Raw genomic sequence first — 110,142 nt, 5'->3', positions numbered from 1 at the left:
CGCCAAAGAGCCGTACGGGTGCGAGGCGTCGGCGAAAGTGCTCCCTGACGGAGATTGGAAGCATGGTTTCCCGATTCTACGACCGGACTTTTTTCCGTGTCATCTCAATGACGATCGCCCTCATCGGCCTTGTCGCCTTTTCGGCATCGGCCGCGCGGGCGCAGGAATACACCGCGCAGGAGATCGTCGATTCCGGTCATAAATTCTTCGGCGCTACATCGGGCGGGCTCGCCACCGTCGTCGAGAAGATTTTCGCCACCTATGGCCTGCCGAACGGCTATCTGCTCGGCGAAGAGGGGTCCGGGGCGCTGATCGGTGGCCTGACCTATGGCGAAGGCACGCTCTACACCAAGAATGCCGGCGACCACAAAGTGTTCTGGCAAGGCCCGTCGCTCGGCTGGGATTTCGGCGGCGAGGGCTCGCGCGTCATGATGCTGGTCTACAATCTCGACGATGTGAGCAGCCTCTATAATCGTTTTGGCGGCGTCGCCGGCTCCGCCTATGTCGTCGCCGGCGTCGGCTTCAACGTGCTGAAGAACAACAATGTGCTGCTCGTGCCGATCCGTACCGGCGTCGGCGCTCGTCTCGGCGTCAATCTCGGCTACCTCAAGCTCACCCAGCGCGCGACCTGGAATCCGTTCTGACCTGCATGATGGCGCCACTGCGATTGGCCCTGTGATCCCACGGTCTGAGCTTTGCCGCGGCATACTCTTGCCGTGGCGCCGGATTTCCGTCATGCGAAGATGGCAAAGTCGACCTTTGGCGGTTGCCATGCACAACGGATAGTCATCTTGGTCCAGTCGATCCTGTTCTTTGTCCTCGGCTTTCTCTGCGCGGGCTTTCTGGCGCTGATGATTGCTCCGGCCGTGTGGCGGCGGGCGGTGGCGCTGACGCGCAAGCGCGTCGAGGGCTCGATGCCGTTGACGCTGGCCGAGATCCAGGCGGACAAGGATCGCATTCGCGCCGAGTTCGCCGTTTCGGTGCGCCGGCTTGAAATGACCGCCAAATCATTGCGCGAGAAGGCCGCCGAACAGCTGGTCGAGATCGGCCGCGACCGCGAAGCCCTGAAGGAATTGGCGGCCGAGCGACAGGACAAGAACCGGGTCGTCGCCGATCTTACAGCCAGCGGCGAGGAGCTTCGCAAGCGCGATGAGCAGCTGCAGCAGCTGTCGGAACGGCTTGCGGAGACCGAGCGCGCCCTCGAAAAGCGCGGGCTCGAACTGCGGAAACTGGAGCACATGTATGACGACGCCAGTTTTTCATCCAGCAGCCGGCAGATCGAACTGGTGGCGCGCGAGTCCGAGCTGCAGAAGTTGGCGAGCGACATTTCGCTGCTGCGTGGCCAGCGCAAGGAGGCGGACAGGCGCAGCCAGGAATTGGCAGCCGAAAGCAAGGTTTTGCGGGACGCGTTGAAGGCCGAGAAGAAAAGAACCGGCGACCTGGAAAAGAAGGTCGAACGCCTGCTCGCCTCGCTGGCCGATCGCGAGGACAGGCTGGAGCGCCGCGAGAAGGAACTGGTGCGCCTTCGCGAAAAGCCGAAAGGCGCTGAAAGGACGCCTGCGGTGGGTCTTGCCGGCGTGTCAGGCAGTCAGGTCAATGTGGCCGCCAACGGCGACATCGAACAGACAACCGCCAAGCTCGATGCCGACCGCGAGCGGCTGGAGGCCAGGCTGACGTCGCTGGCACGCGAGAACAGGCGGCTGAAGACAGATCTTGCTGCCGTCGAAACATCGAAATCGCGGACCGGAGACGATACCGGCAGCGCCAGCGCCGCATTGCGCGAAGAGATGAACGATCTGGCGGCGCAAGTCGTGGCCTTGACGGCAAAGCTCGACGGGCCGGATTCACCGATCGCCCGGGCGCTTGCAGCGCCTGAGGATCCGCGGCCGGGGAGCGGCGGACGCAGCCTTGCCGATCGGGTGCGGGCGCTGCAGAAGGCCGCTTCGACCGACTGAGATGCCGCCACTTGGCCGCAAAATGCCCGACTCTCAAATTCCGGAAAAATGATGAAGTGCGATGGCTGACGCGGCGGCGACGTTCAGGCTGTCGAAACCTTGCGCCATGCCGATCCGCAGCGTCTGCAGGCGGGCAAGCAGGCTTTCCGGCAGCCCTTCGCCCTCGGTGCCGAGATAGAGCGCCAGCCGGCCGTTTCTCTTGGCGTCGCGAATGTCGGTCTGCCCGCGCGGCGACAAGGCGAATTGGCTGAAGCCTTGCCGGTCGAGCATTGCGGTGCAGCCGGCGGCGTCGGCAAAGGAGGCGAAGGGAATTTTCAAGGCGGCGCCGACCGAGACGCGGATTGCCTTGCGGTACAGCGGATCGCAGCAGGTTGGATCGAGAAGCACGGCATCCGCGCCAAAGGCGGCGGCATTGCGGAAGATTGAGCCGATATTGTCATGATTGGCGATGCCGACCAGCACCACGATCAGCGCGCGGGCGGGCAGTGCGCCGAGCAAAGCTTCAGCGGAGACGGCCGCGCCCTTGCGGCCGATCGCCAATATGCCGCGATGCATGTGGAATCCGGCAATCCTGTCGATGACTTCGCCGGATGCGACATAGATCGGAAGCCCGGCAGGCGCCTTGCGCAGGACGTCATCGAGGCCGGCCAGCCGGTTCTCGAGCACCAGCACCGATTCTGCCTCGAAGCGACGGGCGGCAAGCAGCGTGTCGAGCACCACCTTGCCTTCGGCGACGAAACGGCCCTGCCGGCCGGCAAGATCGCGTTCCCGGATGTCGAGATAGGCGGCGACGCGAGGATCCTGCGGGTCGTCTATGCGGATCGGATTCATGGCTTCCTCGGCGGACCCTGGCGTCGGCCGCGAATCGGGATTCGGATTCGGAAGGCACGATGCCGGATCCGAAGCTCTGATATATCTCAGCGTCCAAATGGATGCACGCCGTTCTAACGGTCAAATCCAATCACTAGGCGCCGGGCGGAGACGCCCTGCCTGGCCTCCTGGCGGCACGGCGATATTTGATTTCCGCGGCACGGCTCTTTGGCCAAGCCGCTTCAATGCAGAATTTCGATGGGCGAAGGAACCACACAGGGCCATGCCGCGTCATAGAGGCGGGCTCCTGCTGCGGTCCTGGGAGGACATCGATGATCAGGCTCCTCCTCGTCTTTGCCGCCACGCTTGCCCTCGCATGCGGCGTGGCTCGCGCGGCCAAGCTTGATCCAGCCACCGTCAATCAGGCCCAATTCACTATCGGCGAACCGAAGGGTGTCGATCCGATGCTGCTGAAGGCGCAGATCCTTCTGGATCGCGCCCGCTTCTCGCCGGGCCTCATCGACGGTCGCCTTTCCCAGAACTTCGCCAAAGCCGTCGCCGCGTTTCAGGCGGCAAACGGACTTCCGCCCGATGGCAAGCTCAGTCCACAAACCTGGAGCAAACTCATCGCAACCTCCGCCAAGCCGGTGCTGGTGACCTATGAGGTGATGCGCAAGGATGTGCGCGGACCTTTCACCAGGCGTATTCCGGCTCGCTTGGAGAGGATGGCCCGCTTGCGGCGGCTCGGCTATCGCAATGCGGTGGAGAGGTTGGCTGAGCGCTTCCACGTCAGCGAACAATTGCTGCGAATGCTCAATCCGGGCACCAGCCTCAGGAAACCAGGCAGGACGTTGGTGGTGCCTGATGTCAGCAGGGGCGACCCTCCCGCCGGCGTTGCCGTCGTCGAGGTCGACAAGGGCGCCCGCCTGGTGCGTGTGCTCGACCGTGCCGGCAAATGGCTGGCGGTCTACCCCGCCTCGATTGGGAGCGAGGAGAAGCCGGCGCCAAGCGGCATGGCGGAGGTCAGGCGCGTGGTGCACAACCCTACCTATCACTACGATCCGGACTTCGCTTTCAAGGGGGTCAAGACCAAGCGGCCCTTCACCATCGCTGCCGGGCCGAACAACCCCGTGGGATCGGTCTGGATCGATCTCTCCATCGAAAGCTACGGCATCCACGGCACGCCCGAACCGGGCAAGATCGGCACCACCTTTTCGCATGGCTGCATCCGGTTGACCAATTGGGATGCCGAAGACCTTGCCTCCATGGTGCAGCCGGGCACGAAGGTCGAGTTCAAGGACGAGATTGCGCAGGCCGCCGACGAGCGCGTTCAGTAGCAAAGCGGACTTGGCAGCAAAGCGGACTTGGCAGCAAGGCGGATTTGGCGGGGCATTCTCCGCCCGGCCGCTCAGGTCCCGGCGCGACGCAGCCGGTGAGCCATCTGCGACAGTTCACCTTCGCCGAAAATGCCGTCCAGCATGTGCAGCAATTCGCGCACCGCCGCGGACTTGCAGGAATAATAAATCATTTGCCGGTCGCGGCGGGTCTCGACAAGGTCGGAAGCCCTGAGCTTGGCCAGATGCTGTGACAGGGCGGATTGGCTGAGCGATACCTTCTCGGCTATGGCGCCGACCGACATCTCGCCCTCGGCCAGATAGCTCATGATCAACAAACGTTTTTCGTTGCCCATCAGCGTCAGAAACGCAGCCGCGGTTCCGGCGTTGGCGACTAGCTTGTTCGAGACCATAGATCCCCCATGCCTTCTTGCTCATCCGCCGCTATGGGGGCAATAGCGTCGGATTCCATAGACTTTCCCTATAGATGCACGCCAGCGATTCAGCGTCACTCGCAAAGGTAGAACATTTCGCTCAAATCTCAAGGCTTGCTTTCCATGCAAGCCGATTAACCGTGCGGCTGTGATTATTTTGCCGATCGGGCAGCCTTGGCCATGTCGATCAGGACAGGCCTGAGGTCGCGCGCCGCTCTCAGCGGCTCGGGGAAGAAAACCCGACAGACATTGTCGCCCGATATCAGATCCATCCCGTCGGCGTCGAACCCGGTGACGATCCAGCCGTCGCTCTCGGCCCCGCCGAAATGACTTGCGTAGAGGGCAATCGCATCGAGATGGTCGGCGTTCATGTGGTCGAGCGCCGATTGCTCCCCGGCGGCAAGCTCTTCGACGATCGCTCCCGTCGCGACCAGATCGGTGCGGTCGAGCAGATAGGCCTTGCCGAAGCCGCCGTTCAGGCTGGCGCGCTCCGGTTCGAGCCGGAAGATCGAGAAGTCGCCGAGCCCGGCATAGAGTTTTGCCTTGGGATTGCGGTTGAGGTAGCGCCGCTCGGCGCGGGCGTGCTCGTTCGAGCCGCGTTCCAGCCGCACGGCGCGGCAGACGAGCGTCAATCGCGGATGCGCCAGCGGATCGCCCTTGCCGGGTTCGCCGACGAGCAACGAGCAGCGCGGGTCGGCAAGGATGGCGCCGGTATGGGCGGACAGCATCGATACCAGGATCAACGGCGTGCCGTCGATGTCTGTGGCGACGCCGACCCGGCTGGCCAGCGGCGAACCGGTTCCCGGTTCGAGCACTGCCAACGCGCCGAAACGGGCGCTGCGGATCAGCGTCTTTGCCAGCCTGATCGCCTCGGTATCGGTCGCGCGGATCACGTCTTTCCTGGGTTCGTCCAAGGCATCACCGTCGCATTTATTTCGGCGCCATGCGGATGGCGCCGTCGAGGCGAATGGTCTCGCCGTTGAGCATCTGGTTCTCGATGATGTGCAAGGCAAGTGCCGCGTATTCCGAAGGCTCGCCCAAACGGGAAGGGAAGGGCACAGCGGCGCCGAGCGAATCCTGCACCTCCTGCGGCATGCCGGCCATCATCGGCGTCCTGAAGATGCCGGGTGCGATGGTGCAGACGCGAATGCCGGAGCGGGCGAGATCGCGCGCCACCGGCAGCGTCATGCCGACGACGCCGGCCTTGGACGCGGAATAGGCAGCCTGGCCGATCTGGCCGTCATAGGCTGCGACCGATGCGGTGTTGATAATAACGCCGCGCTCGCCGCCCTGCAGCGGTTCGAGCCTGGCGGTCCGGTCGGCGACCAGGCGGATCATGTTAAAGGTGCCGATCAGATTGACCTCGATCACCTTGCGGTATTGATCGAGCGGATGCGGTCCGTCCTTGCCGATCGTCTTCATGCCGACAACGATGCCGGCGCAATTGACCAGGATGCGCGGTGCGCCGAGCGTCTCTGCCGCTTCCGCGACTGCGGCGGCACCGCTCTCGGCGTCGCTCACATCGCATCGGACGGCGATGCCGCCGATGTCAGCCGCCACCTTGGCCGCACGCTCGATGCCGAGATCGAGGACGGCAACCCTGGCGCCGCCGGCGGCAAGAGCGCGCGCCGTCGCCTCGCCAAGGCCGGAGCCGCCACCGGTGACGATCGCAATCTGGCCGTTCGGGTTCATCTCGACGTCCTCCTCCGTGCCCAGACTATGCCGCGAAGCCACCGTGCGACAGCACCGGCACGGTCATGCCATCGCGGCGATGTGCGCGGCAATCCTTGCCTGGTCGGCGTGGCAAACCTCGCCCGCCAGCCTCGCCACCGCGCCCGGCACGATCTCGTGCGCCAAAAGCCGGTCGGGGTCGACCGGACGCGGCATCGAGATCTGCCCACGCGGCAGCCTTTTGAAGCCGAGCGGGCCGTAATAGGGTTCGTCGCCGACCAGCATCACCGCCGGCGCGCCGGCCTTGGCGGCGGCTTCCAGCGCGATTGCCACCAGCCGGCGGCCGATGCCGAGATTTTTGAAGGCCGGCCGCACGGCGAGCGGCCCGAGCATCAGCGCGCGGCCGGCACCGGCGGCGATGCGCGTCATCCGTACCGAGGCGACGACGATTGCGCCGTCGACAGCCACGAAGGACAAAGCCCGCTCATGCGGGCCAGCTTGGCGGATCTTGTAGGCGGCAAGCACGAAACGGCCCGGCCCGAAGGCCTCGTTGTTGATGGCTTCGATTTCAGGATCATGCGCCGGAGTTTCCGGCAGGTATTTCACGTCGGCCAGGTATTTCAAGTCGGCAAGGCTCATGGTCTTTGCGTTCCGGTATACGAGGAAAGGTTTGCTGCAAGCGGCAGCGTTCGCCAGTCAGCGCTTCATCAAGCGCGGGCGCTCTTTCGTCGTCGGTCGAACCGGATCACGGCAAAGTCAAACATGCGGATTGTCCGCTAGCACCAATTTTCAGCCGCCGCAATCGGCCCGCGCACCCGACACGCACTCGACGACGCAGCCGTTGACGATCTGTTCAGCGTCGGGGATTTCCGCGGCGCCGCTTGGTGCCCTACATCGGGTAGGAACGCGAAAGGATATTGCATGGGATTGCTAGTCGAAGGCCAATGGCAGGACCGCTGGTACGATACCGGGGAGAGCGGCGGCAAGTTCGTGCGGGCGCAGTCGCAGTGGCGCGACTGGGTGACCCGCGACGGCGCGCCGGCCGAAGGGCGAAAACGCGGCTTCAAGGCCGAGCCCGGCCGCTATCACCTCTATGTCTCGCTCGCCTGCCCGTGGGCGCATCGGACGCTGATCTTTCGCGTGCTCAAAAAACTCGAGGACGTGATTTCCGTCTCGGTCGTCCATCATTTCATGGGCGCCGACGGCTGGACGTTCCTGGCCGAGGACGGCGCCACCGGCGACACGCTCTACGGCCTTGATTTCCTGCACCAGATCTACACCAGGGCCGATCCCGGCTATTCGGGCCGGGTCACCGTTCCCGTGCTGTGGGACAAACGCGAGCAGACCATCGTGTCCAACGAATCCGCCGAGATTGTCCGCATGCTCAATTCGGCGTTCGACGAATGGGGAGATGCCAGGCTCGATTTCTATCCGCAACCGCTGCGCGGCGAGATCGATGCGATCAATGCGCTGGTCTATCCCGCGGTCAACAACGGCGTCTACCGTGCCGGCTTCGCCACCACGCAGGCAGCCTACGAGGAGGCATTCGGCGAATTGTTCTCGGCGCTCGACATGCTGGAGGACCGTCTGTCAAGGCAGCGCTATCTCGTCGGCGGCCGCATTACCGAGGCCGACTGGCGGCTGTTCACGACACTGGTCCGCTTCGACCCGGTCTATGTCGGCCATTTCAAGTGCAATCTGCGCCGCATCGCCGACTATCCGAACCTGTCGAATTACCTGCGCGACCTCTACCAGGTGCCAGGCGTCGCCGGCACGGTGAATTTGCACCACATCAAGGCGCATTATTACAGCAGCCACGAGACGATCAACCCGACGCGCATCGTGCCGGTCGGGCCGGAGCTGGACTACGCCGCGCCGCACGACCGCGCGCGCTTCAGGAAGGCTGCGTGAGACCGGCGACCTAGCGGAAGGTTTCGGAGTCCATCTTTGCCCTTCTAACGAGTTCAGCTTTCAATATGGTATTTCCAAATCGATTGGAGTAGCCGAGCGACGTTGCAAGGAACGCAACGATGCCGCCGATCATGACGGCCAGGACCGACGTCTGGGGCGGGATTGCGCGTAACAATCCCGACGGCAGAAGCACAGCCATTCCCAAAATCATTTCTATCAGGGTTGAGAAGCCGACCATTTTCCAGAATTCAGTGCGAGTAAAAAGCTGAGCATGTCGCTTTATAAAAACGAAATATGTCATGAATGCCGCAACTAATTGTATTGCGAATTGGATGAATCTTCCAATTTTTGCTAACATATATGGATCTATCGCAAGAACTATTGTAGAAATTAAGGCTACCACAGAAAATGTTATCACATAAATTCCCGTGTACAGTGATACATAGAGCGCGATTCTAAATCTATCGTTTTGGCTGTGTGGCATTTTTTCTCCTCATCGCTCAGCATTTATCTCTCTGAGAACAATGGATGCTGCCGGTCTATACCGACGCAGCCAAAGCTGTTGAAGAGATGATCTACCAGTAAGGCGATGCCGAATTCCCCTCAAAAACTTCGGCAATCCGCCGCAGCGTCGCCGGTGTCGTGCCTTCTGGCAAGCGGTCGAGCGGGAAGAAGCCGGCTTCGGCGATCTCGCGGTCGGGCAGCTTGGGTGCTGGCTGGTCGAACTCCTCGACCAGATAGAGGCCGACATGGTCGCGCCGGCTGGCGCGGTGGTTGAAATGCAGGGATTTCAGCACCGGCGGTCCGGTCAGCGCGATGTTGCCTTCCTCGAACAGTTCGCGCGTCAGCGCTTCGATCATCGTCTCGCCCAACTCGACGCCACCGCCGGGCAGGTGCCAGCCCGGGACATAGGTGTGGCGGATGAGGAAGACGGAATTGGAGCGGCGGTCGTGGATCAAGCCGCGCACGCCGAGCGTCATCGGCCGGCGCAGTACGAAGTACAGGTGAAACAGCCTTGCCCTGAAGCCCGGCCAGCCGGTCTGGCGCAGGGCTTGCTCCGGATCCGGCGTCGTCATCGTCCGCGAAACCGTGAGTGGAAAGCCGCGCGCGCCTCGCCTATGAAGAAAAGATGTTCAGGCTCGCGCATATTTCCGATGTCCATCTGGGGCCGCTTCCCGATGTAACCTATCGCGATCTCGCCTCCAAGCGCGTGGTCGGTTACGTCAACTGGCAGCGCAACCGCCGCCGCTACATGCACGATGCCGTCATCGACACGATCGTCGCCGACATGAAGGCCAGCGGGCCGGACCATCTCGCCATCACCGGTGATCTGGTCAATCTGGCGCTCGACGGTGAGATCGAGATGACCAAGCACTGGCTGGAGACGCTGGGCTCGCCCAATGACGTGTCGGTCGTGCCGGGCAACCATGACGCCTATGTACCGGGCGCCTTCGACAAGACCTGCCGGTCGTGGGCGGCGTGGATGACCGGCGACGGCGTCAATACGCCGGTCGACCGCAACACCTTTCCCTATTTGCGCGTACGCGGCAATGTTGCGCTGGTCGGCGTCACGACGGCGCGCGCCACGGCTCCATTCATGGCCAACGGCTTCTTTCTGGAGGGCCAGGCGGAACGGCTGCGCGACATGCTCGACGCCACAGGCAAGCGCGGCCTGTTCCGGGTGATCATGATCCACCACCCGCCGGTGCGCGGCGCCGTTTCGCAGAACAAGCGGCTGTTCGGCATCTCCCGCTTCCACAAGGTTCTTCACCGGCACGGCGCCGAGCTTGTGCTGCACGGCCATTCGCATGTGCCGTCGCTCTTCTTCATCGGCGCCCGCAAGATCAAAATCCCGGTGGTCGGGGTCGCCGCTGCCGGGCAGGCGCCCGGCAGTCCGCATGCGCCGGCGCAATACAATCTGCTCGACATCGACGGTGAAAAGGACAATTGGCGGATCAGGCTGACGCGCCGCGGCCTGACCGGGCCGGCATTGCCGCCCAGCGACCTGCAGACAATGGAGCTTGGCGTGGGGGCCGAGGCGTCGATGGCTAGAGCAATTCCAGGAAAAGTGTGAAACGGTTTTCCGTCCGGAATTGCGTCAAAACAAAGAGATAGTGCGGTTCAGCGTTTCCGTGAAACGCTGAACCGCACTAGAAGCTGATTTTCATTGCAACGATGCGGTCCCAGAACAACACGAGCGAAATCGCCAGGCCGACCAGGGCGCCGGCGGCGATCAGGCCGAGGCCCGAGAAGAACGCCGACCAGCCGTTGCTGCGCCCAGGGACATGCAGCGGCGGCTCAGCCTCCGCCACCAGGGCGCGTTTAAGGCCGGCGACGGCTTGCTCGATGCCGCCTTCCATCATCCTCTGGCGTTCGACGACGCGCTCGGCGACATAGCGCGTCACCTGGTCGGCAACGACCTTCATCTCTGTCGACTCGGCGAGCAAGACGCGGCCGATGCGCGTGTCCTTGAGAAAGCGATAGGTGCGGCGGTCGCGTCCCATGGCGACATGGCTGATCGCGTCGATCCACAGCCGTGGCTGCAGGCCGGACGAGACGGCGAAGTCGAAACTGTCCATATCGGTGGGTACGTCGCCGAAGACCGGCGCGAGTTCGGCGGCAAGCAGATCGAGCCGCATGCGATGCGCTTCGCGCATCTCGACGACGACGTCGTCGCGGTCGGCGAAGGCGTTCTTGACGTCGCGAATGGCATCGGACAGTTTTCGCGACTGATCGATCTGGGTGATGTTCTCGCCTGCGTCCTTCATCGGCGTTGCCTCGCGGGGTTTGGTTAACACCGAATTAACACAGCGGCCGGCAAATTGCACTTGCGAGATCGATGAGCGGGCAAGGATTCGCTGGAGCAGCACCAGTGCCGCCGCCGTGCCTGCGCGAAGACCGATCAGCTCGCCGCAGCGGCGAATCCCGGACGAAGCCGCCTGCTGCGGCGTCGCATATTGCGACGGACGGCCTCGACGATCAGGCCGGGCGCTTCCTCGACCAGCATATGGCCGGCTTCCAGCACGTGGTGCAGATGAAAATGCTTCGGCACGCCGTCCGCCTGGCTGACGGGCAGCATCGCGTCGTCGGTTCCCCAAACCACCATGATTGGCATATTCAGCGTTTCCAGCCCCTCGTTCGGGATGACGCCTTGCCGATCATCCCTGGTCATGGCGGCTGCGAGCTCGACAAGTGTCCGCAACTGGCCGGGACGCTGGCGCATCTCGTTGACGAGTTCGACCCTATGCTGCGGCAGCCGGCTTTGCGGTCCCGACATGGCGGCAAGACAGGCGCGGATTTCATCCGTGCCGGCAGCGGCGGCGTAGCGACGCAGCAGCGGACCATTGATCTCAGGACCGAAACCGCCCGGCGCCAGCAGCGTCAGCGACGCCATTCTTTCGGGCTCGCTCAATGCCATCAGGGCGGCCACGGCGCCACCCATCGAATGACCGACGAGATGAGCCCGCTTTATCCCGCGAGCGGAAAGATCGGCAAGGACGGCACTGGCTGCAATCCTGGCCGGACCGCCGCCCGGAAAATCGAGCGACAGCCCATGTCCCGGCAGATCATAGGCCAGGGTCCGCGCGCCGGGCGCCAGAGACTCGGCCACATCGCGCCAGTCGTCGCGGCAGCCACCGAAACCATGCAGGAAGGCAATCGTTGTCGGGCCGGTGCCCCGTTCGGCAGCGTAAAGGGATGGGGTCATGCAAACTTTATGGCTTGGTGCCGGGATCAGTCAGGATGCCGGGGGCGGTCTTATGCGGATCAGTCTTGCGGGAGGTCAGACTTATGCGGAGATCAGTCTTATGCGGGATCAGACCTATGTGGGATCAGATTGGCCGGTTCAAATTGTGTCTGAATTGCGCTTTGGCCGTCCGGATGGCCAGTAAAATCTTCGCGATCACCTGACGTCGTGCACGCGCCGGGAGACGTCAGCTGGCGCCGCCAAGGCCGGCGGCGCGCAGGGCTTCCACCAGCCGGTTGGTCAGATCGGCGGGATATCTTCGTTCGACGAAAGTTGCGCGCGGATCGGCTGCGAATTTCGGGAATTTGGCGGTCAGTTCCTGCAGCAGCCTGCTCGCCAGCTTCTCGCGGCCGGCAGCCTTGGCGCCGATCAGCCGCGCCGCCAGATAATGCGATTTCATTTCCGTCGTTCGCAAGCCGTCGCTGGCGAGCGTGGCCTTGTTCATGTCGCCCATCATGAACTCTCCGGCGAACAGCCCGTAATCCCACCATGTCGGATGGGCGCTGGCGATGTCCACCGCGTGAGCGATGATCGGGGTGCCCTCGCTGTACCTGCCGGCGAAAACCAGCCCGTAGCCATAGGCGGCGGCCATTGCGAGATCGTAGGGATTGAGCTCATAGGCCTTGCGCATCCAGCGGATCGATTCCGCGGAATCGCCCATGCGCGAGTTGAGATAACCAAGGGCGCGGTGCGCGTAGGGGCTGGTCGGGCCCATCTGGATGGCGCGATGGGCAAACGTCATGGCTTTGTCGATCGTCGCGTCGGCGGGGTAGGGATAGTGGTCGGTGACCGCTTCGAGATGCAAGGAAGCGAGTTCCGAATAGACGAGCGACGACTTCGCCTTCCGGTTGGCAAGATCTTCGAGGCAGCGGTAAGCGGCTTCGTGCGTCTGGGCGTTCTGGTCGAGATAATATTTGCCGTTGAGCACCAGACACGCCGTCAGCCCGGTCTGGATGCCGCTCTGCTCGATGTAGTTGTAGATCGTGCCCGAGGCGGGAAGAGCCGAGCTCAAAATGCCGGAGATCTGGTCCTCGATGGCGGTGTTCGCGCTGTCGCCGGCGGTCAGGTTGCGTGAGAGCAGCACGCGGCCGGTCGCAACGCTTTGCAGCTCGAGCATGATGTCGCCGCTACGCGGCCCGGGCAGGACATCGAATACGAAGCTGGCGGCGTCGGTTACTGGATCGGGCGGGCTGTCGGCATCACGGCCGATGAAATTGATGGTATCGAAGCCGCTGAGGCCGGCGCGCAGCGATGCGGCGACACGGCGAGCCAGGTCGCTGTCGGCCTTGATGGCGATGTAGACCTGGGGGAGGTTTTCAACCGGAGGCGCTGCTATGCTGCCGGTCGCCACCGCGGTCTCGACCGCCGTGTCGCCGCCGGTCAGCAACACCACGCTGCCCTGGCGAAGGATCAGCACACCCAGCATGAGAATGACCAGCGCGATCGCCAGCCAGAAGAACTGCAAATGGCGTTGCAGCGAAGGAGCAGCAGGGGCGACGGCTGGAACGCTCAGCAATGCAGCCGGATGTGCCCGGTTGCGGGCGCCCTCCAGCGATCCGGGCGGGGCGGTCGTCGCCGCTTCCTCTGTTGCCAGCTCCGGCTTGCTTTCTGCCTTGGGCTCCACCTCCGCCGGCAAGCGAATGGCGTTGAGTTCGTAGGACGGAACATAGCCGCCGCGCGGAATGGCGATACGGACCGGTTCGGCAACGCCCTCATTGGCGAAATACTGCTGCAGAAGTTCGCGCAGCCTGCCGGCCTGTACCCGCACCACCGCATCGGTCGACGGGTCGAAATCGCCGTCCTTGCCGAACACGTCCATCGCTATGGAGAAGCCCTTGAGCCTGTCGGCTTCGCCTGCCTGCTCGCGCTCGACCAGGTAGCGGAGCAGCTTGCGCGCGCGCTCGGATCGTCCGAACGTTTCGCTGGCAAGCAATCGCTCCAACGTTTCGCGCACTGCGGGGGCGGCAGGCGTGGTATGCTGCAAGTGTCGATCCCTTCGAATTCGGCACAGGTTGAGGTACAATCATATCGCGCTGACGGCGCCTTACAAGCATGTGCTTATGGTGCGATAGCGTACCCACCGGATAAATTCCGGTGGGCCGATGGCGGGAGCCTGACCGTTTCGGCTAGCCGCGCTTTCGACCGACGATGCGGTTGGCGGCCGAAACCACGGCTTCTAGCGAGGCGGCGACGATGTTGGTGTTGATGCCGGCGCCGAACAGCTTGCCGCCCGGATGTTCCATCTCGACATAGGAAATGGCCGAGGCATTCGAGCCGCGCTGCATGGAATGCTCGGAATAATCCAGCACCGACATCGGCACCCCGACGTGGCGCGACAGCGCATCGACGAAGCCGTCGATCGGGCCGGTGCCGGTGCCTGATATGGTCACCTCCTTGCCTTTGTCGAGGATCACCGCTTCGACCACGCGCCGGCCCTTGACCTCGGTGTCGGGGTAGGTGTGGTGGTCGAGGAACTTCAGCCGCGCGCCGGGCTGGTCGACATAGGTGTCGAGAAAGCGCTCGTAGATGCGCTTGACCGGCACCTCCTTGCCTTCGGCGTCGGTGATCGCCTGGATAGCCTGGCTGAACTCGATCTGCAGGTTGCGCGGCAGGTTGAGGCCGTAATCCGCATGCAGCACATAGGCGATGCCGCCCTTACCGGACTGCGAGTTGATGCGGATGATGGCTTCGTAGCTGCGGCCGACATCGGCCGGGTCGATCGGCAGATAGGGCACCTCCCAATGCGGCGTGTTGGCCTTGCGCAGCGCCTTCATGCCCTTGTTGATGGCATCCTGGTGCGAGCCGGAAAAGGCGGTGTAGACGAGCTCGCCGACATAAGGGTGGCGCTCCGGGATCTTCAGCTGGTTGGAGTATTCGTAGACGTCCTTCATGCGGTTGATGTCGGAGCAGTCGAGCCCGGGATCGACACCTTGCGTGTACATGTTGAGCGCCAGCGTGACGATGTCGACATTGCCGGTGCGCTCGCCATTGCCGAACAGCGTGCCTTCGACGCGGTCGGCGCCTGCCATCAGGCCGAGTTCGGTGGTGGCGATGCCGGTGCCGCGGTCATTGTGCGGATGCAGCGAGATCAACAGGTTCTCGCGATCGTCGAGGTTGCGGCACATCCATTCGATGCGGTCGGCATAGATGTTGGGCGTCGACATCTCGACCGTAGAGGGCAGGTTGATGATCAGCTTGTTTTCCGCCGTCGGCTTGACGATCTCGGTGACCGCGTTGCAGATCTCCAGCGCCACTTCGAGCTCGGTGCCGGTAAAGCTCTCCGGCGAATATTCGAAACGGTAGCCGCCGCCGGCTTTCGCCGCCATGTCGGTGATCATCTTGGCCGCATCTGTGGCGATGCGCTTGATCCCGGCGACGTCCTTCTCGAAGACGACGCGGCGCTGCAATTCGCTGGTCGAGTTGTAGAAATGGACGATCGGGTTGGTGGCGCCCTTCAGCGCCTCGAAGGTGCGGGTGATCAGTTCCGGCCGGCACTGCACCAGCACCTGCAGCGAGACGTCGGCGGGCACGTTGCCCTGTTCGATGCACCAGCGGGCGAAATCGAAGTCGGTCTGCGAGGCCGACGGAAAGCCGATCTCGATCTCCTTGAAGCCCATGTCGAGCAGCAGGGCGAACATGCGCGCCTTGCGTTCCTGGCCCATCGGATCGATCAGCGCCTGGTTGCCGTCGCGCAGGTCGACCGAGCACCAGATCGGCGCCTTGTCGATCACTTTCGAAGGCCAGGTGCGATCGGCAAGGCCGACGGTCGGATAGGGTTGGTATTTGCGGGCAGCGTCCGGCATGCCCCTCGCGGGCCTGGCGGTTTCCTCTACATTCAGACGGATATCTTCTCGTGCGTTCATCGTCTTTTCTCCCGGCGGCTCGCGGATCCAGCTTCAGGCAGATTGGTGGCGAGCGGCGCCTTTACCAGAATTTCGTTCGCTTGATGTGACGTGCCAATTTGTGACTGGCCAAGGAGCGTGCGCGTGAGCGGCAATTCGACCGCCGGGCGCTCCTTCAGCGAACCCGGCGATCGCCGATAAGGCCGAGAAGCAGCAGGGTCGAGGCGAGCGCGCGGACGGTCTGGCCGGCAATGCCGGTCGGACGGGACGCAAAAGAGGTGGCGCGCGGGCTCATGGCGGATTTCATACAGGAGCGGGCAAAGCGAGGCAAGTGGGAGCATTGGAGGTGGGTGAAGCTGCCGATCCAGCCTCTCAAGACCTGGGTTCCTCGCCCCGCGAAGCGGGGGAGAGGTGGCCGCCCACGGGTCTTGCCTTCGGCAAGCCCGAGGACAGGCTCCGCGGCCGGAGAGGGGGCGTTCGTAGGGCGCAGTCCCCTCTCCGTCTCGGCTTCGCCGAGCCACCTCTCCCCACTTTCGTGGGGCGAGGAACCCAAGCTGCAATGAAGGCGCGGCGCCGACATGAAGCGATTTTTCCTGATTACAGCAACTTTGTTCTTGCTTTGTGCCGGCAGCTATGCTACTAATTTGGGTATGGTGCTGACTGGCGCCGAGGACCCGCCGTCGAGGCGGGTTTTTTATTTCACGGTTTTGGCGTCACCTTTCGCGGACCCAGCCGCTCACCTGATCCAGTTGCTCTTCCCCGAGCCCGGCAAATGCGCCAGAGTCGATTGTCGGCGGGGGTGCAATGGCTCGCCGCCGGGAGGGATCGTCCATGAACTTCGTGTTCTTCTCGCCGCATTTTCCAGCCAATGGCGCCGATTTCTGCGACCGGCTGAAGAAGGCCGGCGCCACCGTGCTCGGCATTGGCGACGCGCCGTTCGATGCGCTGGACGGCAAATTGAAGGCAGCCCTTTCGGAATATTACCGCATCGACGACATGGAGGAGTACGAGCCGGTGTTCCGGGCGATCGGCCATTTCATCCACAAATGGGGCCGCGTCGACCGGTTCGAATCGCTCAACGAGCATTGGCTGGAGCTGGAAGCCAATATCCGCACCGACTTCAACATCTTCGGCACCAAGCTCGACTTCGTGAAGAATTTGAAACGCAAGAGCCGCATGCGGGCGTTCTTCCGCAAGAGCGGCGTCGAAACCATCCCGCAACGCAAGTGCTCCGACCGCGCCGGCGCCATGACCTTCATCCGCCGTGTCGGCTATCCCGTGGTGGTGAAGCCGGATTCCGGCTCCGGCGCCTCGAACACTTTCAAAATCTCCAACGCCGGCGAACTCGACAGCTTCTTCAGGGACAAGCCGGAAGGCGTCAGCTTCGTCATGGAGCAATTCATCGAAGGGCTGGTGGTGACCTATGACGGGCTGGTCAACCGCGACGGCGAGGTGGTGCTGGCCGCCAGCCACCGCTACGACCAGAGCGTCATGGAGGTGGTCAACCGCGACCGCCATATGAGCTATGTCTGTTTTCCCGAGATCAGCCGGGCGGTCGAGGAGGCCGGCAGGAAAATCCTCAAGGCGTTCGACGTGCGCGAGCGCTTCTTCCACATCGAGCTGTTCGAAACCAGGGACGACCGGGTCATCGCGCTGGAGGTCAACATGCGGCCGCCTGGCGCCTGGATGACCGATGCCATCAATTACACCTTCGATATCGATGTCTATGCCGCCTGGGCCGACATGGTGGTCAAGGACGCCGCCGGCGGCCCTTACAGGGGCAAGTATTTCACCGCCTATGCCAGCCGCAAGCGGCACCTCAACTATATGCACAGCCATGCCGACGTGCTGGCCGCCCATGGCGGCATGATCGTCCATCATCACGCCATTGAGGAGGTTTTCAGCCGCGCCATGGGAAACTACGCCTATCAGCTGCGCTCCACCGACCCGAAGGCGCTGCGCCGGGCGGTCGACTACATCCATGCGGAAAAGGCGTGAGGCGATGGACGTTTCCTACCACAAGGGTTTTGGCCGCAACCTCGGCCGCGACATGGAATACAAGCGCTACGGCCATGCCGGCCGACCCGTGGTTGTGTTCCCGACTTCGCAAGGGCGGTTCTACCAGTTCGAGGATTCCGGCGCGGTCTCGGCTCTCGCCGAGTTCGTCGACACCGGTCGCATCCAGTTGTTCACGCTGGACGGCATCGATGCGGAATCCTTCTTCGACCGCCATGCCGAGCCGGCCCATCGCATCGCCCGGCATGAAGCGTATTTCCGCTATGTGCGCGAAGAGGCGCTGCCGGAACTCCTGTCTGTCGCGGCCGAGGCCAATGGCGGGCGTACGCTGAAGCCGCTGTTTTGCGGCTGCTCGATGGGCGGATATCATTCGTCGAATTTCGTCTTCCGCTTTCCGGAGCTGGCCAGCGGCGTCATCGCGCTGTCGGGGGTTTACTCGACCCACGATTTCTTCGGCAGCGCGCTCGACGGACAGATTTTCTTCAACTCGCCGCTCGACTACCTGCCCGGTATCGTCGATCCGGGGCTGCTCGTCAGGCTGAAGGCGCTGCGGCTGATCTTCTGCTGCGGGCAGGGTGCCTGGGAGGAACGGATGCTGGCCGATACGCAGGCGCTGGAACAGATCCTGCGTGACAAGTCGATTCCGGCCTGGGTCGACTATTGGGGCGGCGATGTCGCCCATGAATGGCCGTGGTGGCACAAGCAACTGGTCTATTTCTTCGCCCGCTGGCTGGACGACGATCTGATGCACCGGCTGGATTAGGCCGTAGACTCATAAGCGCAGCCACAGTCGCCTTGAGAAGATGTCGTTCAGCACGCGGCGGTCATCCACACGCGGCACGCCTGGCGGCTTGTTGGGCAGGAGCGGCTCGATCACGCGCCACTCGAAGTCGGGCAGGTCGTATCGGCTCATGCCGACGCTGAATCGGCTCGGACGCCACAAGAGAAGCCTCGAATGGCGATCCGCGCAAATTTGCGCTACGAGGCAGGTGCCAGCGTGACGGAATTGGTAAACGTATCACCACAGTGATCCTGAGCCTCTTGGCTCAGGTGCGGGTTCGATCCCTGCCGCTGGCGACGCCCCGCTTTACGAGTTCACGACCTAGAGCATGTCGATATTTAGGTGATGCGGCCTGCAAATGGACTTCCCTTCAGCCTGATTTCAAAACATGACTATACTTATCATCTTTTAGTGGAAACAGCGGGCCGGCTGTGGCATTCCGGCGTGGCGAGGACGCCGTATGGCGAGCTCGGGTTCAAATGGCACCGAAAGGCTGAGCGATGGAGCAATTGAGTGCGCAAACCCGGATCAGCGGTGCCGTCATCCGGTCGGTGATGGACAGGCTGCGCGCCGAGCACGGCGAATCCGAGATCGATACCGGCCTTGCCGATCATTGGGAATTTCGCACGCACTACGGCTCGTTGAAAGCGACGCTCGGTGACGACAACGTGCTGATCCGCGTCGCGGCCGAGGATGAAACCTGCCTGTCCTACATGAAGATGGCGGTCGCCGGCCATTTTTCGCAACATCTCGGCACGACCAGGGGCATCGCCTGGCAGGGCGACGGCAGTGATGCCGGCACGCCGGTGTTCTTCCGCGAGATCACGGTGCTGTCCTCGACGCGGATTTCTCCGCATATGCAGCGCGTCCGCTTCACCGGCAACGATCTCGGCCGCTTTGGCCGTGGCGGCCTGCATGTGCGGCTGCTGCTGCCGCCGCGCGGCAGGCTGCCGGTGTGGCCGTCGATGGGCGCCGACGGCCTGATGGTCTGGCCGTCGGGCGAGGACGCGCTTGTCGTTCGCGTCTACACGATCCGGGCGCTGGACGCCGCAAGTGGCTGGCTGGATGTCGATTTCGTCCTCCACCCCGGTATGGATACGCCGGCGGCCGCTTTCGCCGAAAAGGCGGTTGCCGGCGAGGTCATCGGCATGATCGGACCGGGTGGGGGCGGCGTGCCCGAGGCGCAAAACCTGCTGCTGCTCGGCGACGACACCGCGCTTCCGGCGATCGGCAGGATGCTGGAGCAGCTTTCGCCGTCAACCCGCGCCGAAGCGTTCATTGAGGTCGACGGCCCGGACGACCGGATCGCGCTGGCCGCGGGCGAGACCGTTGCCGTCACCTGGCTATATCGGCATGGGCGCGAGGCTGGCACAGCCAGCCTGTTGCCGGCGGTGCTGCGGCAGCGGAGCCGGACCTCGCTTGCCGACAATCTCTATGTCTGGGCCGGATGCGAGTTCGGCGATTTCCGCGAGATCCGCAGGATCGTCCGCAAGGAATGGTGTGTGCCGCGCGACCGGCATCTGGTCACCGCCTACTGGCGCCGCGGGACGCAAGCGGCGGACGGCGGCGAAGAATAGTGCACCGCCCCTCGGGGGCAGAGGATCGCATATGGATTCTTGCGAAGAAGACCCCCACCCCTAACCCCTCCCCACAAGGGGGAGGGGAACTTTTGCGGCAGCGCCACTCAGCGGCAAACTTCGACGATTCTAGCCGAAACAGCAGCGGCATCGTCCCCCACCCCCTTGTGGGGAGGGGTTAGGGGTGGGGGTACGCGGCCTGGCAAATGCCCCAAACTTCCATATGCGATTCCCCTGCTGCACAAGGGCGGGCGGGGTCACCGGCGGTCGGATACGAAGGCGATCGCCGGGGCGGCCAGAAGCGCGACGAGGCCGGCGCCTGCGAAGAACGCGCCATAGCCGAAATACTGCGCGGCGTAGCCGGCCGCGATCCCGCCGGCCATGCTCACCAGTGCGTCCATGCACTGGAACAGCGTGAAGTCGACGCCCGCCTGTCTTGGATCTGACCAGCGCATGAACTGCGCGTAAAGCGCGACGAAACCGAGAGCCATGAAGCCGGACGAACTGAGCACCGCGATGGCCATCAAAGCGGTGGTCGAGAAGCCACCAAGAAAATCGAAGACCGAAAAGAAGAACAGCGATCCGGCCTGCAGGAAAAGCGCCAGGACGAGCACGTTGCGCGGGCCGAACCATTTGACGAGAGCGCCGCCGGCGAGTGCGGCAGCCAGGCCGACGAACATGCTGCCGACGCCGTTGACAAGTCCGACCATCGAGAGGTCGAGCCCGGCGTCGATCAGGAATGGTCCGAGCATGGCGAGTGCCGCCTTCTGGGCCAGGACATAGATGGCCGACGCTGCCAGGCCGCGCCGAATTTCGTGACGCTTCAACGCGTCGAGGAGGCTGGGAACATGCTCGCGCGTCTCCTCGCGCGCGCGGTTGGCCACGCCAAGCAGGAAGGGCAGGCCGAGCGGCAGGAGCAGCAAAGCCATCGCCCAAACGGCGATGCGCCAGCCATAAGCGTCGACCAGAAACAGAAACAGGCCGGCGCCGATGGCCGAGCCGAGATAGGCGCCGCCGACCTGCGCGGCATTGCCCCAGCCGTGGTTTTCCTTAGCCAGGCTCTGCACGGCGAAACCATCGCAGGCAATGTCGACCGTCGAGGCGGCGAAGGCGACGATGGTCAGGCAGGCCAGAACCGGCCACCAGGCCTCCGGGCCGAGCGCGCCGACGGCCCACAGCCCGGCGATGGACACGAGCCCACCGGCGGCTACGATCGTGCCGGTGCGGTTCTTGCCGACCGGCGGCAGCCGATAGCGCTCGACGGCCGGCGCCCATAGAAACTTGAGCGCCCATGGCAGCGCGATCAGCGAGACCAGGCCGATCCGGTCGAGCGGCAGGCCCTGGTCGCGCATCACCGCCGGCAGGCCCGCCCAGGTGATGCCGCCGATCACGCTCTGCGCGACATAGAGCCCGCCGATCGCCAGGACGATCGCGACAGGCGTCGATGCCCGGCTGGAAACGGCGATCGACATCAGAAGCGGTAGCGCAGGCTAGCGAACAGCGAGCGGCCCTCGTCGCGGTAGCAATAGCCGGCCGAGCAGATGGATTTTTGAGTGTCGAACAGGTTCTTGGCGTTCACCTGCAGCTTCACGCCCTCGAGTTTGGGATTGCGGTAGCCGAAATCGTAGGAGAGCGAGGCGTCGACGAAGGCGCGCGCGTCGTTCTTGAAGGTGTTGGTGTCATCGCCATAGCTCGAGCCGGCGACGCGAACGCCGCTGCCCAGCCCGAGCCCCTGCAGCGTGCCGTCCTCGAACTGGTACTGCCCCCAGAGCGACAGGATGTGATTTGGCGTCGCCGACAGTTCCTTGCCTGCGGTTCCCGTGGCGCCGCGTTCGATTTTCACGCGCAGATAGGTGTAGGAGGCGAGTATGCTGAGACCGTTGTCGAGCGAAGCGCTGGCTTCCAGCTCGACGCCGCGCGAGTTCAGGTCGAGCTGGCGCTGCTTGTTAATACCGGTCGAGGCGTCGAAGACGACGCCATCCTTCTGGTCGATGTCGAACAGAGCGGCGCTGACGGCGGCGTTATAGTCGGCAAATTCGTATTTGACGCCGATTTCCTTCTGCGTCGCAATGGTCGGACGGGCGACGCGACCGACAGGGCTGCTGACATCGTCATAGACGAAGCCGATATTGGGCGAGAACGACGTCGAATAGTTGATATAGGGCGTGATGCCCCATTCGGTCTGGTAAGACAGGCCGAGCCGGCCGGACAAGGCACTGTCGTCCTGCTTGGACTTGGTGAAGTCGGCGGCGGTCGAGGTGGTGTCGGCCCAGTCGTAGCGACCGCTGGCGAACAGGGTGAAATCGTTCCACTCCATCTGGTCATGCAGGTAGGCGCCGAGCTGGTTCATCTCCTGCCCGCCATAGTAAGGAACCGGAGCAGCCTTGATGTCGTCGACGGAGACATAGGAGATACCGCTGCCGGCGTCATAATTGGACCAGGCGTAGTCGATGCCGGCTACCGCCGTGTGCCTGACTTGGCCGGTATCGAATTCGAACTGCGCCATGTTGTCGACGACGAAGTTCTTCATGGTCTCGGTGTAGTGGCCCCAGTAGCGTTTCAGATCCGGGCCGTCCGGGTAATGGCCGCTGTACTCGATGTCGCTGTCGACGGCGCTGTAGCGAAGGTTCTGCCGGACGGTCAGCACGTCGTTGAAACGGTGCTCGAACTCGTAACCGATACGGCCCTGGGTCTGGTCGAAGTCGTTCCAGGCGGGATCGCCCTCGTAGAGGTTCGTTAGAGCGCCACCTGAATTGTAGAAGGCAGCGGTGCCGCCGGTGACGGATTTCGAATATTCCCCGAGGATGGTCAGCTTGGTGTCCTCATCCGGCTTGAAGGTGACTGCCGGCGCCAGATAGATCTTGTCGTCGGGATAACCGGGCAGGTCGGTATCGCTGGTGCGGCCGAGGCTGGTGAAGCGATAGAGGATGCTGCCGTCTTCGTTCACCGGGCCGGAAGCGTCGAGTGCGGCCTGGAAGCGATTGTGTGCGCCGAGCAGCATTTCGACTTCGCGGAACTGTTCTTCCTTGGGGCGCTTGGTGACCAGATTGACGATGCCGCCCGGACCGCTGATGCCGTAAAGCGAGGAGGCCGGACCCTTCAGGATGGTGACGCCTTCGATGCCGTAGGGCTCGGTCTTGAACCAGGCCGAGGGGCCGTTGTACTGGCGCAGCCCGTCGCGGAACATACCGTTGTAAAAGGCCTGGAAGCCGCGCAGGAAGAAGGCATCATAGCGGGTGTCGAAGCCGAAGCTGTTCGGATTGGCGCTGGCGACATAGCCGAGCGATTCGTTCAGCGTGCGTGGCTTCTGGTCCTCGATCTGCTTTTGCGTCACAACCGAAACCGCTTGCGGAATCTTGACTATCGGCGTGTCGGTCTTGGTGCCGATGCGGTCCTTCTTGGCGACGTAGCCGTCTTGCACGAGGATCTCGTCGCTCTCGGCATCGACCTCGATCTTGTTGAGAACGGTGACGCCGCCCTGGTCCTGGGCGTGAGCCGGCGCGGACAGGCCGAGCAGGGTCATGCTGCCCGGCAATGATATCCCCAGGAGCCATGTCATCGTCCGTATCCGCATCAACTCGTCTCCACTCTTCCGTACAACATTGACGGAAGGGGGCTCTCAAATCTGAGTATTTGAGTCAAGTTATTTTTTGAGCTCGTGCGCGTGCTGGCCCGATACGGTCGGCGGCAGCAAAGTGCGACCGGTTTCAGGAAAACCGGCTGCGAATCAAGGAGAGGCAAGCTGCTATGGTTTGAGGCTTCTCGCCACCAGCCGCGCCACGCTTGGGCCGACCAGAAGCACGATCAGGAAGCGTGCCGATTGCAGCGCCATGACGAAGGAGATGTCGACATGCTGCGCGGCGGCGGCGATGATGGCGACGCTGTCCATGCCGCCGGGGCTGGTTGCCAGATAGGCGGTCAGCGGATCGATGCCGAGGAGGCGGCTGATCAGGAAGGCGAGGCCGCCGCAAAAGACGATCAGGGCAATGATCGAGCCGACGATCTGCGGCAGCGCGCGGGCCGCGTGGCGCAAAATGGCCCTGGTGAAATTCAGGCCGATGCTCCAGCCGATCATCGTATAGCTCAAGGCAAGCAGCCAGGGTGGCAACTGCATGGTCACGCCGAGCCCGAGATGGATCACGGTGCCGAAAATGAAGGTGCCCAGGAAAAACGGCGACGGCAGCCGGAAAAGCTTTCCGGCGAGGCCGCCGACCAGCGCCACGCCGAATGTTGCGGCCAAGCTCTGCGGATCGACCGGCGGGAACCAGACGATGGCCGGCACCTCGATGCCTGAGGTGTCGACCCAAAGCTTGGCCACCAGGGCTGCCGTCATCGAGACGCAGATGACGCGCAGATACAGCATGAAGGCGACGAGGCGCTGGTCGGCGCCGAAGGCACCGGCCATCAGCACCATGGCGGTGGCGGCGCCCGGCGACGAGCCCCAGACCGCGGTGGTGCCGGGCAGGATGCGCCAGCGGCTAATCAGCCAGCCGAGCAGGCTGGATGCCGCGACCGTCGCCATCACGACGCCAAGGAACAGCGGCCATTCCTTGTAGAAGACGGGAAAGATATCGGCCGAGATGGAACTGGCGACCAAGCAGCCGACGACCGCCTGGGCTGAGCCGAACAGAACCCGCGGCACGCGCACCGTGGCGCCGTTGGTGCCGGCAGCGATGGCCGCCAGCATCGGTCCGATCAAGAGCGCGGCGGGCAGGGCAGCGAGTTCCAGCGCGCCGGCAAACAGCACCGAGACCACCACCAGGACCGGCCACTGCCAGGCCCTGTGGATCCGCGCCAGGTGCTCGATGGCCGGCGGGTTCGGGGAAGAATCCATAGATGGGGCTCTTAGACCGGTGGCGAAAAAATGCGAACCCCTTTTTGCGCGGAAAAGGGCTTGGGTGGTAATGGCACCAACCATCCGTAGCGATCCTTCGCGCGCCCCTCTGTCCTGCCGGACATCTCCCCCTCGAGTGGGGAGATTGGCAGCTTCGTCGACAGCGCTCTTCTTTGAAGATTGGCGAAGGCCGAAGTGACATTCAATCTCCCCACTTGAGGGGGAGATGGCCGGCAGGCCAGAGGGGGGCGCTGTCCTGCCGGCCTCTCCCTCTATCCCGCCTTCACCGCCGGCAACCCGAACCCGCCAACAGGATGCGTCTCCACCTGGAACTCGAAGCCGGCGATGATCGGCCGTGCCTTGGCGATTGCCGCCTGGACTTCGGGCAGCTGCAGCGAAGCCTTGTGGCTTTCGGCGTCGGTCCACACTTCGGTCACCCAGATCGCGTCGGCATCGGCCGGGTCGGTGGCGATGATGTAGTTCAGGCAGCCGGGCATGGCGCCGGTGCTGGCGAGCAGGATATCCATCATTGCGTCACGCTGGCCGCGCATCGCCCGCATCTTGCCGATCAGTCCGTACATTCGCTTTGCTCCGTTGAGATGACGCAACCAGGAGTATGCAGTTCGTCGCCTACGGCATCAACTGGCCGCCATTGACCTCGATCACCTGGCCGATGATGTAGCCGCTCAACAGATCGGAGGAGAGGAACAGATAGGCGCCGACGCAGTCCTCGGCGGTGCCGGCGCGGCCCTGCGGGATGGTGGCGATCATGCCTTTCATCTGGTCGTCGGTCGAGTAGCGCTCGTGGAAAGGTGTCGCGATCGTGCCGGGCGCCACCGCGTTGACGCGGATGTTGAAACCGATCAGCTCCTTGGCCATGCCGCGCGTGACGTTGGAGACGAAGGCCTTGGCCGAGCCGTAAAGGCCGGCGCCGCCACCGGCGCCGTTGCGCGCGGCGATCGAGGAGGTGTTGACGATGAAGCCGCCCTGCCGCTTCAGCCATGGGATTGCTTTGCGCGAAGCTGTCAGCACGGAACGCGCGTTGAGGTCCATCACCGCGTCGTAATGCGCCTCGGTCTGCCCGGCATAGGGCACGCGGCCGAGCATGCCGCCGGCATTGTTGACGAGGCCGTCGAGCCGGCCGAAATGTTGCGCACTGTCCTCGACGACGCGCTCGACATCGGCGGGGATCGAGAAATCGCCCTGGGCGAGGAACACGTCGCCGCCGCCGTTGCGAATGGTCGCGGCCAGGTTTTCGGCAGCCGCGCGGCTCGAATTGTAATGCAGCGCGACGCGGCATTTCTGCGCGGCGTAGGCGAGTGCGAGCGCCGCGCCGATGCCCGTCGAGGCGCCGGTGACCAGGACCGCCTTTCCGGCAAGGTCGGGGATGACCAGAGAGGGGCTGACAAGGGTGGTGGTGGCTGGCACGTCTATTCCTCCGGGGACTCTGCCTGCTCTTCGTAGGCCCTCGCAGTCCTCGCGTTCAAGTCCGTAAAAGTTTAGAGCGGTTCACCGTTTCACGGAAACGGCGAACCGCTCCCTCTTTGTCTTGACGCAATTCCGGACGGAAAACCGTTTCACACTTTTCCTGGAATTGCCTTATGGCCTGAGATAGGCGTAGCCCTGGCGTTGCAATTCGGCGAGCTTGACGACGCCGCCCCTGTCGGCTGCATGGAAGCCGTCGAGCAGGTCGGCCAGGCCGATATCCATGCCGTGCATGGTGTTGGCGCAAGCGTGCGGGCTAAGCCCATCCTGGACAAGGCCGGCGAACCGCCCGGAAATGGCGGCCGATATGCCCTTCGACTTGAAGGCGGCAAGTGCTGGGCCGTGCACGACAAGCGCGATGTCGACCTTGCCGTCGGTGCCTTCGAAGTGGTTCTTGATGTTGCCGAGCACGAAATTGACCTTGTCGAGGTCGCTGAGATGATAGGCGACCTTTTGCCTTTCCTCTTCGGCAGCCGCCGGCTTGACTTCACTAGCTGCGGCCTTGATGGGGCGCAGCCCGAAAAGCCCGGCGGCCCCGGCAAGACCGACGCGGAAAATATCGCGGCGTCGCATGGCTTCATCTCCCATTTATCCGGCCGGCGCAAATTGCGTGGCCTCGGCCTCAATCCTAGCATAAATTGAAGCCACGTCTTGTCGGGGCAGGGGGAGCCAGCATGATATCAAGGACCGTGATGGGCGCCGGAGTTGGGGTTGCCTTGCTTGCCGCCGTCGCCGGTGCTGCTTTCGCCGACGACACGCTCAAACTCACCGAGCTCAGCCCCGACGGCAAGGACGCTTGCTTCGGCCGCGTCTATGACGCCGCGCATCTCAAGTCGCATCCGCAGCAGAAGGTGACGCGCATCTTCTTCTATTACGGCCGCGATCCGGTCAGCCGGCCAAACGAGGAGCCAAGCGCCGGCATCGATTCCTCCTACAATGGCTTCATGGCGACGACGGTGCGCGGCGCCGAGGCGCCTGAATGGCTCGGCGGCTGGTGCAGTCATGAGTCGGAGGACGGCAAGACCGGCCCGATCCGCTGCGGCATGGACTGCGATCGCACCATGGCTTCGCTGAAGGTCGACGACAAAGGCCGGCTGATCGTCTCGGACGTGCAGCCCGACCTCTATCTCGACGCCGGATCGGAAGACGAGCTCGGCAAGGCGGAGTACGAAAGGCAGGCGCTGGGCAAGGACGACAACGGCTTCAGGCTCGACCCGATGCCGGCCGCCACCTGCAAGGCGGAGTTCGCGCGCATCGACCCGATCGACCCGGCCCTTGGCCCGCCATTGCGCGAGCGGCTGAAGCCGGACCAGCCCTTCTGCTACGGACGCGACTACGACGCCGCGCATCTCGGCTCGCATCCAGACCAACTGACCCAGTCGATCAGGGTGTTCCGCGGACCGGTCGAGCTGGCGTCTTTCGCCAAGGAGGGCGATCCGGCCAATTGGCCAAGCGGCGCCGATATCGCCGTTTCGGTTACCACGCGGCAGAAATCGGCCAAGGTCACGCAGGTCTACAACTGCCAGGGCGAGGGCGACCAATGGCGCTGCGCGGCGAGCGCGAAGACGGGTGCTGCCTCCTGCGATATCGCGCAAAAGGAGGTCTTCCTTCGCCGCGGCGCCAACGGCACGATGATGCTGGCCAACCCGAACAGCGGCCTGCCGATCATCGATTTGTGCTCGGCGGAGGACGACACCAGCTCCGACGACAAGGTCTACCGGCTGGAGCCGATGCCGCAGGCTGCCTGCGGGCTTTAGCAGTTCAGAGACGCGATGCCGGCGAGACAGCACCCCCCTCTGTCCTGCCGGACATCTCCCCCTCAAGGGGGGAGATCGGCAGCTTCACCGACAGCGTTCTTCTTTGAAGATTGGCGAAAGCCAAAGCGACATCCAATCTCCACCCTTGAGGGGGAGATGTCCGGCAGGACAGAGGGGGGTGCTGTCCCGCCGATCTCAAGGTTTTGGATGGCGGCGTCCCGCCGCCACCTCACGCAAAGGGCACGGCCGTCGTGCCCTTGGGCAGTTTCGCCTCGTCGTCGGGCTCGACATGGATGATGACGCGGACGGAAGGGATCTCTGCCTGCAGCGCGTCCTCGATGCGGTCGCAGATGACGTGGCTGGCGCCGACCGACATGTCGGCGTCGACGACCAGGTGGAACTCGATGAAGGTGGCGCGGCCGGCGATGCGCGTCTTCAGGTCGTGGACCTCGAGCGCGCCCTTGCAATTGGCCGAGATGATGTCGCGTATGCGGATATGTTCCTGGGTGTCGACGGCGCGGTCCATCAGCCCGTTCATCGACGAGCCGATGACGTGCCAGCCCTGCCACAGAATGTTCAGCGCCACGATCACCGCAAGAGCTGGATCGAGAACCTGCCAGCCGGTCAGTACGGCGCCGACCAGGCCGATGAACACACCGACCGAGGTCGCCACGTCGGTCATGATGTGCCTGCCGTCGGCAACGAGAGCCGGCGATTTTTCGCTTCGGCCGGTGCGGATCAGCGTCAAGGCCCAGACGGCGTTGATGACCGTTGCGACGCCATTGACGGCAAGGCCGGTCCATGGCTGTTCCAGCGGCGCAGGATGCTGCCAGGACCACCAGACCTCATTGAGGATCAGCAAGGCGGCAAGCACGATCAGCACGCCTTCGAGGACGGCCGAGAAATACTCGGCCTTGTGGTGGCCGAACGGATGGTCCTGGTCGGCTGGCTTGTAGCTGACCTGGATCGCCCAATAGGCGGCGGCCGAGGCAATGACGTTGACGATCGATTCCAGCGCGTCCGAATAAAGCGCGACCGAACCGGTGACGTACCAGGCCACCAGCTTCAGGCCGAGCACGACGCAGGCGACGACGATCGACCAGAAGGCGAGGCTGGCGACCTTCTGCCTGGCGGCGGCTTTGATTTCTGCCGCGGTCACTGGGGAAAAGATCCCAACGCTGAGCCCTCGAATTAAGCGGCCTTTTCCTTGGCCTTGCGCGGCAGGTGCGCGACAATGTTCTCGATGATGCGCATGCCGGCATTGTGGCCGAGCGTCATGATCGACTCCGGGTGGAACTGCACTGCGGCGATCGGCTCCTTGCGGTGCTCGAAGGCCATGATGATGCCGTCCTCGGTCTCGGCGGTGACGACAAAACCATCGGGCAGCCGCACCGGATCTGCAAAGATCGAATGATAGCGGCCGACCGTCACCTCCTTGGGCAGGCCGGAGAAGATGATGCCCGGCTTCGACACGCGGATGCGCGACGGCTTGCCATGCATCGGGATGTGCAGTTGGCGCAGCTCGCCGCCATAGGCCTCGGCCAGCGCCTGCAGCCCGAGGCAGACGCCGAAGATCGGCAGGTCGCGCGCACGGGCCCGCTTGATGGTGGCGGCGCAGTCGAAGTCCTTCGGCGTGCCGGGGCCGGGCGACAGCACGACCAGGTTTGGCTTCAGCCGGTCGAAGATCTCGTCCGGCACCGGCGTGCGCACCGTCGAGACGTTGGCGCCGGTCTGGCGGAAATAGTTGGCGAGCGTATGGACGAAACTGTCCTCGTGGTCGACCAGCAGGATGTTGACGCCGTCGCCGACACGCGCGGTGCTGCGTTCGGTGCTGGCGGCATTGCCTGATTTGGCGTCGCGGATGGCGGAGAGCATGGCGGATGCCTTCAGTTCGGTTTCGGCTTCTTCTTCCTCGGGAATGCTGTCGAAGAGCAGCGTGGCGCCGGCGCGCACCTCGGCGATGCCGTCCTTGATGCGAATGGTGCGAAGCGTCAGGCCGGTGTTCATGTCACCGTTGAAATTGACCATGCCGATCGCCCCGCCATACCAGGCGCGCGGGCTCTTCTCGTTCTGCTCGATGAAGCGCATGGCCCATAATTTCGGCGCGCCGGTGACGGTGACCGCCCAGGCATGCGACAGAAAGGCGTCGAAGGCGTCCATGCCTTCGCGCAGCCGCCCCTCGATGTGGTCGACGGTGTGGATCAGGCGGGAGTACATTTCGATCTGGCGGCGGCCGATGACGCGCACCGAGCCCGGCTCGCAGACCCTCGACTTGTCGTTGCGGTCGACGTCCGAGCACATGGTGAGTTCGGATTCGTCCTTCTTCGAATTGAGCAGCTTCAGGATCTGCTCGCTGTCGGAGATGGCGTCGTCGCCGCGCTTGATGGTACCGGAGATCGGGCAGGTCTCGACGCGGCGGCCGTTGACGCGCACGAACATTTCCGGCGAGGCGCCGATCAGATATTCGCCCTCGCCGAGATTGATGAAGAAGGAATAGGGCGAAGGGTTGATGCTCTTCAGCTTGCGGGAAATCTCGGAGGGCTGGGTTTCGCAGCGTTCGTAGAACATCTGCCCCGGCACCACTTCGAACAGGTCGCCGCGCTCGAAGCTCTTCATCGCCTTGCGCACCAGCTTGGCATATTCGCCGGGCTCGTGGTCGCCGCGCGGCGGGATGCGGTCGGCGGTCCTGAACGGCTCGACGATTTCGTCGCGCGGCAGGCCTTCGGTCGAGAAGCCATCGCCGGAATAGTCGTAGCGGTCGGTCCAGGCCTTGGTCGAATAATGGTCGACGACGAGGATCTCGTCGGGCAGGAACAGCACGAGGTCGCGCTGGCTTGGCTTGCGCTCGAGCTTGTAGTCGACCGGATCGAACTGGAAGGCGAGATCGTAGCCGAAGGCGCCATAGAGGCCGAGATTGGCGTCTTCCTCGGTCTTGAACAAAGCGGTGATGGCGCGCAGCACGGTGAAGACGGAGGGAACGCGGCTGCGTTCCTCTTCGGTGAAGACACGGCCGGGCCTGGCGACCTCGAGGCGGATGAGTTTATTCGACGTCTCGGCGATCGTGACATCGTCAAGGCCGGCAAGCACCGTGCCGATCACCGGCAAAAGCACCTCGCCGCGGCGGTTCAGCGCCTCGATGCGCATGGCGCGGCCGCGTGCCGAGATCACCAGCGGCGGATCGATGATGGCGGTATCCCAGCGCGTATAGCGGCCAGGATATTCGTAATTCGAGGAGAACACGGCGCCGCGGCGCGAATTCAGGCCATCGACATAGCCGTCGATCGCCCCCTCGTAAGGCCGGTCATGGCGCTGGCGGGTAATCGCCACGCCACCCGCCGTGACGAAGCGCTCGGCGCCATTCTCCAGAATTTTCGTCGTCATTGCCGTCTCCATCAGCGTCTTTGGGGCAACGGACCCGGGAATGGCTTGAAAAAACAAATGGCCGCCCGGACATTCCGCTGCGGCCACCCTCTATTGTCACGCGAACGCGTTCGAACAGGCCGCTGTCAGCGAGCCCACCACCAAATGGTCTTGATCGAACGCATATTCATGGCGAAATCCATAGCCGCGAAAAGCGGTATGCGCAACAGGTTTGAAAGTCTGTGGGGTGGCTGCCGCTTTCGCAACCCATGGCACATGGCCAAGACCGGCAGTCCTGCCTAGACTCTGCATCAAACAGCAGGAAGACGGGAAAACATCAAATGACCCAGCAGTTCGACCGCGCACGGACGTTCCATTCCCTCCATGTCAAGGGAAACCCGATTGTCCTCTACAATGCCTGGGACCCAGGCTCCGCCAAGATCATCGAGAAAGCAGGGGCCAAGGCCATCGCCACCGGAAGCTGGCCGGTCGCGGCCGCTTTCGGATTCGCCGATGGCGAGAAAATCCCGTTGGAACTGGCGCTCGAAAACATCAAACGCATCGTTGCGGCGGTGGATGTGCCGGTAACCATGGACCTCGAGGGGGGTTACGGGGTCGCTCCGGAGGTTGTCGCCCGCAGCGTGACGCTCGCCGTGCAGGCTGGAGCCGTCGGCTTTAATTTCGAGGATCAGATCGTCGGCGGCAGTGGGCTGCACGACATCGCCATACAGGTGAGGCGGATCGAAGCGGCTGCAGCGGCGGTGAAGACGTCGGGTATTCCGGCCTTCATTAACACCCGAACCGACATTTTCCTGAAGACTAAACCGAGTGCGCACGACAAGGCTCTTCTCGATCAGGCGATCGAGCGGGCGCACGCCTACGAAAGGGCCGGAGCGCATGGCTTCTTTGCGCCTGGGCTTGCCGATGAAGGCCTGATCGAGGCGCTCTGCGAGGCAACGGCATTGCCGGTCAACATCATTGCCCTGGCGCATGTGCCGCCGCGCCAGAGGCTTGCCGAACTCGGCGTCGCCCGCGTGAGCCATGGTCCGGTGCCGTACCGGCAGATGGCCGAATGGCTGGAGGCCAAGGCGCGACAGGCGATTTCGGGGTAGCCTGGCGGGGTGCGTCAGTCGTCCAGCGTTCCCGACCTTGCATCGGCGCTCGTCCCGTCGCCGACCAGCTTCAAGAGGTCTTCGCCGGCGCGGATGATGCGGCGGGAACGCCGCGTCAGGATGAGGCCAGCCTGCGGCGCCAACACTTCCGTGCGGCCGTCGGGCTCGCCGGGCGCGTGGACGATGGTGGCAAGGCGCGCACCCTTGGCGACGCGGTCGCCCGGCTTCACGTCGTAAAGGATCGCGCCCGAGCGGGGCGCCGGCATCATCTCGATGTTTTCGAGCGGCGCGACGAGCCCAACGAAGCTGCCAGGCGCGGGCAGCGCCTGGTCCTGGATGACGCCGCGCGCCACCAGCAGCCGGTAGAGCCCTTCGGCATCGGCGCCGGCGTGGGCGCCGTCGACATCGAGTATGCCGCGATATTCGACGGTGGTGGCGACGCGCCGGTCGAGGCACGCGACGTCGGCGGGAACGTTCTGATACGGCATGATCGAGGCGCCTTCGAAGGTGCCGTCGGGGTCTTCGTCCCACAGCATCACCGCATCGACGCCCATGGCCGCTGCACAATCCGCCATGGCCGGCCACAGGCTGGTGTGGACGTAAAGATAGGCGAGGCCCTCATCGTCGCAATGCAGGTCGAGCACGATGTCGTGGCCGATGGAGAGCTGCAGCAGCCGCGTTTTCAGCCGCTGGTCGACCGTGCCGTGCGCCGGCAGCAGCGTGAGGTCGGGCGCGGCGAGCCGCGGAAAGCCGCGATTGAAATTGGTGCGCGTGCCTAGATGAAAGCGGCCCTGATGGTCGCCGTAAAGATATTGCGCGCGGCCGATCGGATTAGCCCAGGGCACGATGGTCATATTGCCGGTGATGCGGCCTTCGGCTTCCGCCTTGCTGAGCATCGGCATCAGCGTGTCGATGGCGACGACGCCCGGCAATTCGCCGGCATGAAGTGCCGCCTGCAGATAGACGGAAGGCGCCGTCTTGTCCGTTCCGGCGAAGCGGAAGACGGGGAATTCGTAGGAAACGCCTTCGCTGTCGCCGGCGACGCGTTCGATGGACTTCTGCATGGGATGCCTCCGGGAGAAGAGGCGGAACACATGCCCTTTTGCCGCTGGGCTGTCGATTGGTCCAGCCGGCGCCGCCATGGGCGCACGATTCTACCCGGCCGTCACACCAGCGGCTTGAGTTCCTGGGCGATGGTCGGCAGAAGCTCCGAGACATTCGGGTGGATGTGCACGGCGCGCGCCAGCGTGCTGACCGGCGCCTTGGCATACATCAGGTCGAGCACGCAGTGCACCGCCTCGTCGCCGCCCGGGCCGAGCACCGAACAGCCGAGGATCTCGTTGGTGTCGGCATCGACCAGGATCTTCATGAAGCCTTGCGTCTCACCTTTTTCGACTGCACGGCTGACGCGGGTCATTGGCCGCTGGCCGACCAAGGCGCGGCGGCCGGATTTCCTTACCGCGGCTTCGGTCATGCCGCAGCGGCCGAGTGGTGGGTCGATATAGAGCGCATAGGCCTCGATGCGGTCGCTGACCTTGCGCGGATCGTTGTCGAGCAGGTTGGCGGCGACGATCTCGTAATCGTTGTACGAGGTGTGGGTGAAGGCGCCCTTGCCGTTGCAGTCGCCCATCGCCCAGATGCCGGGCACGCTGGTGCGCAACTGGTCGTCGACGACGATGAAGCCGCGTTTGTCGACCTCGACGCCGGCTTTGTCGAGGCCGAGATCGTCGGTGTTTGGCGTGCGGCCGAGCGCCAGCAGCACATGCGAGCCGACCGCAGCCGCCTTGCCTGGCGAGAAGGTCACGGCGATTTCGTTGCCTCGCCTGGCGAAGCGGATGTCGTCGGCGCCGAGATGGACGGCAATGGCTTCGTTTTCGAGGATCGACAAAATGGCGTCCGAGACATCCTCGTCCTCGCGACCGATCAGACGCGGGCTTTTTTCGATGACCGTGACTTCGGAACCGAAGCGGCGGAACATCTGCGCGAATTCGAGCGAGACATAGCTGCCGCCGACAACGATGAGATGGCGCGGCAGCACGTCGAGATCCATCATCGAGGAATTGGTCAGGTAAGAAATGCCGTCGATGCCGGGCAGGTCGGGCACCGAGGCGCGGCCGCCGGTGTTGAGGAATATCTTTTCGGCGCTCAGCAGATCGTCGCCGACGCGCACCGTGTTGGCGCTTACGAAGCGCGCATGGCCGCGATAGAGCGTGCATTTGTCCATGCCGGCAATCCAGTCTTCGAGATTGCCGCGGGCGTCGTTGGAGACCTTGTCCTTGCGCGCCTTGATCGCCTTGTAGTTTACGCCGACGGGACCGGATAGCGTCACCCCGTAATCCGCGGCGGAGCGGGCGAGATGCGCGGCATAAGCGCTTGCCACCATCGTTTTGGTCGGCGTGCAGCCGGTGTTGACGCAAGTGCCGCCGACCAGCTTTCGCTCGATCAGCGCCACGCTCATGCCGGCCGCATTCAGCCTGCCGGCGAGCGGTGGGCCGGCCTGCCCGGCACCGACGATAATGGCGTCGAATGTCTTTGCCGTCATGCCACCGCCGCCACGATCAGAAGCCCGCCGACGATCGCCACAGCGTCCTCGATGAAGGCGGCCGGCGGGTCCTTGCCGAAGGCGGCGGCCAGGCGTTTACGCGCCTCGGCGCCGCCCAGCGTGCCGATCACCGCGCCAACGGCGCCGGCGATCAGGCCGCCGATGATGGCGCCACCGGTGGCGCCGATCACCGCGCCGGTGAAAGCGCCCAAGACGATACGCGTGCCGAATTGCTGCGGCACCTTGCGGCTCGGCGCCGAGGGCAGCTGGTCGGTGACCAGTTCGGCGATGGCCAGGATGGTGAAGATGCCGACGGCGATCCAGTGGCCCATGAAGCTCGCCCAGGTGTCCGCGACCGGCAACCAGCCAAGCCAGGCGCCCCAGGCGACGGCGGCGGGCGCGGTCATGGCGCGAAGCCCGGCAACGATGCCAATCAGGAGTGCAAAAATGTACAGCATGATTGATCCCCTCGATGGCCGGCTTGGGACAGGTCCGAGAGGGCAAGCTACCATAGGTCCGGTATTTGACCAGAGGTGGTGTCGCCGCCGGCGCTTCCGTTTTTTCACCACTTGTGCTTTGGCAAAGTTGAAACTGGAGTTGCAGCCATGGCCGGAAGCGAACGCATGAAAATGGCGGCGGGCGAGTGGTATTGCTGCCTCGATCCGGAACTGGAGGCGTTGCGCATCACGGCGCGAGACGCGGTGTTCGAGCACAACAGCCTGCCACCCCGGCAGCGTGGCGATATCGGGCCTGGATTGCGGACGCTGCTCGGCGCTGCGGGCGAGGGCGCCCGGATCGAGGCGCAGTTCCACTGCGCCTATGGCTTCAACATCTTTCTCGGCGACCGCGTTTTTCTCAATGCCGGCTGCATCATTCTCGACACGGCGCCAGTGCGCATCGGCAAGGGAACGCTGCTCGGCCCGAATGTGCAGATCTATTGCGCCGAGCACCACAAGGAGGCTGCCGGGCGACGGACAGGGCTGGAGATCGCCAAGCCGGTCGAGATCGGCGACAATGCCTGGATCGGCGGCAGTGCCGTCATCCTCGGCGGAGTCAGGATCGGCGATGGCGCCATCGTCGGCGCCGGTGCTGTGGTGACGCGCGACGTGGCGGCGAACACCACGGTGGTCGGCAATCCGGCACGGGTAATCAGCAACAACTGAGCACCGTGCTTCTGTCGCCGGTCACGTCCTCGTTCTGATGGACATGGGGGCGGCTATGTCACTTGGCCGGAGGTGGATGCAACCGTGTGTCGAGCGCAAACGCCTCCTGGGTCTTCATGGCGTATGCCCCTCTGGCGAGGCTCGCGTCGAAGATCAGGTTCCAGCTACGCTGCGATACCGCGCTCGGAATCACCACGAACCGGTGCCGTTGCAGAAGATCGTCGCCAAACGCCTGTTGCCCGGAGCTCGGAATGCCCGGGCGCAACCAGTTGGGGTTGGGCACGGCGGCGGGGTCGACGATATGCACATCCGCGACATCGCTGACGATCGCTGCCGTCATGACATGCGCTATCGTGTCGAGCGCCCTGAAGCCCTTATGAACCGCAACCTCGAGGATCGCAGTCGACGGATCGATCGAGCAGTAGACGGCGCGCACGCCCTTGCTGTTCCAGCGTCCGCCCACCCTGTATGCGCCCTCGCCACTGTCCCATGTAGGCGCAAACGCGGCTTGATCGAGGCGCCATCCGATGAGGTCGGAGCCACCAAGCGCCGCCGGCAGCGGCGTCATGCATAAACGCCATATTCAAGCCGTTCCAGATAGTCTTCTACAAGCTCGATCCCCGCCGGCGTCGCCAGAAGGTCGATTGGACGACGCTGGTCGAGCCCAATCGCCGGGCGCTCCAGCCATTGCTCTGCCTCCGCCTGCGAACCGAACACGTCGGTCGCTTTCGACAGGATCTCCGCGAACTTCCAGGTGCGTCCGCTCTGGTCCTGACTGAGAGGCTTGGACGGAGCATCCTTGCGGCGCTGGTAGGTGCGCAGGCTCATGCCGACGGCCTTCTCCAGCGAATCGGTCTTCTGGATGAAGACGAGTTGCCCGATAAGATGGTCCAGCGCTGAAGCCGGCAGGCCGTGCAGAAGCAACTCGTGGGCATCCAAAGCGCTGCTGAGGCGCCTTGCCAGAATGCGGCTGCCGCCTAGCAATTTCGCCACCTTCTGAAGTTCATTGTTTTTTGCTGCTGGCGCAGCCTTTTCCAATGCCATCGCCACGGCGAGCCCTCTTCGCGTCATCTGTCGCTTTAATATATGACAGATGACGCAGAGCCTTTCAAGCACGACAGGATCGAGAGCAGGGCAATCGCTTCGAGAGAAAAGATAGCCTACTCGGGCCAGATGGCAGTCCAACGTCGGCACTGAAGCGATTGCCCTGGAATCGAGCGCGAGCCGAATTTCACCTCGGCATGTGCGCCACGCGCTCCTCCTGAGCACTCTTCGAGAATTCGCGCCGGTACTGCGCCGGCGAGGTTCTGAGGCGCGCTGCGAAATGCTGGCGCAGCGAGGTAGCGCTGCCGAAGCCGGCCTCGAAGGCAACCGTGTCCATCGATTTTTCCGTTGCTTCCAGCAGCCGTTGCGCCAGCTGGACGCGCTGGTCGGTCAGCCAGTCGCCGAAACTGGTGCCGATCGTTTTCTGGAAACGGCGCGTGAACGTCCGGCGGGTGAGGCCGGCGTGACCGGCAACGCTGTCCAGACTGTGCGGCTCACCCAGGGTTTTGCGCACCGCTTCGAGAGCTTGGGTGAAGCGGTCCGCATTGCCGGTCCTGGCGATGGGACGTTCGATGAATTGCGCCTGCCCGCCCTGCCTGTGCGGAGAAAGCACGATCTGCCGGGCAAGGCGAAGTGCCGCCTCCGCGCCGTAACGAGCCCGTACGACGTGCAGGCAGCAGTCGAGCCCGGCGGCGACGCCGGCGGATGTCACGACATCGCCATTGTCGATGTAGAGCACTTCCGGTTCGACGAGAATGTCGGGATAGAGTTCCTGCAGCTGATCCGCGTAGGCCCAGTGCGTCGCCGCTCGCCGCCCCGAAAGCAGTCCGGTCGCCGCAACAGCGAACGTTCCCAAGCACAGTCCGACGATCAGCGCGCCGCGCTCGTGCGCGCCAAGCAACGCGTCGATCAATGCCGCTGGAGGCGAGCTCCCGAGATCTTTCCAGCTTGGCACGATGACGATGTCGGCGTCATCGAGCGCGGAAAGCCCGTGCGGGACGCTGATGGTCAGCCTGGCATCGGTGCGGATCGGCCCGTCCTCAATCGCGCAGACCCGGAAGTCGAAGCGCGGCAGGCCGAGCTCCGTGCGATCCGCGCCGAACACGAGACACGGCACGGAGAGATGAAACGGGCTGATGCCATCGAAGGCGATGGCGGCAACGGCAGGATCGGTCATGGGAGCTCCAGCAACGGGTGAGGCCGATTGTCCCAATTCTTTCGAATAATGTCAATCGGGACACTTTTTGCAATCCGGTGCCGAGCTTATCGTCCACCCATCAATGTCCAACGGGAAAGGAAACCCCATGTCGCAACCAGCCAAAGGCAAAGCTCCACGCCGCGCCCTCATCGTCATCGATGTTCAAAACGACTATGACGGCGGCAATCTCGCCATCCAGCATCCGCCCTTCCGCGACAGCGTCGTCAATGTGGCGCGAGCGATGGATGCGGCCACCGAGGCAGGCGTCAAGGTGGTGGTCATCAAACAGTTGGCGCCGGAAACCTCACCGGTCTTCGCCAAGGGCAGCCATGGCGCCGAGTTGCACCCGGAAATCGCCAGGCGAAACCGTGACCACTACATCGAAAAGAACTTGCCCAGCGCCTTCACCGGCACGGACCTCGAGGAGTGGCTGCGCGCCAACTCTATCGATACGATCACGGTCATCGGCTACATGACGCATAATTGCGACCTGTCGACGGTCATCCACGCCGTGCATATGGGTTTTGAGGTCGAGTTCCTGTCGGACGCAACGGGGTCATTGCCGTACGCCAACAGCGCCGGCTACGCTTCGGGGGAGGAAATCCATCGCGTGGTGACGATCGTCCTGCAGTCGCGCTTCGCGGCCGTTCTCAAGACCGCCGAGTGGATCGATTGTCTGAAGACCGGCGTGGTACCCCAGCACGACACACCCTATGCCTCCAACCAGCGCGCGCTGGCGCGAAGCGCGGCTTAGGGACGAGCTCGTCGCGAAGTCGCCAAAAGGGCGCCGCAGCGTTGCGGCGCCCTTTGCCGTTCAAGCGTTGATTATCCCTAAAACAGGCCTTCGATCTGGCCCATTTCGTTCAGGAAAATCTTTTCCGAGGATGGCGCTTTGGGCAGGCCGGGCATGGTCATCACCTCGCCGCAGATGATGACGACGAAGCCGGCGCCGGCAGACAGCCTGACCTCGCGCACCGGTACGGTGTGGCCGGTCGGCGCGCCGCGCAGATTCGGATCGGTGGAGAAGGAATATTGCGTCTTGGCCATGCAGACCGGCAAATGACCGTAGCCGGCGTGCTCCCAGGCGTGGAGTTGGTCGCGCACCGATTTGTCGGCGATCGCTTCGGAACCGCGATAGATGCGCTGGACGATGGTGTTGATCTTCTCGAACAGCGGCATGGCGTCGGGATAGAGCGGGGCGAATTGCGACGCGCCGGATTCGGCCAACGCCACGACTCTTTTGGCCAGTTCCTCGATGCCGGCCGATCCCTGAGCCCAGTGCTTGCACAGGATCGCCTCTTCGCCCATCGAGGCAACGTAGTCCTTCATCGCCTGGATCTCGGCCTCTGTGTCGGAGTAGAAATGGTTGATGGCGACCACAGCCGGCACACCGAACTGACGGATGTTCTCGATGTGGCGGCCGAGATTGGCGCAGCCCTTCTTGACCGCCTCGACGTTCTCCTTGCCGAGGTCCTCCTTCTTGACGCCGCCATTCATCTTCATGGCGCGAACCGTGGCGACGATGACCGCCGCGGCGGGCCTCAGGCCGGCCTTGCGGCATTTGATGTCGAAGAACTTTTCGGCACCGAGATCGGCGCCGAAACCGGCTTCGGTGACGACGTAATCGGCAAGCTTCAGCGCCGTCGTCGTGGCAACGACGGAGTTGCAGCCATGCGCGATGTTGGCGAAGGGGCCGCCATGCACGAACGCCGGGTTGTTCTCCAGCGTCTGCACGAGATTGGGCTGCATGGCATCCTTCAAGAGTACGGCCATGGCGCCGTCGGCCTTGAGGTCGCGCGCATAGACGGCCGACTTGTCGCGACGATAGGCGACGATGATGTCGCCGAGGCGCTTTTCCAGGTCCTTCAGGTCGGTCGACAGGCACAGGATGGCCATGACTTCCGAGGCGACTGTGATGTCGAAACCGGCCTCGCGCGGAAAACCGTTGGCGACGCCGCCGAGCGAACAGATGATCTCGCGCAGCGACCGGTCGTTCATGTCCATAACGCGGCGCCAGACGACACGGCGGGTGTCGATGCCGAGCTCGTTGCCCCAATAGATGTGGTTGTCGATCAGCGCCGACAGCAGATTATGCGCGGTGGTGATGGCGTGGAAATCGCCGGTGAAGTGGAGGTTCATGTCCTCCATCGGCACGACCTGCGCGTAGCCACCGCCGGCGGCACCGCCCTTGACGCCGAAATTCGGTCCGAGCGAAGCCTCACGGATGCAGACGATGGCCTTCTTGCCGAGGCGGTTGAGGCCATCGCCCAAGCCCACCGTCGTCGTCGTCTTGCCTTCGCCGGCCGGTGTCGGGTTGATGGCGGTGACGAGGATCAGCTTGCCATGCTTGTTGCCCTTCACCGACTTGATGAACTCGGCCGAGATCTTCGCCTTGTCGTGGCCGTAGGGCAGAAGATGTTCGCTCGGAATGCCGATCTTCTGGCCGATCTCCTGGATCTGCTTCTTCCTGGCGCCGCGCGCGATCTCGATGTCGGACTTCACTTCGGCCATGGACGACTTCCCTCTGAATTGGACGGATTTGACTAGTGTGGTCGCAAGAATAGCCCGGCATTGCAGGCGCGGGCATGTTCTACCCCTGTCGCTGCCGCGGCGTCAACTTTCATGCAACTATGTTTCCTACGAAGAAAATGCCTCTGCGGCCGGCTGCCCTGCTACAGGTTCTTTTCGCGCCGGTTGCCGCGCCGTATAGAAGCCAGAGCAGGCGCGGTTCCGCCGTCTCAAAACAGCCGCGTAATACGCGAAAAGCGACAGAAGCAACGGCGCAAATTCACCAGCGCCGGCTGTGCGGGACGATCCGCTACTGCGTCAGCACGTTGCTGATCTCGACCATGTTCGAGCGCACCCTGAGTATGTAAAACCCCATCGTCGTCAGATGTGTCGGCAACAGCCAGCCGTCCTCGCGGCCATTGGCGATGATGAAGGGCTGGATGCGCAGCGCCGAGACGAATTGCGCGTCCATCGTATCCCACAGGTTCTGCAGGTGCTTTTCCTTGATGACGTCCTCGAAGTCGGCCTGTGCGCCCTTCATCAGCCCGTAATAGGCATAGAGCTGGCCATAGGCGAACCAGAAGCGGTCGTCGGCGCGTGTGTCGAACCAGCCATTATTGTGGTTTTCGGCACGCTCCTTGAGGATCGCCGAGGTGGAACCGATATCGGACGAAATGCGGTCGATATACTGCTTGAGATTGTCGGCGCGGGCATCGAATGTCGCCTGGCAGGCTGCGAGGCGGGCGTTGAAGGAACGCAGCTTGCGCACCGCGTCGCGATAGTAGCTCGGCGTCGGCGTCTTGGGCCCGAACGGGTTCAAGCCGAAATACCAGGTTTCCTCATCGAACTGCAGATTGCCGCGGGCGTCCTGCAGGTCGGCGTCGATCTGCGAGGTGGTGCGGACGCGGCCGAGATTGTCGGCAAGCTCGGTCGCCGTGCGCCGCACCGCCTGGTTGATGCCGCGCTGGAACGACGCCTTGTTGTCCATGAACGGCGTGTGGTCCCAGTCGATGCCGAACAGGCCGAGCTTGTAGAGGATCATCGACGACACCCAGGCATTCTGGTTGACGTTGAAGTCGGTCAGGTCGGCAGCGACCTGGGCAATGGCTGAATTTCCGCAGGTCTTGGCCGTGTCGGTGCCGGCGCCGGCGGAAACCTGTTCACCGGCGGAGCTGTTGCGTTTTTCGAACGTGTATTTGTCGACGTAATTCGGGTCGAAATTGTTCCACCACTGGGTGGCGTAGAAGAAGTTGACATAGAGACCGATCAGCACGAGCACAGCCAGGCCGAGCACCGCCTTCAGGATCCAGCCGCGTTGCGTGTACCAGCGCCCCGCCCACAGGAACGGCCACAGGATCGCGCCGATGAGCAGGCCGATGCCGCGGCCAATCCACTGGAAAATCCGGGTGAAGAAATTCACGATCGGATCAAGCATGGCGATGTCACCCCCTCAGTCAGTCAAGCCGTAGAGGCGTGTGCGAAACGCCACCTTGTCCTTCAGATATGTGGTTTTCAGAACGTCCACAACATGCGATCGCCAGGCGTCGCTGAAGCCTTCATAGTCCCTGTAGAAGCCCGGCTTGTTGAAGACGTAACGCGAAACGAAGTCCTGCGGCACGAAGTCCGAGATCAGCTGGTTGGTCAGCCAGGCGTCGGGATGGTCCGGCTTGGCGCGGATGACCAGGAAGCGCTGCTGCGGGAACACGTCCTCGATCTTGAGATGGCCGAGCTGGGCGATCTCGCGCTTGGCGGCGTTGAGGAAGGGAAAATTGCCGTCCCTGGTGATCAGATCGGTATGGCCGTGGATCCAGGTCTGCAGCCAGACCTTGTCGACGTCGGTCAGATTGCGGTCGGGATCGGCGTCGCGGATCAGCGCGCGCACCACCATTTCGGCGCGATGCTCGAGATAACCGGAGGTTTCGATCCATGAGGCGCGCGGCAACTCGAGGCGGCCGGTCGAGGCGAGGAACTTGAATACCTTGTCGGCGTCGTGGATCGAAAGGTAGCTCACCTGCCATGGCCGCGAGCGGCGGAAGCCCGGCGCTGCCGGGTCGCTGATCACCGTCGTCACGTCGGGATCGACGAACACATAAAGTCCGCCGAAATGGCTGGTCCAATAGGCATTGTGGCGGAAGATCACCTGGTCCGGCACCAGCGCATTCTCGCGGATGTCGCCGCAGATCTTCGCCAGCTCGACCATGTGGGCCAGCATGGCGTTGTCGCGCCAGGCATCCGGCTCCTGCTTCAGCCGGTCGACCAGCTTGCCGAGTTCGGCGGCCTTGCCGAGCACATCCTCCGCCGACAACACCTTGAACTCGACCTGATTGATCGACAGCAGGTCCTCGATGTCGTCGACCTTGGGGACCGAATCCTCGATCTCGCCGTAGATGACGTCCTTGATCGTCAGCGCATCGATGGCGCGCTGGTTCTTGGACATGAACTCGTACATCAGCAGCGAAGTGTTGGAGAATGCCGTGTGCACCACCGGCAGGTCGATCTGCGACGGCGTCAGGATGATGAAGCGGCGGTTGACCTCGTTCGGATCGAGGTAGCTGTAGTCGCCGCATTCCTCGGCGACTTGCGGCGAGAAGCCAGTGCGATCGATCTCGAAGCTTTTCAGCTTGGTCGGCTTCAAGCCGAACGCGACCATCGCCTTGTTGTAGCGCTGGATCAGATGCGGCTCGTCGATCGTCAGCAGCCGGCCGTAGATCAGCTCGTTGTCGCGCAACAGATCGGGTTTCTTGGCGGGGCTCATGTGCGCGATACCAATGGATCTTGCGCTGGAGGATCGAGCTCCAGCGGTGACGCCCCCCTCTCCCCGTTCTTCACGGGGAGAGGGTAAGGGTGAGGGGCGGCGCGAACGGTCAAGGACATGTCTCTCCATACCCTTTGGCGGCGACAAATCGAAGATCATGCGTTTCGATATGGCGTTCGAGGCGTCCTTCGATCGCAGCCAATATTGTCTCAAGGACTGCTTCCCGGTCCTTCAATACGTCGACGTTCCAAAAGCGCAGCATGGACCAGCCATTCGAGACGATGAAGCGATCCCGGATTCGATCATATTGGCTGCCGACATGCTGACTGCCATCGACTTCGACGACCAGCTGGCAGTCTCTGCAGGCGAAATCGGCGAAGTAAGAGCCTATCGGCAACTGCCGTACGAATTTATGGCCGTTCAGTCTGCGGTCGCGCAACTCCATCCAGAGCGCGGTTTCTGCATCGTTGTCGGATTGACGCAGGCGCCTTGCGCGCTTGGTTATGTCTATTTCTGGTCCACGCATGCGCTGCCCCTCACCCTTACCCTCTCCCCGTGAAGAACGGGGAGAGGGGGGCGTCAGCTTTTGAGCCACGTCTTTCAGCGTTGCTGTGGGAGCTTATGCAGCGCACCAGGGGCAGTGGTATCCGGCGAGAAGAAACCTCACGCATTCCACAGCCCCTTTTTCTTCAACTCCTCGATCTCGCGCACGGCACGCTCCCGCAGACGGGTGTCGCGGATCATCTTGGTCACCGCCGCATCATCGGACTTGTCGGAATAGCGGAACTCGGAATCCGCGTAGCGGTTGATCTCCTGCATGATCATGTCCATCGAGAATGGCCCGCGCAGCTCCTCGATCATCGCTTTCTTGTCGTCGTAACCCTTGTGCATGAAGGCTTCCGGCTTTTCGAACCACTCGTCCGGCAATTCGATGTCCATGGCGCGCATCTTGATGGCATCGGTAACGTTCTTGATGGCGCGGCCGGTAAAGCGCGGCTCGGCATCCTTGATCATATGCAGATAAGTGCCGATGTCGGCCATCGTCTTTGGCGCGCCATTCTCCTTCATGTAGCGCTCATAGACCTTCATCAACCCGTCTTCCTGTGGCTTCTCATGCTCCTCGTAAGCTTCGATCACCGCGCGCTGGATCTCTTGCGCCGCATAGAGCTTGTGGTCGCCGAGCGGGATCTTGTGGTTCTTGCCGGCGAGCAGGACGAAAATGTCGATGTAGTCGTCGCGGCTCTGCGGGCCGTCGACCAGCCAGCGCGCGCCGGCGCGCTGGCGTAGCGCGTCGTCGACGTTTTCGGGATAGTTGGAGAACATGCCGAACGAGCAGTTGCCGCGCACCACGGTCGCCGCACCTCCAAAGGCGTCCATCAGGACGCCGGTGATTTCCTGCTGGCCGGCCGAGGCGCGGTCGTCGGACCGGCGTGCCGCCACCTGGTCGATATCGTCGATGGTGCCGAAGCCGATGACGCGCGGGTTCAGCACATTGTTGATGAACTGGCGGCAGTTCTGGCCCGACTTGCCCTGGTAGGAGGAGATCTGGTCGACGCCGAAATTCTCGTAGGCGAAGGGATAGCCGGCGACCTGGCAATAACCATTGAGAAGACCGGCGATCATCTGGATCAAGGTTGTCTTGCCGGTGCCGGGCGCGCCATCGCCGATAAAAGTGAACAGGAAGCCGCCGAGCTCGACGAACGGGTTCAGCTCGCGCTCGAAATCGTAGGCCATCAGCATCTTGGCAAGCTTGACCGACTGGTATTTGGCGATGTGGTTGCCGACGACCTCTTCCGGTTTTTTGAAGGTCATCACCAGCGGCTTTGCCCGCTTACCCGGCGCGACGTCGAAGCCGTCAAGGGTAAAATCGTCGACGTCGATGCGGATATGCGCGTTCTCGAACGGACCGATGCCGTCGAAGCGGCCCTTTCGCGCCAGCAGCCCGTCGATGGCGACGCGGGCAAAGGCGCGGGCGCGGGTCATCAGATCGGCATCGTCCTTCGAACCTGCTATCGCCCTGTCGAGCCCGGCCACGATCGACTTCACCGCATCCTGTGGCGTGTCGAACAGAAAGTCCGGCTCGGGCGTGTCGTTCGGCGCCTCGCCGTCGCTGTCGATCAGCTGGAACAAATAGGAGGCAAGGCTGAAGGCGGAGATGTAGGCAGAGGCCGACAGCAGCTTCTTGAAGGTGGCAGCTTCATCGCCTTCGAGCGGCGCGCGGGCGTTTTTCGCCTGCAGACTTTCGAGGTCCGAGCCCTCGGCGAAGACATCCGATATGGCCAGCGCTATCGCTGTGCCGCGCCGGGCGCGAAACAACAGCGTGTGCTGCGGGATGGTCAGCAACTGGTCGTCGGAATGGACGGCGGCGACGGTTTTGGAGAGCTCGACCTCGCGCGTGCGGCGCACCGAGCCGACCGAGACGGTAGAGACGAAGCGGCGGTTGGTGCCGGCAAGCGCGGTGCCGGACTCGCGCGATGGGTCCTCCAGCACGACGATGCGAGTGATGAAACTTTGCGCAGTGGCACGGTGCTTTTCAATTGCCGCTTCCGGGATGGTGGTCAGGCCGGTGTCCATGGAGGATGCTCCGCGATTTGACGGTCAGACGTCGCTGATGACCTGCCCTTTGGACAGGATGTGGACCTTGTAGCCCGAAAAGATCTTCTGCGCCTCGCCGGCGGCATAGAGCGCCTGATAGGCCTCGTGCGGAATCAGCGCATGGTTCTCGTAGCTGGACACGCCTTGCCGCGCGGCCTCGAGATCGTCGGTATTGATGAAGAATTCCTGTGTCGTCTTTTCGCTCGAAAACAGCCCCTTGCGGCCTGGCTTTTCGGCCTTGGAAAAGACCTCCTGGATGGTCCAGGTCAGCAGCCAGGCGTTTTCCGGCTTGCGCACCTTGGCCAGCACTTCGCTCACCGTCGAATTGTTGTCGGTAATCCCTGCAGAATAGAACGGGCCGAGCACGACGCGACGCAGTTGCTTGGGATGCAGCGGCTCGAAATCCTTGTCGAGGTTGACCGCGATGGTCGCCGGCGACAGCGCGTAGGCGGAATTCTTCTCGGTGAAATCGTCGAAACGGTGGGCAAGCTCGGGATTGAGCAAGCCGTCGACCGGCAGCGGAATGTCGACCCTCTCATTAAGTTTGCCACTGGAATCGACAAGCTGCCGGATCATGTCGTCAGAGGAATCCTCGACCGTCACCATATACACAAGCGGCAGGTTGGCGCTGCCGTCGAAACAGGCCCAGTGGACCAGATAATAGGGCCGCAACGTCTTCGGATTGACCGACACCTTGACCGTCTGGGCCAGCGTGAACGGGCCGAAGGTGGTCTCGCTCTTGACGTCCTCGAGGTAAAGCCGCTCGGCCATCGACTTCTGCAGCGCTTCGGGAAATTCCTTGTGGCGCAGGATGAAGTCCGCCATTTCCTCGCGCAGCTCGCTGGCCGAAGGGATGACGGCGAGACGGCTGTCGGCCTGGAGACGGTCGTTTTCCAGTTCGAGCAGGTTCTGGAAAACCGGAAAACCGCTTTCGGCGCGCGAGATGCGGAACGTTTCGGTGAAGCCCAGCCGGTTGCGCCAGCACGAGAACGACTTGTCGAGCCGCGCAATATATTCGGCGACGACCTTGGCGACGATGCCGTGCCGGTAGAGCGGCGAGCGATCGTCGCGCATGAACACTTCGAGGCCGCCAAGTGCCGCCGCGATCGCCGAGAAATAACGCGCCGCAGCTTCGTTTTCGGGGGTCATGCTGCCAGCCCTTGGGAGCAGTGCACGTGCAGCAATTACGACTGCACGTAATTTGCCGAATTGTGCTTTTTCATCACATCGTCGAAGCGGCGGGCGAAGGCATCGTCGGCGAGCTTCTTGCGGCGCTGGATGTCGGCGGTGGCGACCATGTTTTTCTCGTGCATTTCAAGCAGATCGCCGATGTGCTTTTGCGAGGCGGCACCAATGCCGGCCATGGTCTCTTCGGCGGTGTTGTCGACCTGGCTGCCCAGCGTGTTGATCTTGTGGGCGACATCCTGTTGGGCGGCGGTCTTCAGCGAATCTTCCAGCGCCTTGTACAGAACGATGCGCTGCTCGGTATCGATGGTCAGCTTGTTGATCAGCGTCGATTGCGCCGCGATCTGGTTGTTGAGCGAATCGACGAAGGTCTGGAACATCGAGGTGTAGCGCTCCAGCGTCTGGCTTTCGGCCAGCAATTCCTGCTCCTTGGCCTGCTTCTCGTTGTATTCCGTGGCCAGTTTCGAGCGTTCGCCTTCCAGCTGCGTGCGCTCCTTCTGGCTGGTCGAGGCGGCGATCTTGTTCTCGATGTCGAGCAGCATCGGGTTGAGTTCCTCGATGCGCTTCTGCACGGTCTCGAGATTGGACATGGTGGTCTTGCGGCGCTCGATCACCTGCGACAGGCTGGCCTCGGAGGTCTTGTAGCGCGTGTCGAGAACCTGCTTCTGTGCCTTGAGGATGCCGACGATGGTGTCGGATTTCGCCAGCAGCTCCTGCAGATTGCCGGCCAGCGACATGTTGCGGACGCGGTCGGTGCGCAGGCGCTGCTTGCGCTGGCTGGAGAAGACACCGACGAAATTTTCCCAGCCGGTGTAGTTCTTCATGCTCTCGAATTCGGCGCCGAAGACGTTGGTGGCGTCCTCGAGGCCGATAATCAGGTCGGCGATATTGCCTTCCATCACCTTCTGCTGCTTCAGCACATCCTCAATGCGGGCATTCTCGATGTCGAAATTGGCGTCGCCGATCTTCTTGTCGGCGGTGGCGAGCGTATCGAGCACAGAACCGGACTGCTCGATCTTGGTGCGCATGTCCTCTACGACCTGCTTGGTCTTGGCAATCTCGGCATCGAAATTCTGCAATGTCGCCATTGGGGCCTCCCGCTTCGGCATCGGTTTCGTTTCGCAAACCGCCGCGAATATATGTGCCGGGTTTGGCGAATGAAAGACGGAAGACATGGGATTACAGGAAAACAAAAGAATTTCAGGAGGCCGACCGCAGGATAGTCAGGCAATGATTACGGTGTAACTGCCGTCCGGTCAGACACCGCTTCAACCGCGGCTGGACTTTAGGTCGGGAGCGATGCTCAGGGCTTGGGATCGGCCTTGAGGTAGGCGATGACATTGGCGATGTCATCGTCGCTGGTCAGGCCGGAGAAGGCCATTTTGTTGCCCGGGACCTTCTGCCGCGGCGCGCGCAGGTATTCGGCGAGGTTTGCTTCGTCCCAGACCAGGCCGGCGGCGCCGGCGTCCTTCATCCCCTGCGAGTAGCGGCTGAGATAACTGTCCGCGGTGCCGGCGGTGCGGCCGACGACACCCAGCAGATGCGGGCCGACCTTGTCGTGGTCGCTCGTTGCCTCATGACAGGCCATGCATCTGTTGAAGACTTTCCTGCCGAGAGCGGCATCGCCGTCGGCATGCGCGGCAAGAGCGCCGGCGATGAGGAAAGCAGCGGCAGACGAAATGGCTCGAAGCATGGGAACTCCCCGACGGCTCTGAGAGGTTCTGAAATAGGAAGCAGGCCTTAAACAAGCGCCGCACGATGGCGCGATTGGCGAACGAATGTCGGCCGGGAGGTCGGATGAAAGCAATAGCGCTGGTCAGGTTTTGGTGAAGCCGATGAAATCGTCGGGCACGGCGCGGCCCATTTCTTCTTCCCAATGGCGGCGGCAGAGCGAGACATAGACATCCTTGCCGATCGCCACCTGTTCGCCCTGTTTCGCCACCTTGCCGTCGGCGCCGAGGCGCACCACCATCGTCGCCTTGCGGCCGCAACGGCAGATGGTGCGCACCTCGCGCAGGTCGTCGGCGATTGCCAGCAGGGTGCGCGATCCGGAAAACAGCTTGCCTTGGAAATCGGTGCGCAGGCCGTAGCACATGACCGGGATGTTCAGCCGGTCGGCGATGCGGGCGAGTTGCCAGACCTGCTCCTCTTCGAGGAACTGCGCCTCATCGACGAAGACGCAATGGACCGTGGCGTGGTCGTGATGCTCGGCGACCCGGGCAAACAGATCGTCGCCGTCGCGGAACATCTCGGCTTCCGTCTCCAGGCCGATGCGCGACGAGATCAGCCCGGTATCGCCCTTGCGGTAGTGGCCGGCGATGAACAGCATCGTCGTCATGCCGCGCTCGCGGTAATTATACGAGGCCTGCAACAGCATCGTCGTCTTGCCGGCATTCATCGTCGCATAATGGAAGTACAGCTTGGCCATGCCGTCCTTTTAAGCCGAGTTGCAACAAAGCGGGGAGGGGGAGCGCCTACATTCCACCGGGAAAAGGCGACTTCCATCCGGAAAGCGGCGGGCGTGTCGCTGATCGGCCAGCCTGCGCCGTTGTTCGTGATTGCCTTAGTGCTTGAAACCGCAGCAGAATGATGTTTGGCTGACGGAACAAAGGCGGAGATAAAACCGTCGCTTCGCTTCACCGAGAACTGAAATGGGAGAATTTTCATGTCGCGTATGAGTTCATTCGTCGCCGGCCTCGGCCTGGCGGCTTTTCTATCCACGACTGGGGCCTTCGCCGGCGATCCGGAAAGCTGCAAGACGGTGCGTCTGTCCGATGTCGGCTGGACCGACATCCAGGCGACCACCGGCGTCGCCTCGGTGCTGCTCACGGCGCTCGGCTACGAGCCGCAGGTGATCCAGCTTTCGGTGCCGGTGACCTATGCGTCCCTGAAGAACAAAGATCTCGACGTGTTCCTCGGAAACTGGATGCCGTCGATGACCAACGACATCAAGGACTATGCCGCCGAAGGCTCGGTCGAGACCGTCAGTGAAAATCTCAGCGGTGCCGGCTACGGCATCGTCGTTCCGACCTATGTCGCCGATGCCGGTGTCAAGACGCTGACCGATCTCGGCAAATTCAAGGACAAGTTCGACGGCAAGATCTACGGCATCGAGGCCGGCAATGACGGCAACCGCATCATCCTCGACATGATCAAGGATCCGAAGACCAATCTCGAAGGCTTCGAACTGGTCGAATCTTCCGAGGCCGGCATGCTCACCCAGGCCGACCAGTCGATGAAGAACAATGAATGGATCGCCTTCCTCGGCTGGACGCCGCATCCGGTGATGGGCGCCATGAAGATCACCTATCTCGAGGGGATGGGAGATAGCGGCTTTGGTGCTGCCACCGTGCATACCAATGTACGCAAGGGCTACATGAGCGAATGTCCGAACGCCGGCAAGTTCATCGCCAATCTGAAGTTCAACCTGGACATGGAAGGCGAGATGATGGACGCGATCCTGAAGGGCGGCGACGCCAATACGGTCGCGACCGACTGGCTGAAGAAGCACCCGGACGCGGTCGCTCCCTGGATCGCCGGCGTCACCACCTTCGACGGCGGCGATGCGGCGGCTGCGGTGAAAACGGCGCTCGGAAGCTGACCCGACCATCTGGCATGACGAGACAAGGGGCAGCCACGGTAGAAATGGCTGCCCTTTTTCATATCCTGTGACAAGATGACCGTCCGGCGAAGGACGGCGCCGGTAGAAGAGGGGCTAGATGGATCCGATCTCCAAATTCCTGGTCAGTTACAAGATTCCCATCGGGGCATGGGGGAAGGCGTTTTTCGGCTTTCTCACCGACAATTTCGACACCATCTTCAGGGCTTTTTCCAACAGCCTCAACTTCCTGCTCGACGGCATCGTCGACGGGCTGCTGTTGCTGCCGCCGGTTCTGCTGATCGCGCTGATCGCTCTGCTCGCCTATTTCCTGCAGCGCTCGAAAGGCCTGGCTTTGGCGGTATTCATCGGATTGCTGTTCATCCTCAACCAGAACCTGTGGAAGCAGACGGTGGAGACGCTGGTGCTGGTGGTCGCCGCCGCCGCCGTGTCGATGGCCATCGGCGTGCCGCTCGGCATCTGGGCCGCGCACAAGCCGAAGGTGTATCGCGTCATGCTGCCGGTGCTCGACCTGATGCAGACATTGCCGACCTTCGTCTACCTGATCCCGGTGCTGACCCTGTTCGGCCTCGGCAACGCGCCCGGCCTGATCGTCACCATCATCTTCGTCATCCCGACCTCGGTTCGGCTCACCCATCTCGGCGTCACCTCGGTGCCGAAATCGATCGTCGAGGCGGGCGAGGCGTTCGGCGCCACCAAGCGCCAGCTGCTGTGGAAGGTCGAGCTGCCTTCGGCGCTGCCGACCATCATGGCTGGGCTGACCCAGTCGATCATGCTGTCGCTGTCGATGGTGGTGTTCGCCGCCCTGATCGGCGCCGGCGGCCTCGGTACGGAAATCAACCGGGCGCTCGGTTCGCGCAGGATCGACCTCGGGCTTGAGGCAGGGCTGGCGATCGTCGTGCTCGCCATCGTGCTCGACCGGATGACGCGCATCGGCGTGGGAGGCAAGAAATGACCGTCGCCGTCGATTTCAGGAATGTCGACATCGTCTTCGGCGCCGACCAGGCAGGCTCGCTGGCGCTGATCGACAGTGGTGCCACCCGAGCCGAGATCCTCGAACAGACCGGCAACGTACTGGGCTGCGCCGGCGCCAGCCTCACCGTGAACGAGGGCGAGATCTCGGTGCTGATGGGGCTTTCCGGCTCCGGCAAATCGACGCTGCTCAGAGCCGTCAACCGGCTGAACGTCGTCTCGCGCGGCCAGGTGCTGGTCAAGGACGGCGACGGTACGGTCGACGTCGTCACCTGCGACGAGGCGACGCTTCGGCGGCTGCGGCAGAAGCAGGTGGCGATGGTGTTCCAGCAGTTCGGGCTGCTGCCGTGGCGCACGGTGGAGGAGAATGTCGGCCTTGGCCTCGAGCTCGCCGGCGTACCCGAAGCCGAGCGCAAGGAGCGGGTGAACAGGCAACTGAAGCTGGTTCATCTCGACCAGTGGTCGAAGAAATATGCGCATGAGCTTTCCGGCGGCATGCAGCAGCGCGTCGGCCTGGCGCGCGCCTTTGCCACCGAGGCGCCGATCCTGCTCATGGACGAGCCGTTCTCGGCGCTCGATCCGCTGATCCGGACCAAGCTGCAGGACGAGTTGCTGCAGCTCCAGGCCGAGCTGAAGAAGACCATCATCTTCGTCAGCCACGACCTCGAGGAGGCGCTGAAGATCGGCACCCATATCACCATCATGGAAGGCGGGCGCATCGTGCAAACCGGCGCGCCGGAAGACATCGTGCTGCGGCCCGCCAACGACTATGTCCGCGACTTCATCGCCAATGTGAACCCGCTCTCGGTGCTGACCGCGTGGAACGTCATGCGCGACCGCCGCGACCTCGAACACGGCGAGAACGGCTGGGTGTGGCTCGACCGGCGCAGGACGACGCGTTTCAAGATCGACGAGCATGGGCTGGTGGCGGCGGCCGAGCGCGACGGCAAGCCCGCGGTATGGGTGTCCTGCGCCGATGTCGAAGCCCAGCCGGAGGAGACGGCGCAGGTGTTCTGGGCCAATCCCGGCACCTCGCTGAAGACCGTGATGCTGGCCATGCATCGCTCGCAGACGGCACCGGTGGCGCTGTTCGACGACCAGTCGCGCTTTGTCGGCGCCATCGGCGTCAGGGATGTGCTGAGCGCGGTGTTGAGAAGGTAGTTTTTCTCCTTGGGGAGAGAACCAAGACCAAACGCCGAGTTCTGTCGCGCCCCCCTCTGTTCTGTCGGACATCTCTCCTACTTGGGGGAGATCGGCGGTTTCGCGGACGGCTCTCACATTCCAACGTTTGTAATTGGCGAAATCGGCGACGACGGCCAATCTTCCCACCTGTGGAGGAGGTGTCCAGCAGAACAGAGGGGGCGCGAAGGAACGCCGGCTTAGCCCGATACCGCAAGCTAAACCGCAAGCGGCAGGCGCAGCTCCGTCATCAGGCCGCCATCGGGATGGTTGGACAGGCTGACTTCGCCGCCGGCGCTACGGGCGATGTTGCGGGCGATGGTCAAGCCGAGGCCGAGGCCGCCGGTCTGACGGTTGCGCGACTGTTCCAGGCGCACGAACGAGCCGAACACGGCGTCGAGCTCGGCTTGCGGTATGCCCGGACCCTCGTCATGGATCGCCAGCGTGATTGTCTTGCCTGATTGACGCAGGCTGAGATGCGCCCTCTTGCCATAGGTCACCGCGTTCTGGACGAGGTTGGTGACACAGCGCCGTAGCGCGACCGGCCGCGCGACGCAGATCAGGCCGCGCGAGCGCGCGTCCTCATTGTCGAAGGAGACCTCGTCGAAGCCGTCGGCGATCGATTCTACCAGCGACCAGAAATCGATCCTCTCGCTCTTCTCCTCGGTCACCTCGAAAGTGGCGAAGTCGATGACCGAGCTGGCAATGCCTTCGATGTCGGCGAGGTCGTGCGCCAGTGCGGCGCGCACGGACGAATTCCTCAGCAGTTCGAGGCGCAGCCGCATCCTGGTCAGCGGCGTGCGCAGGTCGTGCGCCAGTGCGGCCGCAAGATGCTCGCGGTCCTCGACGTAGGCGCGCAGCCTCGCCTGCATGGCATTGACCGCCTTTGCCGCGGTACGCACCTCGCGGCTGCCGCTCTCGGCGATCGGCGGGCTTTTCAGGTCCTCGCCGATCCGCTTCACCGCGGTCTCCATCATCCGGTAGGGCGCCGTCAGCCGGCGCAGCGACCAGATCGAGGAAGCCACCACCAGCCCGGCGATCAAGGCATAGAGCGGCAGGCTATCGAAGCTCAGTATCGGTCCGGCCGGTGTGTTCGGCTCGGTGAAGTTCAGCCATTGGCCGTCGGCAAAGCGAAGCGAAGCGGTCAGCTTGTCGCTCTGGGCGAAATCGGCCGCCAGCACCAGCAGGTCGCGCTCGACCTGGCCGATATCGGGACCGGCGACCGTCCCACCGGGAGCGTCGGCTTCGTGCGTTGCCGGGTCGCGGCGGACCCGCGCGTCGGTGATGCCGAACTTCGATAGCCGACCGACCAATATGTCTTCCAATTCGGCCAGTTCGTCGTCGCCGGCTATCGACGAAGTAACGGCGGGCGTGTCGGAGACGGTGAGCGCATAAGTGGCGTTGAACAGGCCGGAGGCCGTCGCCTTGCGCTGTTCCGGCGTAGCATCATGCATCAGCTGCACCAGCGAGAAGGCGCGGTCGTTCAGCCGGTAGAGATCGACGACGTCATTGGCGGCGGCACGGTCGCGCGAAACGATGTAAAGGGTCGCGATCTGGCTGATCAGCAGGCCGGCGATGACGATGAGCAGCACCCAGACCGGCAGCGTTTGCGGCAGGATGCGTCTCATTCGGAGGTCGTCTCAGGCAGGAACTGGTAGCCGCCGCTGCGCACGGTCAGGATCAGCTTCGGCGTTTTCGGGTCGTCCTCCATCTTGCGCCGCAGCCGGCTGACCAGAATGTCGACGCTGCGGTCGAAGCTGTAGCCGCTGTCGCCGCCGGACAGCTCGATCAGCTGCTCGCGGCTCAGTACGCGCTGCGCGCTCTTGACGAAGGTCTGCAGGAGATTGAATTCGGCCATCGTCAGCTCGATCCTGACGTCGCCGGGCGCCATCAGCCGGCGGCGCGAACAGTCCATCGTCCAGCCGGCGAAATGGTAGATCTGCCGCGAGGCGGCGCGTCGCGGTTCGGCGGCGCCATTGCGTCTCAAGACGGCACGAATGCGTGCGAGCAGCTCGCGCGGATCGAAGGGTTTCGGCACGTAGTCGTCGGCGCCCATCTCCAGCCCAACCACGCGGTCGGTAGTTTCGGTAACCGCGGTCAGCATGATGATCGGCGTCGAATAATTGGCGCGCAACTCGCGGCAGAGCTCCAGCCCGCTCTTGCCGGGCAGCATGACGTCCAGGACGATCAGGTCGACCTGGGCGCGGCGCAGGATGGTCTCCATCTCGGTGCCGTCGGCGGCGATCGATGTATGCAGCCCTCGCTTCTGGAAAAATTCCTGAAGCAGGTCGCGAATGCCCTTGTCGTCGTCGACGATCAGTATGTGGGGGTCGGATTTCACCGGGAACCTGTCATTTGTGGATCGCCCAAGCGCTGCTTCGGCCGTCAGCCAGACGATAGAATTCAGGCCATAAGTTGGCCAGTGAAGATCGGCGGCTCGATCCGGGCTGCCCAGAAACAATCCAGAAACAAAATTCTACAATCCGGAAAAACTGCCGAAAAAAATCAAAGGCATAAGTGGTGCCGTGGCGGTCAGGTCATCGGCTGCGACACGCGTTACGGGATTACGGACAGACCAATGCAAAGGTTCTCGATCAGTCTGATGGGTGCGTTGCTTTCCATTTCGCTCGTCACGGCCGCGGTCGAACATGCCGATGCAAAACTGGCCGATGCGAAGGTGGCCAATGCAAAGGCGGCCGATGCAAAGGTGGCGACCACCCGCAGCGAGCGTTGCATCGATCTGAACCGCCAGTTTGACGAAGCCCTCGAAACCCATGCCGCGGCAACGCAGGTCACCGCTGCGAAAGCACTTCAAAGAAAGGGAAACCGGTTCTGCGCCAACAAGAAACAGGCACAGGGAATCCGGATGCTCGCGAATGCTTTGAAGCTGCTTGGAGTGACACCGATCGATCCCGTTCAGTGACACAATCCGATCTGCACAAAAAGGAAGTGAAGCCATGAAAAAGTCCCTCCTCTCCGCCCTCGGTCTCGCCATCGCGCTGGCCGTCTCGATGCCGGTTCTCGGCGCCAGCAGCGCCAATGCCGCGACCACCACCCCGGCTGCGACGACAACGACGACCGCTGCGCCGGCCAAGGCCGTGAAGAAGGTCGCTGCCAAGAAGACCGTCAAGAAGCACAAGAAGCACGCGGTCAAGGCAACTCCGAAGGCCTGATCAAGCGACATCTTTCTACCCTATGAGAAGACCGCTCCAGTTGCGATTTGCCTGGAGCGGTCGTCTTTTTTGTTGCGTGCAGACAGTAGGGCCAGTCCCGGCCCACACCCCCCGTTGAACGCCAGACGGCAGTTCCCACATAGGCACGGACTTTTGAACTGCGCCTGCCGGGAAGCCGATCGCGCGCGGTTGAATGGACGACCGCTTTTGCCCATGTCAAAATGACCGCAAAGCTGTCGTACGCAATTGCCGGTCCAATGCCTGAAATCACGACAAAACCCCGTACCAGCACGAAGCCGAAGGTCGAACGGCCGAAGCTCTACAAGGTCATCCTGGTCAATGACGATTTCACTCCGCGCGAGTTTGTCGTGACGGTGCTGAAGGCCGAGTTCAAGCTCAGCGAAGACCAGGCGCATAGGATAATGATCACCGCGCACCGGCGCGGCGTCTGCGTTGTCGCCGTCTTCACCAGGGATGTCGCCGAGACTAAGGCGGCGCGGGCAACCGATGCCGGCAAGGCCAAGGGCTACCCGCTGATGTTCACGACGGAGCCGGAGGAGTAGGGCGGTTCGCTTTCTTCCTTCTCCCCTTGTGGGAGAAGGTGGCCGAGCGAAGCTCGGTCGGATGAGGGGTGTTCCAGCTTGGCAAGGACGGCACTCCGTCCAGCACCCCTCAACCGTCTTGGCGCTGCGCGCCAATCCACCTTCTCCCACAAGGGGAGAAGGATAAACCGCGTTACCGCCCTTCGCGGTACCACATCGAGCCCATCGCCAGAAGCAGCAGGCCGAGGCCGAGGAAGCCGCCGAACAGCGGCACGCGCGAGACGGCCTTGAGCACGCTGTCGTCGGTGGTGCGCAGGCCGATCCAGTCATTGCCGGAAGCCGCGCCCGAGGAACGGACCGGGACTACGGATGGCAGCGTGACGGTGCTGGTCAGGTTGCCAATGGCCGATGCCGGCGCCAGCCGGCGAACGCTGCCGCCGGTTGCCTCAGCCGGTGGTTTCAGCCGGTTCTCGGTGGAGACGACGTCGGTGAATTCCGGGGCGTTGACCGGCCCGACATGGGCCAATGCCGTCAGGTCGCCATTGCCGACCTGATAGAGACCGATTTCGCTGGTCTCGACGCTGCCGAGGAAGACGCCTGGCTCGGATTTCTCGAGCCTGACGATCAGTGCCTTGCCGGACGGCGTGATGACTTGCGCCGGGCCGGGATCGTCGCTCATCGTCTGGCGGCGGATTTCCAGCACCATGCCGCGGCCGTCGGCGGTCAGCCGCTCTTCCTCGAGTTCGGGCTCCTTCATCAGCCAGTGGGCGATGCGCCGGTAGAGCTGGACGTGCGGGCCGCCGCCCTCGAATCCGCGCGCCCACAGCCAGCCCTGATCGGACAAAAGCATGCCGACGCGGCCTTCGCCCTTGCGATCGAGCAGTAGCAGCGGCCGGTTGTCGGCACCCTTCATCACCACCTCGCCCTCGGGGTTCTCGACGCCGATGGTGCGGAACCAGCGGCTCCAGTGCGGCGGCTCGGTCGCGGAGCCGTCGAGCCCACGCGTTACCGGATGACGCTGGCCGGTATCGGTGAGACGTGGGTAGAAGGCCTTGTCGATGACCTCGCCGGTCGGCATTGCCGGCAGTGCCGACATCAGCGGCGTGCGGGCGATCGAGCTTTCGCCGGCATATTCGGGGCCTGCCGCGATCAGTAGCGCGCCGCCCTTTTCGACATACTCGGAGATGTAGTCGTAATAGAGGATCGGCAGCACGTCGCGGTGCTGATAGCGGTCGAAGATGATCAGGTCGAAATCCTTGATCTTCTCGACGAACAGCTCGCGCGTCGGGAAGGCGATCAGCGACAATTCGTTGATCGGCGTGCCATCCTGCTTTTCCGGCGGGCGCAGGATGGTGAAGTGCACGAGGTCGACCGAAGCGTCGGATTTCAGCAAATTGCGCCAGGTGCGCTCGCCGGCATGCGGTTCGCCGGAAACAAGCAGCACGCGCAGATTTTCGCGGATGCCGTCGATCAGCGCGATGGCGCGGTTGTTGGTGTCGGTGAGTTCGCCCGGCTCGTGGTTGATGGCGAGTTCGACGATGTTGCGCCCGGCGCTGGGAATGGTCACCTGCAGCGGCATCGCCTGGCCGATGTTGGCGTGCTCGACCGATACCTGCTCGCCGTTGACCGATACGCGGACATCGACCGGGCCGGTCTCGTTGTTGGTGGCGATGACACGATACGTCATGTCGAGCGGCTTGCCAACGAGGCCGAAGCGCGGCGCATTCTCGAAGCGGATGCGGCGGTCCTTCTCATGCTCGTTGCCGGTAATCAGCGCGTGCAGCGGGGCATTGAAGTCGGGTGCGCCGGGCGGCGCGTCATGCACCTCGCCATCGGTGATCATGATGGCGCCGCCGATGCGCGACGGCGGCACGTCGCGGAAAGCATTTTCGAGTGAGGAAAACAACCGCGTCTCGGTGCGCTCGTCGGCGGCTTCGGACTTGCCGGCCTCGACGACACGGACGTCGAACTGCTTGAAGCGGCCGAGACGCTGCTGAAGCCCGGCCAACGCCTCATCGGTCTGTTTGGTGCGGTCGCCGATATCCTGGCTCTGGCTGCGATCGACGACGACCGCGACGATGCTTTTCAGCGGCTCGCGCTCTTCGTTGAGAAACACCGGATTGAGCAACGCCGCAGCCAGCGCAATCAGGGCTGTCAGGCGGAAGACCGCGCCGCGCTGGCGAAACCAAAGGCCGGCCAGCGCCAGCAGCAGCAGCGGCACCAGAACCACGGCGAGCAGCGGCCAGGTGATGAGCGGTTCGAAGGCGAGCGACCAGTTCATGGTCTATTGCCCCAGCCGTTCGAGCAGCACCGGGACGTGCACCTGGTCGGATTTGTAGTTGCCGGTCAGCATATACATCATGATGTTGACGCCGGCGCGCAGCGCATAGATGCGCTGCATCGGATCCGACGGCACCGTCGGCAATAGCGGGTCGCCATTCTCGTCGACCGCCCAGGCGCCGGCGAAATCATTGGCGGTGATCATGATCGGCGAAACGCCGTCGCCGGTGCGCACCGGGCGGTTCTCGGTGTTGCTGGCTTCGAGCGATGCCTCGACCCAAAGCGGGCTGCCGGCAAAACGGCCAGGAAACTCCGGAAGGATGTAGAAGGATTTGGTCAGCACGTGGTCCGACGGCACCGGTTCAAGCGGTGGCACGTTGAGGTTGCCGAGGATGTCGCGCAGCCGCTCCGTCGCCGGGCTGGTCGAATCCGCACCAATGCCATTGGCGAACTGGTCGCGGGTGTCGAACAAGACCGTTCCGCCCTGCTGCATGTAGGCGTCGATGCGGGCGATGGCGGCCTCGCTGGGCATCGGGGCCGAGGGATCGATCGGCCAGTAGATCAGCGGATAGAAGGAAAGTTCGTCCTTCGAGATGTCGACGCCGGCCGGTGCTCCGGGTTCGAGCGCGGTTTTTTCGATAAGAAAGCGGGTCAGGCCTTCGAGCCCGGCGCGGCTGATCGAATCGACACCCGGCTCGCCGGTCAGCACATAGGCGATCCGGGTCTTTGAAATGTCCCCGATCGCCTCCGTATCTCCCGGCTTGGCGTCGTCGGCACGCGCGACGTCCGCGTGGCCAATCAAGGCGCCGAGCGCAATCAGCAGGACGGCTGCCGTCGCCGCAGCGCCGGCACGGCGCGGCCGGCGCGACAACAGGCCGCCCATCCAGAATACGGCAAGCGTGTCGAGCACCATCAGCACCAGGGCGGCCGTGACAAGCGGACCTTTGAGGTTGCGCTGTTCGTCGAAGGCATACTGGATGGTGGTGACCGGCACCGTGATATCAGGCCGGGCCAGCGGCGTGAACGCGCTGTCGCCACCGAGCAGATTGTGAGCGAACACTCCCGTTTCCGAGCCGTAGAGGCCGGGCGGGTTTTCCAGCGTCACCGGCAGCGGGCCGGCGCCGGGCACCAGCGGCCTGGCATCCGGCGTCGGCGGCACCAGCGTGCCGTCGGCGGCGATCATGCGATAGGGTGCCAGCGACGTGGCGGCGGCCTCGGCATTGGCGACAGCCGCGCCCTGGTTGCGCGACAATTGCACGATGCGCCGCAGCATCTCGACGAAGCTGCCGGAGATCGGCAGGTTGGACCACGTCGCCTCGGGGGTGACGTGGAACAGCACGAGGGTACCCTTGTCCTTCTTCATCCCGGTCACCAGCGGCGTACCGTCGGCAAGCGTAGCCCAGGTGCGCTCGACGATGTCGGGCGTCGGTTCGGCTAGGACCTGCCTGGTGACGGTGACCTCGGTGGGCGGCGCGAGGTCGGCGAAGGGACCGGTTTTCGGGAATTCGGTGACCGGCTGCGGCGCCGTCCATGACAGCGCGCCGCCAAGCGATCGTTCGCCCGTGCGCAGCCGAACTGGCAGCAGGTCGTCGTCATTGCCGGCAGCGGCCAGCCGCGAACCGGCAAAACGCACCAGCGTGCCGCCCTTGTCGACCCAGTCAACCAGCCTTTGCCGCGCTTGTTCCGGAATGGTGCCGACATCGGCCATGACGATCATCGCCGGCTTCTGGTCGAGCAGTTGCGGGATCGCGTCGGCGAGATCGACGCTCGACGGCTCGACCAGATCGGCGAACGGCTGCAGGGCGCGGCGGATGTAGTAGAGCGGCGACAGCAGCGGTTGCGCCTGGTCGGCCTCGGCCTGCGACAACAGCCCGACGCGGCGGCGTTTTGAGCTCTCATCGAGCACGCGGACGGCACCGGCCTGGCGCTCGCCATCGAGCGCGACGTGGGCGAAGTCGTTGCGCAGTTCGAACGGCACGGCCATCGTGCCGGTGGCGGTGGATCCGCCCGGGGCAAAGGTCAGCGTCGCGTCGGCAATGCGGCGGCCCTTGTCGTCGAAGGCGCCGGCCGTCACCTGTGCAGGTGCCGGATCGCCCGGTGCGCGGATGGCGGTCAGGGCGAAGCCGTCGACCTGGTTGTCGGCGCCGGTCAGGCCGGTCAGCGACAGCCGGTCGGAGACGGCCCAGACAACGCGTGCTGCGTTCTTCGACAACAGCGTGTTGAACGCGGCTTCGTCGCCTTGCGCCGCCAGACCATCGGCGAGCACCGCGACGCTGGCGCCAGGCAGCGACTCCAAGGCTGAAGCGACGCGGGCATAGACGGCGGGGCGGTCGGTCGGGATCGGCCGCGGCTTTGCCGCGCGCAGCCGGTCGAGCGCGGCAGCGGCATCGAAGGGACCGATCTCGGCATTCGGCTTCTCGGCGGTGAAAGCGATGAGCACCGGCACGCCGTTCGAATTGGCATCGGCGATCAGCCGCTCGGCGGTGGCGACGCGCTTGCCCCAGTCGGCGGCACTTGCCCAGTCATTGTCGATCACCAGCGCCAGGGCAGCGCCCTCGGCCGGCAGCTTTTCGCGCGGATTGAAGACCGGTTCGGCAAGTGCTGCCACGACAAGCGCGGCCATCAGCAGCCTAAGCAGCGTCAGCCACCAAGGGCTCTGCTGCGGCGTTTCTTCGCGCCTCAGCACGCGGGCGAGAATCCTGAGCGGCGGAAACACCTCGGCTTGCGGCCTGGGCGGGGTCAGCCGCAGAAGCCACCAGATCACCGGCAGCGCCAGCAGGCCCCACAGCACCATCGGCGCCCCGAAGGAGAGCGGCAGCCAACTCATGCGCGGGCCCTCCCGGCAAAGCTGCCCTCGGCGGTCATCGCCATGTGGATGCGCACCAGCGCCTCGGAGGCAAGGCGATCGGTATGATTGACGGTAAAGCTCCAGCCAAGCCGTTTGCACCAGGCGGCCAGTTCCTGGCGGCGGGCGGCATAAAGCAGGCGATATTCCTCGCCCAGCATTTCGGCGCGGCCGGCGGTCAGCTTGTCGCCTGTCTCAGGATCGGTGAATTCGGTGCGCCCGGCATAGGGGAAGCTTTCCTCGGCCGGATCGGCGACCTCGACCAGATGGGCGCGCACGCCGTGGCGGGCGAGCACGTCCAGCCACGCCATGGTGTCCTCGACCGGGTCGAGGAAATCGCTGACGAGGACGATGTCGCAGAACCGGCGAATGCCGGATAGGTCGGGCTTTGCCGGCAGGTCGGCGGCGTGCATCAGTTGCGCCGCGATGCGCTCGGCGCCATTGCGGGCGGTGAACGGGTCGGTCAGGCCCGGCCAGGCAATGCGCTCGCCGCTGCGCGACAAAAGCTCGGCCATGGCCAGCGCCAGCACCAGGGCGCGCGATTCCTTGGAAACGCTGGCTCCGGTCGATTTGTAGAGCATGGAAGGCGAGGGATCGGCCCAAAGCCACACCGTGTGGGCGGCCTCCCATTCACGGTCGCGGACATAGGTGTGATCGTCGCGGGCGGAACGGCGCCAGTCAATGCGCGAGGAATCGCCTTCGACATAGGGCCGGAACTGCCAGAAATTCTCGCCGATACCGCGCTTGCGGCGGCCATGCCAGCCGGCAATTACCGTGTTGACGATGCGGCGCGCCTCGACCAGCAGGTCCGGCACCAACGAAGCCCGCAACCGGCCTCTGGCGAGCGCATCGCGCGTCGCTGCCGGTGCCTGCGCTTCACCGATGCGCGCCATCAAATCCCTTTCGCGAGCTTCGCCACAACATCGCGAACCGTGGTGCCCTCGGCGCGGGCGGCGAAGGTCAGCGCCATGCGGTGCTGCAGCACCGGCTCGGCGAGCGCGCGGACGTCGTCGACCGACGGCGCCAGCCGGCCGTCATAGAGGGCGCGGGCGCGGGTGCACAGCGTCAGCGCCTGGCTGGCGCGCGGGCCTGGGCCCCAGGCGACGTACTTGTCGGTATCGGCGTTGCCCTGGCCGGGGCGCGCTGAGCGCACCAGCTTGAGGATCGCCTCGACGACGCTTTCCGGCACCGGCATACGGCGGATGAGCGTCTGGATGTCCTTCAGCCGCGCCGGCTGCAGCACGTTTTCAGCCTTGGCATCCTCGATACCGGTGGTTTCCAGCAGGATGCGGCGCTCCGCCTCGATCTCGGGGTAGAGGATATCGACCTGTATCAGGAAGCGGTCGAGCTGCGCTTCCGGCAGCGGATAGGTGCCTTCCTGCTCCAGCGGGTTCTGCGTCGCCAGGACGTGGAACGGTGACGGCAGATCATGGCGCACGCCGGCAATGGTGACGTGGTATTCCTGCATCGACTGCAGCAGCGCCGACTGGGTGCGTGGCGAGGCGCGGTTGATCTCGTCGGCCATCAGCAGTTGCGCAAAGATCGGCCCGGAAATGAAGCGGAAGGAGCGCTTGCCGAATTCATCCTGCTCCATCACCTCGGAGCCGAGAATGTCCGATGGCATCAGGTCGGGCGTGAACTGGATGCGGCGCGAATCGAGGCCGAGCACGATGCCCAGCGTTTCGACCAGCTTGGTCTTGGCGAGGCCGGGCACGCCGACCAGCAGTGCATGGCCGCCGGCCAGCAATGCGACGAGCGTGCGCTCGACGACGCTTTCCTGGCCGAAAATGACCCGGCCGACGCCGTCACGGACCCTCGAAATGTCGGCCAGCGCTTTCTCGGCCTGCGCCACCATGTCCTTTTCGCTGATCGGGCTTTCCTTGATCATAACGCTCATGCAGCATCGATCCTTCTGGTTGGAAATTCCGCTTGGCACCTTGGTGCCGCAGAGAATGCCGCGATTCGGCCTCGCATGGCGCCTGCAATGAACTTAAATCACAGACTTAGGCTGACAAGCGGAACAACAGTGACTATTTCGTGACCATGACGGAAGCCGCCGACCATCGTGAAGAGAGGCTGACGGCCGCGACCGAGGCGCGCGGGCTGGAGGCGCTGGTCTCGCGCGCGACGCGCGCTGGCAAGGGGCCGGCGCCGGTGGAACGCTGGAATCCGGCATTTTGCGGCGATCTCGACATGGAAATCAAGCAGGACGGCACCTGGTTCTATCTGGGAACGCCGATCGGCCGGATGCCGCTGGTGCAGCTTTTTTCCTCAGTGCTGCGCAAGGACGCGGACGGTAGAACCTACCTGGTGACGCCGGTGGAAAAGGTCGGCATCCGCGTCGCCGACGCGCCCTTCATTGCCGTCGAGATGGACGTGTCGGGCGCCGGCGACGGACAAATCGTCACCTTTCGCACCAATGTCGGCGACGTGGTAGAGGCTGGGGCGGGACACCCGCTGCGCTTCGTCGATGAGGACGAGACAGGTGGCCTGAAGCCTTATGTGCTGGTGCGCGGGCGGCTGGAGGCGCTGGTGGCACGGCCGGTGATGTACGAATTGGTCGAGCACGGCGAAGAGATCGACATCGGTGGCAAGACGATGTTTGCCGTCCGTTCCAAAGGCGAGGTCTATCCAATCATGCCGGCTGAGAAACTGAAACGGCTGAGCGCATGATGGACCGCCTATGATGGATCAGGTGATGCCGTTGCCGTTTTCCGCTGCCGGGTTTCGCCAGCGCGTCGCGGCACAGCCGCTGGCGCATGCCGGCGACGATTTTGGCGACCACCGCTTCAATCCGGGCCATCCCAGGCTGAAGCTGGCCAAGGCGCTGCGCGATGCCGCCGTGCTCATCCCGGTGGTCGATCATGGCCATGAAGCCACGGTCCTTTTGACCAGGCGGGCGGAAAAGCTGCGCAACCATTCGGGGCAGGTGGCTTTCCCCGGTGGTACCATCGATCCAACCGATGCGAGCCCGGAAACGGCGGCGTTGCGCGAGACATCCGAGGAGATCGGTCTCGATAGTGATTACATCGAGATCATCGGCCGTCTGCCGGACTACGTTTCCGGCAGCGGCTATCGCATCGCCCCGGTGCTCGGGATTGTACGGCCCGGTTTCAGCCTGACGCTGAATTCCGACGAAGTCGATGCCGTCTTCGAGGTGCCGCTGGGCTTTCTGATGGACCCCGCCAACCACACCAGAGACAGTCGCATGTGGAACGACCTCGAATGGTTCTATTACGAGATGCCCTATGGCGGCCAGCGCATCTGGGGCGTCACCGCGGGCATCATCCGTACGCTTTATGAAAGGCTCTATTCGTGAGCGATCCAGTATCGATCGCGGGCAAGGCCGGGTGGCTCGGCGAACACCACCTGCAGCGCCTGCTCGCCGCTCTGACTGATGGCGGCGAGGAGGCGCGTATCGCCGGCGGTGCGGTGCGCAACGCGCTCATCGGCCAGCCGGTCGCCGACATCGACATCGCCACCACCACGGTGCCCGAGGAAACCATCCGGCGCGCCGAGGCGGCAGGCTTCAAGACGGTACCGACCGGCATCGAGCATGGCACAGTCACCGCGGTCGGCCACGGCAAGGCCTATGAGGTCACCACGCTCCGTGCCGATATCGAAACCGACGGCCGGCGCGCCAAAGTGTCGTTCGGCCGCGACTGGAAAGCCGACGCTGAGCGGCGTGATTTCACTATCAATGCACTCTATGCCGAGGCCGATGGAACGGTCGTCGATCTGGTCGGCGGTATCGCCGATATCGAAGCGCGGAGGCTGCGATTCATCGGCGATCCGGAAGCGCGTATCCGCGAGGATTATCTGCGCATCCTGCGTTTCTTCCGTTTCTTCGCATGGTATGGCGACGGCAGGCCGGATGCCGAAGGGTTGAAGGCTTGTGCCCGGCTGAAGCAGGGGCTCGACCAGCTTTCGGTCGAGCGCGTCTGGTGGGAATTGAAGAAATTGCTGTCGGCGCCGGATCCGTCGCGGGCGCTGCTGTGGATGCGCCAGGCCGGCGTTCTGACCGCCGTTTTGCCGGAAAGCGAGAAATGGGGCATCGATGCCATCCACGGGCTGACCAAGACCGAGAAGGATCTGGCCTGGGCGCCGGACCCGCTGCTCAGGCTGGAAGCCATCGTGCCGCCGGATGCCGCGCGCATGAAAACGCTTGCCGAGAGATTGAGGCTTTCCGTGAGCGAAGCAAGCCGGCTGCGGAATTGGGCGATCACAGCTGCCGTCGATCCGAAAACGACCGAAGGAGAGTTGGCGAAAAGGCTCTATTTTGGCGACCGCCAAGGCTTTGTCGATCGGTTGCGGCTGTTGCTCGCTTCCGCTCGAGCCCGCGCGATCGAGGACAATGACGCACTGCTCGAAGCCGGCGGCTTCTCGCGCCTGCTTGCCTTCGCTGCAAAATGGCAAAACCCTGTTTTTCCGGTCAAGGGCGCCGATCTGACGACGCTTGGCGCATCACCGGGGCCGAAGCTTGGTGCAACGTTGAAGAATCTCGAAAAGGAATGGGTCGAGTCCGGTTTTGCGCTTGATCGCGGCGCGCTGCTCAAGCGCGCCGCGGAGGCACTCGAATCCTGACTGTCACGCTGCGTCGCGGACCTTTTCGATGCGCGAGCGGATCGCCTCGATCATCGTCTCGCGGATCACCGTCTCGCCGTGCGTCTCGCGCAGATGCTCGACGGCACGGCGCATGACCTCAGCCTCCTCCTCGGCGCGTGTGTGCCACTCGCAGCCGGGTACGAGCGACCCGCAATGGAATTCCTTCATCGGCTTCTCCTCATTTCCTCCTTGGAGCGCCGCGCCGCGCAATGACACGGAAGCTCCAGACCTTTGACTGCGCGATCCGGAAACCGCGTCCGGTATCCGGGCTACACGCTGGCCAGCTTAGCATAACACGATCGAACGGTTTTGGTTGCCTTAGAGTGCCGTGCGTCCAAGCCGACACGCGGCCCTCTAGTGATCGGGTTGCGAAAAGGCGGAGCATCGCTGCTCCGCCCTCTTACGCTACCCAGGAGTAAGACCTCGTCTTGCTCCAGCGGGCAGGACATCACTTCACGATCTTGACTGCCTCGGCAATTTTATCCTTGCCGCTCATATCCCACGTGACGCGGACCTTTTCGCCGACCTTCAGGCCAGGATCCTTGAAGGTCTGGGGCAACGTAAAGGTGGCTCCGTTATCCAGAACTAGGCTCATCGCCGTTCCATCAAAGCTTTTGATCGTGCCGGTGGTGTGCTTGACCGCAGCGAATGCGGCAGTACCAGAGGCGAGAACGGCAGCGGCGGCTGCGGTCATAATAAGCTTGCGCATGGCATGCTCTCCTGGAAAATGCGGGCACCGCTTGGGAAAGGTGCCCCATTCAATCATGGGCCGTCCGGTCACGTCGGGTCGCGGCTCTCGGGAGTAAAGAACCGCCGGCGTTTCCCGGCCCGACGCGACAAATAGCCCAATCTTTACAATGGTATATTAGACGAAAAAGATATTTTCTGGCGCGCCTTGCGCCACATTCGCCGTCAAATTCTGGGGATTTGGACCCGATTGCGGCTCACGTCGTGCTCACCGAGATTTTACGGCCATTTCGCTTCTGGCGGCAGGCTGGACAGGATCGAGGCGACATTGCCGCCGGTCTTCAGCCCGAAGATGGTGCCGCGATCGTGAAGCAAGTTGAATTCGACATAACGGCCGCGGCGGATGAGCTGCTCGTCACGGTCGCCATCGGTCCAGTTGTCATTGAAGTTGGCGCGCACCAGATGTCCGTAGACGACGAGAAAAGATCGCCCGACGTCCTGGACGAAGTTGAAATCGGCGTCCCAGCCGCCATTGTCCTCATCCGAATGCAGCCAGTCGAAGAAGATACCGCCGGTACCGCGTGGCTCGTCGCGGTGCGGCAGGTAGAAGTACTCGTCGCACCAGGCTTTGAATTTCACGTAGTCGGCGATCGCCGCGTTCTTCTCGCAGGCAAATTGCATCGCTCTGTGGAAGGCGATCGTGTCGGGGTCGTCCTGGCTGCGGCGGCGGTCGAGCACCGGTGTCAGGTCGGCGCCGCCGCCGAACCACTGGCGCGAGGTGACGACCATGCGCGTGTTCATATGCACGGCCGGCACGTTGGGGTTCCACGGATGGGCGATCAGCGAAATGCCGCTTGCCCAGAAGGAGGGGTCCTCTTCGGCGCCCGGCATCTGCTTCCTGAATTCGGGCGAGAACTCGCCGTGGACGGTCGAGGTGTGGACGCCGACCTTCTCGAAGACGCGGCCGTGCATCATCGACATGATACCGCCGCCGCCCTTGCCGGCATCGCGTTGCCACGGCGTCTTTTCGAAGCGGCCGGGCGACCAGCTGGCCTGCGGCCCCTGCAGGTCCTGCTCGATCTGCTCGAAGCTGGCACAGATGCGCTCGCGCAACGTCTCGAACCACAGCCGTGCCTTCGTCTTCTTCTGTTCGATGTCGGCTGGCAGCCCCGCCGGTATCTCGGGTCGTTGCAAATCCTGTCTCCGGTTGCGGGCGCGCCCGACAAATGACTCGTCTTTTCCGGCCGCGATCCCTAATCTCTTGGGTGCAAGGGTCAAGTGTGAATGGAGTGCTTTGGTGCGCACCCCGGCAAGACCGCCGCTGGATGGCCTGAAGAAGAGGCTCGACCGTTCGCGCGCCGAGAACGCGCGCATGCCGCGCGACGGCTTCCTGCGCGAGACCTTCGTGCTGCCGCGCTCGGACGCTCGTCTCAAGGCGAAGGAATGGTTCGAGCGCTTTCCTAAGCAGGCCTATTGGACCGAGATCGAAAGCTGGTTCGAGCGGCCGGGCGACGTCATCGAATTCACCATCAGGCGGCTGCCGGCGGCGGATTAACGCTCCGGTCTCGAGGCTGAACGTATCAGGGCTAGTTCATCTGCCCTGAACGATCTTGATAAACACGCTTCTGTCGCCCGTTCCAAGATGCGCTCGTTTCATCTCGGCATACGTCAGGCGCCCATTCGCGAAGGCCCGCACGGTTCTTCCGCACCAGACACGTGGCGCCGCGGCTGCGCTGACATTCATGATCTTGCCAGCTTCCTGCTTCGAACTGAGAGGCGATTGCTCCGAATGCCTGATGCATTCCGTAAGCACTTTCTTATACATGGCAGGACTGCCCTGAACCAAAGTCCTTGCCGTATTCCATTCACCTTCGCTCGGCATGCATCCAGCCAACACAATGGCGCCAAGCAACGCGGCGTAAGTCTTGTATGCAAATTTCAATTCTGCCCCCCAAGGTTAGTTGCAGGGGCGTATCAAGCACGGGCACATGACCTTCACAAGACTGTATAGTGACTAACGGACAGGATAAGTTCGCTGAACCCGTCCAGACCGTCATGGCTTCAACGCACGACCAGCCTGCGGGCGCCCGCGCCGTCCCTTGCCAGCCTGTCGTTCTTATTCCGCAGCGGACATTTGTCGATCGACATGCAGCCGCAGCCGATGCAGTCGCTCAGCCCGTCGCGCAGCTTCTTGAGCTGACTAATTTTCTGGTCGAGGTCGTCGCGCCAAGCCGTCGAAAGCAGGTTCCAATCCTCGCGCGTCGGCGTCCGGCCTTCAGGCAATGATCGAAGGGCTGTGCCGATCTCGGCCAGCGAAATGCCGACCTCCTGCGCTACCTTGATGATCGCCACCCGTCGCAGCACGTCGCGGCCGTAACGCCGCTGGTTGCCTGATGTGCGGTGGCTGCGGATCAGCCCGCGTGCTTCGTAGAAATGCAGCGCCGACACCGCCACGCCGCTGCGCATCGCCACCTGGCCGACTGTTAATTCCGTTGCCGCAGCCATCTCCGATTTTCCGCTTGACCTCAAGTTAAGTTGAGCTTGTAGCGAAGAAGCCTCGAAGATGCAAACGGCAGGAGAAGGCGATGGGCGTCTGGATGAGAATGACCGGAGAGGACGCAGTGTTGCGTGAGGATGACGCCTTGGTCGCTGCGGCCGGCGATCGCGTACACATCCTAGCGGAGCTGCCGGATCGCCTCGGCCGCCACCATTGCAACGGAAAGCGCGACGTTGATGCTGCGCGCGCCGGGCTGCATCGGGATGATCAGTCGCGCATCCGCCGCCTCGTGAACGGCGTCCGGCACGCCTGCGGATTCACGGCCGAACAAGAGAATGTCGTCGCCGGCAAAAGCGAAATCCGTGTAGGCGGCAGCTGCTTTGGTCGACAGCAGCACCAGCCGCCGCATGGCAAGCTTGCGCCAGTCCTCGAAGGCGTGCCAGTCGACATGGCGGGTCAGCGCCGCCATTTCGAGGTAGTCCATGCCGGCCCGTTTCAGCGCCCGGTCACCGAGCGGGAAGCCCGCCGGTTCGATGATGTCGACGCCGAGACCGAGGCAAGCGGCGAAGCGCAGGATTGTCCCGGTGTTGCCGGCGATATCAGGCTGATAGAGCGCGATGCGGAGACGGTCGTTCATTTCCGCGTCTTTCTAATAAGTGGCAGATCAGCCACAGAGCTCTCGCGGTTTTGGAAATTCCTGGACTGGCGGGTGGTCATTTTCTGCGAAGTCGGTTATACGGCCAGCATTGTCAACCCGAACCGATGGAGGGGTAATTCATGATGGCCATGCACATCCACCACCCCTCTCGTGGGCTTACCAGCCCGACGGCGGTTTCGGTACGACGATTCTCCTGACCTTCTAGACTTCAATCGCACCGATTCCCGCCGAAACCTTTTTCGGCCTTTGAAGGAATCCTGCGATGTTTTTCAAGCTGTGGAAGGGGCTGAACGCCCCACCTGAACACGCTTCGACCGATGCCACCTTTGCCGCGCCGCGCGTGCCCGCGGCCTGGGTTGGTTCACCCTTCTACCTGCATCTTCAACTGGAGGACGGACCGATGTTCGATCCATGTAGAATACCCGGCTCAAGAAGCCTGCACGAGCGCAAGACTGCGACCTGGGCGCTTTTGATCGGCGAGACCTACTCGTCGGCGGTTCACGCCGAGACCCGCCGGCGTCCGCATCGCGGCATGCTGCCGGACGTCGATTTCTCGCGCGCCGTTCCGGACTATAGCCGGCCGTCGCTGGTGCGCCGGATCATCAGGCTGATCCGGCCTGGTGCAAAAACCAGCGCGAAAATCCGGATCGTCAAAACGTCGTCAGCATCGTCAAACGAGACTGTCGGCGAAAGGCCCGCGACAACCTATATAGCGCGAAGCAGGACCGGCGAGGCGGACGATTCCGTATCGCCGGTCCTTGACGCCATGCGGTCTGGGCACCTCGTCCGTTCGCGTGCCGCGTGAGCGGAAACAGTATTGTGAGCATCTCTATGTTTAGCTGGTTTGAAAAAAGGCTCGATCCGTTCCCTGCCAAGGAGCCGGTCGAGCCGCCGCGGACACTGATCGCCTTCTGCGTGCATTATACGCGCGGCGCGTGGCCCTACATCGCTCTCGATGCGGTACTGGTGACGGCCATCGCCCTTGCCGAGGTGTGGATGTTCGGCTTCATGGGCCGGATCGTCGACTGGCTGTCCGGACAGAATCGCGAGACGTTCCTGCAGACCGAAGGCTTGAAGCTGGTCGGCATGGCCTTCATCGTGATTTTCGCGCTGCCGGCGACGGTCTGGTTCCATTCGCTGCTCAACCAGCAGACGCTGATGGGTAATTATCCGATGCGTATCCGCTGGCAGGTGCATCGCTATCTGCTCAAGCAGTCAATGAGCTTCTATCAGGACGAGTTTGCCGGGCGCATCGCGACCAAGCTGATGCAGACCGCGCTCGCGGTGCGCGAGTGCGTCATCAAGCTCATCGATGTGCTCAACTATATCGTCGTCTATTTTCTCGGCATGCTGTTCATTGTCGGCTCGGCAGACTGGCGGCTGGCTGCGCCGCTTGCCGTCTGGCTTGCCGGATATGTCCTGCTGTTGCGCTATTTCATCCCGCGGCTGGGCAAGGTCGGCGAGGAGCAGGCCAATGCGCGCTCAACCATGACCGGCCGTGTCGTCGACAGCTACTCCAACATCCAGACGGTCAAGCTGTTCTCGCATGCGCGGCGCGAGGCATCCTTCGCCAAGGACGGTATGGCCGGCTTTCTCGATACAGTCTACCGGTCGATGCGGCTGGTGACACAGCTCTACGGCCTGCTCTACGTCCTGAATTCGCTGCTGTTGTTTTCGGTCACCGCAATCTCGCTATGGCTGTGGCTCGGCCAAGCCGTGACGATCGGCGCCGTCGCCCTGGTCATCGGCCTCGTGCTTCGGCTCTGGGGCATGTCGCAATGGATCATGTGGGAGATGTCCACGCTGTTCGAGAATATCGGCACGGTGCAGGACGGCATCGCCTCGATCTCGCTGCCGCGCCTCGTCGAAGACCGGCCTGGCGCCAAGGATATTGCCGTGACCAAGGGCGAGATCCGTTTTGAGGACATCCGCTTCCATTATGGCAAGCAGAAGGGCGTGATCGAAAGCCTGTCGCTGACGGTGAAGCCGGGCGAGAAGGTCGGCATCGTCGGCCGTTCGGGTGCCGGCAAGTCGACGCTGGTCAATCTTCTGTTGCGCTTCTATGACCTCGAAAGCGGCAAGGTCCTGATCGACGGCCAGGACATTGCGGCGGTGACGCAGGACTCGCTGCGCGCCCAGATCGGCATGGTCACGCAGGACACCTCGCTGCTGCATCGCTCGGTGCGCGAGAATATCCTCTATGGCCGGCCGGACGCCAGTGACCAGATGCTGATCGAGGCGGCGCGGCGCGCCGAGGCGCTGGATTTCATCGCCGGATTGTCGGATTCTAACGGTCGAAAGGGTTTCGACGCGCATGTCGGTGATCGCGGCGTCAAATTGTCCGGCGGCCAGCGGCAACGCATCGCCATAGCCCGTGTTATGCTGAAGGACGCACCAATCCTTATCCTCGACGAAGCGACCTCCGCCCTAGATTCCGAGGCCGAGGCGGCCATCCAGGAGAACCTCTACAGACTGATGCAAGGCAAGACCGTCATCGCCATTGCGCACCGGCTGTCGACGATCGCCGCCATGGACCGGCTCGTCGTCATGGACAAGGGCCGCGTCATCGAGGAAGGTTCGCATGAGGAACTGATTGCCAGCGGCGGGCTCTACGCCCAGCTCTGGCAGCGCCAGTCGGGCGGCTTCCTGCTCGACGACGGCCCCTCTGCCAACGATGCAGCCGCCAACGATGCACTCGTCAAGGGTGAAGCCGCCGAATGACTGCCATCTACCGCTGGTTCGAGAACTGGGTCTATCCATTCCGGGAGCCTGCGGACCTTCGGCCACCTGCCGGCGTCAGGGGTTTCCTCTGGCATTATGTCGGGCAGGCGAAGATCGCCTTCTTCGCCATGCTGCTGATCGGCGGCATCGCGCCGTTAGTCGAAGCCGGACTGTTCTATTTCGTCGGGCGGCTGGTCGACATCCTCGACCAGCTTCCCGGCGAACGCAGCTGGCACGCGTTGTGGACTGCCGCCGGCCCGGAACTTGTCTTCATGATCGCGGTGGTGCTGGTCATCCGCACCATCGTCGTCGGCCTGTCGGCGCTGGTCGACGAGCAGACGATCACGCCGGGTTTCTATAATCTGGTGCGCTGGCAGGCGCATCGCCATGTCTCGCGCCAATCCTACGCCTTCTTCCAGAACGACTTTGCCGGACGTATCGCGACCAAGGTCTGGCAGGCGGGACAGGCGACCGGCGATCTGATGGAAAGCTTCATCGAGGTCGTCTGGTTCATGGTCGTCTATACGGTGACGACGCTGGCGCTGGTCGCCGGGCTCGATCTCCGGCTGGCGGTGCTGGTGGTGATCTGGATTACCGCCTTCGGCTTGCTGGCCAGGCGCTATTTGCCGGCGATCCGCAAGCATGCCGAAGCCACCGCCGAAGCCGGCTCGATGATCACCGGCCGCCTTGTCGATTCCTATTCGAACGTGCAGACGCTGAAACTGTTCTCGGCCGATGGCGACGACCGCTACATCAGGAACGGCTTCGACATCTATCTCGACGCGCTGCGCCCGTTCACCCGCCGGCTGACCGGCGTGCGCATGGCACTGACGATGCTGTCGGGCATTATGATCACGGCGATCGCCTGCTTTGCCGTTTATCTCTGGGTCGAGGGCTCGATCACAGTCGGCGCCGTGGCTTTCACGCTGTCTTTGGTGCTGCGGCTGAACATGCTGCTCGGCCGGCTGATGATGCAGCTCAACGGCATCTTGCGGAACCTCGGCGTGCTGGAAAACTCCAAGGCGCTGATCTCACAGCCGCTCGGCCTGACCGATGCGCCGGACGCGAAAGAGATTGTCGTCGTCGGCGGGCGCATCGACGTCAGCAATGTCGAGTTCCACTACGGCAAGGGGTCCGGCGTGCTCGACGGCATCGACCTCGTCGTGCGGCCGGGCGAAAAGGTCGGCCTGGTCGGCCCGTCCGGCGCCGGCAAGACGACCTTGGTCAATCTGATCCTGCGCCTCTACGACCTCGAGAGCGGCAAGATCACCATTGACGGGCAGGACGTCTCCAGGGTCACGCAGAATTCGCTGCGCGCCAATATCGGCGTCGTCAGCCAGGATACGGCACTTTTCCACCGCTCGCTGCGCGACAACATCAAGCTCGGCATGCCGGAAGCGACCGACGCCGAGGTGGTCGCGGCAGCGAAGAAGGCCGAGGCGCACGAGTTCATCCTCGGTCTGCGCGACAATCGCGATCGTATCGGCTACGAGGCCTATGTCGGCGAGCGCGGCGTCAAGCTCTCCGGCGGCCAGCGCCAGCGCGTGGCGATCGCCCGCGTCTTCCTCAAGGATGCACCGATCCTGGTGCTCGATGAGGCGACCTCGGCGCTCGATTCCGACATCGAGGCGGCGATCCAGGAAAATCTGGCAAGGCTGATGGAAGGCAAGACGGTCATCGCCATCGCGCATCGGCTATCGACCATTGCGGCACTCGACCGGCTGGTGGTGCTCGACGAGGGCCGCATCGTCGAGCAAGGCACGCATGACGAGCTGGTCGGGCTCGACGGGCTCTATGCCAGGCTGTGGAAGCGGCAGTCCGGCGGCTTCCTGTTCAACGAAGAGAGCGCGTTGGCCGAGACCCGGCCGGCGGAGTAGTTTTATATAGAGCGGAGTGAAATCATGGCGGTGAGAATGCCATCGAATTTCGGACGGTCCGGCGCGCAGGAGAGCGCGTTGGACCTGTTTGGCCATGAAATCCTCGGTGAAAAGGCGGCAGCGCTCGGCCGCGCCGGCCGGCGCGTCGAGGAAACATTGACGAGGCTGCGCGAGAATTGCGACAGTGTCGACCGTGCCCGGCTGCTCAGGGATGCAGCCGAAGCGGTGCACGGGTATTTCATCCAGCGCGAACTCTGCGGCCTGCGCAAGCACGACGCGGTGATCCGGGAATACAACATTCCCAAGGCCGTGCTGGCCAGGCTCGGCGCTAGCGCATGATCCGAACCGGAACTGGTTTGGGAAGCGTTATTCCAGCCACTCGGTGATGAAGCTGCCGTTCTCGTGTATGTCGGTGGTTTCCAGCGGGCCTGGCCCGAGATTGGTGAATTTGTGCGGCGTGTTCGGCGGCACGATCAGGATCTGGCCGGCTGTGGCCTCGATCTGCCGGTCGCCGACGGTGAACAGGCCGGTCCCGGTCCGGATGATAAAAATCTCGCAATAGGGGTGGCTGTGCAGCCTGGGGCCGCCGCCGATCTCGGGCAGGTAGTTGAAGATCAGGCAGCTGTTGGAGCCGTAGGCGCCGCATTGCAGCTCGCCCTGCCAGTGGTCGGGCCAGTGGTCGGGCGCTTCGGCCCACTTGTCGCGGTCTATGACATGCGCCATAGGGCGAGGATAAACCGGGCCAGCGTCCGCTGTCGAGGTGAGCGCAGCCGTTTGGTTTTGCTGCTGTTTTCCAATCGTTCCGCTGGGCAAATTACGTCCCCGCGACAATCTGCCCTTGTGCCTTCACCCGTCTGGACAAAAACAGGCTTCACGCATAAACCCAAGTCCCAAATGCCGGAGGAATTCGCTAGCCTGTTCGCCATGCGCTGTCGGGCCGGCGTGATTGAGCGGGGAACAGGCTCGGCCGCCGGCACGGAAGAGACGAAAGGATCAGGCACCCGTGAGCGCAACCGACACCCAGGATCCCAACCGTCGTGATTTTCTCTACGTCGCCACCGGCATGGCGGCGGTGGTCGGCGCGGGCGCTGTCGCTTGGCCGTTCATCGATCAGATGCGTCCGGATGCCTCGACGCTGGCCCTTGCCTCGGTGGAGGTCGACGTCTCTTCGCTGACGCCAGGAATGTCGCTCGTTGTGAAGTGGCGGGGCAAGCCGGTGGTCGTGCGCAACCGCACCGAGCAAGAGATGAAGGACGGCGAGGCGGTCAATCTCGCCGAGCTCAAGGATCCAATCGCCCGCAACGCCAATTTGCCGGCCGACGCCCCGGCAACCGACGCCAACCGCACCACGCCGGGCAAGGAAGCCTGGATGGTGATGATCCAGGTCTGCACCCATCTCGGCTGCATCCCGCTCGGCCAGGAAGGCGATTTCGGCGGCTGGTTCTGCCCGTGCCACGGTTCAGTATACGATACCGCCGGCCGCATCCGGAAGGGGCCGGCGCCCGAGAACATGGCGGTGCCGGTGTTCCAGTTCATTTCCGACACCAAGATCCGTATCGGCTGAGGCAAGGGATATTTCCATGAGCGAGGGACACTCGACCTATACGCCCAAGACCGGCATCGGACGCTGGTTCGATTCGCGCATGCCGCTGCCGCGGCTGGTCTATGACAGCTTCATCGCCTATCCGGTGCCGCGCAATTTGAATTACGCCTGGACCTTCGGCGGCATTCTCGCGCTCATGCTGGCGGCGCAGATCCTGACCGGTATCGTGCTGGCCATGCACTACGCGGCCGACAGCACTCTCGCCTTCGATTCGGTCGAGAAGATCATGCGCGACGTCAATTCGGGCTGGCTGCTGCGCTATCTGCATTCGAACGGCGCGTCGTTCTTCTTCGTCGCCGTCTACATCCATATTTTCCGTGGCCTCTACTACGGCTCCTACAAGGCGCCGCGCGAGTTGCTGTGGATCCTCGGCTGCATCATCTACCTCTTGATGATGGCGACCGGGTTCATGGGCTATGTGCTGCCCTGGGGCCAGATGAGCTTCTGGGGCGCCACCGTCATCACCGGCTTCTTCACCGCCATCCCGCTGGTCGGCGACTGGATCCAGCAGCTTTTGCTCGGCGGCTTCGCGGTCGACAATCCGACGCTGAACCGTTTCTTTGCGCTGCATTACCTATTGCCGTTCATGATCGCCGGCGTCGTCGTGCTGCACATCTGGGCGCTTCACGTCGTCGGCCAGAACAATCCGACCGGCATCGAGGTCAAATCGAAGACCGACACGCTCGCCTTCACGCCTTACGCGACCATCAAGGATGGGTTCGGCATGATCGTGTTCCTGTTCGTCTTCGCCTATTTCGTCTTTTATCTGCCGAACTATCTCGGCCATCCGGACAATTACACCGTTGCCAACCCCCTGAAGACGCCGGCCCACATTGTGCCGGAATGGTACTTCCTGCCGTTCTACGCGATCCTGCGCGCTATCACCTTCAATATCGGGCCCATCAACTCCAAGCTCGGCGGCGTGCTCTGCATGTTCGGCGCGATTGTCATGCTGTTCCTGGTGCCGTGGCTCGACACCTCGAAGGTGCGCTCGGCAGTCTACCGGCCCTGGTACAAGCTGTTCTTCTGGCTGTTCGTGGCCGACGCCATCCTGCTCGGCTGGCTGGGCTCGCAGCCGGCCGAGGGCAGCTATGTGTTCATGGCGCAGATGGCGACGCTGTTCTACTTCGCCTTCTTCCTGGTAGCGCTGCCGGTACTTGGGCTGATCGAGACGCCGCGGCGGCTGCCGAATTCGATCACCGAGGCGGTGCTCGGGAAGAACAAGGGTAGCGGTGGACATCCTGCCGGCGCCACGGCCGCGCCGGAAACCAAAGGCTGAGCATGATCCCGAAAAGTGGAAACCGGTTTTCGGACAAGATCATGCTCGAGACGATGACAGCGCGTCAGAGAATCTCAAGGGGATTTGCATGAAGAAGATTCTCACCTCGCTGGCGCTGCTTGGCCTTGTGGCCGCGGGCATTGGGGCCACAGGCACTGGAGCGCGCGCCCAGGAAGAGGCGCACAACGAGGCGGCGCCGACGCATTTCCCGATACACGAACCAAAGGAAATGGACTGGAGCTTCGCCGGGCCGTTCGGCACCTACGACAAGGCCCAGTTGCAGCGCGGGCTGAAGGTCTACAAGGAAGTCTGCTCAGCCTGTCATTCGATGAATTTGGTGGCGTTCCGCACGCTGGAAGGCCTTGGCTATTCGGATGCGCAGATCAAGACGCTGGCGGCCGAATACACGATCCACGACGGCCCGAACGATGCCGGCGACATGTTCGATCGCCCCGGCAAGCCGTCCGACCATTTCCCGGCGCCGTTCCCCAATGCGGAAGCGGCGGCGGCGGCCAATGGCGGCGCAGCACCGCCCGACATGTCGCTGCTGGCCAAGGCGCGCGGCGTTGAACGCGGCTTCCCGCGCTTCGTCTTCGACATCTTCACGCAATATGCCCAGGGCGGTCCCGACTACATCCACTCGCTGCTGACCGGCTACGACCAGCAGCCGCCGGCGGGCATGGTCATACCGGAAGGCACGCACTACAATCCGTACTTCCTGTCCGGTGTGTCGCTGAAGATGCCGAAGCCGCTCTCCGACGGCCAGGTTACCTATGATGACGGCGCGCCGCAGACGGTCGACCAGTATTCTCGCGACGTGTCGGCCTTCCTGATGTGGGCGGCCGAACCGCATCTCGAGGACCGCAAGAAGACCGGCTTTCGCGTACTGGTCTTCCTGCTGCTGTTCGGCGCACTGGTCTACCTGACCAAGCGCAAGGTGTGGGCCGGCGTGGCGCACTGAGCCCGGCAACACACGAGACCGGGAGGGCGTCGAAAGGCGCCCTTTTCATTGCAGGCATTTCGATTTATTGCAGCCGTCGCTGAGCACGCCCTTTGCCGGACAATTTTCCGTCAGGCGTCACATGGCGGTAGCCGGACTTGGCTGCACCGGGTTACGATTGGCCAATTCCCTTCACGTCTTCAGCCGAATCTGAAAGGCCCGGAGAGCCGCTTGATGAAATCCTCGCTCGAAGAGACGCTGCTTGCCGCGATCCGCACCATTCCGGATTATCCCAAGCCGGGGGTCCTGTTTCGCGACATCACCACGCTGCTCGGCAATGCGCGGGCCTTCCGCCGCGCCATCGACGAACTGGTGCATCCCTATGCCGGCCTCAAGATCGACAAGATCGCCGGCATCGAGGCGCGCGGCTTCATCCTCGGCGGCGCCATCGCCCACCAGCTCTCGGCCGGCTTCGTGCCGATCCGCAAGAAGGGCAAGTTGCCTTACGAGACGGTGCGCGTCGCCTACAGCCTGGAATACGGGCTGGACGAGATGGAGATGCACAAGGACGGTGTTTCTCCAGGCGAGAAGGTAATCCTCGTCGACGATTTGATCGCCACCGGCGGCACGGCCGAGGCGGCCGTCAAGCTATTGCGGCAGATCGGCGCCGATATCCTCGCCGCCTGCTTCGTCATCGACCTGCCGGACCTTGGCGGCCGAGAGAGGTTAGAGGCGCTCGGCGTACCGGTGAGGACGCTGATCGGGTTTGAGGGGCATTGAGCGTTTCTTCCTTCTCCCCTGTGGGAGAGGGAAAGAACTCCGCTCATTCCACCTTCACCAGCACGGCACTTTCGAATTCGATGACCTTGTCGCCGGTCGAATCGAAGGCCTCCGAGCGGAGCGTCAGCAGCCGCCAGCCCGGTCGCGAGGCGATGGGGCGATGGGCCAGCGCGGTGCGGGTGAAAGTCACGGTTTCCCCGGCATAGACAGGTTTGGGCCATTTGAGGTTCTTGAAGCCGGGCGAGGGGCCGAATTCCGGCACCGGCCCAGGACCGGGCCAGCGGGCGACCTCTGCCTCTATGCCAGCCTCGAGGTTCAATTTCATCCAGGTGGCGGCGGTGTGCCAGCCCGAGGCGCAGAGCCCGCCGAATATGCTGTTCCTCGCCGCCTCTTCGTCGATATGGAATATCTGCGGGTCGTATTTGCGGGCGAACGCCTTGATCGCCTCCGGTTCGAATCGATGTGAACCGAGCGTGACGGTGATACCGATGCAGAAGAATTCGTCGAGGCTCACGCACTGCCCTCGCGGGTGAGGAACATGACGGTGTTTTCGAGCTCGAAAACACCTTCGCCGCGCTGGTTGAACAACTCGCTGCGCATGGTCACCAAGCCAAGGCGGGGTTTCGATCTGGACAGTCGCTTGGCAAGGACGGTGGTGCTGCCGGTCAACAGGTCGCCGGCCAGGACTGGCCGTTTCCATTTGACCTGGTCGACGCCCGGCGCGCCCTGCGAGGTCGAGTCGAGCAGGAAGGCATCGCACAGCATGCGCATGAACATGGCGCAGGTGTGCCAGCCCGAAGCCGCCAGCCCGCCGAGAATGCTGGCCTGGCCCGCGGCCTCGTCGAGATGCATCGGCTGGGCATCGAATTCACCGGCGAATTCTATGATTTCGGCGGCACTTACCAGCTTGGTGCCGAGGTCGAGCGAAGCGCCCTCGATAAAATCCTCATAAGCCCAGGTCTTTGCGGTCATGGTCTGGAAATCCTGTTCAGGATTGTACGATCGCTACGGGTCCGGGTCCCGGATGCAGGCAGCGTGGCATTTGGTCAAGCAATTTCTATTGCGCCAGCCCGCTGCGCCCAAGCCGCAGCGCGGTATTGACGACCCTATAGCCAGCCGCGGCGGCGGAAATACCAGAAGGGCAGGATTGCCGAAAGCACCATCATGCCGATGGCGAAGGGATAGCCAAAGTGCCATTTGAGCTCAGGGATGATGTCGAAATTCAGGCCGTAGATCGAAGCGACAAGCGTCGGCGGCAGGAAGATGACAGCGGCGACGGAGAAGATCTTGATGATGGCGTTCTGCTCGATCGAGATCATGCCGAGCGTCGCGTCGAGCAGGAAGCTGATCTTCTGCGACAGGAACGTGGCGTGGTCGGCGAGCGACAGCACGTCGCGCGACAAGGTCTTGATGCGAGCGCGGGTGTCCTTGCTCATCCTGCTTTGCGTGGAGGCATGGGCGAGAAAGCCGGCAAGGCGCTGCAGCGAGATCAGGCTGTCGCGGATCGAGGAGGCGAGGTCCTCCTTGCGGCCAATGCCTTTCAACAGCTCCTGGAAGTCGCGGTTGCGCTTGGAAACCTTGGTCGAGCGTGCCTCGAAGATGTCGCGCGAGATCGCCTCGACGTCGCGGCCGGCGCGCTCCAGAATGTCGGCGAGGCGGTCGACGATCGCCTCCAGCAGTCCGATCAGGATGGTGTCACCGCTGGTGCAACCGGTCGCCACCTTTTCGGCGCGCAGCGGAAAGGTCTTGAACGCCTTCGGTTCGTGGTACCGCACGGTGATCAGCCTGCTGCCGGCGAGCACGAAGGTAACCGGCGACATCAACGGATCGTTCACCTCGGTCTGCGCAGGCAGAATGGCGGTCATGAAGTAGGCGCCGTCCTCGACGTAGAGACGGCTCGAGATCTCGATCTCTTCCATCTCTTCGCGGGTCGGAACGGCGACGCCGAGCCAGGTCTCGATTGAAGTCTCTTCTTCCTTTGTCGGGTTGAAGAGGTCGACCCAGACGACAGTGTCGCTGTTTTGCAAGAGATCGTCGACCAGGCGCAGGCGATCATTGTCGACGACGAAGGCCTTGATCATCGCCGGGTCTCCCTTGCTGTTGCCAAAGAGCGTTCGTTTGGAGGGGGCGCGTCAGTCACATCGCACGGACACGGGCAGGCGAGGCGCGAGGCCGGTGCAGAGGCCCCTTAGACCCCGCACGATGGCCCGTCAAGCAGCGCAAGAGGCACTGCGACACCCTGCTTTGAAGTTTGTCATCGAGCGACGGCAATGGTGACCATCGGGCTCCCTCGCCGGGTCAGGTGTTGAACTTGAACAGCATGATGTCGCCGTCCTGGACGACATACTCCTTGCCTTCGTCGCGCGCCTTGCCGGCCTCCTTGGCCGCCACTTCGCCGCCCAGCCTGACGAAGTCGTCATAGGCGATGGTCTGGGCGCGGATGAAGCCGCGCTCGAAATCGGTGTGGATGACGCCTGCCGCCTGCGGCGCCTTGGCGCCCTTGTGCACGGTCCAGGCGCGTGTCTCCTTGGGGCCAACGGTAAAGTAGGTGATGAGCTGGAGCAGCTCGTAGCCGGCGCGGATGACCTTGTTCAGGCCGGGTTCGTCCAGACCGAGCGTTGCCAGGAATTCCATTTCCTCTTCGTCCGAGAGCTGGGCGACCTCGGCCTCGATCGCCGCGGAAATCACAACGGTGCGGGCACCTTGCGCGGCGGCCATCTTCTCGACCGCCCTGGTATGCGCGTTGCCGGTGGCGGCATCGGCTTCCGCGACGTTGCAGACGTAAAGCACCGGGTGTGAGGTCAAGAGATTCAGCCCCTGCAGGATGCGCAGATCCTCAGCCGAGATGCCGTTGAGCAGGATGCGGGCGGGCTTGCCGGCCTGCAACAGTTCAAGCGCCGCTTCCATCATCGGAAGTACGGTCGCTGCTTCCTTGTCCTTGCCGGCGGCACGCTTGCGGATCTGCACGATACGGCGCTCGAGGCTGTCGAGGTCGGCAAGCATCAATTCGGTCTCGACGGTCTCGGCATCGGCGACAGGATCGATGCGGCCCTCGACATGGGTGACGTCGTCATCCTCGAAGCAGCGCAGCACATGGACGATGGCGTCGACCTCACGGATGTTGGCGAGGAATTGGTTGCCAAGCCCTTCGCCTTTGGAGGCGCCACGCACCAGGCCGGCAATGTCGACGAACGAGATGCGGGTCGGGATGATCTCCTTCGACTTGCCGATCGCGGCGATCTTCTGCAGGCGCGGGTCGGGCACCGCCACCTCGCCGGTATTCGGTTCGATGGTGCAGAACGGATAATTGGCGGCCTGCGCCGCCGCCGTCCTGGTCAACGCATTGAAGAGCGTCGACTTGCCGACATTGGGCAAGCCAACGATGCCGCATTTGAAACCCATTTTTGTCTGGTCCTATCGGGAAATCGAAATTTGAGCAGGGCTATGGGCGAAAGCGCCGATGATCGTCAAGGCGCAATTCAATTCAGACGCTGCGCGATGTCATCGGTGCCTATCGCCAACGAACGAACGCCGGACCTGCTCAGTATTTGTAGAAGATGCCAGAACGCGTCGACCTCAGCGGTTCCGAAATCGATGGTCAGTTGCCCGTCGAGCAATTGCGCACTGTGAATGACGTTTCCGACGGTCTCTGATGTTTCACGCTCGCCATCGATATCGAACCAGCCGCGAAACCATTCGTCGAAGAGATCGCCGTCGAGCTCATTTATAGGGAATTTAAAATGAGCCTCATCCCACCTGAAAGGTGAGATGAGGACATCCATTCCACCCATCCCGGCGTGAATATCCGGAGAGAATTTCACATAGGAATCGCTGTTGATGAATTGCGGATTTGGCTGTCCGTCATTACTGACGAAATCAACCGCGATGAAATTTCGATAGAAGGAATCGACGTTCGAAAACTTGATTTCGGTCGCATGCGATCCTTGGCTGTTGCGAGCAAGTTCGCCGGCAGCGGCGACGAAATAATCAACATACTTCTGTCTGATGAGACGGACCAATTCCTGAATGTCATCCAGATCCATGGCTCAGTCCTTGCCGCCAAAAAGCTTCTTCAGCATGGCCGCCATCGGGCCGGTTTCGGGCAGCTTGGCCGCCGGCTGCTGCGGCCGCGCCTGGCGGACGTGGCTTTGCGCCTTTGGCGCCTTGGGCGGCGGGCGATCGTCGTCGTCCGTCGGCGTGAGCTTGTCGCGCAGCGCCAGCGTCACGCGGTTCATGAACGAATTGTCGTCGCCCTTGGCAAGCAATCCGGCACCATCGGCGATTGCGTCGAGCAGCACGTCCAGCCATTCGCGGTCGCCCTTGGCGAAATCGCCAAGCACATGGCCGTGCACCATTTCCTTGACGCCGGGATGGCCGACGCCGATGCGCACACGGCGAAAATCCTTGCCGACGTGCTGGTCGAGCGAGCGGATGCCGTTGTGGCCGCCGGAACCGCCACCGACCTTGACCCGCACCTTGCCGGCGGCAAGGTCGATCTCGTCATAAAAGACAGTCAGCGCCGAAGGGCCGAGCTTGTAGAAGCGCAAGGCTTCGCCGACCGACTGGCCGGACAGGTTCATGAAGGTCTGCGGCTTGATCAGGATCACCTTTTCGCCGGCAAGCGTGCCTTCGGCGATCAGACCCTGGAATTTCTTCGACCAGGGCGAAAAGGAATGGCGGCGGGCGATCGCGTCCGCCGCCATGAAGCCGACATTGTGCCGGTTGTTGGCGTATTTCGCGCCCGGATTGCCGAGGCCTGCAAAGACAAGCATCGTCGCCTCCGGGCGGGAAGGGGTTACTTCTCTTCGGCGGCAGGAGCCGCTTCGGGCGCAGCCGCTTCAGTCGTCTCTTCCGCAGCCTCCGGCTTCATCGCCGAGGAGCCGGCAATGGTCGCGATGGTGAAGTCGCGGTCGGAGATCACCGGCTTGACGCCGGCCGGCAAGGTGACGGCCGAAATGTGGATGGAATCGCCGATATCGGTACCGGTGAGATCGACGGTGATGAAATCCGGGATCGCATTGGCTGGGCAGTGGAACTCGACCTCGTGGCGCACGATGTTGAGCACGCCGCCGCGCTTGATGCCGGGCGACTTGTCTTCATTGATGAAGTGCACGGGCACATCGACGTTGACTTCGGTATCCTTGCCGATGCGCAGGAAATCGACATGGACAGGGAAATCCTTGACCGGGTCGAGCTGAAAATCCTTGGGCAGAACCTGGATCTTGTTGCCGTCGACATCGATCGTGGCGACCGTGGTCAGAAACCCGCCGCCATGGATCTTGTAGTAGATGTCCTTGTAGGTCAGCGCAATCGCCAGGGGAGGCTGCTTGTCGCCGTAAATCACTGCAGGCACTTTACCGTTGCGGCGAACTGCACGGGCGGACCCCTTACCGACCTGTTCGCGCGCTTCGGCCTTGAGCTCGTAAGTATCGTGGCTCATGGCATTTCCTTTCGCGTTGTTCTGGAGCGCTCACGGTCAGCGTGGCTGGGCCGTAAACGTCGAAAGCCGACATAGCTAACGCATGACCTGGTCCGAAAACCGGAATCCACTTTTCGGGATCATGCGGGAAGGCGGCCTTCCGCCGCGTTGCCTCCAAGGGTGTCTACGCGGGTGGCGGCTCTATAGCGGAAGGCGGCGCGAGGTGCAAGCGGGCGGAAGGGCGCCAGGGATGGACCGTGTCCCATCAGGCCGGAAGTAGCAGTGCCGAAAGCAATGCTGCAACGTACAGCCCAACCCCGAAAGACAGATGGGCCATAAGGCTGCGCAGGCGCGCAGTGCGCGGATTGGGAACTTTCGAAGCCGCGATGCCGATCCCAAAAGCCGGTTGCATCACGAAGAACGGGGCGACGATGGTGCAGACGCCGATCAACAGGGCCGGAAGCACTGTCGGGTGCCGTGCCCAGTCGAGGCCCCACACTCCAATCAGCGCTGCGGCAAATACGATGCCGGTCGCGTAATGCGCACTCCATCCAATGGCGGTTTCGCCGCGAACGCGGGCAGCTTGTGCGATATTCGCATGTGCAAAACGTCCATGTGGAAAGTGCCCGATCCAGCGGCCGACCCAGGCGTAATCAAGCGGTGGAATCGCGAACATTCGCTTCAGAAACCATCCCCAGAGATCCATCAGGGCTGTCGCGCCGATTCCAATGACGGCCGCACGGACAACGAACTCCAACATTTTGGCATCTCCTGTTTCACCTGTCAGACACTAGCCAGAAAGAATCAATCATTCAACATATTGATTGATTGATTGAGTGATGCTAGCCATGTCACATGAAAAGCGCGGACGTTCACCACCCAATCTTCGACGAAATAGCGGATCTCGCCCGCACCTTGGGGCATGCCCACCGGCTGGTTCTGTTGCGTCACATTGCCGATGGCGAACTGGCCGTCGAACAACTGACGCAACTTTCCGGGATCGCGTTAGCGAATACGTCGCAGCATCTTCAGCACCTCAAGCGAGCGGGCTTGGTGCAGACCCGGCGAGACGGAAAACGCGTTCTGTACCGGCTTGCAGATGGCCCAATCGAAAACGTGCTTGCGGCGCTGCGAAATCTTGCAAACCACAGACGCCAGCAGATCCGTGAGTTTATCAACGATAGGATCAGCCAGCCGGACAGGTTGGAAAACATCTCGCGCGAGGAACTCGTGCGCCGCATGCGAAACGACGAAGTCGTGCTGCTCGATGTCAGGCCGCAGAACGAATTCGTAGCGGGGCATTTGCCGGGTGCGATCAACATTCCCGCCGACGAGTTGGAGCAGCGGCTTGCGGCGCTCCCACGGGAGAAGGTCGTTGTCGCCTATTGTCGTGGAGTCCAGTGCGTTCTGTCGGCCGACGCCTTGGCAATCCTCAGGGCACGAGGCTGGGCCTCGCGCCGGTTCGAAGGCGGCTTGCCCGACTGGGCGGCTGCAGGCCTGGGGGTAGAGGGCGTGAATTACGAAAGCGGTTAACGGCCGCCAAATCGGCGTCGCCGGGCCGGGCCCGAATATAAATGGAAAGCTGGGACCCCGGCGGGGCAATGCCCACGGTGGCTGGACGGCGCTCGCCGGAAGCATGGAAGGGAGGCCAATGAACACCTATTCGTCGGTGGAAGCGGCGTTGCGGAAGGGAAGGCTTCCAGCGAGTGGCGAGAACGGTGCGATAAAGAGGTTCGCTCTACCTTCTATGGCTTCCGCTCGACCAGCATGTAGCCGATCCCACGAACCGTCTGAATGCTAGCCGATGCATCCGGCCCGAGCTTCGCACGTAGATAGCGAATGTATACCTCCACGATCTTCGTCCCGGGTTCGAAGCTGTATGACCAGACATTGTTGAGGATGCGCTCGCGGCTAACCACTTTCCCCGCATTGAGCATGAGGAAATACAGAAGGTCGAATTCGCGTCGGGTAAGGCTGATTTCCCGGTCGCCGTCCGTAAAACGACGAGCGCTCCTGTCGAGATTGAGGCGGCTCACTCGAAGCAACTGCCGATCCACTGCACCCTGACGGCGTCGGCGCAGCGCGTCAATCCTGGCCACCAGTTCATCAAACGCAAACGGTTTCGTCAGGTAATCGTCGGCACCGCCCTTGAGCCCATCTACGCGATCCTGAATTGTCTCCTTCGCGGTCAGCATCAGGATGAGAACCGGCCGCTGCTCCAATCGCACGATCCGGCACAGCTCAAGGCCGTCCAGGTAGGGAAGCAGACGGTCCAGGATCACGAGATCGAATGGATCCGTACGAATAATGGCTAGTCCCTCGCGACCATCCTCCGCGACACTCACGTGGAAGCCTTCGGCCTCCAACCCCCGGCGGAGAAAGTCGGAGACACGCCGGTCGTCTTCAACGATCAGGATTCGAATCATGGGTGCGATGTACCAGCGGCAGTCTGATTCTGAGGAGGGTTCCCGAAGGCTCAATTCCTTCAAGGCCGATTGTGCCATTGTGCCCGTCTATAATCTCCTTGGCGATCGCGAGGCCAACACCAAGGCCATCGGCTGCGGACCTCCCGCCGACACGCCCGCGATAATAACGGTCAAACACGAACGGGAGATCGTTGGCATCGATCCCTGAACCGTTGTCGCGGATGGCGATCTCAAGCATTCCATGACGCTCAGCCATCTCGACTGCTATCGTCTGATATGGCTTTGAGTACTTTATGGCGTTGTCGAAGCCGATCAGCAGCGCTTGCTTTAGGCGCAGGGCGTCACCCCGAATGAGGCAATGATCTGTGTTGAGCGACAGATTAACGGATATCTGCTTGGGACCTGCGAGTACGGAAGCCTCCTGAACGGCCGCCTTCACAACCTCACCGGTATCGATGTTGTGCAAGGAGAACCTGAAATTTTCAGCTTCGGAGCGGGCGAATGCCAGAAGGTCCCCCAGGTTGCGAGCCATATCTTCAGCGCAATTGCGGATTCGGCTCAGAGCTTCGCGGTAAGGTCGAACACGCGGTTGGCCGCGGAGGGCAACGTCGGCCTCTCCGCGGAGAATCGTCAACGGCGTGCGGAGTTCGTGGCTTGCCTCCGCAAAAAATTGTGTGCGTCGGCTATCGATCGCTCTCAGTTGCTCATTGGCTTTCCGCAGTTCACGGGTGCGCAACTGAACCTCCGCCTCCAAGCGGTCCTGTACCGAAATCAGAGCAGCACGTTCGATCTCGAGAGCCTCGGCCATGCTGTTGAAACTTCGCGAGAGGGAAGCGAACTCGTCGCGTCCGGTCGCGGAAACGCGATGGTCGAGCTTGCCTGCAGCGATGGCTTTGGCGCTTTCGTTCAGTTCACGCACAGGTGTGGCGATTGATCGTCGCAGGACGAGGCCGAACCCCAGACTGCCTAGCATGAGCAACGTAGCGAAGCCGCCGGTCAGCAGTAGCAGTCGCCATTGTGCGCCACGGACGCCGGCGAGTTCCTCTCCAACCTCCCTGCGCTCCTCGTGCAAAGCGGCTTCAATCATTTCTTCGAGATCGTTCTCCAGTCGATGCTCCACATCGTTGCGGAAGGCGTCTACGATGCCCTTTGGATCCCCCTTTGTTCGCTGGCTAAACAGTCGCTGGGCGGCCCGATCGATCGCCTCAAACAGCGCGTTGATGCGGCCGACGAATCTGAGTTCGGCCTCCTCCTAGTGTCTATCGCTCCAATATCCGAGAGCGCCGAGTTCCTCGCGAGTGGCGCCCTCCAGCTTATAGTTTTCACTGCTTCTCGTGCCGCTTCGAAATCCGGCATTTGCTCGGGCCCAAGCAGCAAGACTTCAGCGAGTTGCTCGGTGTAATTGTTGGCATGCCCATTGAGTTCGGCGAGCGCCTCGAACCGCCCGTGGACGCTGTCGATTCGGCGGACGAATTCCTCTGTCAGCTGGAGTGTTGCGAATGCCAGTCCTGAAATCAGTCCGACAAGGGCGAGAATGACGATTTGAAATAGGAAGATGCGGCCTCGAACGGTCATGCGGTAATCCTGCCGGCGATCGGATAATGCCTCTCACCAAATTCTAACCGGAGCTCTCCCAAGCGTCTAATCGGAACCTCCTAAGTTCGAGCGGAGGGTGTGCGACGCCCTCATCGCCGTTGGCGACGAACTAGACGAGGTTTCGGTTGGCACAAGTAGATTTTCGGACCGACAGTGACGCCACCCTTCGGGAAAGGACATCGCCGGTGCTCTGGCCGATATGGCGAGCCGCACTGATCGGAACCTGTGTATCCCTGTGTGTGGCCATCATTGAATTCGGCCTCCCCGCGCTCCCGTCCGACGCCCGGCGAGCGCTCGAGATCCTGCTTGTCGCGATCATCGGGTGGACCTTAACGCGGTTCGACGATGCCTTCGTTGCAATCGCCGCCGGATTGGCAATGGCGCTGCTGGTCAACCGTGATCCAGGCGCGCTGTTTCATGCGCTTGGCGATGAGTTGATCTGGCTATTGCTTGCCTCCTTCATATTGGCGGCCACCATCAAGGCGAGTGGAGTCGCAGATCGCGTTCTCGGCCTCGTGACGGGGCGCATGCGATCGGTTCGCGCAATCGCCTATTCCTTGACGGCCGTCATGATCGCCACAGCCTTCGTCATTCCGTCGACCTCAGGTCGCGCAGCTTTGATGATCCCGCCTATCAGGCGATCGCGGGACGCTGTGGAAGCGCCCGGTTGCGAAGGGCCTTCGCGCTGCTGTTCCCCACTGTTATCCTGCTCTCGGCCATTGCATCGCCCGTCGGCGCCGGTGCCCATCTGCTGGCGATCGAAATGGTCGGCCGCCTCTGGGGTGTGAAAGTAAGCTATCTGGAATGGATCGCTTTCGGCCTGCCGTTTGCGGCCGTGAGCACCTTCCTTTCGGTCGAATGCCTGCTCCGGCTTTTCCTGTCGCCGGTCGAACGGCGGATGACCCTTTTGCAGCCAACGACGGTGACTAGTGGCGGTGCCGGATTGGCACGGCAGCCGATACTCTGGATCGCCGGCGGGGTTGTCATCGCGTGGCTGACCGAACCTGTCCACGGACTTGATGCCACCGTTATCGCTCTTGGCGGCGCTCTCTTGGCCACGCTTCCTGGAGTCGGCTCCGTGGCGTTTGGCGATGCAATCAAGAGTGCGGAGTGGAAGCTGCTCTTGTTTCTGGCGGCGACGATCTGCTTGGCAGACGGCCTGACGGCATCAGGCCTCAATCGGTGGTTGATCGAGACGACGGTCGATCCACTGCGCGGCACCGGCTTGGGCCCGTTGGCGCTTATCTCCTTATTAGCCTTGCTTGGGCTTTTCAGTCATCTCGTGATCCACAGTCGCACGGCGCGTGTCTCGGTGCTGCTGCCCCCGGCGCTAATGCTCGCATCGACAGCGCGGCTCGACCCTCTCCTTGCAATGTTTGTCCTCGTCTCGGCGACTGGCTTTTGCCAAACCCTCGCGATCTGCGCGAAACCGGTGGCGCTTTTCGCGGGGGTCGACGAGGAAGGCTACGGCCCGAAAGACCTCGCCTTGCTCAGCTCAATCCTGCTGCCGATGCAGTTCATCCTCATCGTCGTGTTCGCGGTCGCCGTGTGGCCAGCCACCGGAGCCCTGCTCAACACGCTCCATCTGCAACTTCCTGGAGAGCCGTAGAATGTCGAAAAAGAAAGGATTGACGAAACGAAGACGGCTTCGAGTATTGGTCGCACCCTCCGGCTTTAAGGAGAGCCTCGGGGTTCGTGATGTCATCGCTGCATTGGCGCGGGGCGTTCGCAATGCCGTTCCGACAGCAAAGATCCTGGGCCTTCCAATGGTGGATGGCGGCGAGGATTTTACGCGGACCCTTGTTGAATTGTCTGATGGCGAGCTGCATTCCGTCACAGTGACGGGACCGGTGGGACAACCCGTGGCGGCCAATGTCGGTTTTCTCGGGCGAAGAAAGAAACGGACAGCAGTTCTGGAAATCGCGGCGGCTGCCGGGCTCCGGCTCGTCCCCACGGACATGCGTGACCCGACCCGCACTACAAGTTATGGGGTTGGTGAGTTGATTCGTTTTGCGCTCGATCTTGGCGCGGAAAGAATTCTGATCGGCTGCGGTGACTCGGGTGTCAACGATGCAGGAACCGGCATGGCCCAAGCATTAGGCGTGCGTCTGCTCGATGGCGGCGGCCGTCCCATTTCGGGGAGCGGCTCGGCCCTCTCATCGCTAGCTCGTGTCGATCTTTCCAGTCGTGATCATCGCCTTTCGAATGTTCGTATCGACGTCGCGGTAAATCCCTACAACATGCTGCTCGGCGAGAGAGGCGTCGCCCGGGTGTTCGGCCCGCAAAAGGGTGCAACACCTGACCAGGTGGTTTTGCTCGAGCAGGGCATGGAAAATGTCGCTCACGTCGTTCGCCGCGACCTCGGCGTCGACGTGACGCCGCTTGTCGGCGGAGGAGCTTCCGGGGGACTCGGCGCCGGACTTCACGCCTTTGCTGGGGCCCGGCTGCATCCGCGCTTCGACCTGATTCTGCGGTATATGGATCTCGATCATCGGCTGTCAAACGCCGACATCGTCATGACAGCCGAGGGTGGCCTGGATGGTCAGACGAGCTTTGGAAAGATACCAGCCGAGATTGCCCGGCGCGCGAAACGTCACAATCTGCCTGTCATCGCCTTGGCCGGAACGATCGGAGCAGGTGCAGAGGCGACCCACGACATCGGCATCGATGCCTTCTTCAGCATTCTGTGCCGACCGTGTTCCCTCGAAGACGCGATCCGTGACGCCGACACGCTGCTGGCGAACGCTGCCGAGCAGGCATTCCGGCTGATGCGGGCGACGCGTGCTTTCAAGTTCAGATGACGGAGCGTGTCAGCCAATGGCCGCGATGTCGCTACGCGGCGGCCCTGACCGGCTCGAAGTCTATGTCGAGAACCGAATTTCGCGCTGCCCGGTGGGCGGGGAAGCCGAAGTCCAACCCAAACTTCACCCGATCGTGGTCCCCGCCTTGAGCTTCCTCGCCTCCTTCATGTTGGGAAGAAAAACCGTCAGCAGCCCGAGCAGCGGCAAATAGGAGCAGACCTGGAAGACGAAATCGATGCCCTTCATGTCGGCGACGACACCAAGCACGGCGGCGGCGATGCCGCCCATGCCGAAGGCGAAGCCGAAGAAGATGCCGGCGATCATGCCGACGCGGCCGGGCACCAGTTCCTGCGCGAAGACGACGATGTTCGAGAAGGCCGAGGACAGGATCAGGCCGATCAGCACGGTGAGAACCATTGTCCACTCGAAATTGGCGTAGGGCAGGGCCAGGGTGAAGGGCAGCACGCCGACGATCGAGAACCAGATCATCGCCTTCTGTCCGTAGCGGTCGCCGAACGGGCCGCCGAGCAGGATGCCCAGGGCCGAGGCGCCGAGGAACAGGAACAGCATGACTTGCGACATCTGCACCGAAACGCCGAATTTATGGATGGCATAGAAGGTGTAGTAGCTGGACAGGCTGGCGATGTAGGCGTTCTTGGTCAATACCAGCAAGGTCAGCATCGCCAGCGCGCCCAGGACCTTGCGGCGCGGGAAAGGCGAGACGAAGCCTGCCCCCTTGCGGGTGCCCTGTGCGGCGCGCAGGCGGCTGTACCAGCCGCCAACCTGCCACAGCACGATGATGCCGATCAGCGAGCCGCCGGCAAACCAGGCGATGCTGGTCTGGCCGAAGGGCACGACGATGAAAGCTGCCAGCAGCGGACCCATGGCCTGGCCGAAATTGCCGCCGACCTGGAACAGCGACTGTGCCAGACCGAACCTGCCACCAGAGGCGAAGCGGGCGATGCGCGAGGATTCCGGGTGGAAGATCGCCGAGCCGATGCCGATCAGCGAGGCGCCGATGAGGAGCAGCGAGTAATGTCCGGCATAGGCCAGCACGACCAGCCCGATCAGCGAAGAAGCCATGCCGTAGGGCAGCGAATAAGGCATCGGCCGCTTGTCGGTAATCATGCCGATCACCGGCTGCAGCAAGGATGCCGTCACCTGGAAGGTGAAAGTCAAAAGGCCGATCTGCCAGAAATCGAGACCGTAATTGTCCTTCAGCAGCGGATAGATCGCCGACAGCAGCGACTGCATGATGTCGTTGATGCAATGGCAGAAGCTCACCGCCAGGATGACGGTGAAGGCCGTCGCCTGAGCTGAAATGTGGCTGGCCGCTGCCGGCTTGGCGTCGGCGGTTGCTGTGGTATCGGTCAAGGCAGGCTCCGTGGTCTTTTTAGCGGGCGCTTCCGCAGGCGGTCTTATAGGCCGCAGCCTTATACGTTGCTTGTCACGCGACTTCTTTCGTGGTTTGGTCCAATAGTTTCGCAAGTGGGCCATAGCTGATGCCGCATGGCAGGGAAATGTTCAGAGCGGGCGACACCGATCTCGGGCTGTTGCATGAGCGTCGCTGGCAATGGCTGGAGCAGGCCGTAGGGCCGGCAGTGGCGCTGCCGACCGAATATCCGGACGGCTACCATGTGCCACGGCACCATCATAGCCGCAGCCAGTTGCTGCACGCGCTGGTCGGTGTCGTGCTGGTGACGACGCGGCATGGGCGCTGGATGGTGCCTCCGGACCACGCGATGTGGATCCCCGCCGGCACCGAACATTCCGTCGAGATGCTGGGCGACGTCAGCATGCGGTCCGTCTATGTGATGCCGGAGGCCATTCCCGGCCTGCCGGACGGGTTGCGTGTCGTCGGCATCACCGACCTGATGCACAGCCTGATCGTGGAATCGGAAAAGCTGCCGCAAGGCGCCGAGCTGGAGGGGCGGGGCGGGCTGATCATGAAGCTCCTGCTGCACGAAATCCCGAACCTGCCGGAACGGCCGCTCGGCCTTCCGTTCCCGTCCGATGCAAGGCTGGCGACGCTGTGCCGGCGCTTCGTCTCGGCACCGTCACCGCATGCGACGATCGACGAGTGGGCCGCTATCGTCGGCATGAGCCGCCGCTCTTTCACCCGCGCGTTCCACCGCCAGACCGGATTGTCGCTGTCGACCTGGCGTCAGCAGGCCTGTCTGTTCGCGGCGCTGCCACGGCTGGCCGACGGCGAGCCGATCACGAGGGTGGCGCTCGATCTCGGCTATGACAGCGTGCCGGCGTTCATCACCATGTTCAAGCGCATGCTGGGAGCCTCGCCACGCGGTTACATGCGGGGCGCCCGTGATGCTGGCGAAGGTGTGCGACGAATAAGCGGTCCGGCTCGGCCTGAGTCGCAGCCCTGAAGGGCGTCGCGTTCGACCGGCCTCATGCGAGGCGCTTTGGGTTCTTGATTTTATGCATGTCGTTATCGCAAAACCGCTGCACTTTGCGCGACACGCATCAATCGAACAGGCTCGACACCGATTCCTCGGTCGCCGTGCGCGAGATCGCCTCGCCCATCAATTCGGCGATGGAGATGACGCGGATATTGGCGGCGTCCAGCACTGCCTGGGTCGGCTGGATGGAATCGGTGATGACCAGTTCCTGCAGTTTCGAGGCGCCGATGCGGGCGATGGCGCCGCCGGACAAAACGCCATGGGTAGTATAGGCGGTGACACTGGTGGCGCCGTCGGCAAGCAGCGCATCGGCCGCATTGCACAGCGTGCCGCCCGAATCGATGATGTCGTCGATCAACAGGCAATCCTTGCCGCGCACGTCACCGATGACGTTCATGACTTCCGATTCGCCGGGGCGCTCGCGGCGCTTGTCGACGATGGCAAGCTGGGCGTCGATGCGCTTGGCGAGCGCGCGGGCGCGGACCACGCCGCCGACATCCGGCGACACCACCATGACATTGGCAAGCTGCTTGTATTTCGCTTTTACGTCGCGGGCCATGACCGGCACGGAAAACAGATTGTCGGTCGGGATGTCGAAGAAGCCTTGAATCTGGCCGGCATGGAGATCCAGGGTCAGCACCCGGTTGACGCCCGCCCTCGTGATCATGTTGGCGACCAGCTTGGCCGAGATCGGTGTGCGGCCCGAGGCACGGCGATCCTGCCTGGCATAGCCGAAATAAGGAATAACCGCAGTGATGCGCTTGGCCGAAGAGCGCATGAAGGCGTCGATCATGATGAGCAGTTCCATCAGATGATCGTTGGTCGGGAACGAGGTGGACTGCAGGATGAAGACGTCCTCGCCGCGCACATTCTCCTGGATCTCGACGAAGATTTCCTGATCGGCGAAGCGCCTGACGCTGGCCTTGCCCAGCGGAATGTTGAGGTAGCGGGCGACTGATTCGGCCAGCACCCTGTTGGAATTGCCCGCGAAGAGCTTCATGCACCGTTCCTGGCGAAGGATTGAGAGACTCCGATAGCACTCCAGCCTCTTAGTCGGGCTTTTAGCGGCCCGCGCCGGTATTGCAAGCGTCGTGAATGGGAATCCGCCGGCTAATCTCAATAAACGCTTACGGCTTGAGCATGCGGCGATAGAGCCAGTTCCATGCCGACGGAATCGGGATAGCTTCTAACTTTCAGTCTGAGCATGCTCTTTTCCGAAAACCGGATTCCACTTTTCGGAATCACGCTCCAGGTCAGCCGGCGCCGCCGCCAAGCCAGGTGGCGAACTGGTCGATTGTCTGGTCGGCAATTGCCTGCATGGTCGCCGGCTCGACCGCCGCCCAGCCTTCGCCGCCGCCAACAGAGGGCGCCTTCTGTTGGCCGTTGATGCGATGCAGCCGGTTGCCGGCCGGGTCATAGATGTCCCAGACGTAGATGACGGTGGTGTCCTTGCCTTCCGTCATGGTCGAGAAATAGCCCTTGAGCACATGCGTAGGGGTCTGGTCGGTGCTGCCGGCCAAGGTGATGCCGCGCTGCCTGGCGCGTGTCTGAAGCTCGGCGGTCAGCGGTGTCGCGGCTTCTACTGAGGCGCCGACGATCGGCGCCACCTGCAGCCGGGTCCGCGCAATGGCAGCCGCGCTTTTGGCGGGCGGCACGGCTGCTGCAGCGGAAGGCTGCGCTGTATCTGCGGTTTGCGCGGTGCCGGCAGGCTGAGCCGGAGTTGCGGGGGGCGTTGCGGCACCTCCGGCTCCGGAGAGCGATTGCGTCGATTGCGGGGCAATGGCCGAGGGTTCGAGAACGTCCTTCGCATTGGTGCAGGCCGCCAGTGCCAGCGCCACGAGCAATGACACGGTCGTCACATGCGATCGTCTCATTAGCCTGAAAACTCCTTGGCGACGAACGCCCCTCACACTCTTTCCATTATGGATTCACTGCACGATCAAGTCGAGATCATGGCGGGACAGCGGCTTCGGCTGGGATTCGGTGGTCAGATAGGTGCGGCCAAGCGTCATCGCGGTTTCGGTTTCGGAGTCCATGATGATCATATGGGCGAACAGCGTCATGTTCGGCGCAATCGGTTCGGGATTACCCTGATAGAACATCGGCATATCCATCCAGGACGGGGTGAAGCGGGCGCCGAGCGAATAGCCGCAGGCATTGAGCCGGTGCTTGGTCAAATTGTGGGCTTCGAGGGTGCGGGCATGGGCGTCGAACACGTCGCCGAACGTATTACCGGGCGTCATCGCCTTCTCGACTGCAAGTAGCGCGGCGCGGGCGGCATCGAACAATTCCTGGTGGCGTTTCGATACCTTGCCGGTCAACACCGTGCGCATCATTGCCGCATGGTAGTGGTGGAAGACACCGGCCCATTCGAGCGTCAGCTGGTCGTTCTTGGTGAGCTTGCGGCGACCGGCCTTGTAGCGGCAAAGCAGGGCGTCGACTCCGGAGCCGATGATGAACTCGTTGGCCGGATAATCGCCGCCGCCGGCAAAGATCGCACCTTGCATGGCGGCGAGGATCAGCGCCTCATCGCCGCCCTGCTTGATCAGCGGCAGTGCTGCGTCCAGCGCGTCGTCGGCCAGATTTGCGGCTTTTTCCGCCTTGGCGATTTCTGCCGGGCTCTTGAACAGTCGTAGCCGGCTGACAATGCCGGAGGCATCCGCGATCTGCCCGAAGGTCTGCAACTGCTCGTCCAGGCGCCGGCCATTATAGGCGGTCAGGCCGTGGGTGTCGTATTCGACGCCGATCCGGGCGCCGAGCAGGTCAAGCTCGTTGAGCAGATTGCGCAGGTCTACCGCCGGATTGGCGCCGTTGCGGTCCGTCCACAAAACGATGTTGTCGATGATCGAGGTGTGGCGCGCCTGGCGCAAGTCGGCCGAACGCGTCAGCAGCACCATCGAGCCGTCGGCCTTGACCACCAGGCACTGGAAAAAGCAGAAGCCGAAGGTGTCGTAGCCGGTTAGCCAATACATGCTTTCCTGGGCAAACAGCAGGACGGCGTCGAGCTTCTTTTCGGCGATCTCGATCATCAGTCGATCGCGCCGCGCGTCGAATTCCGAGCGTTCGAAATGCAGCGCCATCAGTCAGCCTCCAAAACGATTGCCGAAACCTGTCGCCCGTAGTCGGGCTCGTTGCGATGCGTGCTGCGCCGATAGGAGTAGAAAAGCTCTTCCTCGGCATAGGTGCAGCGGCCAAGTCCTTCGGCGTTGACGCCAGCCTTGGTCAGCCGGTCGACCGTGTAGCGGTTGAGATCGAACATCGCATGTCCGGCATTTGCGGAGGGCGCGAAATAGCGAGCATTGCCGGCATCGGCGTCGACGAAACGGGCGACGAATTCCGGTCCGACTTCGTAATTCCGTCGGCCGATCGAAGGACCGAGCACTGCGACGATGCGGTCGCGCCGGGCGCCGAGGCTTTCCATTGCCGCGATGGTGTTTTCCAGCACTCCGGTGAAAGCGCCTTTCCAGCCGGCATGGGCGGCGCCGATAATACGCGCCTCGGCGTCCGCGAAGAGGACCGGTCCGCAGTCGGCGGTCGAGGCACCGACGGCAATGCCCGGCCGGTCGGTGACAATGGCGTCGGCCTTGGGCCGCTCGCCGGCAAAAGGCTCCCTGGCAATGACGACGTCCGGCGAATGAACCTGGTGAGCGGTCAGCAGATGGTTTGCAGGCACGCCCATCCATTCGGCGACCCGGCGGCGATTCTCGCGCACCAGCGTCTGGTCGTCGTTCGAGCCGGTGCCGATGTTGAGGCCCCGGTAGATGCCGCTGGAAATGCCGCCGACTCGCGTGAAGTAGCCGTGGCGGATGCCTTGCGCCGTTTCCAGCAAGGGCGACCGAACGGGATCCGGTTTGGTCTGATTCAGCATGGCGGCTTTGTTGTCCGTATGGGCGATTTCGTCAAGCGAGTTGAAGGGGCGCAGTTGAAGGCTGGTCAGTTGAAGGCTGGCGCAGTTGATGTCGGGCGCTAGTCGGAGACGGGAGAGTGAGAGAGGCGGCAGCGAAAAGTCAATCCGTGCTTGGAAACGGCGGAACGGCAATGCCGGCAGGGAGGACGGCAAGCACCTTGAAGAGTTCGCCCATGGCCAGCGGGCCGGCGAGGCGCTCGACGTCGGCCGCGATCTTTTCGCGAGCTGCCTCATCGGCATTGGCGCCGAGCCGGCCAGCTCGTTCGAGAAGCCCCATCTTGAGCAGGAATTCACCTTGCGTTGAGAGGTGGGCATCGAGGCTGTGTGCCCGAACGGTTGCCGCGAGGGCAGCGAAATCGACATGGGCTGTGAGATCGGCCTGCCCCGGATTGGCCAGCACGTCCTCATGACCGTGCTTGCGCAAGGCCTGCAAGGTGTCGCCGATCCCGGGCTGGAGGTGACCGTAGTCGAGAAACAGGCCGGCGCCGCCAAATCCGGCAAGTCGCCCGGCGATGGCCGCCATCAGGGCGGCGCGGGCTGGCGCCATCTCGACGATGGCACCTTGCGGCGCATTCTCGGCACCCTCCGGCAGCAGCATCGGGTCAAGCGAGCCGGCGCCGACGAAAAAGCGCAGCCGGTTCGCATCGTCGAGACCGATCATCCGCTCGCGCCAGCCGGCCCCAGCGCGGACGAACTGGCGGATGGGCACCGCGTCAAACAGCTCGTTACCAACAATCAGAAGCGGCCCCTGCGGTAGTGTGTCGACGGCCTCATGCCAGGCGATGGTGGCCGACGTCCCGGCAAGCGTTCGTTTCTGGACCTCGGTCAACCGCAGACTGGTCTCGATCAAGGCGAACGATGCGCTGGCGGTAAGCGTCGGATCGAGCCGCGAAAGCGTGCGCAGCATATCTCTCATCAGCGTGCCGCGGCCGGGGCCTATTTCGGCGATGGCGACCGGCGTCGGCCGGTCGATCGCCAGCCACGCCTGATAGAGCCAGATGGCGACCAGCTCGCCAAACATCTGGCTGACCTCCGGCGCGGTGACGAAGTCGCCGGCGGCGCCGAACGGCTCACGTGTCGTATAATAGCCGTCTTGCGGATCGAACAGGCAGAGCGCCATGTATTCGCTGATGGGGATCGGTCCCACGGCACCGATCAGCTCGGCGATGCGGGTCTTCAGCCGCGTCATGCCGGCTGCGGTTTTGTCACCGGCTTGGCTGTAGCCATCGCCCAGATGCCGGCCAGCACCATCGGCAGTGACAGCACCATTCCCATGGTCAGCCAGCTCGTGCCAAGGAGGTAGCCAAGCTGCTGGTCGGGCTCGCGAAAGAATTCGACGAGGATGCGCGAGGCGCCATAGCCGGCGATGAAGGCGCCGCCGACGAAGCGCGGCGTCTTCAGCTTGAGCCGCGAATGGGTGAGGAAGCGCAGGACAAGGAACAACACCAGCCCTTCGAGGAGCGCCTCGTAGATCTGGCTCGGATGGCGTGCAAATGGGCCGCCATTGGGGAATTCGAATGCCCATGGAACGTCGGTCGGCCGGCCCCATAGTTCGGAATTGATGAAGTTTGCCAGGCGAACGAGGCCAAGCCCCACCGGCACGCCGGCGGCAACCACGTCGAACAGCGACCATGTGCGGATGCCACGAGACCGGGAAAACAGCGTCATTGCGAGAATGACGCCGATCAGGCCGCCATGAAACGACATCCCGCCCTGCCAGACGGCGACGATATCGAGCGGATTGGCAATGTAGCGCGGCAGGTCGTAGAACAGCACGTAGCCGGTGCGTCCGCCGAGCACCACACCGATGGCTGCCCAGACGATGAAGTCATCGAGGTCGACGGGCTTCATCGGCAGGGTGCCGTCGGGCCACAGTTTTGGGTTGGTGACGAGGCGCTTGGCATACCACCAGGCGAACAGAATGCCGACGATGTAGCCGACGCCGTACCAATGCACCGCCAGCGGTCCGATCCGGACGATGACCGGGTCGATGTTGGGAAAGGGCAGGGCGGCCAGCGGCAGCAAATATTCGCTCAACAGGGTCTCCGGGTTCCCAATCAGGTTCGGGCGCGGACCATGCGGCAGGCTTTTGGCGGGGTCAAGGCAAGCATATGCTTGCATTCCGAATCGTGCGCCACTACGTCAATTCGACCAAGCGAGGATTTGCCATGGCGACCGGACCGAACCGCATTCTCGATGAATTCGCCAAGCTGATGACCGATGCAGCCGGTGCCGCGCAAGGCGTGCGGCGCGAGGTGGAGACCGCCTTCAGGGGCCAGGCCGAGCGCATACTCAACTCCATGGACGTGGTGCAGCGCGAGGAATTCGAGGCCGCTCGCGACATGGCGGCGAAGGCCAGGGAAGAAAACACCCGCCTCGCCGCTCGCATCGAGGCGCTCGAGGCCAGGCTTGCCGAATTGACCGGTCAACCAGCGCCTGCGGCTGCGGCAAAGCCGCGTGCAAAAAAATAACAAGAAATAAATCGTTAAACTTTTCCACAAAGCCGGATCGCAAAAAGCGCTTTGTCGTGAATCGCTTACCGGTACTGCGTGAATCTTTGTGACAGCGCCTTTCCACATGCGAATGACGCAGTGCGAAAAATTTGGCTGGTCACGCGACTCCCGATCAATAGACTGAATTTGTTGCATGATTCGGAGCAGGGTCATGCGCCGGGCGGTGGGGTCCGGTCCGGGGTCTTTGCGTTGACGAAGTCCTGGCCGTCCGAGTTCTAGGCAGAATTGTTCGAGTGTGCCTCTCCCGCGGAGCGTGTGGTGGCGCTCCCAGAACGACAGGAAGCATTTCATGGAACTTCTCGAACTCGAATTCTCCCGCGAAATCCATCCGGTGGATGTTATCGAGCAGGTGGCGCACAACAACGATTGGTCCTTCGAGCGGGCCGGCGACGACGAGATCTCGATCTCTGTTGCCGGAAGCTGGACCGACTACCACGTTTCATTCTCCTGGATGGAGGACTATGAGGCGCTGCACCTGGCCTGCGCCTTCGACATCAAGGTCCCGGAGGCGCGTGCGCTCGAGGTGATGCGGCTGCTTTCGCTGATCAACGAGCAGATGCTATTTGGCCATTTCGACCTCTGGGAGCAGGAAGGCGCCATCATGTTCCGCCAGTCGCTGCTGCTGGCCGGTGGGGTCGAGCCGTCGAGCCAGCAGGTCGAGGTGCTGCTGTCGTCGGCGCTGGAGGCCTGCGAATGCTATTTCCAGGCGTTCCAGTTCGTCGTCTGGTCAGGAACTTCGGCCAAGGATGCGTTGGCCGGCGTGCTGTTCGAAACCTACGGAAACGCCTGACCGTCGATGGTTTCGAGCAACGCGCGAAAACCCGAGATCAGCTTTGCCGATTTCGACCGCATCGACATCCGCGCCGGCACGATCGTCGAGGCCGAGCCTTTTCCCGAGGCGCGCAAGCCGGCGATCAAATTGAAAATCGATTTCGGTCCCGTGATCGGGGTGAAGAAATCCTCGGCCCAGATCACGAAATATTATACGCCCGAAACCCTGATCGGCCGGCAGGTGTTCGCTGTGGTCAATTTCCCGCCGCGTCAGATCGGGCCATTCATGTCGGAAGTGCTGACGCTCGGCTTTCCCGATGAAGAGGGCGCGGTGGTGCTTGGCGCGATCGAGCGCAAGGTGCCGGACGGAGGCAGATTGTTCTAGCTGCGCTGTTGCTCACGCAGCCAGTTTACGCCTGGTACCCAGCGCCTCTTCGACCGTTTCCATGAACATTTCCGCGCAGGCCTTCCAGCTGTAGCGCATCGCGCGTTGCCGCGCCTCGGCGCGGTCGACGTGAAGGGCGGCGAGCGCTGCTTGCCGCAGGTCGTCCGATACCGCGCCGCCGATGCCGTCGCCGACGATGTCGATCGGTCCGGTGACGGGATAGGCTGCGACCGGCGTGCCGCTGGCCAGCGCCTCGATGATGACGTTGCCGAACGTGTCGGTACGGCTGGGGAAGACGAAAACATCGGCCGAGGCGTAGATCTCGGCTAGTTCGTCGTTCGGACGATGGCCGAGGAAATGGGCATCGGGATATCTGGCCTTCAGCTTCGCCAATTCCGGCCCTTCGCCTACGACCAACTTGCTGCCGGGCAGGTCGAGGTCGAGGAAGGCCGGCAGGTTCTTTTCGATCGCGACGCGGCCGACGCAGAGGAAGATCGGTCCGGGAAATCCCAGGTCCTTTCTTTTGTCCGGCCGAAAATGATCGGTGTCGACGCCGCGCGTCCACGGCCGGAGCTTGGTGAAGCCGCGCGCCGCAAGATCGTCGGCAAGCGACTGGGTGGCAACCAGCGTGCCCTGTCCTGAATTGTGGAAATCACGCAGCCAGCGATAGGCCCATGCTTCAGGCACCGGCAGGCGCGCGCTCAGATATTCCGGAAAACGTGTGTGATAGCTGGTCGTGAACGGGCGGCCGGCGTTGCGGCAGTAGCGCCGGGCCATAATGCCGAGCGGTCCTTCGGTGACGATATGGATGTGGTCCACCTTGCGTGCCTCGATCAGCTGCGCCACGCGGTGCGGCGTCGTCAGCGCCAGCCTGATATCGGGATAGGTCGGCAGAGGCAGGGTGCGAAAGATATTCGGCGTCAGGAAGTCCGTCTCGATATCGAAGGATTTCAGGGTCTCCGAGAGGCGCTCCAGCGTGTGGACGACGCCGTTGACTTGCGGGCGCCAGGCGTCGGTGACCATCAGGATGCGCATGGCGGTCCCTTGGCGGCAAGCTTCATTGCCTCGCCGCGACGCCTGAGCGGCGACCACGCCGCAGCTCTGGCGTCGCACCAGCGCACCCGGGCAGGTGCGGGGTCGAAATGAGGCCGCAGGGCCGAATCAATCAGGATTGCGCGCTTCATTGGCGCTCTTCACCATGGTTTCATGACGGGCCGATGAAGGCCGGGTGTCGCTGCTGTCAAGCGGGGACCTTGATCACCGCCCGAAGGCCGCCGAGCGGGCTGCGTTCGAGGACGATGTCGCCGCCATGGCTGCGGGCAATGTCACGTGCGATGGAGAGGCCAAGGCCGGTGCCGCTGGCGTCGAGGTTGCGGGCCTCGTCCAGCCGCACGAACGGCTTGAATACATCCTCCCGCTTTTCGGGCGGAATGCCCGGGCCGTCATCGTCGATGGTGACGAGCAGCGAACCGCGACCATGATTGGCATTGATCTCCACCGTCTTGGCATAGCGGAATGCATTGCCGACGACGTTGGACAGCAGCCGGGCAAAGGCATTGGGGCGCACATGCACATGCGGATCGCCGACAAGCACGGTCGATAGCTTGCGCTTGCGCAGCGCGGCCTCCTCGCGAAGCTTGTCGAAGAAGGCTTCGAGATCGAACTGGCCGGCGTCTTCCGAAGCTTCGCCGCGTGCAAAGGCAAGGTAGCCTTCCAGCATCGACTGCATGTCGTCGATGTCCTGGTCGAGTGCCTGGGTATCGGCCGCCTTGGTCCCGGCAAGCGCCAATTGCAGTTTGAAGCGGGTGAGGATGGTCCTCAGATCGTGGCTGACGCCGCTCAGCATGGCGGTACGCTGCTCGAGCTGGCGTTCGATGCGTTCGCGCATCTGTATGAAGGCAAAGCCGGCGCGGCGGACTTCCTCGGCTCCGCGCGGGCGAAAATCGCGCGGCATCGGCCGGCCCTTGCCGAAGCTCTCGGCCGCCTCGGCCAGCGTCAGAATCGGCCGGATCTGGTTGCGCAGGAAGGGAATGGCGATCATCAGCAGCACCAGCGAGGTGCCGACCATCCAGATCAGGAAAATATGGGTGTTCGATGCATAGGCCTGGCTGCGGCGCACGAAGACGCGCAGCACCTTGTTCTCGAGCTGGACGCGGACCTCGACGATATTGGAATTGCCGACCGTATCGATCCAGAACGGACGGTTGATCTGGCGGGTGATCTCGGACGAAAGGATCTCGTCGAGGATCGAGAAGAACGGCTTTGGCCCGGGAGGCGGCAGCGGGTCGGGCGGTAGGAGGTCGACTTTCAGCTGCATGCGATCCTGGGCGATGCGGATGACGTTGGCGTAGTCGGCGTCGTGAGGATAGGTCTCTATCAGGTCGATGATGGCGGCGATGTCGCGCACCGTGGCCTGCGACAGGCGCTGCGTCACGGTCTGCCAGTGGCGCTCCATGAAGACAAAGGCGACGACCGACTGCAGCATGATCATCGGCGCGATGACGATGATCAGCGAGCGGGCATAGAGCCGCTTCGGCATGTAAAGCGACACCAGGCGCCAGAAACGGTTCCAGGCGCGCGGCACGGCCTTGAGCGCCCGCGTCGCACGAGCGCTCAAGCCGCCATCTCCCGGCCGTTCGAGTTGCGTGGTCGCCATTCGTCTTTCGCTCACCGGCGGCCCGGCAAAGGACCGCTGTCGGCGACATTCTATTCCACGCTGAGCCGATACCCAATACCGCGCACTGTCTGCAGCCAGACCGGATTGGACGGATCGCGTTCGATCTTGCGGCGGAGCCGATTGATCTGGACGTCGATCGTGCGCTCGCCGACCTCGGATTCATCGCCGACAAGCTCATGCCGCGGTATCGTTTCGCCGGCACGCGCAGCGAAGATCGCCAGGATTTCCTGCTCGCGGTCGGTCAGCTTGAGCGCCTCGCCGCCGCGCTTCAGCTCACGCCTGGCGATCTGGAACGTATAGGGGCCAAAGACCAGCTGTTCGACCTTAGGCGTTGTCGCGGGGCCGCCGCGGCGCAGGATATTGTTGATACGCAGGATCAGCTCGCGCGGGTCGAACGGTTTAGGCAGATAGTCGTCGGCGCCGGCCTCGAGCCCGGTGATCCGGCTGTCGGTTTCGGACAGTGCGGTGAGCATCAGGATCGGCACGTTTTTCTCCGCCCGCAGCGCCTTGGTGAGGTCGACGCCACTTTCACCCGGCATCATGACGTCGAGCACGATCAGATCGAAGTCGAGGCCGGCGAGCTTGCGCCGCGCCTCGCCGGAATTTCCGGCGACGGTGACGCGAAAGCCGTTTTCGGTCAGATACTGTTTCAGAAGATTGCGGATACGGGTGTCGTCGTCGACCACCAGCAGATGCGGCGCGTCGTCTTCCGGTGCTGTCGGATGATCAACCCTCTCAATGGTCTCCATGGTTTTTCCCTGACATCTTTGCGGGCACAATGTCGATCTGCGCCCTTAGTTCCGGATTGACCATCGCTTCAAGGAACCGTTCGATAACGGCGCGTTCGGTGGCTCCGGAATCTTCCAATGCAGCATGGATGCGGCGCGACTGTGGCCGCGCCAGCGCCAGCGCCAGGGCACGGCCCTTGGCCGTCGGGTAGAGTTCGCGCTGGCGGCGGTCGCGAGGGCCCTGCAATTGCACGATATGGTCGGTGTCGATCAGTTGCTTGAGCACGCGCGCCAGGCTCTGCTTGGTGATCTTGAGCACGTCGAGGAGCTCGGCGACCGTCAGCCCGGGCCGGCGATTGACGAAATGCAGAACCCGGTGATGGGCACGGCCAAAACCGTATTCGGCCAGGATCTGGTCCGGATCGGAGGTAAAGTCGCGATAGGCGAAGAAAAACAACTCGATGATGGCGAAATCGATGCCGTCCTCGTCGGTGATCGCCGTCCTGATCGGTTCTGCGGCTGCGTGGCTCGTCATCTTTTCTCCGTGTGAAGCAGGAAATTATGTCAGCACTATTGACGTATTTTCCGCGCGATGGTAATTTTTGGCAAGCTTTTCGGCGGATTGCGAACGAAAAGGCAAGCGAAGCCGTTTTTTCCGGAACTTCCTGAGTTTGCCAGACCTTAAATATCCGCCTACGCTTTGAGACAATGGCCGCCCACAGCGGCCGAAACGAAACACGCAACGACGCAATGATGTGCGGGCCGCCGCCCGCGGGAGGTTACCATGGCATCCGTTCCCTTCGACCAACTGGACGGCTTTATCTGGATGAACGGCGAATTCGTCAAATGGGCCGACGCCAAGATCCACGTCTTGACCCACGGGCTGCACTACGCCAGCGCGGTATTCGAGGGCGAGCGCGCTTATGGGGGCGAAATTTTCAAGCTGACCGACCACACCGAACGCCTGCATGAATCGGCGCGCCTGCTTGGCTTCAAGATACCCTACTCGGTCGCCGAGATCGACGACGCCTGCCGCACGCTGTTGAAGAAGCAAGGTTTCCAAGACGCCTATGTCCGGCCGATCGCGTGGCGCGGCAGTGAACAGATGGGCGTTTCCGCACAGAACAGCCGGATCAACTGCGCCATCGCCATCTGGCAGTGGCCAAGCTATTTCGACCCGGCGCAGAAGCTCAAGGGTATCCGGCTCGACATGGCCGAATGGCGCCGCCCCGACCCGCGCACCGCACCGTCGAAATCGAAGGCGGCCGGCCTCTACATGATCTGCACCATGTCCAAGCATGCCGCCGAGGCCAAGGGCTATGCCGACGCCATGATGCTCGACTGGCGTGGCCAGGTGGCGGAAGCGACAGGCGCCAACATCTTCTTCGTCAAGGACGGCAAGATCCATACGCCCAAGCCTGATTGCTTCCTTGACGGCATCACCCGCCGCACGGTCATCGACCTTGCCAAGGACCGCGGTGTGGAGGTGATCGAGCGCGCCATCATGCCGGAGGAGCTTGAAGGCTTCCACCAGTGCTTCCTCACCGGGACGGCGGCCGAGGTGACACCGGTTTCGGAGATCGGTCCGTACCGATTCGAGGTCGGCGATATCGCCAAGACATTGATGAACGACTATTCTGCGGCGGTTCAACCCAACCACGCGATTGCTGCAGAATAACGAAAGTCACAGGTTTTTTATCAAGTAGGGGCGGTTTTCGGGCCGCCCCTTTTATTTAAGCGTTTGCGCATTTGACTTTCATTCAATTCGGCGTCTCATGATGGCGTCGGCCTGGGAGGCTGGCAGCTATGGAGGGACTGGAAATATGGATATGAACACGCTTCTTCCGATCATTATTCAGGTGATTACGGGCATCATCGGTGGCCAGGCGGTGGGTGCGGCTATCAAGAGTGCGGCGATGGGGCAGCTTACCAAAATCCTGGGTGGCGCTGTCGGCGGCGTCGGCGGTGCGGCCATCCTCAACAGTCTGCTGGGTGGCGCGGTCGATCCGGCAGCAGCCGCCACGGCGGCAGGGGCCGGCAGCGCGTTGAACATTTCAAATATCGTTGGCGGTGCCGGCGGCGGCGCCATCCTGACCGGCATCATCGGTGCGGTCATGAACGCGATGAAGAAATAAGCTTCGACGTTTCAGGTTGTCAAATGGGCGGCTTCGGCCGCCCATTTCGTTTGCCGTTTGTGGGAGCGGTGGACGCCGTTCGCGTGTGTCTCTACATCAGGGCCTGGTTCAAGGTTGGAGCTCTCCTGACGCGTTCGAGGGGACGCGCAGCACTCCGACAGCGTGAAAGGACGAATATGGGTCAGCTCAACGCCGGCATCGTGCCGGTCACGCCGTTCCAGCAGAACTGCACCATCCTCTTCGACATGGACGACAGACAAGGCGTTGTCGTCGATCCGGGCGGTGACATCGACAAGGTGCTGGCGGCGCTCGAGGACAATGCGATCACTGCCGGCGCGATCTGGATTACGCATGGCCATATCGACCATGCCGGCGGGGCCATGGAACTGAAGGAGGCGCTCGGTATCGAGATCATCGGTCCGCATGCCGCCGACCGGCCGCTGCTCGCCAATCTCGAGAACCAGGCAAAGCGCTACGGCATCACCGATCCCGTGCGCAACTGTGTCCCCGACCGGTTCCTTGCCGAAGGCGAGACCGTTTCGTTCGGCTCACACGAGTTCGAGGTGCTCCATTGTCCGGGCCATGCACCCGGCCACGTCGTCTACTATAGCCGGGCTGCGAAGTTCGCCCATGTCGGCGACGTGCTGTTCCGCGGTTCGGTCGGCCGCACCGATCTGCCGGGCGGCAACCACGCCGCGCTGATCGCCTCGATCAAGGAGAAGCTTTTGCCGTTGGGCGACGACATCGGCTTTATCTGCGGCCATGGTCCCGGCGGCCGTTTTGGTGAGGAGCGGCGGAGCAATCCTTTTCTGGTCTGAAACCGCTTGCCGGAAACAAAAAGCGCGGCCTGTGCGACCGCGCTTTTTTCCGACGGGAAACTGCCTCCGCTAATTGGCGGTGCAGAAATGCTGTTCGCCGTCATAGCCGGTGAACGTGCCGGTACGGGCGTTGAAGCTCCAGTAGCGGTCCGAGCAGTATTCGTACCAGCCGCGGGTCCACGGCTCCGCATAGCTTTCGGCATAGGCCACTCGCGGCTGCACGTAATAACGGCGCACCGGGGCAGGCCTGTAGTATTCATCATCATAGGCCGGGTCGTAATAGCGGGGCTGCGGGCTGGCGAGCGCACCGCCGATCAGGGCACCGGCCGCAAGGCCGAGCACGCCGGCCGCAACGGCGTCGCCGTGGCCGTGGTGGCGGCGGTGATGGCGCCATTCGTCGGCATTGGCCGCGGGCAAGGTCGCCAGCGTGGTCGCAACGACCGCGGCGGACAGGATGGCAGTCTTGAAAATTCGGTTCATGTCGGTCTCCTTCGTGCCGGACCGGGTCGTTTTCGGGATGCGGTCCGGCTTTAACGAAGATTAATATGCGACCGTGGCTGAACGGGGGCTGAACGAAATTTGACCAGGCGGTTCATCTAACTGGGCGGTTCAAGCGTGCGGCAAACACCGCGGGCCAGACCGGCCCACGTCCATTCTGTCCGGGGGTGGTTCAGCCGATCGACAGGTTGACGGCTTTCGGACCCTTGCCGCGCTTGTCCGGCTCGGTGTCGAATGTCACTTTCTGCCCATCCTCAAGACCGGGAAGACCCGACGCCTGCACGGCCGAAATATGGACGAAGACATCCTTTGCCCCGTCGTCCGGCGTGATGAAGCCGAAGCCCTTGGCGTGATTGAAGAATTTGACGGTGCCGGTCTGCGGCATGGGAAGCTCCTTTGATCCCACAAGTCCAGTCTCGGGCCGGCAAATGCCCGGACGGAAATTTGTCCTTTATTTTAGTGCCATCGGCAAGAGAAAGTTTTGCGGGTGCGGGCAAGCATCCCGGAACACAAAAGGCGCGACGAAAACCGCCGCGCCTTTACAGAATTCAAGTTCACTCCAAAAGCCTTGCAGCATCCTCACCCCGAAAGGACGCGCGGCACGCTGTGGTTTCAGGCAGCGCGGAGATTGACCGCTTTCGGACCCTTGCCCATACGGTCGGGCTCGACATCGAAGGTGACCTTCTGACCGTCGACGAGCGTGCGCAGCCCGGAAGCCTCGATCGCCGAGATGTGGACGAACACATCCTTGGCGCCGCCATCGGGCGTGATGAAGCCGAAGCCTTTGGTAGCGTTGAAGAATTTAACGGTGCCGGTCTGGGCCATTGGGGAAACTCCTTCACCCGTGTCAGTCTTGGTGGTTCCGCCCGCCGCCTGGCGCCGTGGGCAAGTCCCGGTGGTTGCTTCGGCAGTCATGCATTGGCGCATGGTAAAACCCCCCGCCGAAAACGGGGCTGTCAGAGATTCACAGTATCGGGGAAAGGTCGTCCAAAACGTTCCGCTCTCCGGGTCGCAAATGCCCGAACACAAAATTTATCGCACGGAAACGTGATGCTTGCAAGACACAGCCGCGGGCGGTGTCGTAAGCAGATGAGTTGTCCGGGTTAGGTAGCAGACGAGTTGTCCGGTTTGATCTTCAGCGAACGGAGGCTGGGGATGAGACGGGCAGCATGGCTACAGG

113 protein-coding genes, 1 tRNA gene and 1 pseudogene are annotated in these 110,142 nt (G+C 62.8%); 42 read left to right on the top strand and 73 right to left on the bottom strand.

Annotated elements, in window-relative coordinates; all coding sequences use genetic code 11:
• The first annotated feature begins 62 nt into the window (after positions 1-62).
• Complete coding sequence (locus tag NKI29_RS22425; RefSeq protein WP_023679557.1) at positions 63-644, top strand: DUF1134 domain-containing protein; 582 nt, start codon at positions 63-65, stop codon at positions 642-644.
• A gap of 147 nt (positions 645-791) precedes the next feature.
• Complete coding sequence (locus NKI29_RS22420) at positions 792-1,955, top strand: coiled-coil domain-containing protein (protein WP_352797248.1); 1,164 nt, start codon at positions 792-794, stop codon at positions 1,953-1,955.
• 33 nt (positions 1,956-1,988) lie between these two features.
• Here NKI29_RS22420 and NKI29_RS22415 read toward each other — a convergent pair whose 3' ends face one another.
• Positions 1,989-2,786 carry a TrmH family RNA methyltransferase gene (locus tag NKI29_RS22415; protein ID WP_352568052.1) on the bottom strand — a complete coding sequence of 266 codons (798 nt, stop codon included), beginning with the start codon at positions 2,784-2,786 and terminating at the stop codon, positions 1,989-1,991.
• A gap of 311 nt (positions 2,787-3,097) precedes the next feature.
• Here NKI29_RS22415 and NKI29_RS22410 point away from each other — a divergent pair, with 311 nt between their 5' ends.
• Positions 3,098-4,102, top strand: a complete 1,005-nt coding sequence (locus NKI29_RS22410) for a L,D-transpeptidase (protein WP_352568051.1) — start codon at positions 3,098-3,100, stop codon at positions 4,100-4,102.
• 71 nt (positions 4,103-4,173) lie between these two features.
• Here the strand turns inward: NKI29_RS22410 and NKI29_RS22405 are convergent, their stop codons facing one another.
• From NKI29_RS22405 to NKI29_RS22390, 4 genes are all read right to left on the bottom strand, one after another.
• Positions 4,174-4,512, bottom strand: coding sequence for an ArsR/SmtB family transcription factor (locus NKI29_RS22405; RefSeq protein ID WP_023679553.1), 339 nt, complete (start codon positions 4,510-4,512; stop codon positions 4,174-4,176).
• 173 nt (positions 4,513-4,685) lie between these two features.
• A complete protein-coding gene (locus NKI29_RS22400) occupies positions 4,686-5,447 on the bottom strand; it encodes a HugZ family pyridoxamine 5'-phosphate oxidase (RefSeq protein ID WP_352586711.1) in 762 nt (253 codons plus the stop codon).
• A 16-nt stretch (positions 5,448-5,463) separates the two neighbouring features.
• Positions 5,464-6,225, bottom strand: coding sequence for a 3-hydroxyacyl-CoA dehydrogenase (locus NKI29_RS22395; RefSeq protein WP_023679551.1), 762 nt, complete (start codon positions 6,223-6,225; stop codon positions 5,464-5,466).
• 63 nt (positions 6,226-6,288) lie between these two features.
• Entirely contained in the window at positions 6,289-6,843 is a 555-nt protein-coding gene (locus NKI29_RS22390) for a GNAT family N-acetyltransferase (protein ID WP_352568049.1), read from the bottom strand.
• 282 nt (positions 6,844-7,125) lie between these two features.
• Between NKI29_RS22390 and NKI29_RS22385 the strand changes: the two genes are divergently transcribed.
• Positions 7,126-8,115, top strand: coding sequence for a glutathione S-transferase family protein (locus NKI29_RS22385; protein ID WP_352568048.1), 990 nt, complete (start codon positions 7,126-7,128; stop codon positions 8,113-8,115).
• 10 nt (positions 8,116-8,125) lie between these two features.
• Here the strand turns inward: NKI29_RS22385 and NKI29_RS22380 are convergent, their stop codons facing one another.
• A complete protein-coding gene (locus NKI29_RS22380) occupies positions 8,126-8,599 on the bottom strand; it encodes an ABZJ_00895 family protein (RefSeq protein ID WP_352568047.1) in 474 nt (157 codons plus the stop codon).
• A 91-nt stretch (positions 8,600-8,690) separates the two neighbouring features.
• Entirely contained in the window at positions 8,691-9,191 is a 501-nt protein-coding gene (locus NKI29_RS22375; protein ID WP_352568046.1) for an NUDIX domain-containing protein, read from the bottom strand.
• Between the two features lie 53 nt (positions 9,192-9,244).
• Between NKI29_RS22375 and NKI29_RS22370 the strand changes: the two genes are divergently transcribed.
• Entirely contained in the window at positions 9,245-10,189 is a 945-nt protein-coding gene (locus NKI29_RS22370; RefSeq protein WP_352568307.1) for a metallophosphoesterase family protein, read from the top strand.
• A 76-nt stretch (positions 10,190-10,265) separates the two neighbouring features.
• On the opposite strand, the gene NKI29_RS22365 is transcribed toward NKI29_RS22370, so the two are convergent.
• From NKI29_RS22365 to leuA, 4 genes are all read right to left on the bottom strand, one after another.
• Complete coding sequence (locus NKI29_RS22365; protein ID WP_352568045.1) at positions 10,266-10,883, bottom strand: hypothetical protein; 618 nt, start codon at positions 10,881-10,883, stop codon at positions 10,266-10,268.
• Between the two features lie 134 nt (positions 10,884-11,017).
• A complete protein-coding gene (locus NKI29_RS22360; RefSeq protein WP_352797243.1) occupies positions 11,018-11,821 on the bottom strand; it encodes an alpha/beta fold hydrolase in 804 nt (267 codons plus the stop codon).
• 226 nt (positions 11,822-12,047) lie between these two features.
• Positions 12,048-13,844 (bottom strand): tetratricopeptide repeat protein, encoded by a 1,797-nt coding sequence (locus tag NKI29_RS22355; protein WP_352568043.1) that lies wholly within the window; start codon positions 13,842-13,844, stop codon positions 12,048-12,050.
• 142 nt (positions 13,845-13,986) lie between these two features.
• Positions 13,987-15,723, bottom strand: a complete 1,737-nt coding sequence (gene leuA, locus NKI29_RS22350) for a 2-isopropylmalate synthase (protein ID WP_352568042.1) — start codon at positions 15,721-15,723, stop codon at positions 13,987-13,989.
• A gap of 810 nt (positions 15,724-16,533) precedes the next feature.
• Here leuA and NKI29_RS22345 point away from each other — a divergent pair.
• Together NKI29_RS22345 and NKI29_RS22340 are read left to right on the top strand one after the other, a co-directional pair.
• Entirely contained in the window at positions 16,534-17,700 is a 1,167-nt protein-coding gene (locus NKI29_RS22345) for an ATP-grasp domain-containing protein (protein ID WP_352568041.1), read from the top strand.
• Positions 17,701-17,704: 4 nt separating this feature from the next.
• Positions 17,705-18,481, top strand: a complete 777-nt coding sequence (locus NKI29_RS22340) for an esterase family protein (protein ID WP_352568040.1) — start codon at positions 17,705-17,707, stop codon at positions 18,479-18,481.
• A gap of 30 nt (positions 18,482-18,511) precedes the next feature.
• Here the strand turns inward: NKI29_RS22340 and NKI29_RS22335 are convergent.
• Positions 18,512-18,631: pseudogene (locus tag NKI29_RS22335) on the bottom strand (IS5/IS1182 family transposase); the annotation flags it as partial.
• Positions 18,632-18,709: 78 nt separating this feature from the next.
• Between NKI29_RS22335 and NKI29_RS22330 the strand changes: the two are divergent.
• Both NKI29_RS22330 and NKI29_RS22325 read left to right on the top strand, forming a co-directional pair.
• Positions 18,710-18,795: transfer RNA gene (locus NKI29_RS22330), tRNA-OTHER, on the top strand.
• A gap of 204 nt (positions 18,796-18,999) precedes the next feature.
• Positions 19,000-20,076 (top strand): siderophore-interacting protein, encoded by a 1,077-nt coding sequence (locus NKI29_RS22325; protein ID WP_352568039.1) that lies wholly within the window; start codon positions 19,000-19,002, stop codon positions 20,074-20,076.
• Positions 20,077-20,333: 257 nt separating this feature from the next.
• Here the strand turns inward: NKI29_RS22325 and NKI29_RS22320 are convergent, their stop codons facing one another.
• The 6 genes from NKI29_RS22320 to NKI29_RS22295 all read right to left on the bottom strand — a co-directional run bounded on the left by NKI29_RS22320 (position 20,334) and on the right by NKI29_RS22295 (position 26,968).
• Complete coding sequence (locus tag NKI29_RS22320; protein ID WP_352568038.1) at positions 20,334-21,548, bottom strand: MFS transporter; 1,215 nt, start codon at positions 21,546-21,548, stop codon at positions 20,334-20,336.
• Entirely contained in the window at positions 21,548-23,635 is a 2,088-nt protein-coding gene (locus NKI29_RS22315; RefSeq protein WP_352568037.1) for a TonB-dependent siderophore receptor, read from the bottom strand. Before NKI29_RS22315 ends, NKI29_RS22320 begins: the two co-directional genes overlap by 1 nt.
• Before the next feature lie 186 nt (positions 23,636-23,821).
• Positions 23,822-24,910 (bottom strand): AbrB family transcriptional regulator, encoded by a 1,089-nt coding sequence (locus NKI29_RS22310; RefSeq protein WP_352568036.1) that lies wholly within the window; start codon positions 24,908-24,910, stop codon positions 23,822-23,824.
• A gap of 272 nt (positions 24,911-25,182) precedes the next feature.
• Positions 25,183-25,491: a putative quinol monooxygenase gene (locus NKI29_RS22305; RefSeq protein WP_352450553.1), complete on the bottom strand. Its 309-nt coding sequence runs from the start codon at positions 25,489-25,491 to the stop codon at positions 25,183-25,185.
• A 49-nt stretch (positions 25,492-25,540) separates the two neighbouring features.
• Positions 25,541-26,338, bottom strand: a complete 798-nt coding sequence (locus tag NKI29_RS22300; RefSeq protein ID WP_352568035.1) for an SDR family NAD(P)-dependent oxidoreductase — start codon at positions 26,336-26,338, stop codon at positions 25,541-25,543.
• A 171-nt stretch (positions 26,339-26,509) separates the two neighbouring features.
• Positions 26,510-26,968 carry a DsrE family protein gene (locus tag NKI29_RS22295; protein ID WP_352456435.1) on the bottom strand — a complete coding sequence of 153 codons (459 nt, stop codon included), beginning with the start codon at positions 26,966-26,968 and terminating at the stop codon, positions 26,510-26,512.
• 101 nt (positions 26,969-27,069) lie between these two features.
• On the opposite strand from NKI29_RS22295, the gene NKI29_RS22290 reads away from it, so the two are divergent.
• Positions 27,070-28,152, top strand: coding sequence for a hypothetical protein (locus tag NKI29_RS22290; RefSeq protein WP_352568034.1), 1,083 nt, complete (start codon positions 27,070-27,072; stop codon positions 28,150-28,152).
• 229 nt (positions 28,153-28,381) lie between these two features.
• Here the strand turns inward: NKI29_RS22290 and NKI29_RS22285 are convergent, their stop codons facing one another.
• A complete protein-coding gene (locus NKI29_RS22285; RefSeq protein WP_502894484.1) occupies positions 28,382-29,311 on the bottom strand; it encodes a cation diffusion facilitator family transporter in 930 nt (309 codons plus the stop codon).
• 32 nt (positions 29,312-29,343) lie between these two features.
• Positions 29,344-31,533: an anthranilate synthase gene (locus NKI29_RS22280; RefSeq protein WP_352568033.1), complete on the bottom strand. Its 2,190-nt coding sequence runs from the start codon at positions 31,531-31,533 to the stop codon at positions 29,344-29,346.
• Positions 31,534-31,853: 320 nt separating this feature from the next.
• Between NKI29_RS22280 and NKI29_RS22275 the strand changes: the two genes are divergently transcribed.
• Positions 31,854-32,624, top strand: coding sequence for an isocitrate lyase/PEP mutase family protein (locus NKI29_RS22275; RefSeq protein ID WP_352568032.1), 771 nt, complete (start codon positions 31,854-31,856; stop codon positions 32,622-32,624).
• A gap of 14 nt (positions 32,625-32,638) precedes the next feature.
• On the opposite strand, the gene NKI29_RS22270 is transcribed toward NKI29_RS22275, so the two are convergent.
• The 3 genes from NKI29_RS22270 to NKI29_RS22260 form a co-directional block, all read right to left on the bottom strand.
• Positions 32,639-33,688 (bottom strand): M14 family metallopeptidase, encoded by a 1,050-nt coding sequence (locus NKI29_RS22270; RefSeq protein WP_352568030.1) that lies wholly within the window; start codon positions 33,686-33,688, stop codon positions 32,639-32,641.
• Between the two features lie 101 nt (positions 33,689-33,789).
• Positions 33,790-35,166 carry an FAD-containing oxidoreductase gene (locus tag NKI29_RS22265; RefSeq protein ID WP_352568029.1) on the bottom strand — a complete coding sequence of 459 codons (1,377 nt, stop codon included), beginning with the start codon at positions 35,164-35,166 and terminating at the stop codon, positions 33,790-33,792.
• Positions 35,163-35,624, bottom strand: coding sequence for a membrane protein (locus tag NKI29_RS22260; RefSeq protein WP_023679520.1), 462 nt, complete (start codon positions 35,622-35,624; stop codon positions 35,163-35,165). The genes NKI29_RS22265 and NKI29_RS22260 overlap by 4 nt, the downstream gene beginning before the upstream one ends.
• 147 nt (positions 35,625-35,771) lie before the next feature.
• Here NKI29_RS22260 and NKI29_RS22255 point away from each other — a divergent pair, with 147 nt between their 5' ends.
• Positions 35,772-36,329, top strand: a complete 558-nt coding sequence (locus tag NKI29_RS22255) for a sugar O-acetyltransferase (protein WP_023679519.1) — start codon at positions 35,772-35,774, stop codon at positions 36,327-36,329.
• 58 nt (positions 36,330-36,387) lie between these two features.
• On the opposite strand, the gene NKI29_RS22250 is transcribed toward NKI29_RS22255, so the two are convergent.
• From NKI29_RS22250 to NKI29_RS22240, 3 genes are all read right to left on the bottom strand, one after another.
• Entirely contained in the window at positions 36,388-36,897 is a 510-nt protein-coding gene (locus NKI29_RS22250) for an RES family NAD+ phosphorylase (RefSeq protein ID WP_023679518.1), read from the bottom strand.
• Complete coding sequence (gene parS, locus NKI29_RS22245; RefSeq protein ID WP_352638288.1) at positions 36,894-37,373, bottom strand: type II RES/Xre toxin-antitoxin system antitoxin; 480 nt, start codon at positions 37,371-37,373, stop codon at positions 36,894-36,896. The genes NKI29_RS22250 and parS overlap by 4 nt, the downstream gene beginning before the upstream one ends.
• A 187-nt stretch (positions 37,374-37,560) precedes the next feature.
• Complete coding sequence (locus tag NKI29_RS22240; RefSeq protein WP_352690594.1) at positions 37,561-38,550, bottom strand: helix-turn-helix domain-containing protein; 990 nt, start codon at positions 38,548-38,550, stop codon at positions 37,561-37,563.
• A 127-nt stretch (positions 38,551-38,677) separates the two neighbouring features.
• Here NKI29_RS22240 and NKI29_RS22235 point away from each other — a divergent pair, with 127 nt between their 5' ends.
• Positions 38,678-39,325: a cysteine hydrolase family protein gene (locus tag NKI29_RS22235; RefSeq protein ID WP_023679515.1), complete on the top strand. Its 648-nt coding sequence runs from the start codon at positions 38,678-38,680 to the stop codon at positions 39,323-39,325.
• A 77-nt stretch (positions 39,326-39,402) separates the two neighbouring features.
• On the opposite strand, the gene NKI29_RS22230 is transcribed toward NKI29_RS22235, so the two are convergent.
• The 9 genes from NKI29_RS22230 to NKI29_RS22190 all read right to left on the bottom strand — a co-directional run bounded on the left by NKI29_RS22230 (position 39,403) and on the right by NKI29_RS22190 (position 50,042).
• A complete protein-coding gene (locus NKI29_RS22230) occupies positions 39,403-41,082 on the bottom strand; it encodes a formate--tetrahydrofolate ligase (RefSeq protein ID WP_352797240.1) in 1,680 nt (559 codons plus the stop codon).
• Positions 41,083-41,389: 307 nt separating this feature from the next.
• Entirely contained in the window at positions 41,390-42,514 is a 1,125-nt protein-coding gene (locus NKI29_RS22225) for a DUF2333 family protein (RefSeq protein ID WP_023679513.1), read from the bottom strand.
• Positions 42,515-42,529: 15 nt separating this feature from the next.
• Positions 42,530-43,834: a DUF6638 family protein gene (locus NKI29_RS22220; protein ID WP_352575756.1), complete on the bottom strand. Its 1,305-nt coding sequence runs from the start codon at positions 43,832-43,834 to the stop codon at positions 42,530-42,532.
• A 109-nt stretch (positions 43,835-43,943) separates the two neighbouring features.
• A complete protein-coding gene (locus tag NKI29_RS22215; RefSeq protein WP_352568022.1) occupies positions 43,944-44,360 on the bottom strand; it encodes an endonuclease domain-containing protein in 417 nt (138 codons plus the stop codon).
• Between the two features lie 137 nt (positions 44,361-44,497).
• Entirely contained in the window at positions 44,498-46,408 is a 1,911-nt protein-coding gene (locus NKI29_RS22210; protein WP_352724897.1) for an AAA family ATPase, read from the bottom strand.
• A gap of 24 nt (positions 46,409-46,432) precedes the next feature.
• Positions 46,433-47,578 (bottom strand): hypothetical protein, encoded by a 1,146-nt coding sequence (locus tag NKI29_RS22205; protein WP_352797238.1) that lies wholly within the window; start codon positions 47,576-47,578, stop codon positions 46,433-46,435.
• A gap of 35 nt (positions 47,579-47,613) precedes the next feature.
• Positions 47,614-48,702 carry a hypothetical protein gene (locus NKI29_RS22200; RefSeq protein WP_352615510.1) on the bottom strand — a complete coding sequence of 363 codons (1,089 nt, stop codon included), beginning with the start codon at positions 48,700-48,702 and terminating at the stop codon, positions 47,614-47,616.
• A gap of 215 nt (positions 48,703-48,917) precedes the next feature.
• Entirely contained in the window at positions 48,918-49,307 is a 390-nt protein-coding gene (locus NKI29_RS22195) for a c-type cytochrome (RefSeq protein ID WP_352456450.1), read from the bottom strand.
• A gap of 123 nt (positions 49,308-49,430) precedes the next feature.
• Positions 49,431-50,042, bottom strand: a complete 612-nt coding sequence (locus NKI29_RS22190) for a thymidine kinase (protein ID WP_023679506.1) — start codon at positions 50,040-50,042, stop codon at positions 49,431-49,433.
• A gap of 237 nt (positions 50,043-50,279) precedes the next feature.
• Here NKI29_RS22190 and NKI29_RS22185 point away from each other — a divergent pair, with 237 nt between their 5' ends.
• The 3 genes from NKI29_RS22185 (at position 50,280) to choV (ending at position 53,366) form a co-directional block, all read left to right on the top strand.
• Complete coding sequence (locus tag NKI29_RS22185) at positions 50,280-51,215, top strand: choline ABC transporter substrate-binding protein (RefSeq protein ID WP_023679505.1); 936 nt, start codon at positions 50,280-50,282, stop codon at positions 51,213-51,215.
• A gap of 118 nt (positions 51,216-51,333) precedes the next feature.
• On the top strand, positions 51,334-52,188 hold the full coding sequence (gene choW, locus NKI29_RS22180) for a choline ABC transporter permease subunit (RefSeq protein ID WP_254819158.1): 855 nt from the start codon (positions 51,334-51,336) through the stop codon (positions 52,186-52,188).
• Positions 52,185-53,366: a choline ABC transporter ATP-binding protein gene (gene choV, locus NKI29_RS22175; RefSeq protein ID WP_023679503.1), complete on the top strand. Its 1,182-nt coding sequence runs from the start codon at positions 52,185-52,187 to the stop codon at positions 53,364-53,366. The genes choW and choV overlap by 4 nt, the downstream gene beginning before the upstream one ends.
• Positions 53,367-53,602: 236 nt before the next feature.
• Here the strand turns inward: choV and NKI29_RS22170 are convergent, their stop codons facing one another.
• On the bottom strand, positions 53,603-55,012 hold the full coding sequence (locus NKI29_RS22170; RefSeq protein ID WP_023679502.1) for an ATP-binding protein: 1,410 nt from the start codon (positions 55,010-55,012) through the stop codon (positions 53,603-53,605).
• Positions 55,009-55,725, bottom strand: a complete 717-nt coding sequence (locus tag NKI29_RS22165; protein ID WP_352568020.1) for a response regulator — start codon at positions 55,723-55,725, stop codon at positions 55,009-55,011. The genes NKI29_RS22170 and NKI29_RS22165 overlap by 4 nt, the downstream gene beginning before the upstream one ends.
• Positions 55,726-55,962: 237 nt before the next feature.
• On the opposite strand from NKI29_RS22165, the gene NKI29_RS22160 reads away from it, so the two are divergent.
• The 3 genes from NKI29_RS22160 (at position 55,963) to clpS (ending at position 57,120) form a co-directional block, all read left to right on the top strand.
• Positions 55,963-56,307, top strand: a complete 345-nt coding sequence (locus NKI29_RS22160; protein WP_023679500.1) for a hypothetical protein — start codon at positions 55,963-55,965, stop codon at positions 56,305-56,307.
• Positions 56,308-56,341: 34 nt separating this feature from the next.
• Positions 56,342-56,557, top strand: a complete 216-nt coding sequence (locus NKI29_RS22155) for a hypothetical protein (protein ID WP_352456451.1) — start codon at positions 56,342-56,344, stop codon at positions 56,555-56,557.
• A gap of 257 nt (positions 56,558-56,814) precedes the next feature.
• Positions 56,815-57,120 carry an ATP-dependent Clp protease adapter ClpS gene (clpS, locus tag NKI29_RS22150; protein WP_023679498.1) on the top strand — a complete coding sequence of 102 codons (306 nt, stop codon included), beginning with the start codon at positions 56,815-56,817 and terminating at the stop codon, positions 57,118-57,120.
• 172 nt (positions 57,121-57,292) lie between these two features.
• On the opposite strand, the gene NKI29_RS22145 is transcribed toward clpS, so the two are convergent.
• From NKI29_RS22145 to NKI29_RS22130, 4 genes are read right to left on the bottom strand one after another with little or no spacing between them, the layout of a single operon-like run.
• The gene (locus NKI29_RS22145) at positions 57,293-59,380 is read right to left on the bottom strand and encodes a hypothetical protein (RefSeq protein ID WP_352456452.1); all 2,088 of its coding nucleotides are present in this window, start codon (positions 59,378-59,380) and stop codon (positions 57,293-57,295) included.
• A gap of 3 nt (positions 59,381-59,383) precedes the next feature.
• Positions 59,384-62,206: a DUF4159 domain-containing protein gene (locus NKI29_RS22140; protein WP_352568019.1), complete on the bottom strand. Its 2,823-nt coding sequence runs from the start codon at positions 62,204-62,206 to the stop codon at positions 59,384-59,386.
• Complete coding sequence (locus NKI29_RS22135; protein ID WP_352568018.1) at positions 62,203-63,117, bottom strand: DUF58 domain-containing protein; 915 nt, start codon at positions 63,115-63,117, stop codon at positions 62,203-62,205. Before NKI29_RS22135 ends, NKI29_RS22140 begins: the two co-directional genes overlap by 4 nt.
• Positions 63,117-64,121, bottom strand: a complete 1,005-nt coding sequence (locus NKI29_RS22130) for an AAA family ATPase (protein ID WP_023679494.1) — start codon at positions 64,119-64,121, stop codon at positions 63,117-63,119. The genes NKI29_RS22135 and NKI29_RS22130 overlap by 1 nt, the downstream gene beginning before the upstream one ends.
• Before the next feature lie 146 nt (positions 64,122-64,267).
• Here NKI29_RS22130 and NKI29_RS22125 point away from each other — a divergent pair, with 146 nt between their 5' ends.
• The 3 genes from NKI29_RS22125 to NKI29_RS22115 are packed head-to-tail and all read left to right on the top strand — an operon-like array spanning position 64,268 to position 66,808.
• The gene (locus NKI29_RS22125) at positions 64,268-64,897 is read left to right on the top strand and encodes a DUF1285 domain-containing protein (protein WP_023679493.1); all 630 of its coding nucleotides are present in this window, start codon (positions 64,268-64,270) and stop codon (positions 64,895-64,897) included.
• 13 nt (positions 64,898-64,910) lie between these two features.
• A complete protein-coding gene (locus NKI29_RS22120) occupies positions 64,911-65,543 on the top strand; it encodes a CoA pyrophosphatase (protein WP_023679492.1) in 633 nt (210 codons plus the stop codon).
• Entirely contained in the window at positions 65,540-66,808 is a 1,269-nt protein-coding gene (locus NKI29_RS22115) for a CCA tRNA nucleotidyltransferase (RefSeq protein WP_352568017.1), read from the top strand. The genes NKI29_RS22120 and NKI29_RS22115 overlap by 4 nt, the downstream gene beginning before the upstream one ends.
• 3 nt (positions 66,809-66,811) lie before the next feature.
• On the opposite strand, the gene NKI29_RS22110 is transcribed toward NKI29_RS22115, so the two are convergent.
• From NKI29_RS22110 to hemF, 3 genes are all read right to left on the bottom strand, one after another.
• The gene (locus NKI29_RS22110) at positions 66,812-66,997 is read right to left on the bottom strand and encodes a DUF1059 domain-containing protein (protein WP_023679490.1); all 186 of its coding nucleotides are present in this window, start codon (positions 66,995-66,997) and stop codon (positions 66,812-66,814) included.
• Positions 66,998-67,277: 280 nt separating this feature from the next.
• Positions 67,278-67,538, bottom strand: coding sequence for a DUF1344 domain-containing protein (locus NKI29_RS22105; protein ID WP_023679489.1), 261 nt, complete (start codon positions 67,536-67,538; stop codon positions 67,278-67,280).
• Positions 67,539-67,795: 257 nt separating this feature from the next.
• Positions 67,796-68,710, bottom strand: coding sequence for an oxygen-dependent coproporphyrinogen oxidase (gene hemF / locus NKI29_RS22100; protein WP_352456466.1), 915 nt, complete (start codon positions 68,708-68,710; stop codon positions 67,796-67,798).
• 103 nt (positions 68,711-68,813) lie between these two features.
• Here hemF and NKI29_RS22095 point away from each other — a divergent pair, with 103 nt between their 5' ends.
• On the top strand, positions 68,814-69,071 hold the full coding sequence (locus NKI29_RS22095) for a hypothetical protein (protein WP_023679487.1): 258 nt from the start codon (positions 68,814-68,816) through the stop codon (positions 69,069-69,071).
• Positions 69,072-69,107: 36 nt separating this feature from the next.
• On the opposite strand, the gene NKI29_RS22090 is transcribed toward NKI29_RS22095, so the two are convergent.
• From NKI29_RS22090 to NKI29_RS22080, 3 genes are all read right to left on the bottom strand, one after another.
• On the bottom strand, positions 69,108-69,458 hold the full coding sequence (locus NKI29_RS22090; RefSeq protein ID WP_156937440.1) for a hypothetical protein: 351 nt from the start codon (positions 69,456-69,458) through the stop codon (positions 69,108-69,110).
• A gap of 119 nt (positions 69,459-69,577) precedes the next feature.
• On the bottom strand, positions 69,578-70,021 hold the full coding sequence (gene soxR / locus NKI29_RS22085) for a redox-sensitive transcriptional activator SoxR (protein ID WP_023679485.1): 444 nt from the start codon (positions 70,019-70,021) through the stop codon (positions 69,578-69,580).
• A gap of 170 nt (positions 70,022-70,191) precedes the next feature.
• Positions 70,192-70,650 carry a tRNA (cytidine(34)-2'-O)-methyltransferase gene (locus NKI29_RS22080; protein WP_023679484.1) on the bottom strand — a complete coding sequence of 153 codons (459 nt, stop codon included), beginning with the start codon at positions 70,648-70,650 and terminating at the stop codon, positions 70,192-70,194.
• A gap of 283 nt (positions 70,651-70,933) precedes the next feature.
• Here NKI29_RS22080 and NKI29_RS22075 point away from each other — a divergent pair, with 283 nt between their 5' ends.
• From NKI29_RS22075 to NKI29_RS22060, 4 genes are read left to right on the top strand one after another with little or no spacing between them, the layout of a single operon-like run.
• Positions 70,934-71,476 carry a hypothetical protein gene (locus NKI29_RS22075; protein ID WP_031212588.1) on the top strand — a complete coding sequence of 181 codons (543 nt, stop codon included), beginning with the start codon at positions 70,934-70,936 and terminating at the stop codon, positions 71,474-71,476.
• 26 nt (positions 71,477-71,502) lie between these two features.
• Positions 71,503-73,392 (top strand): ABC transporter ATP-binding protein, encoded by a 1,890-nt coding sequence (locus NKI29_RS22070; protein WP_023679482.1) that lies wholly within the window; start codon positions 71,503-71,505, stop codon positions 73,390-73,392.
• On the top strand, positions 73,389-75,269 hold the full coding sequence (locus NKI29_RS22065; RefSeq protein WP_023679481.1) for an ABC transporter ATP-binding protein: 1,881 nt from the start codon (positions 73,389-73,391) through the stop codon (positions 75,267-75,269). The genes NKI29_RS22070 and NKI29_RS22065 overlap by 4 nt, the downstream gene beginning before the upstream one ends.
• A 24-nt stretch (positions 75,270-75,293) precedes the next feature.
• Positions 75,294-75,608, top strand: coding sequence for a DUF6665 family protein (locus NKI29_RS22060; protein ID WP_352568014.1), 315 nt, complete (start codon positions 75,294-75,296; stop codon positions 75,606-75,608).
• 27 nt (positions 75,609-75,635) lie between these two features.
• Here the strand turns inward: NKI29_RS22060 and NKI29_RS22055 are convergent, their stop codons facing one another.
• On the bottom strand, positions 75,636-75,992 hold the full coding sequence (locus tag NKI29_RS22055; RefSeq protein ID WP_023679479.1) for a cupin domain-containing protein: 357 nt from the start codon (positions 75,990-75,992) through the stop codon (positions 75,636-75,638).
• Positions 75,993-76,272: 280 nt separating this feature from the next.
• On the opposite strand from NKI29_RS22055, the gene petA reads away from it, so the two are divergent.
• The 4 genes from petA to NKI29_RS22035 all read left to right on the top strand — a co-directional run bounded on the left by petA (position 76,273) and on the right by NKI29_RS22035 (position 79,871).
• On the top strand, positions 76,273-76,833 hold the full coding sequence (gene petA / locus NKI29_RS22050) for a ubiquinol-cytochrome c reductase iron-sulfur subunit (protein ID WP_023679478.1): 561 nt from the start codon (positions 76,273-76,275) through the stop codon (positions 76,831-76,833).
• A 16-nt stretch (positions 76,834-76,849) separates the two neighbouring features.
• A complete protein-coding gene (locus NKI29_RS22045) occupies positions 76,850-78,151 on the top strand; it encodes a cytochrome b (protein WP_352568013.1) in 1,302 nt (433 codons plus the stop codon).
• 88 nt (positions 78,152-78,239) lie between these two features.
• Complete coding sequence (locus NKI29_RS22040) at positions 78,240-79,112, top strand: cytochrome c1 (RefSeq protein ID WP_023679477.1); 873 nt, start codon at positions 78,240-78,242, stop codon at positions 79,110-79,112.
• Between the two features lie 213 nt (positions 79,113-79,325).
• A complete protein-coding gene (locus NKI29_RS22035; protein WP_023679476.1) occupies positions 79,326-79,871 on the top strand; it encodes an adenine phosphoribosyltransferase in 546 nt (181 codons plus the stop codon).
• A 43-nt stretch (positions 79,872-79,914) separates the two neighbouring features.
• On the opposite strand, the gene NKI29_RS22030 is transcribed toward NKI29_RS22035, so the two are convergent.
• The 8 genes from NKI29_RS22030 to NKI29_RS21995 form a co-directional block, all read right to left on the bottom strand.
• A complete protein-coding gene (locus NKI29_RS22030) occupies positions 79,915-80,385 on the bottom strand; it encodes a MaoC family dehydratase (RefSeq protein ID WP_023678444.1) in 471 nt (156 codons plus the stop codon).
• Positions 80,382-80,843, bottom strand: a complete 462-nt coding sequence (locus NKI29_RS22025) for a MaoC family dehydratase (RefSeq protein ID WP_352568012.1) — start codon at positions 80,841-80,843, stop codon at positions 80,382-80,384. Before NKI29_RS22025 ends, NKI29_RS22030 begins: the two co-directional genes overlap by 4 nt.
• Positions 80,844-80,977: 134 nt before the next feature.
• Positions 80,978-81,952, bottom strand: coding sequence for a magnesium/cobalt transporter CorA (gene corA, locus NKI29_RS22020; protein WP_352797234.1), 975 nt, complete (start codon positions 81,950-81,952; stop codon positions 80,978-80,980).
• A gap of 217 nt (positions 81,953-82,169) precedes the next feature.
• The gene (gene ychF, locus NKI29_RS22015; RefSeq protein WP_352568011.1) at positions 82,170-83,273 is read right to left on the bottom strand and encodes a redox-regulated ATPase YchF; all 1,104 of its coding nucleotides are present in this window, start codon (positions 83,271-83,273) and stop codon (positions 82,170-82,172) included.
• A gap of 77 nt (positions 83,274-83,350) precedes the next feature.
• Positions 83,351-83,914 carry a hypothetical protein gene (locus NKI29_RS22010; RefSeq protein ID WP_352568010.1) on the bottom strand — a complete coding sequence of 188 codons (564 nt, stop codon included), beginning with the start codon at positions 83,912-83,914 and terminating at the stop codon, positions 83,351-83,353.
• 3 nt (positions 83,915-83,917) lie between these two features.
• Positions 83,918-84,643, bottom strand: coding sequence for an aminoacyl-tRNA hydrolase (pth, locus tag NKI29_RS22005; protein ID WP_352568009.1), 726 nt, complete (start codon positions 84,641-84,643; stop codon positions 83,918-83,920).
• A 23-nt stretch (positions 84,644-84,666) separates the two neighbouring features.
• Positions 84,667-85,311, bottom strand: a complete 645-nt coding sequence (locus NKI29_RS22000; RefSeq protein WP_352469743.1) for a 50S ribosomal protein L25/general stress protein Ctc — start codon at positions 85,309-85,311, stop codon at positions 84,667-84,669.
• Positions 85,312-85,555: 244 nt separating this feature from the next.
• The gene (locus tag NKI29_RS21995) at positions 85,556-86,050 is read right to left on the bottom strand and encodes a DUF2938 domain-containing protein (protein WP_023678437.1); all 495 of its coding nucleotides are present in this window, start codon (positions 86,048-86,050) and stop codon (positions 85,556-85,558) included.
• A gap of 95 nt (positions 86,051-86,145) precedes the next feature.
• Between NKI29_RS21995 and NKI29_RS21990 the strand changes: the two genes are divergently transcribed.
• Positions 86,146-86,823: an ArsR/SmtB family transcription factor gene (locus NKI29_RS21990; RefSeq protein ID WP_031212133.1), complete on the top strand. Its 678-nt coding sequence runs from the start codon at positions 86,146-86,148 to the stop codon at positions 86,821-86,823.
• A 212-nt stretch (positions 86,824-87,035) separates the two neighbouring features.
• On the opposite strand, the gene NKI29_RS21985 is transcribed toward NKI29_RS21990, so the two are convergent.
• From NKI29_RS21985 to NKI29_RS21975, 3 genes are read right to left on the bottom strand one after another with little or no spacing between them, the layout of a single operon-like run.
• Positions 87,036-87,716 (bottom strand): response regulator transcription factor, encoded by a 681-nt coding sequence (locus tag NKI29_RS21985; RefSeq protein WP_023678433.1) that lies wholly within the window; start codon positions 87,714-87,716, stop codon positions 87,036-87,038.
• Positions 87,694-88,803: a sensor histidine kinase gene (locus NKI29_RS21980; protein WP_352797232.1), complete on the bottom strand. Its 1,110-nt coding sequence runs from the start codon at positions 88,801-88,803 to the stop codon at positions 87,694-87,696. The genes NKI29_RS21985 and NKI29_RS21980 overlap by 23 nt, the downstream gene beginning before the upstream one ends.
• Positions 88,804-88,853: 50 nt before the next feature.
• Complete coding sequence (locus tag NKI29_RS21975) at positions 88,854-89,291, bottom strand: hypothetical protein (RefSeq protein WP_352797229.1); 438 nt, start codon at positions 89,289-89,291, stop codon at positions 88,854-88,856.
• A 206-nt stretch (positions 89,292-89,497) separates the two neighbouring features.
• Here NKI29_RS21975 and NKI29_RS21970 point away from each other — a divergent pair, with 206 nt between their 5' ends.
• The 3 genes from NKI29_RS21970 to NKI29_RS21960 are packed head-to-tail and all read left to right on the top strand — an operon-like array spanning position 89,498 to position 92,113.
• Positions 89,498-90,100, top strand: a complete 603-nt coding sequence (locus NKI29_RS21970) for an anion permease (protein ID WP_352797225.1) — start codon at positions 89,498-89,500, stop codon at positions 90,098-90,100.
• Positions 90,076-90,921 (top strand): SLC13 family permease, encoded by an 846-nt coding sequence (locus NKI29_RS21965; protein ID WP_352797223.1) that lies wholly within the window; start codon positions 90,076-90,078, stop codon positions 90,919-90,921. Before NKI29_RS21970 ends, NKI29_RS21965 begins: the two co-directional genes overlap by 25 nt.
• Before the next feature lies 1 nt (position 90,922).
• The gene (locus NKI29_RS21960) at positions 90,923-92,113 is read left to right on the top strand and encodes a glycerate kinase family protein (RefSeq protein WP_051406170.1); all 1,191 of its coding nucleotides are present in this window, start codon (positions 90,923-90,925) and stop codon (positions 92,111-92,113) included.
• A 123-nt stretch (positions 92,114-92,236) separates the two neighbouring features.
• On the opposite strand, the gene NKI29_RS21955 is transcribed toward NKI29_RS21960, so the two are convergent.
• Positions 92,237-93,487 carry an MFS transporter gene (locus NKI29_RS21955; protein WP_352568006.1) on the bottom strand — a complete coding sequence of 417 codons (1,251 nt, stop codon included), beginning with the start codon at positions 93,485-93,487 and terminating at the stop codon, positions 92,237-92,239.
• Positions 93,488-93,615: 128 nt separating this feature from the next.
• Here NKI29_RS21955 and NKI29_RS21950 point away from each other — a divergent pair, with 128 nt between their 5' ends.
• Positions 93,616-94,497 (top strand): AraC family transcriptional regulator, encoded by an 882-nt coding sequence (locus tag NKI29_RS21950; protein WP_023678428.1) that lies wholly within the window; start codon positions 93,616-93,618, stop codon positions 94,495-94,497.
• A 97-nt stretch (positions 94,498-94,594) separates the two neighbouring features.
• Here NKI29_RS21950 and NKI29_RS21945 read toward each other — a convergent pair whose 3' ends face one another.
• The 6 genes from NKI29_RS21945 to lgt all read right to left on the bottom strand — a co-directional run bounded on the left by NKI29_RS21945 (position 94,595) and on the right by lgt (position 100,474).
• Positions 94,595-95,530 carry a ribose-phosphate pyrophosphokinase gene (locus NKI29_RS21945; RefSeq protein ID WP_023678427.1) on the bottom strand — a complete coding sequence of 312 codons (936 nt, stop codon included), beginning with the start codon at positions 95,528-95,530 and terminating at the stop codon, positions 94,595-94,597.
• A gap of 253 nt (positions 95,531-95,783) precedes the next feature.
• The gene (locus NKI29_RS21940; RefSeq protein ID WP_352568005.1) at positions 95,784-96,404 is read right to left on the bottom strand and encodes a hypothetical protein; all 621 of its coding nucleotides are present in this window, start codon (positions 96,402-96,404) and stop codon (positions 95,784-95,786) included.
• 54 nt (positions 96,405-96,458) lie between these two features.
• Positions 96,459-97,610 carry a M24 family metallopeptidase gene (locus tag NKI29_RS21935; protein WP_023678425.1) on the bottom strand — a complete coding sequence of 384 codons (1,152 nt, stop codon included), beginning with the start codon at positions 97,608-97,610 and terminating at the stop codon, positions 96,459-96,461.
• Complete coding sequence (gene pgeF / locus NKI29_RS21930) at positions 97,610-98,398, bottom strand: peptidoglycan editing factor PgeF (RefSeq protein WP_352680834.1); 789 nt, start codon at positions 98,396-98,398, stop codon at positions 97,610-97,612. The genes NKI29_RS21935 and pgeF overlap by 1 nt, the downstream gene beginning before the upstream one ends.
• 139 nt (positions 98,399-98,537) lie before the next feature.
• Positions 98,538-99,626: a class I SAM-dependent methyltransferase gene (locus NKI29_RS21925; RefSeq protein WP_352680832.1), complete on the bottom strand. Its 1,089-nt coding sequence runs from the start codon at positions 99,624-99,626 to the stop codon at positions 98,538-98,540.
• The gene (gene lgt, locus NKI29_RS21920) at positions 99,623-100,474 is read right to left on the bottom strand and encodes a prolipoprotein diacylglyceryl transferase (protein ID WP_352797219.1); all 852 of its coding nucleotides are present in this window, start codon (positions 100,472-100,474) and stop codon (positions 99,623-99,625) included. Before lgt ends, NKI29_RS21925 begins: the two co-directional genes overlap by 4 nt.
• 131 nt (positions 100,475-100,605) lie before the next feature.
• On the opposite strand from lgt, the gene NKI29_RS21915 reads away from it, so the two are divergent.
• The 3 genes from NKI29_RS21915 to NKI29_RS21905 all read left to right on the top strand — a co-directional run bounded on the left by NKI29_RS21915 (position 100,606) and on the right by NKI29_RS21905 (position 102,106).
• The gene (locus NKI29_RS21915; RefSeq protein ID WP_352681125.1) at positions 100,606-100,908 is read left to right on the top strand and encodes an accessory factor UbiK family protein; all 303 of its coding nucleotides are present in this window, start codon (positions 100,606-100,608) and stop codon (positions 100,906-100,908) included.
• A gap of 331 nt (positions 100,909-101,239) precedes the next feature.
• Positions 101,240-101,740, top strand: a complete 501-nt coding sequence (locus NKI29_RS21910) for a type III secretion system chaperone family protein (RefSeq protein WP_023678420.1) — start codon at positions 101,240-101,242, stop codon at positions 101,738-101,740.
• Positions 101,741-101,746: 6 nt separating this feature from the next.
• On the top strand, positions 101,747-102,106 hold the full coding sequence (locus NKI29_RS21905) for a tRNA-binding protein (RefSeq protein ID WP_023678419.1): 360 nt from the start codon (positions 101,747-101,749) through the stop codon (positions 102,104-102,106).
• 12 nt (positions 102,107-102,118) lie between these two features.
• Here the strand turns inward: NKI29_RS21905 and NKI29_RS21900 are convergent, their stop codons facing one another.
• The 4 genes from NKI29_RS21900 to NKI29_RS21885 all read right to left on the bottom strand — a co-directional run bounded on the left by NKI29_RS21900 (position 102,119) and on the right by NKI29_RS21885 (position 106,046).
• Positions 102,119-103,141, bottom strand: a complete 1,023-nt coding sequence (locus tag NKI29_RS21900; protein WP_352788840.1) for a glycosyltransferase family 4 protein — start codon at positions 103,139-103,141, stop codon at positions 102,119-102,121.
• Between the two features lie 205 nt (positions 103,142-103,346).
• The gene (locus tag NKI29_RS21895) at positions 103,347-104,762 is read right to left on the bottom strand and encodes an ATP-binding protein (RefSeq protein WP_023678416.1); all 1,416 of its coding nucleotides are present in this window, start codon (positions 104,760-104,762) and stop codon (positions 103,347-103,349) included.
• A gap of 50 nt (positions 104,763-104,812) precedes the next feature.
• Complete coding sequence (locus tag NKI29_RS21890) at positions 104,813-105,532, bottom strand: response regulator (RefSeq protein ID WP_023678415.1); 720 nt, start codon at positions 105,530-105,532, stop codon at positions 104,813-104,815.
• Positions 105,519-106,046 (bottom strand): MarR family winged helix-turn-helix transcriptional regulator, encoded by a 528-nt coding sequence (locus NKI29_RS21885; RefSeq protein ID WP_023678414.1) that lies wholly within the window; start codon positions 106,044-106,046, stop codon positions 105,519-105,521. Before NKI29_RS21885 ends, NKI29_RS21890 begins: the two co-directional genes overlap by 14 nt.
• A gap of 249 nt (positions 106,047-106,295) precedes the next feature.
• Between NKI29_RS21885 and NKI29_RS21880 the strand changes: the two genes are divergently transcribed.
• The 3 genes from NKI29_RS21880 (at position 106,296) to NKI29_RS21870 (ending at position 108,464) form a co-directional block, all read left to right on the top strand.
• Positions 106,296-107,189 carry a branched-chain amino acid aminotransferase gene (locus NKI29_RS21880; RefSeq protein ID WP_023678413.1) on the top strand — a complete coding sequence of 298 codons (894 nt, stop codon included), beginning with the start codon at positions 106,296-106,298 and terminating at the stop codon, positions 107,187-107,189.
• A 145-nt stretch (positions 107,190-107,334) separates the two neighbouring features.
• On the top strand, positions 107,335-107,646 hold the full coding sequence (locus tag NKI29_RS21875) for a hypothetical protein (protein WP_023678412.1): 312 nt from the start codon (positions 107,335-107,337) through the stop codon (positions 107,644-107,646).
• Between the two features lie 176 nt (positions 107,647-107,822).
• A complete protein-coding gene (locus tag NKI29_RS21870) occupies positions 107,823-108,464 on the top strand; it encodes an MBL fold metallo-hydrolase (protein WP_023678411.1) in 642 nt (213 codons plus the stop codon).
• 69 nt (positions 108,465-108,533) lie between these two features.
• On the opposite strand, the gene NKI29_RS21865 is transcribed toward NKI29_RS21870, so the two are convergent.
• The 3 genes from NKI29_RS21865 to NKI29_RS21855 form a co-directional block, all read right to left on the bottom strand.
• On the bottom strand, positions 108,534-108,944 hold the full coding sequence (locus NKI29_RS21865; RefSeq protein WP_352797216.1) for a BA14K family protein: 411 nt from the start codon (positions 108,942-108,944) through the stop codon (positions 108,534-108,536).
• 190 nt (positions 108,945-109,134) lie between these two features.
• Entirely contained in the window at positions 109,135-109,347 is a 213-nt protein-coding gene (locus tag NKI29_RS21860) for a cold-shock protein (protein ID WP_006202521.1), read from the bottom strand.
• A 227-nt stretch (positions 109,348-109,574) separates the two neighbouring features.
• On the bottom strand, positions 109,575-109,787 hold the full coding sequence (locus NKI29_RS21855; protein WP_006202520.1) for a cold-shock protein: 213 nt from the start codon (positions 109,785-109,787) through the stop codon (positions 109,575-109,577).
• Between the last annotated feature and the right edge of the window lie 355 nt (positions 109,788-110,142).

Origin of the sequence: Mesorhizobium sp. M0678 (assembly GCF_040320505.1) — a bacterium.
In the GTDB taxonomy this organism is placed as follows: domain Bacteria; phylum Pseudomonadota; class Alphaproteobacteria; order Rhizobiales; family Rhizobiaceae; genus Mesorhizobium.
This window is presented reverse-complemented; position numbering and strand designations above follow the sequence as displayed.

Excerpts from the sequence above, each read along its gene's own strand:
- NKI29_RS22065 (WP_023679481.1), top strand. The coding sequence starts at position 73,389 with ATGACTGCCATCTACCGCTGGTTCGAGAACTGGGTCTATCCATTCCGG.
- NKI29_RS22325 (WP_352568039.1), top strand. The coding sequence starts at position 19,000 with ATGGAGCAATTGAGTGCGCAAACCCGGATCAGCGGTGCCGTCATCCGG.
- NKI29_RS22415 (WP_352568052.1), bottom strand. The coding sequence starts at position 2,786 with ATGAATCCGATCCGCATAGACGACCCGCAGGATCCTCGCGTCGCCGCC.
- NKI29_RS21995 (WP_023678437.1), bottom strand. The coding sequence starts at position 86,050 with ATGTTGGAGTTCGTTGTCCGTGCGGCCGTCATTGGAATCGGCGCGACA.
- NKI29_RS22250 (WP_023679518.1), bottom strand. The coding sequence starts at position 36,897 with ATGACGCCGCTGCCGGCGGCGCTTGGTGGCTCCGACCTCATCGGATGG.
- NKI29_RS21885 (WP_023678414.1), bottom strand. The coding sequence starts at position 106,046 with ATGACGAGCCACGCAGCCGCAGAACCGATCAGGACGGCGATCACCGAC.
- pth (WP_352568009.1), bottom strand. The coding sequence starts at position 84,643 with ATGCTTGTCTTTGCAGGCCTCGGCAATCCGGGCGCGAAATACGCCAAC.
- NKI29_RS22000 (WP_352469743.1), bottom strand. The coding sequence starts at position 85,311 with ATGAGCCACGATACTTACGAGCTCAAGGCCGAAGCGCGCGAACAGGTC.
- clpS (WP_023679498.1), top strand. The coding sequence starts at position 56,815 with ATGCCTGAAATCACGACAAAACCCCGTACCAGCACGAAGCCGAAGGTC.
- NKI29_RS22290 (WP_352568034.1), top strand. The coding sequence starts at position 27,070 with ATGATATCAAGGACCGTGATGGGCGCCGGAGTTGGGGTTGCCTTGCTT.
- NKI29_RS22060 (WP_352568014.1), top strand. The coding sequence starts at position 75,294 with ATGGCGGTGAGAATGCCATCGAATTTCGGACGGTCCGGCGCGCAGGAG.
- NKI29_RS22310 (WP_352568036.1), bottom strand. The coding sequence starts at position 24,910 with ATGGATTCTTCCCCGAACCCGCCGGCCATCGAGCACCTGGCGCGGATC.
- NKI29_RS22360 (WP_352797243.1), bottom strand. The coding sequence starts at position 11,821 with ATGACCCCATCCCTTTACGCTGCCGAACGGGGCACCGGCCCGACAACG.
- NKI29_RS21915 (WP_352681125.1), top strand. The coding sequence starts at position 100,606 with ATGGCGACCGGACCGAACCGCATTCTCGATGAATTCGCCAAGCTGATG.
- NKI29_RS22130 (WP_023679494.1), bottom strand. The coding sequence starts at position 64,121 with ATGAGCGTTATGATCAAGGAAAGCCCGATCAGCGAAAAGGACATGGTG.
- NKI29_RS22110 (WP_023679490.1), bottom strand. The coding sequence starts at position 66,997 with ATGAAGGAATTCCATTGCGGGTCGCTCGTACCCGGCTGCGAGTGGCAC.
- NKI29_RS22075 (WP_031212588.1), top strand. The coding sequence starts at position 70,934 with ATGTTTTTCAAGCTGTGGAAGGGGCTGAACGCCCCACCTGAACACGCT.
- NKI29_RS22390 (WP_352568049.1), bottom strand. The coding sequence starts at position 6,843 with ATGAGCCTTGCCGACTTGAAATACCTGGCCGACGTGAAATACCTGCCG.
- NKI29_RS22295 (WP_352456435.1), bottom strand. The coding sequence starts at position 26,968 with ATGCGACGCCGCGATATTTTCCGCGTCGGTCTTGCCGGGGCCGCCGGG.
- choW (WP_254819158.1), top strand. The coding sequence starts at position 51,334 with ATGGATCCGATCTCCAAATTCCTGGTCAGTTACAAGATTCCCATCGGG.
- NKI29_RS21910 (WP_023678420.1), top strand. The coding sequence starts at position 101,240 with ATGGAACTTCTCGAACTCGAATTCTCCCGCGAAATCCATCCGGTGGAT.
- NKI29_RS22235 (WP_023679515.1), top strand. The coding sequence starts at position 38,678 with ATGTCGCAACCAGCCAAAGGCAAAGCTCCACGCCGCGCCCTCATCGTC.
- NKI29_RS21980 (WP_352797232.1), bottom strand. The coding sequence starts at position 88,803 with ATGATTGAAGCCGCTTTGCACGAGGAGCGCAGGGAGGTTGGAGAGGAA.
- NKI29_RS21860 (WP_006202521.1), bottom strand. The coding sequence starts at position 109,347 with ATGCCGCAGACCGGCACCGTCAAATTCTTCAATCACGCCAAGGGCTTC.
- NKI29_RS22270 (WP_352568030.1), bottom strand. The coding sequence starts at position 33,688 with ATGCAGAAGTCCATCGAACGCGTCGCCGGCGACAGCGAAGGCGTTTCC.
- NKI29_RS21875 (WP_023678412.1), top strand. The coding sequence starts at position 107,335 with ATGGATATGAACACGCTTCTTCCGATCATTATTCAGGTGATTACGGGC.
- ychF (WP_352568011.1), bottom strand. The coding sequence starts at position 83,273 with ATGGGTTTCAAATGCGGCATCGTTGGCTTGCCCAATGTCGGCAAGTCG.
- NKI29_RS22200 (WP_352615510.1), bottom strand. The coding sequence starts at position 48,702 with ATGGCGACATTGCAGAATTTCGATGCCGAGATTGCCAAGACCAAGCAG.
- NKI29_RS22275 (WP_352568032.1), top strand. The coding sequence starts at position 31,854 with ATGACCCAGCAGTTCGACCGCGCACGGACGTTCCATTCCCTCCATGTC.
- NKI29_RS21945 (WP_023678427.1), bottom strand. The coding sequence starts at position 95,530 with ATGAAGCTCTTCGCGGGCAATTCCAACAGGGTGCTGGCCGAATCAGTC.
- NKI29_RS22265 (WP_352568029.1), bottom strand. The coding sequence starts at position 35,166 with ATGACGGCAAAGACATTCGACGCCATTATCGTCGGTGCCGGGCAGGCC.
- NKI29_RS22185 (WP_023679505.1), top strand. The coding sequence starts at position 50,280 with ATGTCGCGTATGAGTTCATTCGTCGCCGGCCTCGGCCTGGCGGCTTTT.
- NKI29_RS21990 (WP_031212133.1), top strand. The coding sequence starts at position 86,146 with ATGAAAAGCGCGGACGTTCACCACCCAATCTTCGACGAAATAGCGGAT.
- soxR (WP_023679485.1), bottom strand. The coding sequence starts at position 70,021 with ATGGCTGCGGCAACGGAATTAACAGTCGGCCAGGTGGCGATGCGCAGC.
- NKI29_RS22125 (WP_023679493.1), top strand. The coding sequence starts at position 64,268 with ATGACGGAAGCCGCCGACCATCGTGAAGAGAGGCTGACGGCCGCGACC.
- NKI29_RS21870 (WP_023678411.1), top strand. The coding sequence starts at position 107,823 with ATGGGTCAGCTCAACGCCGGCATCGTGCCGGTCACGCCGTTCCAGCAG.
- NKI29_RS22220 (WP_352575756.1), bottom strand. The coding sequence starts at position 43,834 with ATGAGCCCCGCCAAGAAACCCGATCTGTTGCGCGACAACGAGCTGATC.
- NKI29_RS22405 (WP_023679553.1), bottom strand. The coding sequence starts at position 4,512 with ATGGTCTCGAACAAGCTAGTCGCCAACGCCGGAACCGCGGCTGCGTTT.
- NKI29_RS22345 (WP_352568041.1), top strand. The coding sequence starts at position 16,534 with ATGAACTTCGTGTTCTTCTCGCCGCATTTTCCAGCCAATGGCGCCGAT.
- NKI29_RS22120 (WP_023679492.1), top strand. The coding sequence starts at position 64,911 with ATGGATCAGGTGATGCCGTTGCCGTTTTCCGCTGCCGGGTTTCGCCAG.
- NKI29_RS22215 (WP_352568022.1), bottom strand. The coding sequence starts at position 44,360 with ATGCGTGGACCAGAAATAGACATAACCAAGCGCGCAAGGCGCCTGCGT.
- NKI29_RS22385 (WP_352568048.1), top strand. The coding sequence starts at position 7,126 with ATGGGATTGCTAGTCGAAGGCCAATGGCAGGACCGCTGGTACGATACC.
- NKI29_RS21925 (WP_352680832.1), bottom strand. The coding sequence starts at position 99,626 with ATGACGCGGCTGAAGACCCGCATCGCCGAGCTGATCGGTGCCGTGGGA.
- NKI29_RS22140 (WP_352568019.1), bottom strand. The coding sequence starts at position 62,206 with ATGAGTTGGCTGCCGCTCTCCTTCGGGGCGCCGATGGTGCTGTGGGGC.
- NKI29_RS21865 (WP_352797216.1), bottom strand. The coding sequence starts at position 108,944 with ATGAACCGAATTTTCAAGACTGCCATCCTGTCCGCCGCGGTCGTTGCG.
- NKI29_RS21985 (WP_023678433.1), bottom strand. The coding sequence starts at position 87,716 with ATGATTCGAATCCTGATCGTTGAAGACGACCGGCGTGTCTCCGACTTT.
- NKI29_RS21965 (WP_352797223.1), top strand. The coding sequence starts at position 90,076 with ATGGTCGGCCGCCTCTGGGGTGTGAAAGTAAGCTATCTGGAATGGATC.
- NKI29_RS22070 (WP_023679482.1), top strand. The coding sequence starts at position 71,503 with ATGTTTAGCTGGTTTGAAAAAAGGCTCGATCCGTTCCCTGCCAAGGAG.
- NKI29_RS21960 (WP_051406170.1), top strand. The coding sequence starts at position 90,923 with ATGTCGAAAAAGAAAGGATTGACGAAACGAAGACGGCTTCGAGTATTG.
- NKI29_RS22025 (WP_352568012.1), bottom strand. The coding sequence starts at position 80,843 with ATGACCGCAAAGACCTGGGCTTATGAGGATTTTATCGAGGGCGCTTCG.
- NKI29_RS21905 (WP_023678419.1), top strand. The coding sequence starts at position 101,747 with ATGGTTTCGAGCAACGCGCGAAAACCCGAGATCAGCTTTGCCGATTTC.
- NKI29_RS22230 (WP_352797240.1), bottom strand. The coding sequence starts at position 41,082 with ATGGCCGAAGTGAAGTCCGACATCGAGATCGCGCGCGGCGCCAGGAAG.
- NKI29_RS21880 (WP_023678413.1), top strand. The coding sequence starts at position 106,296 with ATGGCATCCGTTCCCTTCGACCAACTGGACGGCTTTATCTGGATGAAC.
- choV (WP_023679503.1), top strand. The coding sequence starts at position 52,185 with ATGACCGTCGCCGTCGATTTCAGGAATGTCGACATCGTCTTCGGCGCC.
- NKI29_RS22205 (WP_352797238.1), bottom strand. The coding sequence starts at position 47,578 with ATGACCCCCGAAAACGAAGCTGCGGCGCGTTATTTCTCGGCGATCGCG.
- NKI29_RS22255 (WP_023679519.1), top strand. The coding sequence starts at position 35,772 with ATGGCCGGAAGCGAACGCATGAAAATGGCGGCGGGCGAGTGGTATTGC.
- NKI29_RS21890 (WP_023678415.1), bottom strand. The coding sequence starts at position 105,532 with ATGGAGACCATTGAGAGGGTTGATCATCCGACAGCACCGGAAGACGAC.
- NKI29_RS22190 (WP_023679506.1), bottom strand. The coding sequence starts at position 50,042 with ATGGCCAAGCTGTACTTCCATTATGCGACGATGAATGCCGGCAAGACG.
- NKI29_RS22370 (WP_352568307.1), top strand. The coding sequence starts at position 9,245 with ATGTTCAGGCTCGCGCATATTTCCGATGTCCATCTGGGGCCGCTTCCC.
- NKI29_RS22210 (WP_352724897.1), bottom strand. The coding sequence starts at position 46,408 with ATGGACACCGGCCTGACCACCATCCCGGAAGCGGCAATTGAAAAGCAC.
- NKI29_RS22340 (WP_352568040.1), top strand. The coding sequence starts at position 17,705 with ATGGACGTTTCCTACCACAAGGGTTTTGGCCGCAACCTCGGCCGCGAC.
- NKI29_RS22195 (WP_352456450.1), bottom strand. The coding sequence starts at position 49,307 with ATGCTTCGAGCCATTTCGTCTGCCGCTGCTTTCCTCATCGCCGGCGCT.
- NKI29_RS22260 (WP_023679520.1), bottom strand. The coding sequence starts at position 35,624 with ATGCTGTACATTTTTGCACTCCTGATTGGCATCGTTGCCGGGCTTCGC.
- NKI29_RS22305 (WP_352450553.1), bottom strand. The coding sequence starts at position 25,491 with ATGTACGGACTGATCGGCAAGATGCGGGCGATGCGCGGCCAGCGTGAC.
- NKI29_RS21950 (WP_023678428.1), top strand. The coding sequence starts at position 93,616 with ATGCCGCATGGCAGGGAAATGTTCAGAGCGGGCGACACCGATCTCGGG.
- NKI29_RS21940 (WP_352568005.1), bottom strand. The coding sequence starts at position 96,404 with ATGAGACGATCGCATGTGACGACCGTGTCATTGCTCGTGGCGCTGGCA.
- parS (WP_352638288.1), bottom strand. The coding sequence starts at position 37,373 with ATGGCATTGGAAAAGGCTGCGCCAGCAGCAAAAAACAATGAACTTCAG.
- NKI29_RS22145 (WP_352456452.1), bottom strand. The coding sequence starts at position 59,380 with ATGAACTGGTCGCTCGCCTTCGAACCGCTCATCACCTGGCCGCTGCTC.
- NKI29_RS22105 (WP_023679489.1), bottom strand. The coding sequence starts at position 67,538 with ATGCGCAAGCTTATTATGACCGCAGCCGCCGCTGCCGTTCTCGCCTCT.
- NKI29_RS22040 (WP_023679477.1), top strand. The coding sequence starts at position 78,240 with ATGAAGAAGATTCTCACCTCGCTGGCGCTGCTTGGCCTTGTGGCCGCG.
- NKI29_RS22035 (WP_023679476.1), top strand. The coding sequence starts at position 79,326 with ATGAAATCCTCGCTCGAAGAGACGCTGCTTGCCGCGATCCGCACCATT.
- NKI29_RS22280 (WP_352568033.1), bottom strand. The coding sequence starts at position 31,533 with ATGACGACGAAAATTCTGGAGAATGGCGCCGAGCGCTTCGTCACGGCG.
- pgeF (WP_352680834.1), bottom strand. The coding sequence starts at position 98,398 with ATGCTGAATCAGACCAAACCGGATCCCGTTCGGTCGCCCTTGCTGGAA.
- leuA (WP_352568042.1), bottom strand. The coding sequence starts at position 15,723 with ATGAACGCACGAGAAGATATCCGTCTGAATGTAGAGGAAACCGCCAGG.
- NKI29_RS22315 (WP_352568037.1), bottom strand. The coding sequence starts at position 23,635 with ATGACATGGCTCCTGGGGATATCATTGCCGGGCAGCATGACCCTGCTC.
- NKI29_RS22160 (WP_023679500.1), top strand. The coding sequence starts at position 55,963 with ATGCAAAGGTTCTCGATCAGTCTGATGGGTGCGTTGCTTTCCATTTCG.
- NKI29_RS21900 (WP_352788840.1), bottom strand. The coding sequence starts at position 103,141 with ATGCGCATCCTGATGGTCACCGACGCCTGGCGCCCGCAAGTCAACGGC.
- NKI29_RS22010 (WP_352568010.1), bottom strand. The coding sequence starts at position 83,914 with ATGGATCTGGATGACATTCAGGAATTGGTCCGTCTCATCAGACAGAAG.
- NKI29_RS22045 (WP_352568013.1), top strand. The coding sequence starts at position 76,850 with ATGAGCGAGGGACACTCGACCTATACGCCCAAGACCGGCATCGGACGC.
- NKI29_RS21895 (WP_023678416.1), bottom strand. The coding sequence starts at position 104,762 with ATGGCGACCACGCAACTCGAACGGCCGGGAGATGGCGGCTTGAGCGCT.
- NKI29_RS22135 (WP_352568018.1), bottom strand. The coding sequence starts at position 63,117 with ATGGCGCGCATCGGTGAAGCGCAGGCACCGGCAGCGACGCGCGATGCG.
- NKI29_RS22170 (WP_023679502.1), bottom strand. The coding sequence starts at position 55,012 with ATGAGACGCATCCTGCCGCAAACGCTGCCGGTCTGGGTGCTGCTCATC.
- NKI29_RS22240 (WP_352690594.1), bottom strand. The coding sequence starts at position 38,550 with ATGACCGATCCTGCCGTTGCCGCCATCGCCTTCGATGGCATCAGCCCG.
- NKI29_RS21935 (WP_023678425.1), bottom strand. The coding sequence starts at position 97,610 with ATGGCGCTGCATTTCGAACGCTCGGAATTCGACGCGCGGCGCGATCGA.
- NKI29_RS22425 (WP_023679557.1), top strand. The coding sequence starts at position 63 with ATGGTTTCCCGATTCTACGACCGGACTTTTTTCCGTGTCATCTCAATG.
- NKI29_RS22410 (WP_352568051.1), top strand. The coding sequence starts at position 3,098 with ATGATCAGGCTCCTCCTCGTCTTTGCCGCCACGCTTGCCCTCGCATGC.
- NKI29_RS22320 (WP_352568038.1), bottom strand. The coding sequence starts at position 21,548 with ATGTCGATCGCCGTTTCCAGCCGGGCATCGACGCCTGTCGCGATCGTC.
- corA (WP_352797234.1), bottom strand. The coding sequence starts at position 81,952 with ATGATCAAGGCCTTCGTCGTCGACAATGATCGCCTGCGCCTGGTCGAC.
- NKI29_RS22395 (WP_023679551.1), bottom strand. The coding sequence starts at position 6,225 with ATGAACCCGAACGGCCAGATTGCGATCGTCACCGGTGGCGGCTCCGGC.
- NKI29_RS22380 (WP_352568047.1), bottom strand. The coding sequence starts at position 8,599 with ATGCCACACAGCCAAAACGATAGATTTAGAATCGCGCTCTATGTATCA.
- NKI29_RS22365 (WP_352568045.1), bottom strand. The coding sequence starts at position 10,883 with ATGAAGGACGCAGGCGAGAACATCACCCAGATCGATCAGTCGCGAAAA.
- NKI29_RS21975 (WP_352797229.1), bottom strand. The coding sequence starts at position 89,291 with ATGACCGTTCGAGGCCGCATCTTCCTATTTCAAATCGTCATTCTCGCC.
- NKI29_RS22080 (WP_023679484.1), bottom strand. The coding sequence starts at position 70,650 with ATGAACGACCGTCTCCGCATCGCGCTCTATCAGCCTGATATCGCCGGC.
- NKI29_RS22055 (WP_023679479.1), bottom strand. The coding sequence starts at position 75,992 with ATGGCGCATGTCATAGACCGCGACAAGTGGGCCGAAGCGCCCGACCAC.
- NKI29_RS22155 (WP_352456451.1), top strand. The coding sequence starts at position 56,342 with ATGAAAAAGTCCCTCCTCTCCGCCCTCGGTCTCGCCATCGCGCTGGCC.
- NKI29_RS21855 (WP_006202520.1), bottom strand. The coding sequence starts at position 109,787 with ATGGCCCAGACCGGCACCGTTAAATTCTTCAACGCTACCAAAGGCTTC.
- NKI29_RS22375 (WP_352568046.1), bottom strand. The coding sequence starts at position 9,191 with ATGACGACGCCGGATCCGGAGCAAGCCCTGCGCCAGACCGGCTGGCCG.
- NKI29_RS22225 (WP_023679513.1), bottom strand. The coding sequence starts at position 42,514 with ATGCTTGATCCGATCGTGAATTTCTTCACCCGGATTTTCCAGTGGATT.